Raw genomic sequence first — 106170 nt, 5'->3', positions numbered from 1 at the left:
AAACGCTCGGCTGGGATACCCCAGCCGAGCGCCTCGCTAAGCTCCTGGCCGAAGCCAGTTAACAAGCCGTGTTGCAACGACCCCTGGAATCTGCCCGGGAGTCGGTCGGGAGGCCTTTCGCCGGTTGGATCGGCCTGGAACTAGGACAGGCAGATCACGTAGACGGTGCCACTGAAGTTCTTGCCGGACACGGTCCAGCCGGTCGGGGCGCCGCTGGAGGCGTTGGGAGCGCTCGCGTAGACCTGGCCGGAGCCGCTGCCCTCGCCGCTGTAGCCGCCGCCGGTGGCCTTGCCGGAGGCGCAGGTCACGGTCTTGGAACCACCCTGGCCACCGAAGCCGAAGGAGGCGGTGTGGACGCTGACGGTACCGCCGCCACCACCGGAGCCGGGCTCACCCTTGGGGCCCTGCGGACCGGCGGGACCCTGCGGGCCCTGGGCACCGGTCTTGCCGTCCTGGCCGTCCTTACCGTCCTGGCCGGGGAGACCGCGCAGGCCCTGCTCGCCCTTGGGACCCTGCGGACCGGCGGGACCCTGCTTGCCGTCCTGGCCGTCCTTGCCGTCCTTACCGGGGAGGCCCTGCTTGCCGTCCTGGCCATCCTTGCCCGGCAGGCCGTTCTTGCCGTCCTGGCCATCCTTGCCCGGCAGGCCGTTCTTGCCGTCCTGACCGTCCTTGCCCGGCGCGCCCTGCTCGCCCTTGGGGCCCTGCGGACCCTGAGCACCGGGCTTGCCGTCCTGACCGTCCTTGCCCGGCAGGCCGTTCTTGCCGTCCTCGCCGTTCTTGCCCGGCGCGCCGTCCTTGCCGTCCTGGCCGGGAAGGCCGCGCGGGCCCTGCTCGCCCTGCTCGCCGTTCTTGCCCGGCGCGCCGTCCTTGCCGTCCTTGCCCGGCGCGCCCTGCTCACCCTTGGGGCCCTGCGGGCCGGCGGGGCCCTGCTTGCCCGGGAAGCCACGCTCACCCTGCGAGCCCTGCTGGCCGGGGTCGCCCTTGGGACCCTGCGGGCCCTGCGGCCCCTGCGGACCGGCGGTGACCACCGACTGGCTGCCACCGCTGCCGTTACCCCAGGTCACGCGGATCTCGGTCGGCTTGCACACGGTGGTCGGGTTGACGATACGCGCGTAACGGGTCTTCTTGTTCACGCAAGCGTGAACCTCAGAACCGGCCGTCGCGGCGGCGGCGCTGCCGCCGACCGTGAGCATGGTTCCGGCCAGCACTCCGACGGCCACGACACTGAGCGTGCGGGCGCCCGGCAACTTGAAAGCCACTGGGCTTCCTTTCTGCTACACCAGGCACTGCCGATCCTGGTGTGATGGGAGGGATCTCAGGTATTACACGCCTCAACCGTTCCAATAGTTGTCACCCAAAACATCACATTTCGGCCTCGGAACGCCGCATGCGAACCATCTGACCGTGGGGAGCGCGTGCGGGATAATCAGGTCCCGTTCGGGGGAACCCCGCCCGCCGGGCGGGGACGGACGCGTCGAGGAGCCCCGCGGGGTTCCCAGGACACGGAGGCCACCGTGCCGTGGAACGACCCGAGGACCGCACGGCCCGGGGAACACGAAGAACTCCGGAGCAGCCCCGGGACCACGTCTCCCGCCGTCGGTGACGGCCTCGCGGGGCGGCGGCCGTACCTGCCTCCGGCCACCCACCCGATCCGCGCGGTGGTCTGGGTAATCCACCTGGCGCTGCCGGTGGCCGGGCTCTGGCTGTTGCTGGCCCGGCCCGAACTGGACGCCCGGTGGCAGGACAACGTCGGCCACTTCTGGTTGATCCTCGCCGTGGCCGGGGTCAACGTGGTCCTCGGTACCATGATCGGCCAGGCGTCGGCCAGGCGGGCGGACGCCCGGCTGCTGCTGGTCTCCCTGGTCTTCCTGAGCACCGCGGGGTTCTTCCTGATCCACGCCCTGACCACGCCGAAGGTCATCCTCCAGGGGCCGAGCTACGGGTTCGAGCTGTCCCAGCCCGTCGGCCTGCTCGTCGCCTCGGCACCGGCGTTCGCCTCCGCGCTGCCGCTGGGCGAGCGGGCGGCGCGTGCCGTGCTGGGGGCTCAGGCCTGGCTGCGCGGCGGTCTCGTCCTGCTGCTCCTGGGCTGGACGGCCGCCTCACTGCTGCCGGATCTCACCCCGCTGAGCGGCCGCTCCCCCGACCACGGCGCCGGGCTCGGCGGTCTGGAGCCGCTCGGGGTCGCGCTGTACGCGGCGGCGGCGGCGATGCTGTTCCGGCTGCACCGCAGGCGCCCGGCGGCCATGCTGGTCAGCCTGGTCACCGCGTACGCGCTGCTGGCCGAGGCGGCGGCCGCCGGCATGTCCCACCTCAACTGGCACCTGTCGTGGTGGCTGTGGCACGTGCTGCTGACGCTGGCCTTCCTGTTCGTCGCCTACAGCGCCCACCTGCAGTTCCGCCGCGAGGGCTCCGGCGCGGGCCTGTTCGACGCGGTGGCGCTCGCGGCGACCGTCCAGCGGATCAGGGACGAGTACGAGGACGCGCTGGAGGAGCTCGTCGGCCACCTGCGGCGCAGGGTCGAGAGCAGGGTGCCGGTCGCGACCAGGCTGGCGGGCAGGTTCGGGCTCAGCGAGGGGCAGGCCGCGGTGCTCGACCGGGCCGGTGAGGCGCTGGCCGACGAGCGGGAGGTGTCCGAACGGCTCGCCGCGCTGGTGGAGATGGGCAACCGGGCCCGCGTCGGGCTGCCGGAGGAGGAGCTGCTCACCCGGGGCCTGGATCCCGTACGGCGGGCCTACGGGGACGTGCGCGTCGCCCTGGTCTCCGACGGGCGGATCACCCTTCGCTCCGGCGAGTACGGCGAGCGGGACCTCTCCGGCGAGGGCCCGCTGCGGCTCGGCGGCACGGTCGTCCACCCGCTGACCGTGAAGGGGCGGCTCGCGGGCGCGATCGAGGTGCCGGTGGGCATGACCCGGCAGGACGAGGCGCTCGCCGCCACGCTGGCGAGCCAGCTGTCCATCTCCCTGGAGAACGCCCGGCTCTACCGGGAGCTGTCGACCCTGTTCCGGCAGTACATGTCCCCGGACGTGGCCAACGCCCTGCTGGCCGACCCCGGGACGGCCGCGCTGGGAGGCGAGCTGGTCGAGCTGACCGCGCTGTTCGCCGACCTGAAGGGGTTCACGAGCTTCTCCGAGCGGGCGACGCCGGGGGAGATCGTCGAGATGCTCAACCGCTACCACTCGGCGGCCGTGCCCCTCGTGCTGGACAACGGCGGCACGATCGTGCAGTTCGTCGGCGACGCGCTGCTGGCGCTGTTCAACGCCCCGGCCCGGCAGGCCGACCACGCCGCGGCGGCGGCCAGGGCGGCTCTGGCCATGCAGGAGGCGGCCGAGCGGATCGCGGGCGGGACGCCGGGCTACCCCCGGTTCAGGATCGGGATCAACACCGGTCCCGCGCTGGTCGGCAACATCGGCAGCCCGGAGCTGCGCGGGTTCAACGCGATGGGCGACTGCGTGAACGTGGCGGCCCGCCTGGAGGGCGTCGCCGAACCGGGTACCGTCGTGATCGGTCAGAGCACCCTCGACCGGATCGGCCCCGGCGCCAGGGTCCGCCCGCTGGGCGGCCTGTCGCTCAAGGGCAAGCAGCAGCCCGTCCACGCCTACGTGCTGACCGGCCTGTCATAGGGCCGCCCGTGTCCCGCCCGGCGGGTCCCGTGACGGCACGGCCGGACGGGTCCCGTACCGGCATTCGCAACCGACAGCGCCGTACTGCCAGGAGGTGCCCATGAGCCCCACCCCCGAACCGGGCGAGTTCGTCACCCTGCTCACGGACGAGGAGACCGCCGCGCTGCACGCGGCGGGCAGGCCCAGGAGGTGGGATCGGGGCGACACGGTGTGCTCCGAGGGTGACGTCGCCGACTGGGTGCTGCTGCTGACGTCGGGGCGCGTCAAGGTCTCCTCGCACACCCCGAACGGGACCGAGGTGGTGCTGGCGGTGCGCGGGCCCGGGGCGCTGCTCGGCGAGTTCGCCGCCCTCGACGGCCTGCCGCGCTCGGCCACGGTCACCGCGCTCGAACCGGTCGAGGGCGTGGCGATCCGCGACTTCCCCGGCTACCTGCGGGAGCACGGCCGGGTCGCCGTGCTGCTGATACGGATGCTGATCGGCAAGATGCGCGACGCCGACCGCAAGCGGATCGAGTACGGCGCGTTCGACACCACGGGCCGGGTCGCGACCAGGCTGATCGAACTGGCCGAGCGGTACGGCGAGCCCGTCGACGACGGGGTCATGGTGGCGCTGCCGCTCTCCCAGGACGAGCTGGCCGGGTGGACCGGGGCCTCCCGCGAGGCGGTCAGCAAGTCCCTGCGCTCGCTCCGGGACCGCGGTCTGATCGAGACGGGGCGCCGCCGCGTGACCATCCACGACATGGAGGGGCTGCGCAGGCGCGCCCGTTAGCGGGGGCCGCCAACGTTCACCGGGTCACCCGCCGACCATCGGCGCCGATCAGGGCCGCGTGTTCGCTCGCCGTACCGGCGCCTCGGAAGGTTCTCGGCCCGGTGGAGGGCATGTGGGAGCGCCGCACTGAGCCCTGCCCGGAGCCGAACCTCGCGAGGCATGCGTGCGCCGCGCCGAACCTTGCCCGGAGCCGAACCTCGCGAGGTATGTGGGCGCCGTGCCGAGCCCTGTCCGGAAACGCGGTGTCCCACGGAGTGGGCCTGCTCCTCCGCTGAAAAGGCGAGTAGGTCAAACTGGCGCATATGGTCGCCATTTCCCAGGATGTGCCAGGCTCCCCCGAATACCAATCAAAACTCCGCTACGCCTGGCGTGTCTGCTCGGTGGCCTGCCTCGGCATGCTGCTCATCGGCATCTCCGGAAGCACCCTCAACGTGGCGCTTCCCGAGGTGGTCAGGCACTTCCACGCCGACGCGTTCGCCTCGGGATGGATCCTGCTGGCGTTCCTGCTCGTCAACACCGCGACCCTGGTGTTCTTCGGCCGGGTGGCCGACCTGCTCGGGCGCAGGGAGGTCTACCTGACGGGATTCACCCTGTTCGCGGTCGCGTCGCTGCTGGCCGGCCTGTCGCCGAACGTCTGGTTCCTGGTCGCGATGCGGGTGGTGCAGGCCATCGGATCGGCGATGATCCTGGCCAACGGAACCGTGATCATCACCGGTGCCTTCCCGCCCGACCGGCTCAGCCAGGGCATGGGCGTCTACATCGGCACCCTGTCCGTCGCCCAGCTCACCGGCCCCACGGTGGGCGGCCTCGTCGCCCAGGCCGCGGGCTGGCAGTGGATCTTCTGGGTGAACGTGCCCCCGGCGCTGATCGCCGTCGTCTGGGGGGCGTTCACGCTGCGCAGGCTTCCTCGCGGCCCGCGCAAGCCGGTGGACGCGCTCGGCAACCTGCTCGTGTTCGCCGTGATGTCGGCCGCGATCATCGCGCTGTCCGAGGCGGGGTCCCGGGGCCTGTCCAGCCCCGTCGTGATCGTGGGCGCCGTGATCGTCGCGATCCTGACCCCGTTCCTGTTCCTGGTCGAGCGCAGGGCCCCGAATCCGGTGCTCGACATGCGGCTGTTCGGCCAGCGCATGCTGGCCTTCGCCAACACCGCCTCCTTCTGCAACGCGCTGGCCCGCGCGGCGCTGATCCTGCTGGTCGCCCTCTACTTCCAGGCCGCCAGGGGCGTCGACGCCGTCACCGCGGCCCTGAGCGTGCTCCCGCTCCCCATCGGCCTGGGAGTGGCCTCGCCGATCGCGGGCGCGCTGGGCCGCCGGATCTCCCCCTACGTGCTGTCGGTCGGAGGGTCGCTGCTGAGCACGACGGGGATGGGCGTGCTGATGCTGACCACCGACCCGGCGACGCCGTACTGGATCGTGGGGACCGGGCTGCTGCTGTGCGGCAGCGGCAGCGGCATCTTCCTGACCGGGAACACCACCCAGGTCATGGCCGCGCTCCCCAGAGGAAGCCTCGGCGTGGTGAACGGCTTCCGGCTGATGGTGACGAACGTCGGGGTCGTGCTGAGCATCGCCGTCACGCTGAGCGTGCTCACCGGTTCGGTCGGCGCCGAACTGCGCGGCCAGATCTACGCGGGCACGCTGTCCAGCGTGTCGCCGGTGGCCGTCGAACAGCTCATGAACGGCTTCCAGAAGACCTACGCCGTGCTGTTCGCCGTCGCACTCATGGGCGCCCTGTCCGCCGTCCTGGCCCGTTCCACGAGACCGCGTCCCGTCAAGGCCGAACTACACGACGGCGAGCGAGCCGCCTCGTTGTGAGCGGCGCCACACCGCGGAAGGCACCTCTCCGTGAGGCCCTCGTGAAGCCTTCGTGAGGCCCTCGTGAAGCCCTCGTGAGGCCCTCGTGAGACCTCCGCCCCGCCGTCGGAGGCCCCTCACCGCGAGGAGTCCCCGGCGCCGTCTCTCGGCAGGTCGCCCCCGGTACGGCGCGCCGCCAGCGCCTCGATTCCGCTCATCAGGAGGTCGACCCCGAAGGTGTCGTAGACCTCGGTGGCGCAGCCCTCGACGAGCGGGACGGCCATCTCCACGATGTGCGGGTAGGCGTCCTGCGGCAGCGACTGGAAGGTTATCCGCTTGACGCGGGCGGACTCGGCCGCTTCCCGCTCCGTCATACCCGGCCTGCGATTCGCCGGTCCCGCGGCGAGGGCGGTCGTGCCCCGCAGAAGGTACTTGGAGATCAGGCAGCTCTCCTCGTGGGTGAACCCGGCCCGCCGGGTCAGGCCGAGGGCGGTGTCCCACACCCGCAGGAAGCTCGGCACCTCCATCTGGTCCACCTCCTCCAGCACGGACGCGGCGCACGGGTGGCGCCGCAGCACGCGGACCAGGCCCGCGACGAGCTCGCGGAGCTGGTCGTTCCACGGCCTGGCGTGGTTCTCCACGACCACGAAGCCGTGGACCAGGTGGTCGGCCATGCCGACGGTCAGCTGTTCCTTGTTCTTGAAGTGCCAGTAGAGCGCCATCGGCGTGACACCCAGGTCCTGGGCGAGCCGCCTGATGGTCACCGCCTGGAGTCCCTCGGCGTCACCGATCCGCAGCGCCTGCTCGACGACCGCCTCCCGGGTCAGTTTTCCCATCACGGTTGACAACTATACGCCGTACAAGTTCAACTATGCCGTGTACATGTACGCCGTACAGGTACGACGTATAGGGGTGGAAATGACTGCTGACCGCAGGTGGTGGGCGCTGGGAGCGATCTCGCTCGGGACGTTCATGACCTATCTCGACAACAACGTGGTGAACGTCGCGCTGCCGACGATCCAGCGGGATCTCGGGCTGAGCATCGCGGGACTGGAATGGATCGTCAGCGGCTACATCCTGGTCTTCGCCGGACTGATGCTGGTCGGCGGGCGCCTGGCGGACCTCTTCGGGCGGCGGCGGATCTTCATGATCGGGCTCGGCGTGTTCACGGTGGCCTCGCTCGCCGCCGGACTGGCCGGCGACGGCACGGTCCTGATCGCAGCCAGGGCGGTGCAGGGCGTCGGCGCCGCTCTCCTGACGCCGACCGCGCTCGCCCTCATCAGATCGGTCTTCCCCGACGAGAGGGAGCGCGGGACCGCGATCGGCCTGTGGAGCTCGGTCGGCGCGCTCGCGCTGGCCCTCGGGCCGCTGACCGGCGGGTTCATCAGCGAGAACTGGCGGTGGGGCTGGATCTACCTGATCAACGTGCCCGTCGGCCTGGTGACGCTCGGACTCGGCCTCTGGGCGATCAGGACGGCCCCGCGGGACCGGGTACGGCGCGGCCTCGACGTCCCCGGCCTGGTCACGTCGAGCCTGACGCTGTTCGCGCTGACCTACGCGCTCATCGAGGGCGAGCGGGCCGGATGGACCTCACCGGAGATCCTGGGCTCGCTGGGACTGGCCGTCGCCGCGGCGCTGGCGTTCACGGTGATCGAGGGCAGGAGCCGGGAGCCCATGATCGACCTGTCGCTGTTCAGGTCGCGGGTGGTCAGCGGGGGCATGCTCTCCATGGGGCTGTGGGCGTTCGGCGTGTTCGGGATCTACTTCTTCACCGCGCTCTACCTGCAGAACGTGCTGGGCTTCTCACCGCTTGAGGCCGGGGAGTCGTTCGTGCCGATGGCGCTGTTGATGGCCGTGACCGCCGCCCTCGCCCCCCGGATCAGCCGCCTCCTCGGAACCGCGCGGACCGTGGCGGCCGGGCTCCTGCTGATGGCCGGGGCGATCTTCGGGATCTCGTTCGTCGGGCAGGCGGGCACGTTCGGGGATCTGCTGCCGTGGTTCCTGGTCTACGGGCTGGGCGGCGGGCTGCTCGTGCCGATCACCACGACCGTCCTGGGCATGCTTCCCGCCGAGCGCGCCGGAATCGCCGCGGGGGTGCTGAACGTCTCGCGGGAGATCTTCGGCCTGCTCGGGATCACGGTCCTCGGGGCGATCCTCAACGGCAGGCAGACGACGATCCTGGCGGGTGGCGCCAGACCGCTGACGGCCTTCCTGGAGGCCTACCAGTCGACCCTCGTGGTCGCGGCGGTCATCGTGCTGGCCGGGGTGCCGATCAGCCTGTTCTCCCTGCGTCCGCCCCGTCCCGCACGCGGGACGGGAACCGCCGCGGCGGAGCGGGCCGCCGTACCGGTGGCGGTGGAGTGAGGAAAAGGGCGGTACCGCCCGTGCCCGTTCCCCGGACCCCGCCCAGGAGACGGCTCACGCCTTCTTCGGGGAAGGGGCACGGGCGGTACCGAGATCATGGGGTCAGGAGCCGACCTTCCCGCCCCGGCTGTGCCAGGTGACCACGACGGCCGGGCGGGGCTGGCTGGTGCCGCCGTCGGGCCAGTGGCTGGTGGGCGCCTCGGGGGTGGCCCCGTTCGTCTCGCCCGGGTGCTGGATCGCGGTGAACACGCTGCGCTGGTCCGGGCTGACGAAGGGACCGCAGGTCTCCGCGCCGACCGGGACGCTCAGGAACTGCCGGAGGTGGCCGCGCTCGGGCCCGCGCACCGGCATGGCGAACAGGCCGTCGTTGGCGCCGAGCTGGTTGCCGTCGGTGGCGATCCAGAGGTTGCCCTCGGCGTCGAAGGCGACGTTGTCCGGGCAGGAGATCGGCGAGACCCTGGTCTTGTCGAACCCGCCGAAGTAGGTCGAGGGGTCGTTGGGGTCGCCGCAGACCAGCGGCAGGGACCAGGCGAAGGTCGTGGCCCCGGCGTCGTCGCGCAGCTCGGTGATCTCCAGGATGTGGCCGTGCTTGTTCGACGGGCGCGGGTTGGCCTCGTCCACCTGAGCCGGGGTCCGGTTGGTGTTGTTGGTCAGCGCCACGTAGACGCCGCCGGTGACCGGGTTGCGCTCGACGTCCTCGGGGCGGTCCATCTTGGTCGCGCCGACCTTGTCGGCCGCCACCCGGGTGTGGACGAGGACCTCCTGGGCGGTCATGCCGGGCACGTGCGAGACGTCGCCGGTGACCAGCGGGATCCACTGCCCCGAGCCGTCGAAGCGGCCGTCGGAGGGCAGCCTGCCGCTGCCGTCGATCTCCGCCGCCGGGCTGTCTCCGGTGAACTTGGCGACGTACAGCGTGCCCTCGTCCAGCAGCGTCCGGTTGTGGCGGTCGAAGCCGGGGATGTAGCGCTTCTTGGAGACGAACTTGTAGACGTACTCGAAGCGGGAGTCGTCGCCCATGTAGGCCACGACCCGGCCGTCCCTGGCCAGGGTGGTCGTCGCGCCCTCGTGGGCCAGCCGGCCCAGGGCGGTGCGCTTGATCGGCGTCGAGTCGGGGTCGAACGGGTCGATCTCCACGATCCAGCCGAACCTGTTGATCTCGTTGGGGTGCCTGGCCAGGTCGAAGCGCTCCTCGACCCGGTCGAACCTGCGGCTGCCGCTCGGGACGCCGGTCGTGGCGCTCACGCCGTACCGGGTGAGGAAGGGCTTCTGCGCCTCGGGCACGCCGTTGCCGTTGACGAAGTACTGGTTGAAGTTCTCCTCACCGCTCAGCACCGTGCCCCACGGGGTGGTGCCGCCCGCGCAGTTGTTGAGCGTGCCGACCGGGGTGGTGCCCGCCGGGTCGGCGGCGGTCTTCAGCAGGTCGCCTCCCGCGGCCGGGCCGCTGAAGCGCATCGGGGTCTGCGCGGTGACGCGGCGGTTGTAGCGGCGGCGCCCGCGCGTGACCAGCTTCCACTGACCGGTCCCGCCGACCCGCTCGATCTCGACCACCGAGCCGCCGTGCGCGGCCAGCGCGATCCTGATCTGCTCCTCGGTCGCGGAGTTGCCGTCGGTGTAGCCGCGGAACATCAGGTTCTCGTCGGTGTACTCGTGGTTGACCCAGAGCAGGCCGCGCTGGGCGCCCAGCGGGAAGAACGTGACGAAGTCGTTGTTGTAGCCGAACTGCCTGGCCTGCGCGGCCGCGGTCTGGTTCTCGAAGTCGAAGGCGGGCGCGTCGGGCAGCACCGGGTCGCCCCAGCGCACCACGGGCGCCGTCTCGTAGCCCGCGGGGACCGTCACCTTGTCGTCGGTGTTCGGCGGGACGGGGGTGAAGTTCAGCCCCCCTCGGCCGCCGGGACCACCGTGGCCGCCCCCGAAGGCCTCCCCGTCCGCCGCCGCGTCCGTACCGGGATCGGCCAGGGCCGGGGCCGCCGCGGCGATCCCGGCGCCGATCGCGAGGGCGCCCAGGGTGCCCGCGCGCAGTACGCCGCGGCGGGACATCGCCTCGGCGACCACGTCACCGAAGTAGACGTTCTCGCTGGTGTTCGCCACCTCGTGCGCGCACTGGTCGCCACAGCGGAACCGGCAGGTGAGCGCGCTGCGACCGCCCTTATGAGGGGTCGTGAGCAGCGGGAGCAGTCTGTTCGGGGACAGGTTCGCCACGGAATCCTCCAAGGTGTGCGGTCGTTTCGGCCCGGACGCTACGTGTGCGGATGGAACATGAGGTGAACGATGTTTGCCGGTTCGGTGAAGCGTTTGTCGCGATCACCACCGCGGCCGGGCGCACACCGTGAGGAACCGGTGCGCCGGGCGGGCATGATGGGGAGCGTGCCGTCTCACAAGCCCGACCCCGCCAAGGTCCGTACCGCGCTGGACGCCCAGCTGTCCGCACTCGACGAACCTCCCTACGACGGGCCCGAAGGGCTCGCGGAACTGCTGGGGGCGGGCGTCACAGTGGTGCTGCGGGCCTACGAACGGGGGGCGCGCCCCGAGCGGGAGATCACCCGCTTCGCCGTACGGCACCTGCTCGACCGGCTGGCCGAGGCGGCTCCGGGCCGGACCGTCGAGGTGCGGGTGCCGCCGTACGCCGCGGTGCAGTGCGTCGAGGGGCCCCGTCACACCCGGGGCACCCCGCCGAACGTGGTGGAGACCGACGCCCTCACCTGGCTGGAGCTCGCCACCGGCCGTCTGACGTGGGACGAGGCGACGGCGGCCGGGAAGATCGCCGCGAGCGGGAGCCGGGCCGACCTGTCCGACCACCTGCCGGTCCGGAGGGATCTCACCCCGCGGGCCTAGCGCGACCCCGCCTGCGCGGGAGCCCCTCTCACGGCCTTACGGCGTGTTCTGGATCTGGATCCCGAACTGCTCCTCGATGCAGCGCCGCTGGAGCTCGGGCGGCAGGTTGACGCAGTTCCCCGCCTTGCTGGAGATCCAGCTCACCAGCACCACGGCGATGATCAGGGTCAGCGCGCTCAGGACGATGCCGACCCAGGCGCGCCCCCGGTTGGAGCCCTTGACGACCGCGACGATGCCGATGATCAGGCCGACGATGGCCGTCAGCACGCCCACCCCGCATATCACCAGCAGGAATATGCTCACGATGCCCAGCACCAGCGCCGCCGTACCGAGCCCTCCGCCCTGCGGCGGCGGCCTCCACTGCTGCCCCGGGGGTGCCGGGTACGGCGTGCCCCCCGGATAGCCGGGACCGCCCGGGTAGCCGGGTCCGCCGGGCGAGAGCGGCCCCTGGTACGGCTGGCCCTGGTACGGCTGCCCCTGCTGCGGCCGGTACGGCCCCGCCGCCTCCGGTGAGGACGGGTAGGCCTGCCCCGGCGGCTCCTGCCAGGACGGCGTGGCGGCACCCGCGGGCGGAGGGCCGGAAGGCGGCGGCTGGGGACGGTCGCCCGGCTGCCCGGAAGGGCCGACGGACGGTCCGCCGCCGTGCTCGCCCCCGTAGGGACTCGCGCCGGGGATCTCCTCGGGCCGGGTCGGCGGGTCGTAGCGCGACGGTCCGGCCGCGCCCGACGGGACGTCCGGCTGTCCGGGCCAGGCACTTTCCCGCGGCGTCTCCGAGGCGCTCTCCCAGCCGGGGTAGGCGGGCGGAGTCTCGCCCGGTACCGGATGGGAGGGCTGCGGCGCGGTCGGGGGGCCGGCGGCCGGGGTGACCGGTGACTCGAAGACCACCGTGCTCTCCGTGTCCGCCTGGTCGGGCGGCGGAACCTCCGGGGCGGTCGGCACGTCCGGGTGGTGCGGCACCCGCGGCTCGTCGGGGACGGAGATCGGCTGCCCCGGCGGCCTCTCCCCGGGAAGGGGCTCCCGCGGTTCCGGAGACCACGGGACGGGCTCCTCGGGCTCCTCGGGTCCCCGGGGCTCCTCGGGTCTCTGAGGCTCCTCGGCTCTCCGGGGCTCCTCAGGGCTTCGGGCCTTCTCCGGGCTTTGGGGCTCCTCGGGCCTTTGAGGCTCCTGGGGCGTGCCGGGGGCCGTCGTCCCCCCGGGAGGCGCGGAAGGACCCTCGCGGCCCGCCTCCTCCGAGGAGGCGGCAGGGGGGCGTTCCCGGCCTGCTCCCTCCCCTTCGGGCCGCCGGTCCCGCTCGTCCCGCCGCGGGTCAGGCTGGTTCGGGTCCTCAGGTGTTGTCACGTCCACCCTCCCGACGTGTAGGTATGCCGGATACCTCACACTCCCCCGGGCGTTTCCCCTGAAACAGGCCGACACGGCAAAACGCTGACGATTGTTCGGTAACAGTGCTCCTATCAAGCGGACACGGCCCCCGGGTCAGAGCAGCGGAGAGCCCGACCTAGACTGAGGTATGTGCTGAAGGGCGACGGCCATCTGAGCCATGACCTTGACCCCCGTGACCAACCTCCGAAGGACGCGTGCGGCGTCTTCGGCGTATGGGCACCCGGGGAGGAAGTCTCCAAACTCACTTACTACGGGCTGTACGCGCTGCAACACCGCGGCCAGGAGTCCGCGGGCATCGCGGTCAGCGAGGGCAGCCGCATCCTCATCTACAAGGACATGGGCCTGGTGGCCCAGGTCTTCGACGAGTCGATCCTCGGGACCCTCCGCGGCCACCTCGCGATCGGCCACTGCCGTTACTCGACCACCGGGTCGAGCGTCTGGGAGAACGCCCAGCCGACGCTGAGCTCGACCGAGGACGGCGGCCTCGCGCTCGCCCACAACGGAAACCTGATCAACACCCCGGAGCTGGCACGGCGGCTCGCCCCCGGCTCGACCAGGGCGACCACCGACACCGAGGTGCTGACGTCGCTGCTGGCCCAGGACCGCAGCCAGCCCATCGAGGACGCCGCCGCCGACCTCCTGCCCCAGGTCAAGGGCGCCTACTCGCTCGTCTTCATGAACGAGCGGACGCTGTACGCCGCCCGCGACCCGCAGGGCGTCCGCCCGCTGGTGCTGGGCCGTCTTGAGCGCGGCTGGGTGGTGGCCTCCGAGACCGCCGCGCTGGACATCGTCGGCGCCACCTTCGTCCGCGAGATCGAGCCGGGCGAGCTGATCACCATCGACGAGCGCGGCGTGCGCTCCCGCAAGTTCGCGGTGGCCGATCCCAAGGGCTGCCTGTTCGAGTACGTCTACCTGGCCCGTCCCGACACCACGATCGCCGGGCGCGGCGTGCAGACCACGCGCGTCGAGGTCGGCCGCGTGCTGGCCCGCGAGCACCCCGTCGAGGCCGACCTGGTCATCCCGACGCCGGAGTCGGGCACCCCGGCCGCCGTCGGCTACGCCGAGGAGAGTGGCATCCCGTACGGCCAGGGCCTGGTCAAGAACTCCTACGTCGGCCGGACCTTCATCCAGCCGTCCCAGACGATCCGCCAGCTCGGCATCCGGCTCAAGCTCAACCCGCTGAAGGAGGTCGTCGCGGGCAAGCGCCTGGTCGTGGTGGACGACTCCATCGTGCGCGGCAACACCCAGCGGGCGATCGTCAAGATGCTGCGCGAGGCGGGGGCCAGGGAGGTCCACGTCCGGATCTCCTCGCCGCCGGTCAGCTGGCCCTGCTTCTACGGCATCGACTTCGCCACCCGGGCCGAGCTGATCGCCGGGTCGCTCAGCGTGGAGGAGATCCGCGCCTCCCTCGGCGCCGACTCCCTCGGCTACATCTCGCTGGAGGGCCTGACCCAGGCCACCACGATCCCCGCCGAACGGCTCTGCCGGGCCTGCTTCGACGGCGTCTACCCCATCCCCATCGACCAGGACAACGTGGGTAAGTACGTCCTGGAGGCCAAACTGTGAGCCTGCCGACCACCTCGGCCATCCGGCCGGTGAAGGAGATCGCATGACCAGCTACGCCGCGGCCGGTGTGGACATCGACGCCGGTGAGCGCGCCGTCGAGCTGATGAAGTCGAAGATCGCGCGGTCCAGGCGGCCCGAGGTCGTCGACGACGCCAGCGGGTTCGCGGGCCTGTTCGACGCCTCGGCCCTGCTGAGCTACCGGCGACCGCTGCTGACCACCTCGACCGACGGCGTCGGCACCAAGATCATGCTGGCGCAGGCGCTCGGCAAGCACGACACGATCGGCATCGACCTGGTCGGCATGGTCGTCGACGACCTGGTCGTCTGCGGCGCCGAGCCGCTCTTCATGACCGACTACATCGCCTGCGGGAAGGTCGTCCCCGAGCGGATCGCCGAGATCGTCGGCGGCGTCGCGGAGGGCTGCCGCCTGGCCGGCTGCGCCCTCGTCGGCGGTGAGACGGCCGAGCACCCCGGGGCCATGGGCGCCGACGAGTACGACCTGGCGGGCGCCGCCACGGGCGTGGTGGAAGCCGACCGGATGCTCGGCCGGGACCGGGTCCGCGAGGGAGACGTGGTGCTGGCCCTGGCCTCGTCGGGCGTGCACTCCAACGGCTACTCACTGGTCCGGCACATCATCAAGCTCGCCGGGCTCTCCCTGGAGGACCGGCCCGCCGAGCTGGGCCGTACGCTCGGCGAGGAGCTGCTGGAGCCGACCAGGATCTACTCCCTGGACTGCCTGGAGCTGGCCCGCGCGACGGAGGTCCACGCCTACGCGCACATCACCGGCGGCGGCCTGGAGGGCAACCTGTCGCGCTCCCTCCCGCCGACGCTGGACGCGCTGCTCGACCGCTCCTCCTGGACTCCGCCGGCGATCTTCGAGGTGCTCGCCGGTCACGGGCAGGTCGCCCAGGCCGACATGGACCGCACCTTCAACCTGGGGGTGGGCATGGCGGCCGTCGTCCCGGCCGACTCCGTCGCCCCGGCCCTGGCCCTGCTCGAAGAGCGCGGCCTGCCGGCCTGGGTGCTCGGCGAGGTCGTCCCGGGCACGGGCAAGGCCCGCTACCGCTGACCCCGCCACCATCGGCCCCGCACCACCGGCCCCCGCACCACCGGCCTCGTCACCACCGAGGCTCCCGGCCGGACGCCTCCGGTACGTCGGAGGCGTCCGCGCCCGCCGTCGCTCACCGGGCAGGGCTCGGCTCACCGGCGCCGGCCAGGACCGTGTTCCCCCTCGCCGTACCGGCGCCACGCGAGTGTCTCGTCCGGAGAAGGGGAGCTCCGCCACGACGGCGTTTCACGACGGGGACCGGCTCCACCGCGGCGACGCCTCATGACATGGAGCGGGGACTCCACCGCGGTGACGTTTCGCGGCGAGGATGAAGCTCCGTCCGGGGAGTTTCGTGGTGGGGGACGGATCGGCCGGAGCGGATCCGGAAAGCTCAGAGGTGTCCGGGCATGACGAAACGGCGCCCCGAGTCAGCGGGGCGCCGACGAGAACAGCAACACGGAGAAAACACCCGGCGGCTTTTCAACCGCCGGGTGTTTCCTTCGTGTTCGATGTGAAGTCCGCCTAACGCCGGCCGGACGTCCCGTCGTCGCGGTCGTCTCCGGTGCCGAAGTCATCGGCGTAATCGGCGTACCGATCAGCCAGTTCATCGTAGGAGTCGTTGGCGTCGTCATTGTGGTTGGAGTCGTCTCTGACTCCGAGCTCGTCGCGAAGACGCTCAAGATCAGTGCCACCGCTGTTGTACTTCAGCTGGCGAGCAACCTTGACCTGCTTGGCCTTTGCTCGGCCGCGCCCCATTGGCTCGACCCCCTCGTGTGGGGTCGTGCCCGACCCCTCGTCGCTAACGCACCACGCACTGACGCCACCTGACTTGAGGCGTCAGCTCTCGTTCGACTACAACCGTACCTGTTTTACGCCCGGCTCGGTACGCCGTATGGGCGTGAGGGGCTAGCGGCCTAGCCAAATGCCCCTAATCCGCCCGACTTCCGACATTCTGCGCTCGGCTAGCCTATCGGCTGCGACCGCCGGGGGAACGCCTTCCTCCGCCGCCGCCACGAAGATCTTAAGAGTCGTGTCATAGATCTTGGTGGCCTTTGCCTTCGCCCGGTCCATGTCGAACCCGTGGATCTCGTCGGCCACCTGGATGACGCCGCCGGAGTTGACCACGTAGTCGGGCGCGTAGAGGATCCCGCGGTCGGCGAGCTCCTTCTCCACCCCCGGGTGCGCCAGCTGGTTGTTGGCCCCGCCACAGACGATCCCGGCGCGCAGCCGGGCGACCGTCTCGTCGTCCAGCGCCCCGCCGAGCGCGCACGGCGCGTAGACGTCGATGTCCAGGCTCGTCAGCGCGAGCTGGTCGGCGACCACCTCGACCTGGGGGTGCCGCCGGCGGACCCGCTCGACCGCCTGCTCGTCGACGTCGCAGATCACGACCTCGGCGCCGTCCTCGACGAGGTGGTCGACCAGGCGGTGGCCCACCTTGCCGACGCCCTCGACGCCGACGCGCCTGCCGCGCAGCGTCGACGTGCCGTGGACGTGCTCGGCGGCGGCCCGCATGCCCTGGAACACGCCGTAGGCGGTCAGGATCGAGGAGTCGCCCGCCCCGCCGTTGGCCAGCGTGCGGCCGGTCACGTAGGAGCTCTCGCGGGCCACGATGTCCATGTCCTCGCTGTAGGTGCCGACGTCACAGGCGGTGAAGTAACGCCCCCCGAGGGACTGCACGAACCGGCCGTACGCGCGCAGCAGGGCCTCGCTCTTGTCGGTCGCCGGGTCTCCGATGATGACGGCCTTGCCCCCGCCGAGATCGAGTCCCGCGAGGGCGTTCTTGTAGGCCATGGCCCGCGAGAGGTTGAGCACGTCGGCCAGCGCCGCCTGCTCGCTCCCGTAGGGGTAGAACCTGGTGCCGCCCAGGCTGGGGCCGAGGGCGGTGTTGTAGACGGCGATGATCGCGTGAAGGCCGCTGCGCTCGTCCGAGCAGAAGACGACCTGCTCGTGCTTGGTCTGGCCGCTTACCGGGCTTGTGTCCTTGTGGGACAGCCCGAAGACGTCGGTCACGGTGTTGGCTCCCGGTCGTCCGGTCCGCCGCTCCATTGCGGCGGAGATCACCCTCAGCGTAACCAGAACTCCAGACAGAGCCATGGGGGAAAGGGCTGGTTCTCACCAGCCGAGACACGAGAGGTGGCGCCGTTCTCCGCACGAGGTCGATACCGGACAACAACAGGTCCTTCGTGACACGATTCGATGGTGCTGCCCTATGCCGCGTACCTCCGTGTCTACGAACCACTGATCGCGTTCACCCCACCTGAACGCTCCTCGTGGGCCGCCTACGCCGAGGCCGCGGACCGGCCCCGGCGCGCGAGCGCGCTCCACACCGAACACGGCGAGGCCGTACGCCGCCTTCTCGGTGTGCCACCGGTGCCGGTCCCTGTCCAGGAGAGCCCCAACGCCTATCTGAGGCGCGTGGAGGAAGTCCTCTATGTCTGCCCATGGCAGAGCAGGCTGCGGTCCTGGCTGGCTTTCTCGCGCTTTCGCGGGGCGACTCCCGCCAGGCTGATGGAACGGTTCGTACCGTTCTCCGTCGCCCAGCAGACGGCCGACGATTTCGACAGGTTCAAGCGCCGCGGCGGCTCCGCCGCGCTCCGCACCCACATCCGTACCTCGACCTGGCACGTTCCCACCTCGTGGTTCGTCCCCTTCGACGGCAACGAGCGCTGGCTGGTCCTCGACGGGGCGCCGAGCCCGGAGGGCACGACCACCACCCGCAACCTGATCTACGTGACGTCCATGGCCCACGCCAGGCGGCGCAGCGCCCGCGCCCTGCAGATCATCCGCAGGCAGATCGGCGAGGTCTCGGTGACCGCCGAGGTCGAGGAGGTGGCGCGCTGGCTGGAGGAGTTCCACCCGCACTCGCTCGTCGAGCTCGACTACGGCGGCATCGTCCACCTCATGAAGGACGACACGCTCCAGGCCGACCAATCGGTGGCGGAGATCGCGGCGGCGCTGACGGGTCTGGAGAACGGCGAGGAAGAGTTGGCCTTCGCCATGTATCAGCGGGTGATCCTCCGCTGGAGATCAATACAACTTCTCGAATCAGCAAACTGAGTCGCAAATCATCCCTCTGACCTGCATAAGTAGGTTGGTCGATGACCGGCGACACGTCTACGAACTGAGTAGTTTGCCGTTTTCACTGCGATACCACGAAACGTGTCGCTAGAATCACCGAGCGTGACAACAACAGGTGCACAAGAGAGATGAGCCACTCAAAGGCTCGCCAATCGCTCTACGTGGCTGTATGGTCACATCGGGTGATGCCGCATATGGCTCGAACAGCCGCACGCAAGGGGCCATAGGGGGACATCCGTGACAAGCGTCAAGTCGCAGGATCGCTGTCGCCGGTCCACATGGAGGAGAGGCCGCACAAATGTCAGCTCGTACACCCGAGGCAGAGCCGCTGCTCACCCCGGCGGAGGTCGCAACCATGTTCCGGGTCGATCCCAAGACCGTCACCCGGTGGGCGAAGGCGGGCAAACTCACGTCCATCCGCACGCTGGGGGGGCACCGCCGCTACCGGGAGACCGAGGTTCGCGCACTGCTCGCGGGCATTCCGCAGCAGCGCTCCGAGTAAGACGGGGGCCGTCACGGACCTAGGGGGGATCCAAGTGCGCGCTCACCCGTGAGCGCGCAGGTCACACGGGTTGTGTGGGGAACGGCGCCGCCCGCCCGGCGCCGCCCCACATCGTCCGTACGGCTTCCGCCGCCCCGCCCGCCCGGCCACTCCGGAGAGATCGTCCACGCCGGAGAAATCGTTCGCTCCGAATAAATTCGGACATGACGGGGCCGGAAAACGGCCGGACCGAAATCAAGGCGGTCCGGACGGGACCGGGTGACTACGGTGCGTGATCGCGGACCAGGTCCTCCAGCAGCTGCCCGACCCGCGCGTCGTGATTCGCGGCCGCCCGGAGCAGCGCCACCATGTGCTCCATCAGCATGCGCTCAAGCACCCGCCGTTCGATGTCCCGGTGCTCCAGCCAGTCAAGACCGGCCGCCTCGACCGAGGCGATCCACGAGCGCAGCGTGACACGCAGGACGGGTCCCGGCTCGTCCACTCCCATCTGCCTCATGAGGAGGCGGAACAGACGGTGGCGGACGCCGTCGACGATCTCCCCGATCTCACCGCCGCGACCGGCCGGCCCCCCTTTGAACAGGGCCGCGAAGCCGTTCCCGCGCTCCTCGACGAAGTCGAAGTAACACCGCAGCCCCGCCGCCGCCTCATCCAGTGGCCGAGCGCCTCCCCCGGGCCGGAGCCGCGCCTCGAGCTGGGCGGCGGCGCTCTTCAGCGCGGCGACGTAGAGCTCCTGCCTGCCGCCGAAATAGTGATGGACCAGGGCCCTCGACACGCCCGCCGCCGAGGCCACGTCGTCGATGGAGACATCCTCGGCGTCGCGTCCGCCGAACAGCTCCAGGGCGACCGCCACGAGCTCCTCGCGGCGCCGGTCGACGCCCAGCCTGCGCCGCGCCGGTCGCGCCCCCCGCTCCGCGGGTCTTCCCCCTCCGCCGCTCCCGGACGCCGAACCCACAACGCGGACCCTATCGAAGCCGGTCGCCGACGGCCCTGAGGTCAAGATCACAGTTCCCTTCGAGGAAAGCCGTACCCGATTCGGTCCTCGATCGTTTTGAGTGACAGGTGCCCATCCACCACACCCCGGGGGAGAGCCATGTCAGGACCACCGGTCAACACCACCGTCACCCGAGCCCGCGAGTTCACCGACCCCGTCCTCCCGGACGTGGCCGGGCCACGCCCGCGACCCACGATCCGCAACGTGGCCGAACGCGCCGGTGTCTCCAAATCACTGGTCTCGCTCGTGCTGCGCGGATCGCCGCACGTCAGCGAGCACCGCAGGCAGGCCGTACTGCAGGCGGCCAGAGAACTGGGCTACCGGCCGAACGCGGTCGCGCGCAGCCTGGTCGAGGGTCGCACCCACCTGGTCGGGGCGCTCGTCGCCGACCTGCACAACCCGTTCTACGCCGAGTTCCTGGACGGCCTGCAGGAGAGCCTGCACGGCGACGGGCTCCGGCTGCTCATCGGCAACAGCCAGTGGGACCCCGCGTTCGAGGACGAGGCCGTCGAGGCCTTCCTCGAACTCCGGGTCGACGGCCTCGTCCTGCTCGGCATCGCGCCGACCAGCGAGACCCTCATCGAGGCCACCGGCTACACGCCCACGGTCGTCGTCGGCGAGCGCGACATCGAGCTGGGCGGCGTGGACATCGTCGTGGACGACGACCAGCTCGGGGCGCGGCTGGCCATCGACCACCTCGTCGAGCTCGGCCACCGCAGGATCGCCCACATCGAGGGCGCCCGCTCCTCCTCCGGCCGCTTCCGGTGCGAGGGTTACCTGGTCGCCATGCGCAGGCACGCGCTGGCGCCGTACATCATGGTCGAGCAGGGCGAGTGCACCGAGGAAGGCGGCGCCGAGGCGGCGCGCAAGCTGCTGACCCGTGACCCCCGGCCGACCGCGATCTTCGCCGCGAACGACACCGTGGCGATAGGAGTGCTCGCCGCGGCGGCCGAGCTGGGCCTGCGAGTGCCCGAGGACCTGTCCGTCATCGGTTACGACAACGTCCATCTCGCAGGAACCCAGCCGATCTCGCTGACCACCGTGGACCAGCCCCGCAGGGCCATGGGCCGTTCGGCGGCGGCGCTGCTGAGCGACCGGATCGGCGACCCCGGCAAGTCCTCCCGCCTGCGTGAGATCACGCCGCGGCTGGTCGTACGGCGCAGCACGGGCCCCGCGCAGCCGTAAGGAGCCTGCCTGGAGCGTTACACCACGCCCAGGCAGGCTCTAAGACCTCCCCAAAATCGGGTCAACCCTCGACGTGGCGACGGCGCCCGGGTGTTGACTCCGGTGACGACGAGGGGGGTAACAATGCGTGATCCAGAACTGGTTTCGTGCGCCCAGCGCGCGGCCGCCGAGCTTGAGCGGGCGTGGGCGCACTGGCGGGCCGCCCGCGGGCGGAACGGGGAGGCCGGCGCCGAATCCGTGGCGAGCTACGTGGCCCATTCGATCGACCACCCCTGGGGACGTCCGCGCGTGGTCCTCGGCCTGGACGCCGAGGACGCCAGGGAGCTCGCCGCTCTCCTGCAGAAGCAGGAGATAGGGGAACACGTCTGGTGATAACGGCTTGGTCACGACGTCATGCCGCGTAAGTTGGGTGGTTGACGGTTCCTTCGAGGAGGATGAGCGTGACCAGAAAAGCACTCGTGGCCGCTGTCGCACTGTGCGGCCTGAGCGTCGCCGCCTGCGGCGGCACCGCGGACGGCGCCGACGCGGGCCCGGCGCGGATCGGCGGGTCCGCCTCCCAGAACGCGGCCCCGGCGGCCCAGACGACTCAGACGACTCAGACGGCCGGAAGCACCGGGGACGTCCAGGCCACCCCGGCCGCCTCGCCGACCACCTCGCCGGCCACCTCGCCGGCCACGGTGGCCGGAAGCACCCCGGGCACGTCCTTGCAGGGCAAGGTCATCGTCATCGACCCCGGCCACAACGGGCAGAACTACCGGCACCCGTCGGAGATCAACAAGCAGGTCAACATCCTGACCGAGAAGAAGGCCTGCGACACGACGGGCACCGCGACCAACAGCGGTTACAGCGAGGCGGCCTTCACCTGGGACGTCTCCCAGCGCCTCGCCAAGATCCTCAAGAGCAGGGGCGCGACGGTGAAGCTCACCCGGCCGAACAACGACGGCGTCGGCCCGTGCATCACCGAGCGTGCGGCGATCGGCAACAAGGCCAAGGCCAACGCGGCGATCTCGATCCACGCCGACGGGGCCCCTCCGGCAGGCCACGGCTTCCACATCATCATGCCGAAGAAGATCAACGGCCCGGTCGACCCGGTGGTCGACGCGTCCAGGAAGCTCGGCATCGACGTACGGGACGCCTTCAAGTCCGGCACCGGCGTGCCGTACTCCACCTACATCGGCGCCAAGGCACTCGACTTCCGCAACGACCTCGGAGGGCTGAACCTCTCCACGGTCCCGAAGATCTTCATCGAGTGCGGCAACATGCGCAACGCCGGTGACGCGGCCAACTTCCAGAGCCCGGCGTTCCGCCAGAAGGCCGCCGTCGCCCTTGCCAACGGGCTGCAGAACTATCTCAAGTAATGCGTGGTCTAGTCCAATTTGGCATGATCTGATGCATGAATGAGCTCCTGCCGCGTCCTGTCACTTTCGAAACGTCGCCCGACTCCTTCACGCTCTCCCCTCGCGCCTCCGTCTCCGGTCCCGCCGAACTGGTGGACGCGGTAAGGGTCGCACTCGCCGTACTCGACCTGCGGCCCGCCGGGCCGGAGGCGGAACCGGGCGCGATCGCGCTCACGCACGACCCGTCGCTCGGCCGGGAGGCCTACACGCTGGAGGTGACCGCCCGGGGAGTACGGATCGCGGCGGGAGACCGGGCCGGAGCGTTCTACGCGGGCCAGACTCTGCGGCAACTGCTCCCCGACGCCGCCTTCCGCACGGTCGCCGGGGACGGCTGGAGCGTTCCCTATAGCAGGATCCAGGACGCCCCGCGCTTCCCGTGGCGCGGGGTCCATCTGGACGTCGCCCGGCACTTCCTGCCCAAGCGCGAGGTGCTCCGGATGATCGACCTGATGGCGGTGCACAAGCTGAACCGGCTCCACCTGCACCTGGTCGACGACCAGGGGTGGCGGGTCGAGAGCCGGGTCGCCCCCCGGCTGCACGAGATCGGCTCGCACCGGCCGCGCACGATCGTCAGCCGTGACGGGCAGGAGCCCGTCTACGACGAGGTACCGCACGGCGGTCACTACACGCTGGACGACCTCGCGGAGATCGCCGGCTACGCCCGCGCCAGGGCCGTGACGATCGTGCCCGAGATCGACGTCCCGGGGCACGCCTCGGCGATCCTCGCCGCCTACCCCTCCCTCGACGCGCGGGCCACGGACGGCCGGCGGCCCGAACCGTTCACCGTGCTGGACCGCTGGGGCATCTCGTCGGCGATCCTCTCCCCGCTGCCCTCGACGATCGACTTCCTGACCGCCGTCATCGACGAGATCCTCGCGGCGCTGGGCGAGACCCCGTACGTCCACATCGGCGGCGACGAGTGCGTGCTCGACGACTGGGCCGCCTCGCCGGAGATCGCCGCCTTCCAGGCGGAACTGGGCCTGGAGAGCCCCAGTGACCTGCACGCCTGGTTCCTGCGGAGGCTGGCCGACGTGCTGGCCGAGCGCGGCAGCAGGGCGGTCGTGTGGGACGAGGCGTTCGTCAGCGGCATGCTGCGGCCCGACACGATCGTGATGCCGTGGCGCGGCCCCGGAGTCGCCGCCCGGGCCGCCGAGGCCGGGCACGACATCGTGCAGACCCCCGTCTTCCCCCTGTACTTCGACTACGCCGAGGCCGCCTCAGAGGACGAGCCCCTGGCCATCGGCGAGACCACCACGGTGGCCGACGTGGCCGCCTACGAGCCCGCGCCGCGGTCGTGGCCGGCCGAGTGGCGCGCCCGGGTTCTCGGGGCGCAGTTCCAGCTGTGGAGCGAACGCCTGCCGGACGCCAGGGCGGTGGACTACCGGGCGTGGCCCAGGGGCTGCGCACTGGCCGAGATCACCTGGTCCGGCACGATCGACGTCGTCGAGGCAGGTTCCAGCGGTTCCGATGGTTCCAACGGTTCCGATGGTTCCGGTGCGGACGGCCCCGATCTGCCCGGCTCGGGCCGGTCCGATTCCGGATCGGGCCTGTCCGGGGCGGCCGGTGCCGACTTCGAGGCGCGGCTCGCGCGGCACCTCGGCAGGCTGGACGCGCTGGGGGTCGAGTACCGCCCGCCGGCGGGACCGCGCCCCTGGCAGCTCGGCGGGAACGGCCACCGCCGCCACCGCCCCGGAGTCGTCAAGGTGGACGAGGTCATGAAGCACCTGGAGGAGATGACCCACGTCGCGGACTCGACCAGGCCCAGTATGTGACGACCCGCCCTCTCACGGGACCCGCCCTCTCACGGCACGTCGACGCCGCCCCGATCACCCCGGGGCGGCGTGGCGGCGGGACGGGGCGCGCCCGAGGAGCGTGGGGGGACGGGGCGCGCTCCGGTCGGCGGGTGGCGTCAGGGGGCGGAGCCGTACGGGGCCGGTTCCGCGCCGTCGCGCGGGTCAGGGATCGGCGCCGTACGGGATCGGCGCCGCGCCGTCGCGCGGGTCAGGCGGCCACCTGGTAGCCGGCCTCCTCGATGGCGGCGCGGATGGCCGCGTCGTCGAGGGCGTCGCCCGTGACGTCCACCCGGCCGCTCTCCAGGTCGACGTCGACGCCGGTGACGCCGGATACCTCGCCGACCTCCTCCTTGACCGAGCTCACGCAGTGGCCGCAGGTCATGCCGGTCACGGTGTATGTCACGGTGTATGTGGTCACGCTCATCACGCCTCCGATGTCAGGGGTCATCACTGTCAGGGACTCCGTGCACTTACCCGCCCAGGGTATTGCTCCGGCTCGCGGTCCTGCCGATGATCTGGCGCAGATCGGTGACACCGTGGCGGCGCATGCGGCGGGCCAGGTCGCGGTGGATGCGGTTGGCCCAGAGGGGGCCCCCGTAGATCATGCCGCTGTAGCCCTGGACCAGGGTGGCTCCGGCGAGCAGGCGCTCCCAGACGTCGTCCACGTCCTCGACGCCGCCGACGGAGACGAGCACCAGGCGGTCGCCGACCCGGCTCCGCAGCCTCCGCAGCACCTCCAGCGAACGGGCCTTCAGCGGGCGTCCGGAGAGGCCGCCGGTCTCGGTGCTGCTCACGGCCGCGCGGCTGATTGTGGTGTTGGTCGCGATGATCCCGTCGAGCCCGATCTCCAGGGCCAGGTCCGCGACGGCGTCCACGTCCTCGTCCGCCAGGTCTGGAGCGATCTTGACCAGCAGCGGGGTGCGCTTCGGCGTGCCGTCCGCGACCTCCTTGACCGCGCTCAGCAGGGGGCGCAGGAGCTCGACGGCCTGCAGGTCGCGCAGGCCGGGCGTGTTCGGCGAGCTGACGTTGACCACCAGGTAGTCGGCCAGTCCGGCCAGCTCCTTGGCGCTGGCGACGTAGTCGCCGACGGCCTCGGCCTCCGGCACGACCTTGGTCTTGCCGATGTTGACGCCGACGACGGCCGGGACCCCGCGGGTCCTGCTCAACGTCCTGGCCGCGGCGCCCGCGCCCGCGTTGTTGAAGCCCATCCGGTTGATGATCGCCCGGTCCCCGGTCAGGCGGAACAGCCTGGGCCTGGCGTTGCCCGGCTGGGCGTGCGCGGTGATCGTGCCCACCTCGACGTGGCCGAAGCCGAGCGCGGACAGGGCCTCCACGCACCGCGCGTCCTTGTCGAAGCCCGCCGCCAGCCCGAGCGGGCTGGGGAAGTGCACGCCGAAGGCCTGCACGCGCAGGGCGGGGTCGCGGGGGGCGAGCCCGCGATGGACGAACCGCTTGACCACGGGCGCCACCGAGAGAAGGCGGAGCGCGCCGACCGTCAGGTGGTGGATGTCCTCCGGGTCGATGCGGCTGAGGACCTGCGTGAACACGAATCGATACATCACCGATCAGGGTAGTCCCCCTGGGGAGCGGGGGCCGCGCGGGCCGGGCCTTCAGACGCCCCGCCGCCCCGATGTACGGCTCCCCCGCCCCGGATCCGGCCGCCGGCGGCGCGACCCTGGTCACCGCGGCTCGCCGACCCCCTCCCCCAGCATCTCGGCGGCCAGATCGGCCACCTTGCGGCGACTGTCCCTGGCCTGTTTGCGCAGGCCGGTGAAGGCCTGCGCCGCGGTGAGGTCGTGCTTGCCCATCAGGTAGCCGATGGCCCGCTCGATGACCACCCGGTAGTCCAGGGCGTACTGGAGCTGCTGGGCCAGGGCGCTCTTCTCCTCGGCGGCCATCGCGGCGGTGAGAAGCTGCTCGATCACGTCGGCATAGGCGTGGAGCGCCTGGACGTCCGACTCATCCCATTCATACGGCTGGGACTGGTAGACGTTCAGGGTGCCGACCGGCTCCCCGCCGAGCCGTACCGGCACTCCGGCGACCGCCCGCACCTCCGGGTGGAGCAGGTCGGCGAGTCCGGGCCAGCGGGGATCGGCCCGCACGTCGGACGTGGTCACCGCGGTGTTCTCCGTGTAGGCCGACACGCAGGGCCCCTGCCCGAGAAGCAGCTGGGCGTCCTCCAGGCTGCGGCCCCGGGCGTCGGGCGCGACCAGGTAGCGCAGATCCCTGTCCTCCTCCGCGAACATCAGCCCCGCGCCGGAGTAGCCGAACAGAGCGTTCACGACCTCCACGGCCCGCTCCAGCCCGCGGACGATGTCCGTCGTGGGCGAGGTCGTCCTGAGCCCTCTCAGACTGGCGACCAGTTCCTCCGGATCGATGTGAGTCATGTGGTGGGCGCCCCTCAGCGTCGGCCTGATCACTTTGCTTGGGCACTACGACTGCCCGGAGACGGGAGATTTATGGGCGGGGATCCACAAGACGTCGTCCCGGGCCCGCCGGGCCGGGGAAGCCGCGCGGACCGGCCGGACGGTTCTCGCGTCACCGGTCCGGCAGGCGCCGTATATTGCCGTCAATAGATCGTTAAATGTTCAGCAAACCGGGGGCGGGAGGGTGTGGACATGAACATTTTGTCACGTTCGGCCGTCGTTCGTCGGCGTCGCGCCCTGGTACACATCGTGCTCCGCGACATGGAGGAGACCGGCGACACCACCCTCCCCCCGTGGTGGGAGGCCGACATCCAGCAGGAGTTCGGCGGCCTGGACGGGTTCCTGGCCGAGCTGAGCCGTCAGTGGTGGACGGCCTACGCCGCGCACGTGGACGCGCTGATCGAACTCGGTCTCGACGACCCCGCGCAGGCGTGGAGCGACGTGGCCGAGCAGATGCCGCACCTGCGGGCCGTGCTCGACGCCTACGTCGACGAGTCCGCCCTCGCCGAGGCCGAGCGGCGGCACTACGACGTGCTGCGCTGGACCACCCGGCGCGAGAGCCGCAACGCCGCTTGAAGGACATTTCGGGACCCCGCCCCGAGAGCCGTCTCCGAGACCCGCGCCGAGCACCCGGGACCCCCGAGCCCGCCGGGTCCGCCGAGCCCGCGGAGGTCCGGATGAGCACGCGGAGGTCCGGATGAACGCGCCGGCCTCCGGATCACGCCGGACGGCGGGATCCCGCCGTTCCCCCGGACCCCGCTCCGGGATCGGCGCCGAGCGCCTCCGCATCACGCCCTCCGCCGGGTTCCGCGTGCCGTCCTAGGCATATCCTCCTGTCATCGGGTACCGATGAACGATGGACAGGCCACCGCATCACCTCGGTCCACAGGATTCGGATCGCCGCCTGGGCATGCGGCTCACGTTCGCGACGGCGGCGGTCGCGCTGTTCTCCGTGCCGTTCGTTCTGCTGCTGGTGCTCGTGATGTCCTCCTTCGCCCCGCTGTACGAGGTCGACGAGAGCATCGCGCGGAACCTGCACGCGTACGTCCTGGCCGATCCGGGCTACGCGCGTTTCCTCAACGCCGCGACCGAGATCCTGGGGCCGAACGTCTGGCGCGCGCTCGTGGTGGCGGCGGCGGTCTGGGCCTGGTACCGGGGAGCCCGGCGGCCGGCGGTCTGGGCGGTCGTCACGATCACCGTCAGCGGCCTGCTGAACCTGGCGGTCAAGGAGATCGTCAATCGGGCCCGGCCGGTCCTGCCCGACCCCGTGTCGTGGGCTCCGGGCGCCTCCTTCCCCTCCGGGCACGCCATGGCGGCGGCGACCGGCGCGAGCGTGCTCGTGCTCATGCTGCTGCCCGTGCTGAGAAGCCGGGGTCTCAAGGCCGCCGCCAAGGCCACCGTCTGGGCCACTGTCTGGGCCGCCCTCTGGGCCGTCGCCGCGCTCCTGACGCTCTTCGTCGCCTACACCCGGGTCGCGCTCGGGGTCCACTGGTTCAGCGACGTGGTCGCGGGGATCGCGCTGGGCGTCGTGGTGGTGGGGGGAACCGCGGCGGGGTTCGAGAAGTGGCGCAGGGAGGAGGGGCGCAGGCCGGCCGAGCCGTACAAGGAGGGGGTCGAGCCGGAGGCGTTCCGGAGGTGAGATCCGGGGTAGCCGGGAGGCCATGCCGAAACCGTCGTTCGATCCCAAGGGCGCGGCGCGCCTGATCCTGCTCCCCCTGACCGTCATGGCCGCGCTGACGATCGCCGTCGGGCTGCTGATCACCAAGGTCCTGCAGACGACGACCCTCGTCGCGAACGACGAAGGAGTCAACGAGCGGCTGGCCCACGGCCGTACCGCCTTCCTGAACTCCATCACCGACAGGATGACCGGCCTGTCCGACATGCCGACGATCATCATCGCCACCGCGGTGCTCCTGCTCCTGTTCCGGGTGGTGTTCAGGCGGTGGAACGAGTCGGCCTTCCTGGTGCTGGCCGTGTTCTCCCAGTCGGCGATCTTCCTGCTCGCGACCGTCTTCGCCCAGCGAAAGCGCCCTGCCGTCCAGCATCTGGATCCCGCCCCTCCCACCTCCAGCTTTCCCTCGGGGCACACCAGCGCCGCGGTCGCCTTCTACTGCGGCCTCGCCCTGGTGCTGACCCTCCACACCCACCGCCACAGGTTCCTCAACGTCCTGTGGTGGCTGGTCGGCCTGGCGGTCCCACTGGGAATCGCCTACTCCCGGATGTACCGCGGCATGCACCATCTGAGCGACGTGGGCTGGGGCCTGCTGCTCGGCGCCGTGTGCGTCGCGGTGGCCGCCAACGCGCTGCTGTTCCGGCCGGTGCTGACGGACGGCCGGGAGCGGCCGGGGGACGCCGGGGGACGGGACGGCGACGGGACGGCGGGCACGGGTGCGGGTGCGAGTGCGGGTGCGGGTGCGACGAGGACGGAGAGGCCGGGAATTGCCGTCATCCGCGACGGATTCTGACAAAGATCAGCACTCGGTGCCGTCAATCAAGTGACATAGCGCCCTTTACTGCCTTTCCACCTCAGGTGCCGGAGAAATCAAGGAAGATGACACCAAAAAGATGTGTTACCAGAGTCGCCACCGTCTCCATCCAGCAAGCCCCGATAAAGCTCACGCTCCATGAAGCGACAATGGCCGTCATGGCCGGTGACGTGCGGGATGATCTTTAGGAAGGCGCCCCAAGTGTCACATTCTGTCCATAATAAGCTACTTTACGCTACGAAGTAGGATGGAGTCCCGATTAGGGGATTAAGCCCCCTTGTCGGGAGACAAGCAGCCAGCCGGCCGGACGAGGCGCGTTCGACGGCTACCCTCAGGAAGGAAGCCGTCCCATGGATCGCCAGCGCATTGTCTGCAATACCTGCACGGGTGTTCTGCTCACCACGGATTCGCGTGACTACACCACGCAGCGAGGCCGCCTGATCGTCTCGAACGGATACTGCACCTGCCCGCCCGCCGCGTCGGCCGCTCCCGAGCCCGTCGCGCACCGCCAGCCGCAGGGCGAGCAGCTGCCGACCGGCGAAACGACGATGGTGAACGCCTGAGAAGGCGTCCGGCGCCCGGTGGGGCGCCGACCGGGCCGCCGGAACGGCCGGGCTCCCGAAGGGGTGTGCCGAGCCTTCCGGCGGCGGCCCGCCCGGCCTCGCCTCCGTCCACGGCCCGTCCCTGACCACAGCCCGTCCCTGACCACGGCCACGGCCACGGCCACGGCTCAGCCTGACAGTCCCCAGGACGCGACCACGGCCAGCCCGCTCGTCCCGATCAACCCGGCGAGAACGACGATGGCGACGATCCGGTTTCTCATGGTTCGGAGCCTAGGCTCCCCTTCCGGGTGCCCGCGCATGTTCTCCGAGTGTTCGCCACGTTCCATCACCTGGACGGAGAGCACGGTCACGACCACGTCTCCAACCGCCCGGCCGCCCGGCCGCAGGCATTCGACCGTCACGGCACCCGCCCCGGCATGTCGGTCATCGCGGTGTGTCGGGTATCTTGACGTCTCCGGTTACCTTGCCCACCTCGACGCGAAGCGCCGGAAGTAGGCATGATCTAGGCTCAGCAGCGAGAAACCAGTGAGGGTCGGGGCAGGGAATACGCCACCCCGCCGGGGACGGGGTGCACGTGGTCGCGGAAGACGTCGAGCAGCCGGCCAGAAGCGGCAAGAAGAGCGGTAAGAAAGGCTCCTTCTGGCGGGAGCTCCCCATCATGATCGTGGTCGCCCTCCTGCTGGCGCTGCTGATCAAGACTTTCATCGTTCAGGCGTTCTACATCCCGTCCGGGTCGATGGAGAACACTCTCCAGATCAACGACCGGGTCCTGGTGAACAAGCTCGTCTACCACGTCCGCGACATCGAGCGCGGCGACATCGTGGTCTTCGCCGGGGTCGACTCCTGGAAGGGCGAGGTCGACTTCGAGGAGCCGACCAACCCGGTGTCGTCCTTCCTGCGCTGGACGGGCACGCTCTTCGGGCTCGTCCCCGGTGAGCGCGACTACATCAAGCGGGTCATCGGCGTGGCCGGCGACAAGGTGAAGTGCTGTGACGCCCAGGGGCGCATCACGGTCAACGGGGTCCCGCTCGACGAGAAGGGCTACCTGTTCCCCGGGAACAAGCCGTCGGACGACCCGTTCGAGATCACGGTGCCGGCGGGGCGGCTGTGGGTGATGGGCGACCACCGCGGGGCGTCCTCCGACTCCCGCGCCCACCAGGGAGACCCCGGTGGCGGCGCGATCCCCGCGGACCAGGTGATCGGCCGCGCCTTCGTGATCGTGTGGCCGTTCGCCCACGCGAGCATCCTGTCCATCCCCGACACCTTCTCGCAGCCCGCGCTGCGGACCGTCTCCGCCATCGGCGCCCAGGCCCCGATCCTGCTCGGGCTCGCCGGAGCGGTGCCCCTGGTCCGGTTGCGACACCGTCTGTCGCGCAGAAAGCGGTAGCCGAAAATCCCCTCCCCGCCCGGAACCCGGGGGTGACCGACCGCCCCCTCACGGCCGGACCCCCTCACGGCCGGACCCCCTTCCGGTGGGACGTGCCGGTGCCCTCGCCGTACGGCGGGGCCGCAAAGCCTCCGAAAGGTCCGGTGGCGTGGTGCTCGCCATGACCGGCGAATCGGACAAAGATGGAGGTGGGGGCACAGGGGGAGGGAGCCACGATGCGAGAGCACGGCGGCGAGCGGCCGGTGGTCGCCGGATATGACGGGTCGAAACCAAGCGAACAAGCTCTCAGGTGGGCCGTCGAGGAGGCCCGGCTGCGCTTCGTTCCCCTGATCGTCTGCCATGCCTGGCAGTGGCCCTATCCCATGCCCCCGGTCTTCCCCGACAGCCTGGAGGCCGTACGGCGCATGGGCCAGCACGTGCTCGACAGGGGGGTGAGCATGGCGCACGGCCTGGCCCCCCGCATCGAGGTGCGGGCGGAGCTGGTGACGGGGTCGCCGTCGGGCGTCCTGAAGAGCGAGTCGAGCGCCGCCGACGTGGTCGTGGTCGGCACGCGCGGTGCGGGCGGTTTCGAGGAGCTACGGCTCGGCTCGGTCGCGGCCCAGCTCTCCGCGCACGCGTACTGCCCGGTGGCCGTCGTCAAGGAGCGCTTCCGGCCGCGCACCGGCCTCGTGGTCGCGGCGGTGGACGGCGTGGTCTCCGAACGGCCGGAGCTCGCGCCGGCGTTCGAGGAGGCGTGCCTGCGGCAGGCGACGCTGCGGGCGATCTGCCTGTGCCCGGAGGGCCCCGAGGAGGACATCCGGGAGTTCGCGGCCCGCTTCCACCGGACCGTCGCGGTGTGGGAGGAGAAGTATCCCGAGGTGACGGTGGAGACCTCGATCCAGGTGGACGCCCACGTCACGGCGATGTTGCGCGCGGCCGACGAGGCGGACGTGGTGGTGATTGGCAACCGGGAACGGGCCGACCCGGTCGAGCTGCCCCTCGGGCCGGTCTGCCAGGCGCTGCTGCGCGAGGCGCCCTGCACGGTCATGGTGACCCCGTCGCATCCGCCGGTCGCGCCCCTGCGGTGACCGTGCGCGACCGGCCCGCGGAGTCCGTCACAGCGGTTCCACGGCGGGCGACTGCCACGTCCTCTTGCCGGTTCCGCCGCGTTCGGCCTTGATGATGTGGATGACCGCGTTGATGAGGGCCAGGTGGGTGAAGGCCTGCGGGAAGTTGCCCAGGTGGCGTCCGCTGACGGGGTCGATCTCCTCGGCGTACAGGCCCAGAGGGCTGGCGAAGGACAGGACCTTCTCGCAGAGCCTGCGGGCACGCGTCTGCTCCCCGATCTCCGTCAGCGCCGAGACGAGCCAGAACGAGCAGATCGTGAAGGTCCCCTCCTCCCCCGACAGGCCGTCGTCGGTCTCCTTCGGCAGGTAGCGCAGGACCAGGTCGTCGACGGTCAGATCGTCGGCGATGGCGAGGACGGTGTTGCGGATCCTGGGATCGTCGGGCGGCAGGAAGCCGACCAGCGGGATGAGCAGGAGCGAGGCGTCGAGGGCGTCGGTGTCGTAGTGCTGTTTGAAGATTCCCCGCTCGCTGACGCCGTGGGCGCACACGTCGGCGTGGATCTCGTCGGCGATCTCCTGCCAGTGCGCGGCCAGGACCCTGTCCTGACGGATCCGGGCGAGCTTCGCCCCCCGGTCGACGGCCACCCAGCACATGACCTTCGAGGAGGTGAAGTGCCTGGGCTCGCCGCGTACCTCCCAGATGCCGCGGTCCGGCTCGCGCCAGTATCTGATGGCGGACTCCACCTGGCGTTTCAGGACGGGCCAGATCCGCTCGTCCAGGCGGTCCCGGGACCGGGTGTGGATGTAGAAGGAGTCGAGGACCGCTCCCCAGACGTCGTTCTGCCGGTGACCGTAGGCGTCGTTGCCGACGCGCACGGGACTGGCCCCGTCGTATCCGTCGAGGTTGTCGAGGATGTACTCCTTCAGGTCGCGCTCCCCGTCGACCCCGTACATGACCTGTAGCTCGTCGTCCCGCTCCGCGACGTCGGCGATGAACCAGAAGAAGTCGTCGGCCTCCCAGTCGAACCCGAGGGTGTACAGGCCCCAGAGGGCGAAGGTGGAGTCCCGGATCCAGCTGTAGCGGTAGTCCCAGTTCCGTTCCCCGCCCGGCACCTCGGGCAGCGAGGTGGTCGCCGCGGCGATCAGCGCCCCGCTCGGGGCGAAGCTCAGCCCCTTCAGGGTGAGCGCGCTGCGCTCCAGGAAGCTCCGCCAGGGATGGTCGGGGAAGTCTCCCCTGGCGAGCCAGTGCTGCCAGTGGTGGGCGGTCCACACGAGCCTGCGGTAGGCCTCGTCGAAGGTGTACGGCGGTTCGTGGAGGGTCCAGGTCAGCGCGCAGAAACGGGTGTCGCCCTCTCTCAGCAGGGTGCGCGCCGTCGCCCGGGTCGCCTCGAACCCCAGCCGCATGTCGGTGGTGAGCCTGAGTTCCAGGCTCTCCTCCGCGCTCCTGGCGACGCCCTGGTGGTAGCCCCGGTCGGTGTAGGACCACCGGACCGGTTTGCGGCCGTAGTCGAACACCGGCTCGCAGTCCAGCGTGACCTGCACCTCTCCGCTGACGCAGCGCACCGTGCGCAGCAGTACGTGGCTGGCGTCGTAGTCGGTGGGGGCCCTGCGGTGCGTGTGGGAGAGCTCGTCGTCGTGGTGCCACGGGCCGATGAGCAGCAGGTCGCGCACGATGATCCAGCCGGTCGGGGTGCCCCAGCTCGTCTCCAGCACCATCGTGCCCGGCAGGTAGCGGCGCGCGGCGGGCACCCGGAGGTCGGCGGGACCGAGGCGGAAGCCTCCGGCGTCCCGGTCGAGGATCGCGGCGAAGACGCTGGGCGAGTCCATCCGGGGCAGGCACAGCCACTCGACGTTTCCGCTCGGCGCGACCAGCGCGGTGGCCTCGCAGTCGGACAGGAAGGCGTAGTCTCCGATGGGAGGGAACGGAGAACGCTCGCAGCACACGCCCACCGAGGGATTCACCGTCATGCGATGACCTTCTTTCCGCGAAGGACCCCGTTCGGGCGGCACGCCGAGCGTCGGGGACGGCCATCGGCGCGCGGCCGATCGCGGGGACAGGACCTCGGTGGCCCGACGGTTCGCCCCGGTGCGACCGGCGACGACCTCATATCTCACTCTAAGCACGAAAACGCAGGTAGGGAAGGGTATGGCCGGGCGGACGGCCCCTCCCCGAGGCCCGGCCGCCCATCCGTCAGGGGGCGGGCTCGGCCATCTCCTGAAACTCGGCGGGAAGCTGTGACATGGCGTTGGCGAAGGCGTCGCCGGGGACCGCCTCCCGGAGTGTCGTCAGGACGGCCCTGACGCCGTCCGTGGCCTCCATCGCGGTCAGCCCGATGCGGTTTCCGACCCGCATCACGAAGTCGTGGAGCCCGAACTGGTGGCTCCTGTCCTTGACGGGGAACGACTCCCGCAGGAAGCCGGGCAGCTGCGCCGCCAGCCGGCGCGCCTCCCCCTCGCTCAGCCTGTCCCCCAGCGTCTCCAGCGTCACCCGGACGAGGTCCGCCGCCGCCTCCTTGGACAGGTTGGCGCGTTCCGCCACCGTCTGGACGAACTCCTTGTGCTCCACATCGATCCCCCCTCGCCTCCGCTAGCCTTCCCGGCCGGTGCGGAAAACGAACGTCCGCCGCGAAACCGGCCGTGAGCAGGGACGATCCCCGGTGGAACGCCCGGTGGGACGTCGCACGCCGCCACCGGATCCGGGACCTCAGAGCATCAGGAGGTCGTCGTCGGAGGGAAAGGGAAGTCTGAGCCTTCCCAGGGCGGCGGCGAACTCCTCGGCCGGGTCGCCCAGGTACCCCCACGGCGCGCCGCGCCCGACGCGGTTGCCCACCTGCCTGAGGTGCCTGGCCGCGAGGTCGTGCGTGGTGGGCTCGCGTACGAAGATCGCGCCGAACAGGTGGTGGGCCTCGACGTCGCGAGGATGCGGCCGGGCGTGGGCCGTCCAGCGGCGCTCGGCGTCCTTCAGCTCGCCGACGACCTGGTCGGAGAAGTACTTCAGGCCGAACCGCACGTAGGCCACCACCTTGTTCTCCTCCACGAGGCGGCGCTCCTCGGCGAGGAGGTGCTCCAGGTGCGCCAGGGCCAGCATCGCGGTGAGCGGATGGCCCGGCGGCGCCAGCGCCACGGCCTCGCGGGCGTGGGCGAACATCTCCTCGTGGGAGCCGCCCCATTTCGCGGCCAGCGACTGCAGCCTGGCCCAGTGGGCCGAGAACAGCGTGGCGGAGCGGGAGACGACCTCGTCCCAGATCGCGTCCTCCTCCAGGCGGTCGAACTGCATGCCCATGGCCAGCCAGATCATGGACTCCCAGGGCACGGGATCCTCGGGCCGCAGCCTCGCCGCCTCCATGAGGGGGTCGTGCGCGCCGGACAGGGTGGCGAAGAACAGCTTGAACCGGTCCTCGCCGACGCTCTCCGCGAGGCTCCCGCCCCGGATGACCCACGCCTCGTCGATGACCGTACGGCCCAGCCACAGCAGCACGTCCGCCCTGTCGTGGTCGCCGTCGAGCAGTTGCGCGATCGCCTGGCTCCTGCCGACCGCGGCGCGGCTGAGCGCGTCGAGCCTCAGCGAGCGCAGTTCGGGATCGCGATGAGTCTCACCGAGCAGGACGGTCCCCGCGCTGAGATAGCCCTCCTGCACCGCCTCGACGGCGGCGTCCAGGGCGACGTCTTTCCACGCGCGTCCCACGATCAGGGTGCCGCGAGCGGGCCTCTCACCCTTCCGGCGCCGGAAGATTCTCATAGAAGGCCATGTTTAGCACTTCGCGTTTGCCCGAGCGATCAAAAAACACGAGCGTCCCGATCGTCTATGGATGCGACATGACGGAAATAGAACTTCCAGGAGTGCTCCGTTATGGAATCCGTGCCGGAGTAATCTGATCCTGCCCTTCGGCTCTCGCGGACACGCCGATTCCGGTGCCGCGACGCAGAGAAGGCCCCAGAACGCCTGAACGCGACCATCATCTGGAAACCATCGTCTGGAAACCGGTGTGCGCACATGACGCTGTTGGGACACGACCGCTACTGCGACGAGATCATCACTCAGACCACCTCGATCAGGGACCTCCTGAAGGACGCCGACCTGTCGGCGACGGTGCCGACCTGCCCTGACTGGACACTCGCCAGGCTCGTCCGGCACATCGGCACCCTGCTGTACGCCGGAGACACCGCCGTGCGGACCGGAACGGCCGTCGACGACCCGGCCGAGGTTCCCGAGGCGGCGGGACCCGACGGCGACGACCCGGCCGAGCTGGACGCCTGGCTCGCCGAGGGAGCCGCGCGATGCTCCGGCGCGCTGCGCGGGACGGATCCCGGGACGCCGATGCGGCTGTGGAACCTCCCGAGGGACACCGCCTTCTGGGCCCGCCGCGCCACGCACGAGCTGGTGGTCCACCGGGCCGACGTGGCCGTCACGGTCGAGGCCGCCTACACCGTCGCCCCCGAGGTGGCGGTGGACACCGTCGACGAGCTGCTGGAGCTGTTCGGCGCCTGGCAGCACTCGGGCTCGCCTGGCCTGGCCAAGCTGCGCGGCCTCGACGGGAGCATCCACCTGCACGCGACGGACACCGGCGCGGATTTGGCGGCAGAGTGGCTCATCGAGCTCGGTGAGGACGGCTTCACCTGGCGCCACGGTCACGAGAAGGCCACCGTCGCGCTGCGCGGCCCGATCTGCGACGTGCTGCGCGTCATCTACCGGCGGCTGCCTCCGGGCAGCGAGCGGGTCGAGGTGCTGGGCGAGTCCGCGCTGCTGGACTCCTGGCTGGAGCACACCTCCTTCGGCTGACCCCCGCGCCTTCGGCTGCCCCGGCTCCTTCGACTGCCCTGCCCGAGTCCGGCCCAGATCTCGCCCCGGCCCCTCCCGGCCCCTCCCAGGCTCCTGGGGGTTTTCGAGGCGTCTCAGGGCCGTCCGGGGCTTCCTGGGGGGCTTCCCGGCGCTTCCCGGCGCTTTCGGAGGCCTCTCCAGGCCTCCCTGGGACTCTCCGGGTCTCCCTGGGTCTCCCCGGGGCTCCCGGCCGACACGGCGGAAGTCGCCGCCGCGAGAACGACGACCTCACATCCGGTGGACGTGGCACGTTTACCGGATGTGAGACAGCAACCCTTCGAAGCGATCGTGGCCAGATACGGGCCGATGGTGCTGCGCGTGTGCCGTGCCGTACTGGGGAACACGGCCACCGCAGAGGACGCCTGGTCGGAGACCTTCCTCGCGGCCATGCGGGCCTATCCCGGCCTGCGGCCGGACAGCAACGTCGAGGCGTGGCTGGTCACGATCGCCCATCGCAAGGCCGTCGACCAGGTGCGCGCCGAGTCGCGGCAGCCGGTCCCGACCGAGCGGGTACCCGAGGTGCCCGGCGTCGACGGGGTGCCCGGCACCGAGGAGCGCGACCTGCTGGACGAGCTCAAGGCCCTGCCGCTCAAGCAGCGCCAGACCATCGCCTACCACTACCTGGCGGGCCTGCCGTACGCGGAGGTGGCCGAGGTGGTCGGCGGCAGCGCCGAGGCCGCCCGCAGAGCGGCCTCGGACGGCATCGCCGCCCTGCGCAGGACCTACCGGAAAGGAGATTCCCGATGACGACCACGAACCGGCCGCCCGCCGACGGCGAGCTGTTCGCCGCCCTGCCTCGGATCGACGAGGAGGCCCAGGCCCGGCTGCACGCCCGCCTGGCCGCCGCCGCCGACCGGGCCGGAATCCTGGACGTCGCCTACCGCACCGTGGACACCCCGGTCGGGTCGCTGCTGCTGGCCGCGACCGGCGAGGGCCTGGTGCGCGTGGCCTACGCCGGGGAGGACCACGACAAGGTCCTCGAACAGCTGTCGGCCGGCGTCAGCCCGAGGGTGCTGCGCGCCCCGGCGCGCCTGGACGGCGTGGCGCGCGAACTCGACGAGTACTTCGCGGGCCGGCGCCGCCTGTTCGACCTGCCGCTGGACCTCCGGCTCGCGCGTGGCTTCCGCCGTACCGTCCTGTCGCACCTGAGGGAGATCGGCTACGGCACGACCGCCAGTTACGCGGCCGTCGCGGAGGCGGCCGGCAGCCCGAGGGCGGTGCGCGCCGTCGGTACGGCGTGCGCGACCAACCCGCTGCCGATCGTGGTGCCCTGCCACCGCGTGGTGCGCAGCGACGGCACCGTCGGCCAGTACGTCGGCGGCGTCGAGACGAAGAGGATCCTGCTGGGACTGGAGACGAGATGAGCATCGCAGACGCCGCGGGCGCCACAGGAACCACGGGGACCACGGGGATCGCGGGAGCTCCGGGGGTTCCGGGGGCGGAGTCCCCCGGAACCGTGGCCCCGGGCGCGCTGGACTCCCCGGACACGCTGGACGCCGTGGACAGGGTCGACCGGATCGGCTGGGCGGCGCTGGCCGAGGAGCTCGACACGTACGGCTGCGCCCTGACGCCGCGGATCCTCACCCCCGCCGAGTGCGCGGACATCTCGGGCCTGTACGGGGAGGAGGACCGCTTCCGGGCCACCGTCGACATGGCCCGCCACCGGTTCGGTTCCGGCCGGTACCGCTACTTCGGCCACCCGATCCCCGAGCCGGTCGGACGGCTGCGGCAGGCGTTCTACCGCCACCTGGTGCCCGTCGCCCGTGACTGGGCGGCCAGGCTGGGCAGGACGGCACCGTGGCCGGACGAGCTGGAGGACTGGCTGGAGATGTGCCACGCGGCGGGTCAGACCAAGCCGACGCCGATCCTGCTGCGTTACCGGGAGGGTGACTGGAACGCGCTGCACCGCGACCTGTACGGGGATCTGGTGTTCCCGCTCCAGGTCGTGATCGGCCTGGACGAGCCCGGGACCGACCACACCGGCGGGGAGTTCCTGCTGGTCGAGCAGCGACCCCGGGCACAGTCCCGGGGCACCTCGACCCTGCTCCGGCAGGGGCAGGCCCTGGTCTTCACCACCAGGGACCGTCCGGTGCGGTCGGCGCGCGGCTGGTCGGCCGCGCCGGTCCGCCACGGGGTCAGCACCGTCCGCTCGGGCGTCCGCCACACCCTGGGCCTGATCTTCCACGACGCCGCCTGAGAGACGCCACCAGAGAGAGGCCGTCTGAGAGACACCGCTTGAAGGAGGCGCCGCCGTCCAAAGTCCCCTCGACGGGAGTTCTCCTCGATGAGAGGGTTTCCGCCGGACGGCATGTCCCGCGCGGGCGGTACCGCGACGGCGGGATCGGCGGCCGGGGAATCGGCCGGGGTCGGCGGGAGAGGAAGGCGTATGGCCCGGATGATCAGAGGTCTCCTGTTCGACCTCGACGGCACGCTGGTCGACCACGACACGGCCGCCGCCACGGCGTTCACGACGGCCCTGGAGACGGTTCCCGGGGCCTCCGGCGTCGACCACGAGGCGGCGCGGCGCCGCTGGGCGGAGCTCGAACGGCACGCCATGGACCGCTACCTGGCGGGTGAGCTCACCTTCACCGGACAGCGGCGCCTGCGCATCACGACCCTCGTCGCCGAGCTCGGCCTGGGCACCTGGGCCGAGCCGGAGGCGGACGCCTGGTTCGCGGGCTACCTGCGCCACTACGAGGCCGCCTGGCGGGTCTTTCCCGATGTCCCGGCGAGCCTCGGCGCGCTGGCCGAGGAACATCCCGGGCTGCGGCTGGGGGTCCTGACCAACGGTGAGTCCGGGCAGCAACGCGACAAGCTCCGCCGTGTCGGGCTGGAGACGGCCCTGCCGGTGCTGGTCGTCTCCGGTGACATCGGCGTGGCCAAGCCCGAGGCGGGGAGCTTCCACGCGGCCTGCGAGGCACTCCGGCTTCCTCCGTCGGAGGTGGCCTACGTCGGGGACCGGCTCGACGTCGACGCGACCGCGGCGAGCGCGGCGGGGCTGTACGGCATCTGGCTGAACCGCGCCGGACGTCCCGTCCCCGGTGTCCCCGGCCGCCCGAGCACCGGTACGGCGGGCGGCGGAACCGGGCGGATCGGCACCGGCGAACCGGCGCCCGGTCCGGTGCACGTTCCAGGTCACCATGCTGGAGAAATGCCCGTCATACGCACTCTCCGGGAGCTGACCGCCCTTCTCGGCGGCCTCACGTAGAAGAGCCGATGAAATCCGTCGCCCATTACCGGAAACACCGATTCGATCGGCCCTGAAATCGAGTAGCGTTATGGCCGTCGTTACCTTCACACCACTCAGGGCAGATAGGTGACATATGGACCCCGTTTCGATTGGCCTGACGGTGGCCGCCGTTCTCGCGGCCAAAGCGGGTGAGGGATTCGCGCAGCAGATCGGAGCCGACTCCTGGGGAGCGGTCCAGCGGCTGTACGCCAGGATCCGGGAGAGACTCTCGCCCACGGGCACCGAAGCGCTCGAACGGCTCGACGCGGGCGACGACGACCACTCCGCCGTAGCGCTCGTCGCCGGGGAGGTGCGCGACGCCGCCGAGAAGGACGCGGCCTTCCGGGCCGAGGTGGAGCGGTTGCTGTCCGAGGCGTCGAAAAGCGCGCCCGTGGTGACCATCCTCGCCCAGGCGAGAGACGACGCCAAACAGATCAACTTCGCGGGAGACAACACCGGCACCATCAACATGGGCTGACCGCACTTCGTCCACCGCCGCTCACACGGCCGACGCGATGCCGTTGGGGACGCCATTGAAGTGGAAGAACGGCTCCGGCCCCTGGTCGATCTTCAAACCACGGGCGGACGGCAACTCACGCCAGGTGAACTTCGCCGGCGGCAACTTCGGCTCGGTCTACCTGACGGCCCAGCCTCCCGCGCCCGTCGCGCTCCACCAGCTCCCGATGGCCCCGTCGGACTTCACCGGGCGCGCCGGCGAGGAGGCCCGGCTCATGGCGTGGCTCGGCGCGGACTCCGGCGCCGTCCCCGCTCCCCGATCCCGTCCCCGTTCCCGGCCGGGTGCCCGTTCCCGGCTCGGTGGCGGTTCCCGGCCCGGTGGCGGTTCCGCGCCGCGCATGGTCAACCTCTACGGTCCGCCCGGCACGGGCAAGTCGGCACTCGCGATCAGCATGGCGAACCGGCTGACGGCCGACTATCCCGACGTCCAGCTCTACCTCGACCTGCGAACCCGCGACGGGAAGGCGGCCGACCCCGACGACGTGCTGGCCGGGGTTCTGACGACGCTCGGCGTCCCCGCCACCGAGCTTCCGGCCGGGCTCGCCCTGCGCTCGTCGTTCTACCGTTCGCTGCTCGCCGGGCGGCGGACGCTCCTGGTGCTCGACAACGTGTACGACGGCGGTCAGGTCGGCCCCCTGCTTCCCGGGCACTCGGAGTCGGCGGTCATCCTCACCAGCTGGTCCGCCCTGGGCGAGTTACCGGGCGTGCGCGTCCTGGCGCTGGGAAAGCTCGACGAGCAGGACGCGGCCGAGTTGCTCCTCAAGATCACGCGACGCCCCGCGGAGGAGGCGAAGGATCCCGCGCTACGGGAGGTGGTGCGCCTGTGCGAGGGGTTCCCCCTGGCCCTGCGCATCGCCGGAGGTCTGATCAAGTCCCGCCCCGACCGGTCGTGGGCGGAGCTGGCGGTACGGCTCCGCCAAAAGGACGGGGCACCCCGGCTCGACCGCTTCCGCTCGGGGCACCTGGCGCTCGAGAAGAACTTCGAGACCGCCTACGCCGATCTTCCCCCCGAGGCGGCGCACGGCTTCCACCTGATCGGGCTGGCCCCGTCGGCCGAGCTGAGCCACGAACTGATGGGCGTCCTGCTGCACCGGGACGCCGCGACGGCCGCCGACGTGATCGACGAACTGGTGACCCGCCAGTTCCTGCAGCCGTCGTCGGGTTCCGCCTACCGCATGCACGATCTGCTCCGGGCCTTCGCCGAACGGCGGCTGCGCGACGCCGAGCCGCCGGCGGTCCGGCAGACCGCCGTGGAACGTCTGGTCGCCTGGTCCCGTGACCGCATCCGATCCCACTACCTGCCGAGTTTCATCGCCCGGCACGCGTTCCTCCCGTCGCTCACGGGTCTGTCCGACCTCCCACTGGACGCCCACTACGTCGACGGCCCCCTGCTGGTCCGGATGGACGGCGGGCGGAAGGTCCCGGTGTCCGCCGCCCGGGTCTTCCCCCGGCCCCTGAAGCGGCTGGCCGTGACCGGGCCGGGAGGCACGGGGAAGACCACCCTGGTCAACAGCCTCTGCCTCACGGCCGCCAGGCGCGGGGCGGCCGGGGGCGGCGGACCGGTCGTCCCCCTGGTGCTCCTGGCGAGGGATCTGCGTCCCGAGGACGACGGCGGCGATCTGGAGACGCTCATCCTCCGTACCCTCCGCTACCAGTACGACTTCCAGACGACCGGGGAGGTCCTGTCGGCGATCCTGGAGCACGGCCACTGCCTCCTGGCGGTCGACGGCCTCGACGAGGTGGAGGGCACGCGGCTGCGCGGCCATCTGGTGCGGGAGCTGCGCCGATTCTCCTCCCGGTACCGGCGCGTGCCGGTGCTCGTCACGACCCGCCACTACCCCGGGGTACGCGACGACCTGGCGTTCCTCCGCTCGGCGACCATGGCCCCGTGGCCCGACGCCCAGGTCCACGAGTTCCTGGAGAAGCTGGCCACGGGACCGCGCCCCGGCGCCCTGGAAGGCCCCGTCGCCGGGGGAACGCCGTGGCTCGCGAGCGCGGTCCGCCACCTGATCGAGGAGAACCCGGAGCTGTCCGACACCGTCAAGACGCCGCTCGCGCTTCTCATGCTGTCGGAGATCTACGCTCGCGGCATCGAGCTTCCCCGCTCTCCGGTGAAGCTGACGGAGTGCCTCCTCCATCTCTACGTCTTCGACAGGGAGCAGAGCCGCGGAACACTCCACGTCTTACCCGACCAGTTGAAACTCACGCTCAGCGCCATAGCGTTCGCGATGCAGTCGAACAACGAGAACCGGATATATTTCCGCGAACGACCGCTGAGCCGGTTTCTCAGGACCCTGCCGCTCAGAGACGTCGGCCCGGATCACGCCGCCGATCACATGATGCGATATTTCCAGTCTCGGGCCACCATTTTCACCGAAGTGGGGTCGGCTTCCGATGGAGAGCCCGTTTTCGCCTTCACCCACACCGCCTACCGCGAGCATTTCGCCGCCCAATACATCGCCGCGCTGTCTCCGAGGGAAACGCTCAGGGTCATCGCGGACAGGCTGGAGAGCGGATCGTGGGAGGCGGTCCTCTCCGCGGCCGTCGAGCTCGCGAGGGATCATCGCGGACCGGGCCACGTCAAGGAACTCGGCCGGCTGGCCGAAGGCGCCGATCCGCGGACCGGCACGTTCGTCCGCCGCCTGATCGCGCGGCTCTAACGGCTCTAACGGCTCGACGCCTCCGAGACGATCACCGGGACGGGTTCCGGGCGGATCCGGAGACGGACCCGAAGGCCGGTCCTTGACGCCGGAGGGCGGCCCCGACGCCGGAGCTCACAGGCGCCGGTTACACTCGGTGGCCTGTGGGACACGGAGCGGCAGGGGGTGCCGAAGGTGACCGTTCTCCGGGCGTTCACTTTGGAGACCACATCAGGGAAAGGACCGTTCAGACCGGAGGACTTGAGTCCAAGCCATACCTTCCAAAAGTGCGCGAAAAAGGTACCTCTATGACTTCCCCGATCTCTCGTCGTAACCTGCTACGTTCCGGGGCAGCGGGTGGCCTGGGCATTGCCATCATCGGCAGCATCGAGGCCATCGCCGGTCCTGCCTCCGCCCAGACCGCCCAGGCCGCCGGGGCCCTCCAGGCCGGTCTCAAGGCGGCGGGCTACGGCCCCGTCCTCCCGGACCCGGCCGGTCTGCTCGCCCTCCCCCGCGGCTTCTCCTACAAGATCGTCGCCCAGGCGGGCAAGACCCTGCTCGAGTCCGGGGAGCCGACCCCGAGCGACGCCGACGGCACCGGCTTCTTCCAGGGTCGCCACGGTGTCTCCGTCCTGGTCAACAACCACGAGATCGGCGGCGGCGAGCCGTACCCCGTGCCGAACCTGCCGGGTCTGACCTACGACCCCGGCGCGCACGGCGGCACCACCAACATCGAGGTCGACAGGCGGGGCAACCGGATCCGCGAGTACGTCAGCGTGGCCGGCACGCACAACAACTGCGCGGGCGGCATCACCCCCTGGGATACCTGGCTGACGTGCGAGGAGACCGAGCAGCGCGCGGGCGGAGCGTTCCAGAAGAACCACGGGTACGTCTTCGAGGTCGACCCGTTCGACCGCGACGCCAACCTCGACCCGGTGCCGCTGAAGTTCCTGGGCAGGTTCTCGCACGAGGCCGTCGCGGTCGACCCGCACACCTCTGCGATCTACGAGACCGAGGACGCCAGCGGCCCGCACGGCCTGTACTTCCGCTGGACCCCGCCCAGGCACTTCCGCGCCCGCAAGGGCGCGCTGCGGGAGCTCGCGCTCAGCCAGGGCGGCGCGACCGCGGGCACCCTGGAGGCCATGAGCTGCTTCTCCAGGGACGGCAAGCACGTCGCCAACCTGTCCGAGGCCACCCAGCCGGGCACCCGCTACCAGGTGCGGTGGGTCGCCGTACCGGACCGCGACGCCACGACGGTCTCGGTGCGCAAGCAGTTCACCGACGACCAGGTGACCCGCGCCCGCAAGCTTGAGGGCGCCTGGTGGGGGGACGGCGGCGCCTACTTCGTCTCCAGCTACGCCCGCACCAGCGACGGCAGCGTCAAGGAGCACGACGGGCAGGTGTGGTTCTACGACCCCAGGTCGGAGACGATCACCCTCAAGACGATCTTCGTGGTCAACCCCGACCCCACCAAGGACACCAACTACGACGGACCGGACAACATCACGGTCTCGCCGTACGGCGGCGTCATCCTGGCCGAGGACGGCGAGGGCCTGTCGCACCTGGTCGGCGTCAGCCAGAAGGGCGAGGCCTACGCGCTGGCCCGCAACGAGCTGAACGACAGCGAGTTCACCGGCCCGACCTTCAGCGGGGACGGCAAGATCCTGTTCGCCAACATCCAGACCCCCGGCTACGTGCTCGCGATCACCGGCCCCTGGAACAAGCAGAACAACAACCAGAACAACGACGACCAGGGCGACGACGAGCAGTAACCGTCGCACGACCGTGGACGCCCCCGTTCCGGCCGCCCGGAAGGTCGGAACGGCGGGGCGGGCCGCGGGCGCGCGCCGGGCGGTCTCCGCACACCCTCTCTCCACGATCGATTCGGCCGCCGTGGCGGCGCAGGCCGAGGCGGACTGCGAACCCCGGGCCCGGCCGGGCGCGCTCGTCGTGGAGGGCTTCTCCGCGGACCGGGCGGACACCGTACGGGTGGCCGTCCAGTGGGAGCCACCCGGTGCGCCCGTCGTGCAGAACGACCGTCCGCCCGCGTGAGTCCGGCTCCGTCCAGGCGCAGACCTCCGCCTCCTCCGGCGCGGCCCGCGGCACGGTGATGCGCGCATCGGCCGGGTGCCTCATCGGCCTGCCACTGGCGTGACCCGTGACCGCATCGATCGTGTGGGGGCGTCCCCGCGGGCGCCGTTCGAGACCCCGTGGACGCTGATAGCCACCCCGGTCGCCGCGCTTCCCGTCCTCTCCGCGGTGATCGCGGCTCTCGCCGCCCCAGGCGGCTCCTCCGGCCGGAGCTCACGCCGGGGCCCGCGCTGACACGCCGACGTCCTGACGTCCTGGCGCGCTCACGTTCTAACGCGCTCACGTTCTGACACGCTGACGTTCTGACGCGCTGACGCCGTACGCGGCGAGCGAGAAGTCCGATGCCGGGGTGCAACCGTTCGGCCCGCGCGTCCGAAGACAGGATCAGGCGGAACCCGGCGCGGCTCGCAGCACGTCAAGTTCCTCGTTCATCGCGTCAAGGAAGGCGGCCACGGTGCGCAACTCCTCAGGACCGAAACGTCGCAGGGCGTTGTCCGTGCCGAGGGCGAGGGGGCGGAAGAAGGCCGCGGCGAGTTCCCTCGCCGCGTCGAGGTAGTGCAGGTGGACCACGCGCCGGTCGTGCACGTCGCGAACCCGGCGGATGTGCCCGGCCCGCTCCAGCCGGTCGAGGCACGCGGTGACGGCGCCCGAGGTGAGGTTCAGCTCCTCCCGCAACCGGCTCGGGGTGATCGGCGACGGAGCGTCGAAGATCTTGATGAGGGCCTGGACGTCGGTGGTGTGCAGTCCGTGCTCGTGGGCGAACTCGTGGGCGATGCGGTTGAACTCGGTGTTCATCCGGCGCAGCCGTACCGCGAAGGACTGCAGGTCGATGCCCTTCTCACCGTCGCCGTTCATGGCGCCATGCTACATTAACTCACTCATTGAGTATCTTAATCATTGAGTTATATGGTCTCACGGAAAGGTGATCCCATGGCGCGGCGACCGATCCGCTGGCTTGTCCCGGCGCTGCTGGTGCTGGTCTGGCTGGCCGTCGGCGGAGGGCTGGGGCCGTTCGCCGGCAGGCTCACCCAGGTGTCCACCAACGACCAGGCCGCGTTCCTGCCACAGAGCGCGGAGTCGACGCGTGTGCTGGAGGTGCAGGAGAGGTTCCGCCAGGGTGAGACGCAGCCGCTCATCGTGGTGTGGACCGCGGACGGCGAGAAGGTCACTCCCGAGCAGAGCGCCGCGGCGACCCGGGCGCTCGCCTCGCTGCGCGGCACCGCGGACGTCGTCGGGACGCCCAGCCCCGCCCTCGGGTCGGACGACGGCCGGGCGCTGCGGGGCGTGGTGCAATTCAGCCCCGATCTCGCGAGCTCCGCCCTCGGGGACGCCCTCGACCGGATCGGCTCGGCGGTGGCGGTCGACGGCCTGCGGGCCCAGCTCGCGGGACCGGCGGCCACCCGGGCCGACCTGTCCGACGCCTTCGCCGGCATCGACGGCCTGCTGCTCGGCGTGGCGCTGCTCACCGTACTGATCATCCTGCTGGCGGTGTACCGGAGCGTCCTGCTGCCTCTCGTCATCATCATCGGCGCGGTCTTCGCGCTGGGCCTGGCCTGCGCCGTGGTGTACTTCCTGGCCGACCGCGGTGTCGTCCGGGTCGACGGCCAGGTGCAGGGCATCCTGTTCATCCTGGTCATCGGCGCGGCCACCGACTACGCGTTGCTGCTGACCGCCCGCTTCCGGGAGGAACTGGCCACGACCGGCGACCGCTTCGCCGCCGGCCGCATCGCGCTGCGGCGCTCGTTCGAGCCGATCGTCGCCAGCGCCGCCACGGTGGCCCTGGCCCTGCTCGCACTGCTGCTCAGCAACCTGACCAACAACCGCGCGCTCGGCCCGGTGGGCGCCATCGGCATCGTGTGCGCCGCCCTCAGCGCGCTCACCTTCCTGCCCGCGGTCCTCGTCCTGCTGGGCCGTACCGCCCTGTGGCCGGCGAAGCCGCGCCCGGCGGACACCGGGACCGGCGAGACCCGCGGGATCTGGGGCCGCGTGGCCGCCGTGGTCGACCGTCACCCGCGCCGGCTCTGGATCGCGACCATCCTGCCCCTCGTCGGCCTCGCCCTCTTCGCGCCGCAGCTGAACGCCAGAGGCGTACCGCTGGACGAGACCTTCGTGAACGACGCGCCGTCGGTGGCCGCACAGGCGACGCTGAGCGAGCACTTCCCCGGAGGCTCGGGGCAGCCCGCGGTCATCGTCGCCCCCGCCGAGCGTGTCACCGCCGTGGAGGAGAAGGCCCGCGGCGTCGCGGGCGTGTCCGCCGCCGCGGCGGTGAGCCAGAGCGGGCGACCGGGTGACACCCCCAAGATCGTCGACGGACTCGTGCTGGTGGAGGCGACGTTGAACGACGCGCCGGACGGCGACGCCGCCCAGGACACGGTCAAGCGCCTGCGCGCCGCGCTCGCCCCCGAGAACGGCGTCCTGATCGGCGGCTACAGCGCCCAGCGGTACGACACGACGGAGACCGCGAGGAACGACACGCTGCTCATCGTCCCGGTCGTCCTGGCGATCATCCTGCTCATCCTGGTCGTCCTGCTGCGTTCGCTGACGACGCCCCTGCTCCTGGTGGTCACCGTGGCACTGAACTTCCTGGCCACCCTCGGTGTCTCCACGCTGGTCTTCACGCACGTGTTCGGATTCACCGGCAGTGACGCATCCGTACCGCTGTACGGCTTCGTCTTCCTGGTCGCGCTGGGGGTGGACTACAACATCTTCCTCATGTCCAGGGTGCGCGAGGAGACCGCGCACCACGGGGCGCGGCAAGGGGTGCTGCGCGGGCTGGTCACCACCGGCGGGGTGATCACCTCGGCGGGCGTCGTGCTCGCCGCCACCTTCGCCGCCCTGGTGGTGATCCCCCTGGCCTTCCTCGCGCAGATAGCCTTCATCGTCGCCTTCGGCGTCCTGCTCGACACCCTGGTGGTGCGCTCCCTGCTGGTCCCGGCGCTGGTACGGGATCTCGACGCGCGGGCCTGGTGGCCCAGCCGCCTGGGCCGTACCGGGGGACGGCAGGCGCCCCGGGACCTGGCTGGCACGCCGAGATGACACCCGGCCGGACGGCGGCGTCCTTCTGCTCCGGCTGCGTCCTCCCGCTCAGGCGGGCGCCGATGCCGGTGACGCCGCCCCGGCCCGCTAGGAGTTCCCGGCCGATCGCACGATCTCGTCGATGAGGGTGGCGAGCCGGCGCGGCTGGGACAGGAACGGGGAGTGGCCGCCGGGGAGGCGGCGGATCTCGGTGGCCTGGGCCGCCATCCGCTCCTGCATCGCGGGCGGGAGGGCCCTGTCGTGCTCGGCGACGATGTAGGTGGACGGGATGTCCCGCCAGGCGGCCACGCCGACCTTCTCCGCGAACGACCGGACGGTCTGGCCGACCAGCTCGCCCATCGCCCGCTCGGCCTCGTCATCGGGCAGATCGCCGTAGAACGAGGTACGCGGTTCGTCGATGACCGGGAACAGTCCGCTCATGTCCTCGGGGTCGGGGAAGCCGTGGACGGTGTACAGCGACTGCCCCTCGGCCGGCATGTACGCGGCGAGGTAGATCAGCCGCTCGACGTTGCCCGCTCCGGCGGCGGCCTCGGTGATCGGGATGCCCCCGTAGGAGTGGCCGAGCAGTACGACCGGTCCCGCGATCGACGCCAGCTCCCCGGCCAGCACGGCGGCGTCGTCATGCATGCCCGCGGTGGGACGCTCACCGGCGCTCGGCAACGCCGGTGAGCGCGTGTCGTGACCGAGCGCGCGCAACTCGGTCTCGAGTTTCGCCCAGCTGTCCGGCCGGTGCCAGGCGCCGTGGACGAGCATCACAGTGGTCACGAACGTTCCTCCTCGGGTCTCATGTCTTATGAGATCCATCTTCGGCCCGGTTCGTTCTCCAGTCCGGTTCGTTCTCCGGTCAGGTGCACTCTTCGGCCTGGTCCTGGTGTTCGAGGCCTACGACGCCGCGACGGCGTGAGACGCCTCGGCCCGCGTCGCCCGGTCGAAGACGGCCGCCCGGGCACGCGGACCGCCGGATCCAGCCGCTTCCAGGGCGCGAAGATGTCCGGAATCGGCCGTTGACCGCGGGCGGCCCCCTGCATACGTTCCGCTTGGACCGCCTGCACGGCGCCCGGTACGAAAAGGGGTGCGATGACCGCCGAAACCAGCCCGAACAAGAACATCGTTCCTGGCCCGCTGGGCACGCCCCCACCGGAGTTCGCCCGACGCCACGAGGAGGGACCGCTGGACCCGGCCGCCATGCCGAGCGGGGACCTGGTGCCGGTGGCCGTCAGATACGAGGACGTGCGGACCCTGCTGGGCTCGGCGGCCTCCAGCCGCAACCTGCGTCTTCCCGGCCTGCCGCGGCTGGTGAGCGGCATCGGCATCGACGACGACCCCGACTCGCTGATCAACCAGGACCCGCCGGAGCACACCCGCTACCGGCGGATCATGCAGGGGGCCTTCACGCCCCGCCGGACCGAGCCGTGGCGGCCCTGGATCGCGGCGATCGCCGGTGAGCTGCTCGACGGGCTCGGGGAGGAGTTCGACCTGGTGGACGGGTTCGCGGTGCGGCTGCCCGGCCGGGTCATCTGCCGGTTGCTCGGCGTCCCGTACGACGACTACGACCGGTTCATGGCCTGGACGGACATGTTCCTCACCACATCCACCGCGACCGAGCAGGTCCGCTACCAGGGCTACACCGAGTTCATGGCCTACGCCCGCGACCTGGTGGCCCATCATCGCGCGCAACCCGGCGACGACCTCATCGACCTGCTCGTGCAGGCCCGCGACGACGAGGACCGGCTGAGCGAGGGCGAGCTGGTCAACACCGTGTTCGCGCTGATCACCGCGGGACACGAGACGACCGCCTCGATGGTGTCCAAGGGCGCCTTCCGCCTCATGCTCCACCGCGGGCAGTGGGACGAGCTGGTCGCCCGGCCGGAGCTGGCGCCCACCGCGGCCGAGGAGATCCTGCGCTACGACGGGCCGCCGGCCAGCGCGTTCATGCGCCGGATGACCGAGGACGTCGAGCTGTCGGGCGGCACCCTGAAGGCCGGGACGGTCGTGATGCCCAACCTCAACGCCGCCAACCACGACCCGCGCGCATTCCCCGAGCCGGAGCGCTTCGACATCCACCGCTTCGAGGCCCGGCCGCCGTATCCGCACCTGGCCTTCGGGTACGGCCCGCACCACTGCCTGGCCGCCGCGCTGGCCAGGGTGGAGCTCACCGAGGCCGTCAGGGCGCTGGCGGTCAAACGGCCGGGACTACGGCTGGCCGTTCCGGCCGAGGACGTCGAATGGAGCGACGGCCTGACCCACCGCCCCGTCGCCCTGCCGGTCACCTCGGCCTGACCCCGTCTCCCGCCGTCGCGCCGCCGGTCACATTGTCCTGAGCGGCCCGTCGCCCTGCCGATCGTGTCGGCCTGACCGACCGTCCCGTCGTCGCGCCGCCGGTCGTTTCAGCCGGTCCCGGCTCCTGACGCGAGGAGCCGGGACCGACCGTGTTCCCGCCCTCTTCCCTCACCCCCGAGGGAGGAAAGAGTATGGCCCGGCGAGAACGCGAGGGTGGCTAGTTCTCCTCGTACGGCGCCGGCGGCTGCAGGGAGGCGCATCCCTCCTGAACCCGCTGCCAGGCGGCCGACTTGGGCTCGACCTCCTTGAACCCGGCCGGCTTCTTCTCGTCCTTGTCGACAGGCTGCCAGACGCCGCCCTTGCGCAGACACTGCGCCCACGCGGCGAACTTGGCGTCGTCCTCGGGAGAGGAGGGCTTGTCACTGCCGAGAAGCACCGAGTCCCACTCCTTGCACGCCTTCATGGCGGCGTCGAGCTTGGCCTGGGTGGTCTTGGTGACGGCGCTGGTGTCGAGGTCCTGGCCCTTGACCGGGTCCGGGATGTCGATCCCGTTCTCCCGCATGCACCCGGCGAACTTCACGGCGGTCTCGTGCCAGCTGGGCTTGGCGGCAACGGAAGGGCTCGCGGCGGAGCTCGACGTGCCGGCGGAGCCCGACGTGCTGGCGAAGCTCTGGGCGCCGCACGCCGCACTCAGGGCCAAGGCGGGAAGGGCCGCCAGGACGGCAAGGCGCCGCTTGGTGATGAACACATGTCCTCCAACGGATCGCTTACTGCCCATCACCCTGGCCTGTCTCTGTGAGCGGACCGTCCACACCATGTCATGAACGTGTAATAGCTTCCAAGATCGGACAAATCGCAAGCCTGAGCCGCCGATACTGGAACACATGGCTCGCGTGTTGCTGATCGAGGACGACCCGAACGTCAGGGACGCTCTGACGCTCGCCCTCAAGGACAGGGACCACGAGGTCGAATCGGCGGCGTCCGGTGAGGAAGGGCTGGAGCGGCTGGCGCACTTCGCCGCCGACGTGGTCGTGCTCGACCTCATGCTGCCCGGCATCGACGGGTTCGAGGTCTGCCGTCGCATCCGCGCGACCGCCTCCACCTCGATCGTGATGCTCAGCGCGCGGGGCGACGACTTCGACGTGGTCGGCGGGCTGGAGGCCGGTGCGGACGACTACGTGGTCAAGCCGGTGCGCCCGCAGGTGCTGGAGGCCCGGATCAGGGCGGTGCTGCGCCGTACCGAGAGTGTGCCCTCCCCCGTGGAGACCTACGGCGCGCTGTGCGTGGACCGCGCCTCCCTGACCGTGAGCAGGAACGGGCGGCGGATCGCGCTGCCGCCGATGGAGTTGCGGCTGCTGCTGCACCTGTCGGCCGCGCCCGGACGGGTCTTCAACAGGCAGCAGTTGCTGGAGTCGGTGTGGGAGCACGACTACCTGGGCGACTCGCGGCTGGTGGACGCGTGCGTACAGCGCCTGCGTACCAAGATCGAAGATGTGCCGGCCGAACCGAGGTACGTGCAGACCGTGCGTGGATTCGGTTACCGCTTCGGACCGGTATGACCTGGCTGCGGGGATTGCGGGCCCGCTTGGTGATCACGTTCGTGCTGGTGGGCGGTCTGAGCGCGGTGGGAGCCGCCGGGCTGACCTACTACAGGGCGCAGGACAACCTGCTGGCCGGGACGCAGAACCGGTTGCTGAAGGACTTCAGGAACCGGGTGCTGCTGCTGTCGCGCGACGTCGCGCTGCCCGCCCGCGACGAGGAGCTCGCCCTGCTGGCCGAGGACCTGGAGGTGGGCGACCGCAGGGTGTACGTGGTCCGGGACGGCGCCGTCCCCGACGACGCCCGCATCACCGCCGAACTGCGCGCGAGGATTCTGCGGCGGCCGGAGCTGGCCTGGCAGCGGGTGACCCACGACGGCGTGCCGTACCTCGTGGGCGGCAGCAGGGTCATGCTCGCCGCGGGCGGCGAGCCGTCGGGGATCACCGTCTATCTCGTCGAGTCGCTCGCACAGGCCGCCTCCGACAGGGCGGCCGTGCTGCGTGCCGCGCAGACGGCGGCCCTGCCCGTCGTACTGCTGGCGGTACTGGCCGGGCTGCTGGCTTCACGCGGCGTGCTGCGCCCGGTCGCGGAGCTGGACCGCGCGGCCCGGCGGCTGGGCGAAGGGCGGCTGGAGACCCGCCTGCCCGTGCGCGGCGGCGACGAGCTGGCACGGCTGGCGGGACGCTTCAACGAGACCGCCGCCGCGCTGGAGCGCTCGGTCGGCGAGCTGCGCGAGATGGAGGCCAGGTCTCGGCGGTTCGTCGCCGACGTCTCCCACGAGCTGCGCACCCCGCTGACCGCCGCCACCGCCGTCACCGACGTCCTCGAAGCCGGCGCCGACCGGCTGGGCCCCGACGCCGGGACCGCGGCCCGGCTGGTCACCAACGAGATCGCCCGGCTCACCAAGCTCGTCGACGACCTGATGGAGATCTCCCGCTTCGACGCCGGAGCCGCCGTGCTCAACCTCAACGAGGTGGACGTCGGCGCCGCCGTCGCCGCCTGCCTGCGCTCACGCGGCTGGAGTTCCGACGTCGTCACGGACCTGCCACCGGACATCTGTGTTCCCCTCGACCCGCGCCGGCTGGACGTCATCGTCGCCAACCTCGTCGGCAACGCGCTGCGGCACGGCGCGCCGCCCGTCACGGTCCGGGTGCGCGCCACCGGCCGGACCGTCGCCATCGAGGTCGCCGACCATGGGCCGGGCCTGCCCGCCGACGTCCTCCCGCACGTCTTCGAGCGCTTCTACAAGGCCGACGCCGCCCGTGCCCGCTCCGAAGGCAGCGGCCTGGGCCTGGCCATCGCCCGCGAGAACGCCCTCCTGCACGGCGGCGACCTGACCGTCGCCCCCGGCCCCGGAGCCGTCTTCACCCTCACCCTGCCCAGGAACCACCCCGCCGAGGAATCCACCTTGTCCGGCGACCACTCCGCCGGGGATCCCGCCTGGCCCGGGAACCGCTCCGCCGGGGAACCCGCCTGGCCCGGCGACCGTCCTGCCGGGGATCCCGCCCTGCCCGGGAACCGCTTCGCCGGGGAACCGCCCGTCAGAACCACCCCCGCGGGGAACCGCCCGTGAGAACCTGGCCCCTCGCCCTGCTCCTGGCAGCCTGTACGGCCTGCGGAGTCAGCCCCACCGGCGTGGTCGGCGCCGGAGAGGCCGCCCGCGGCTTCGTCGATGGCACCCCCCTGTACTTCGTGCGAAACGACCGTCTCGTCCCCGTCAGCCGCCCCGTGGGCCCGCTGGAGGCCGCCGAAGCCGTCGAGCTACTGATCGGCGGGCCCACCGAGAAGGAGCTCGACCGATCCCTCGCCACCCGCCTGCCCAAGAACGTGGCCCTCCGGGTGAACGACGGCGGCTTCACGCTGGGCAGGGGCGCACCGATGCCGGTGGACGGCCGATGGCTGCCGCCGGTCACCCGCCTGTCGCGGATGGCGACCGGTCAGCTCGTCTGCACGATCGCCGCCGCCACCGCCGCCAAGCGCGGCATGACCGTGGACGACGTGCGGGTGACCGTACCGGACAAGGGACAGGTCCGCTGCAAGGACTTCGACTGAGCCCCCTGGTTCGGCCTCCGACCTCGGGACGGTGTCAGCACCCCCAGCCGCCGCCGTTCACAGAAGAGGTCACGTGCACGCCGTACTCCCCTCCCGCCTTCGAGAAATCCACCGAGAGGTCGGCCTCTGTCTCACCGAAGGACTTGGTGAAGCAGATTCCCCCTTCACCGTCGTCATCCGGGGAGAGCACCCACCCATCCATGATCGCGATATCCCGGTAGAAGGACAGAACGTCGGCTCGCGGGCCTGAGAAACGATAGTTCTGCCAGACACTCGTTATCCGGTCGTCGCTGTCACAGGAGCTGTTGCGCTCCTCCTGAGGTGTCGCGTTGGCCGGATGGGCGTCGAGGACGCCGAGCGTCGCCAGGGCAGCGGCGAGCCGGTCCTCGTCAGCCCTACACCCGTAGGTCAATACCCAGTAAGCAACCGGAGCGGCCCAAGCGACGCCTATCCCCAAACAAACAACGACAATTATCGCGATCATCGACAGCTTCGCGGTCGGCATTTCGGCATCTCCGAATATTCGCTCAACAGGCGCGTCCAGGCCACCTTGCTTATGGACGAAGCGCTTATGGACGAAGCCAAGCACGGACGTGTGCCGAAACCGAGGAGAGAATGTGAAGATTCTGCACGATCAGTTCCACATGGCGCCCAGCCCCCAAGCCAGGGGCCTTGGCCGGGCCGGGGTCAGTTTGGGAACGGTCCTGCTCTCAGCCGCTGCCGCAGCCAGCCCGGTTCGGGATTCACGAACGACTGTCCGTCCAGCACAACGGTCGGCACCGTCTCATCACCCCCGGTGACCGCTCTGACTTCGGCGGCACCTGCCGGATCACTCCAGATATCGACCCAGTACACCCGGCGAGCATCCCGGCCCAGCCGGATTCGCAGCCGCAGGCAGTATCGGCAGCCGGGCCGCCAGTAGACGACCGGCCGACCATCGTGCGCACTGCGTTCCCGCGCCTCGGCGGCACCGAGCGAACGCGGAAAGAGCAGTGGCGACATCAGGAATGCCAGCACCGCGAACACCACAAACTCAATACCGCCGCGCTGGGGCGAGTCCCGTGTGACCGCCACCACCACGCCGCACGCCAACATGAACCCAGCCAGCCCCCAACTCCGCAGCATGCTGCCGACCCTACCTACACAGCGGCTCCCAACGTCCACGCGCATCGACGGCCGGACACCGGGATCGGGCGTGGGTCGCCGCGTGGGGCAGGCGGCCCATGCTCAGCTCAGCGGCCCGATCTCACCGGTGTGGGACGGCATGCCCGATCGCTCAACGCTCGCCCCGGCGCCGGACCTTGCCGCCCACTCCGCCGAACAGCGCCAGGCCCTTCACCACGACCACCGGCGCCGACGGATCGACGTTCGGACCGCTGTGCACGTCGAAGCCGCCGAAGATGCCCACGCCCTGGCAGCGCACCTCCACCCCCTCGGGCACGACGATCTCGGCCCCGCCGAAGAACGCGTTGATCGTGATCTCGACCTCCCTCGCCTCGAACTCGGCGTCGGTCAGGTCGAACCGCACTCCGCCGAAGACGGCCAGCGCTTTGATCTGCCGCCGTACCCGCCAGCGGCCCCTGCGATCGGCGCCGCCGAAGATGGCGACGACGTTCTCGGGTTCGGAGCTCACAGCACCCGAAACGTAGGACACCGGACTCGCGGCCGGACGCTGCCGCTCGACCTGCAGGTCGTGGGTGAGGACCTCGAGCTCTCCCACCGTCTTGGCCTGGTAGAGGCTGTCCAGGCGCTCGGAGTACTCCTCGTGGCTCAGCTGACCTGTGCTCAGGGCCTCACCGAGCAAGGCTGCGACCTGCTCCCTGTTGCTGTCCGAGGCGCGCAGGTGCGACGTCTGGGAGTCCCTGCGCATAGGGGAATTTTCCATGCTGGTCACGATAGTTCTCATTCATCACGGCAGGGAGCTCGCCAAGGGGCCGATTTGGGTCCCGTACCGGTCACCTCGATATTGGGCTCCATGCGGCTTCAACCCGCCGCCTCAACCCGCCGCCGGGTCCGACGGGCCCGGTGACTGGAGCTTGCGGCGCAGGTCACCGGCCTGGGGGTGGCCGAGCTCGCGGAAGATCCTGTACGCCTCCAGCCAGTGCTCACGGGCTGTCGGGGTGTCGCCGGTGGCCTCGCTCGCGTCGCCGAGGTGCCCGAGGAGCTGGGCCCGTAAGTCGAGGCTCTCCATCGTGCCGGCCAGCCGGAGGCCATCCCGGTAGTGCCGGATCGCGGTCTCCGGGTCGCCCAGCCGCTGGTACAGCAGGCCCAGCGTGTCCACGGTGACCACCTCGTTGGCCCGGTCACCCGCCCGTCGCTGCAGTTCCAGCGCTCGCAGGTGGAACGGCAGCGCCTCGTGGCAGGCGCCGAGCTCGGAGAGGTACCAGCCCACCGCGAGGCTGGCCTTGCCCGCCCAGAGCGGGTCGTCGAGCTCGGTGAAGAGCGACAACGCCTGCTCGGCCTGGTCGAGCGCACGCTCGCCGTCGCCCTGCAGCCAGTACACATAGCTCAGCACGAAGCGGTTCTCCGCCTCGCCGGCCCGGTCTCCGGCGGCGAGGCTCAGCTCAAGCGCCTTCCGCATGTGGGTGTGCGCGTCGTCGAACCGGTCCAGCCGGCCGTTCACCGCGCTCAGGAAGCGGTGCGCGTGCGCCGCCGCGGGCCGGTCGGTCATGGCGGTGGCCGCGCGCAGCGCCACCGCCCATGCCGCCCCTTCGTCGTGCCAGCGCCGCCGGTCGTTCAGGAAGGTGTCCAGCGCCCAGCCCAGCTGCCACGCGTGCCGGTGCATGCCCTCCTCCTCGGCCTGCCGCAGCGCGGTCAACAGCACCGCGTGCTCGGTCTCCAGCCATGCCAGGGCGGCCGGGAGGTCGATCACGTGCTTCGGCTCGGCCCCCTCCACGGGCGCGCCAAGGGTCATCGGGATGGGCGCGCGCACCGGGTTCAGCACCAGATCGGCGTGGTACGCGGTGTGCGTGTAGTGGTCGAGCAGCCGGGTCAGCGCGGCCTGCCGCACGGCCTCGGTCTCCCCGGCCCGGGCGCGCTCGCCGGCGTAGACGTGCAGCAGATCGTGCATCCGGTAGCGGCCGGGCGCATGCTCGGCGACCAGGCTGGCGTGGGTCAGTTCGGCCAGCGTCCGCCGGACCTCGGGCAGCGCCCGGCCGGCCAGCGCGGCCGCGGCCGCCACCGAGATGTCGGCCCCCGCGGCGAGCCCGAGCAGCCGGAACAGCCGGGCGGCGTCCCGGCTCAGCGCGTCGTAGGACCAGGAGAACACGACGTCGATCTCAAGGGCCGCGAGCCGGCCGCCTGGATGGCGCAGCTCCGCGGCGATCGTCGCGGGCCGGAAGCCGGTCAGCCGCGCCCGCGCACCGACCAGCGCCAACGCCAACGGGAGCCGTCCGCACGCGGCCGCGATCGCGGCCACGGCGTCACCGTCCGCGACCTCAGGCCCCAGGCGCGACAGGCTCCGGCCGGTGTCCGCCGTGGAGGGGGAAGGGCTGGGGCCGTCGTCCGCCTCGGATCGGGAACGGCCCGGCCCGCTCTCGGCCGCGGGTGACCGGGTGTTCAAGTCGTTCTTCTGCGGGGAGGCCTTCTCTGGGAAGGCCTTCTGCGGGGAGGTCTTCTGCGGGAAGGCGGTGCCGAGCCGGTGACCGAGCAGCTCGACAGCCTCCTCGATGTCCAGGACGTCCAGCGTCAGCGTGTCGGCGCCCGTCTCGGCGACCAGGGCGGTGAGCTGCCGACGGCTGGTGACGACGGTGCGGGCGGCAGGCCCGGCCGGCAACAACGGCCGGACCTGCTCGGCATCGCGGGCGTTGTCGAGCACGACCAGCAGGCGGCGGCCGGCCGACCGGCTGCGGTAGAGCGCCGCCTGCGCCTCGACGCCGCGCGGGATGCGGTCGGGCGGCACCCCGAGGGCGTCCAGGAATCCGCGGATCACCTCGGCGGGATCGACCGTGGCGTGCCGCGAAAAACCACGCAGGTCCACGTACAGCTGGCCGTCCGGAAAGCCGGGTGCGACCAGGTGAGACCAGTGCACGGCGAGCGAGGTCTTGCCCACCCCGGCGGCGCCGGAGACGGTGATCACCGCGGCCGTGGCCGCGTCGAGCGCGCGCAGCGCATCGGCACGACCGGTGAATCCGTCGACGTCGGCGGGTAACTGCGCGGGCACCGGCGGGTGTCCGGCCTCCGGCTGCGCGGCGAGCTGGAAGGCGGCCCGGTCCGCAGGAGACAGCTTCAGCGTGTCGGCGAGCACCCGGACGGTGCTGGAACGGGGCACCGCGACACGGCCCGACTCGATCTCCCGGATCTGCCGCTCACTGATGCCGGACAGCGCGGCCAGTTCCTCCTGCGTGAGCAGTGCCCGAACCCGGAAGTCACGCAGCACGCCGCCGAACATCGATCCCCTTTCCCTCTGCCTGTCCACGGTTTTTGATCATGTTCGCGCCGCTCGTAGCCTAACCGCCGGTTAACCGCCGGTCGAGCGCCTGCCGCCGGACCGCCGGGGTTGGTTCGCTGGAGGGGCCTCACCGGTCCCATCTCTGGAGGAACCATGAAGTTCCGCCCGCGCAGTCAGCGCTCGCTACGGGGGCAGCGCTGACGTGCGCCGGCACGGTCGTCGCGACAACGCCGGCAGACGACGCCACTTCGCCGACTCCACCACCACGGCCATCCCGTCGCGACACACCTCCAGCGGTCCGAGAACGCCGCACTCGATCACCAACCCACCCCCAACCGGAGGACGTCCTGAATCTGACAAGGATCGGTCATCCGGCCAAGGGAGTGGGCGGCCACCGCACAATCACCACGCTCACCATCAAGACAGATCAGGCAGACAGTCAGAAATCCGGCTCACAGGTCGGGACATGCCTGAGAACTCACCCTGCCTGTTTCGCGTGGTCCGTCGTATCCCGTCCCGGCCGGTGAGAACACCGGCCCGAACGAAGGAAGGCACATGCTGAAGAGACATGCGAGAGGCCGGTCGTCCTCCCCCTGGTTTGCACGGCGCTCCTGGCCACACAGCCCGCCCACGCCGCGAGCGGAGGCGGCCGCACCGGCGCCTACCCCATCAGTTCGTGCATCTCGGTCAGCGGTGTCAGCGCGGTCGCCGACTTCTACATGAACGCCACCCCGGACACCAGCCGCTGCTGGGCCAGATGGAAGTCCGCACGACGACCCACGGCACGACATGGTCCCCCAGGTACCGGATCGACCACAAAGGGCGGTTCGGCCCCATTTCGGTGAACATCAACTCGATGCCGTGGAAGAACGGTTCCGCCGTCAACGTTGTCCACGTCACCACATGCAGCGGTTCCGCTCACGGTGACTTCACCAGCCCGCGCGTTTATTACCAGGCGGCGCACGGGCTGAGGGCCGGGGCTTTTCGGTGGTCCCCTCACATCTCCCGGGAGGGACCACCGACCTCATACCCCGGCCCCAGGTCGGAGGCCTGCCCGCCGTTCTCCTCGTGCGAGGCCTCATGTCGTGAGACCGGCACCACGCTCTGTTCGGTGTCCTTGTTACGAGTCATCCAGAGATAGACCAGCGCGCCGATGAACAGCACGATCGAGGTCCACTGGTTGATCCGCAGCCCCAGGAGCGTCACCGCGTGATCCACTCCTCCCACCGGGTCGATCCGCAGCCCCTCGATCCAGAACCGCCCGAACGTGTAGCCGGCGACGTAGAGGGCGAACAGGCGGCCGTGGCGCAGCGTAAACCGCCTGCCGGCCAGGATCAGTCCGAACCCGAGGGCCGCGTCCCACAGCGACTCGTACAGGAACGTCGGGTGATAGAGCACGCCTGGCTCGCCGCCGTGCGCCTGGTCGATCTCCAGGCCCCACGGCAACGTGGTCGGACTGCCGTACAGCTCCTGGTTGAACCAGTTGCCCCAGCGGGCGATCGCCTGCCCGAATGCGATGCCGGGCGCGATCGTGTCGGCCACGGCCCCCAGAGACAGCCCCCGGCGGCGACAGACCAGCCACACGCCCACGCCTCCCAGGGCGACCGCGCCCCAGATGCTGAGGCCGCCCTCCCAGATGAACAGCGTCCGGTAGGGCTCCTTGATCGCACGCGGGCCGAAGTAGGTCTGCCAGTCGGTGATGACGTGGTAGAGGCGGGCACCGATCAGGCCGAAGATCACTGCGGGGACCGCGATGTCGCCGATCGTGCCCTTCTCGCCGCCGCGTGCGCGCCAGCGGCGCTCGCTCAGCCAGATGCCGAAGCCGATCGCAAGAATGAAGCACAATGCATAGGCCCGGATCGGAATGAACCCGAGATACCAGACCCCTTCGGAAGGGCTGGGAATCGAGGCAAGGGGCATGCCAGTGAGGCTAGTCAACATGAGACCACTTGGCCGCTTTCGTGCCCACAAACGGCGGAGCCGTGAAGCGAGCGCAAGGGTCGGCCCGTTTCCGAGGCTCGAAGCATTCAGGGACTCCGCGGTGTCAACACCCGCTGGCGCCGGCCGCGGAAGTGCTCATGAGTACTTCGTAGTCATCGCCGTACTCCTCTCCCGTCGCATCCACAAACCGCACCGAGAGTTCAACCCTCCTTCCTTCGACGGACTTGGTGAAGCAGTACACCCCTTCACCGTCATCCTCCGGAGAGGGCCCCCACCCGTTCTTGAGCGCGATGTCCCGGTAGAAGGGCAGCACGTCGGCTCGCGGGCCCGAGGGACGGTAGGTCTGCCAGACGGTCGTGATCCGGTCGTCCTCCTCGCAAGAGCTGTCGCGTCCCTCCTGCGGTGTGGCGCCTGCCGGACGAACATCGAGGATGCCGAGAGAGTCGACGAGCCGGTCGTCGTCAGCATCGCACCCATAGTTCAGCACGAAGAAAGCGACGGGAACGAGCAGGGCACCGCCCCACACAGCAGCGGCCACGAGCACCGCGATCGTCGAGCGCTTCATGATCAGCAGCTTAGGGCGCCGGCACATTCACCCCACAGGAACGCTTTAGCCGTCCCTGGACACACCGCGGTCGTGGCTCCACTTGCGACCACTTCATTACGAGCCAACGGCGGGTCCCTGGCCAGAGGACTCGCGCCCTGGTCAAGCGGTAGATGCGGTTCGGCGAGATGTGATCGCGTAGGACGGTGTTGCTGTACGGGGTTGCTGTACGGGGTTGCTGTACACCACCTCTGTGGACGCAACCCGGGGACGCCGCTGTCACTTCAACCCGGGTAAACCGGAAGCCCGGCAGCGAGGCGGACGGAGGAAGGCCGTGGAGCCTTGCCGCGGGATGGGTCACGGCCGCTTCAGGAGAGCTGGGTCGGCAAACAGAAACATAGTTTATGTATTGAGCGCGAAGAAACATCTCCCCACATTTTCACCTATGAACTAAGCGATCTACCTTAACGTGTGAGCAAGTTGACGGAAGCAAGATGGATTGCATTCAATTCACACGTTAAATTGCAGATACATCCGACTCTGAGACTGTTTCCCGAGGTTACATCGGTAGAGAGGAATCACGACCGGGGAGGACCGGCTGGAATTCGCTCGAAGGGCGCATGCTATGACGGTATATACATACCGGTGTCCGCATTGCTCCGAAATTGAGGCCATTTTTCCGATCGGCACCGCACCCGCTGCGGTGCCGTGCCCAGACTGCGGCGCGGCCTCGGTTCGGACGTTCTCAGCGCCGATGCTGGCGCGCACTCCGACCGCCGTGTCCACGCAGTTGCAGCGCGCGGAGCGCAGCGCCTCCGAGCCCGAAGTCGTCACGTCCCTGCCGCGGCGCCGTGCCGGAGGCGCGGTGGCCGTCCATCCCGCCACCGGCCGCCTGCCGCGGCCGTGACCGTCCCGCAGCGCCGAAAGGAATCCAGCCGTGCCAGAGTTGATTTTCCCGCTCGACTCGAAGAGGAAGTTCACCGACCAGGCCAAGATCGGTCACAACCGTTGGCACCCCGCGATCCCGCCTGTGGCATGGGTCAAGCCCGGCGACAGCTTCCGGGTCCACTGCCGGGAGTGGTTCGACGGTGCGATCCATAACGACGACTCCGCCGAGGACGTCCGTGACGCCCCGTTGACGACGGTACACGCGCTCAGCGGCCCATTCGCGGTCGAGGGAGCCGAGCCAGGCGACCTGCTGGTCGTGGACATCCTCGACCTGGGGCCCATCCCTCAGGAGGACAGCGGCCCGCTGGCCGGTCAAGGCTGGGGTTACACCGGGATCTTCCCCACCAAGAACGGCGGGGGGTTCCTCACCGAGCAGTTCCCCGACGCCTACAAGGCGATCTGGGACTTCTCCGGCCAGATTGCCACATCACGCCATATCCCGGCGGTGTCGTTCACCGGCATCACCCACCCCGGGCTCATGGGCACCGCGCCGTCAGCGGCGCTGCTGTCGAAATGGAACGCGCGGGAGTCGGCGCTGAGGGCCACAGACCCGCAGAGAGTGCCGCCGCTGGCCCTGCCTCCCGAGCCTCGGGACGCCGTCCTCGGCGCTGTCTCCCCGTCCGAGTTCGACCGGATCGCGGCCGAGGCGGCCCGTACCGCGCCGCCGCGAGAGAACGGCGGCAACCAGGACATCAAGAACCTCACCCGGGGCTCCCGAGTGTTCTACCCGGTGTACGTATCCGGTGCGAACCTGTCGGTCGGCGACCTGCACTTCTCGCAGGGCGACGGCGAGATCACCTTTTGCGGTGCCATCGAGATGGGCGGCTTCATCGACCTGCGGGTCGAAGTCATCAAGGAGGGCATGCAGACGTACCGTGTCGGCGAGAACGCCATCTTCATGCCGGGCCGCACAGACCCTCAGTACAGCGAGTGGCTGGCCTTCTCTGGGGTGTCCGTCACCCTGGACGGCGAGCAGCGCTATCTCGACTCGCAGCTGGCCTACCAGCGGGCCTGCCTGCACGCGATCGACTACCTGACGGCGTTCGGCTACAGCCCCGAGCAGGCATATCTGTTGCTCGGCGCCGCGCCGATCGAGGGCAGGCTGTCGGGGGTGGTGGATATTCCCAACTCTTGCGCCACCGTCTATCTGCCAACCGCGATCTTCGACTTCGACGTCCGTCCCGGCGCGTCCGGCCCGTTCCGCGTGCCGCAGGGCACCAGCGCACCACACGCCAGCTTCGACTGAACCGCTGACCGCCCCTGCCGTACCGACCGCCGAATCGACCCGCACATCCTGTTGACCCGCCCCGGGATCGTCAATCGGTCCGGGTGCGGAGGCTCCGCGCCAGGGTGGGGATCATCACCGTCGCAGGGACGAGGTGCAGCCCGAGGAGGGCGGTGGTGGTGGCGGTGTTCGCCCCGGAGAGGAGGGGCGGCACCAGCGAGATCGCGGTCAGCGACACCGCCGTCCACACGAATCGCTCGGCGGGGCGAGCGCTCCAACGAAGAAGGGCGACGGCGATGACGATGCCCACGACCGAGAAGAAGCCAGTAATCACGGCGAACCCGGGCAACGGGATCGTCTCACCACCGTCGGGGATCTCGAAGTCGACGCCGACGGCCTGGGCGAGCGCAGCGGCGAGGGTGGTGGCCACCATCGCCGCGAGCGTGGCGACGAAGCCGGTGCCGGCGAGCCCGCGGAGCCGGCGGGTGTGGCCGGTCTGGCCCGATGCCGGGTCTGCGACGACCCCGGTGTCATTCATGCTGTTCATGTCATCCTCCATCGTTCGGTGACTGGCGTAGGGGTGTGTTGACTGGCGTGTGACGGTCCTGGCGCAGCTCCAGCTGCACCCGCCCGCGGGTGACGACGCCGAACGCGTCGCACCACTCGGCCGCGACCACCGCGACACGCGCGCCACCTCGCAGCGCGAGCGTCCGCACCGGGACTACTCCGTACCGTCCGCCGGCAGGCGCTCCGGCAGCCCGAGCCGCGGGAACCGGTCGTCGTGGAACGTGACGATCTCGGTGATCGCCCCGCCGGTGACGCGCAGGACGTCGATCGTCAGCGGCAGGTACGCGCCCTCCCGCTCCCGCCAGAGGTAGAAGGCGACGGCGGGCTGCCGGTTCACGGAGGTGAGGACGGCGCGCAGGTGCTTCATGTCCTCGAAGCCGCTCTCGACCCAGTCGTTCACCACCGTGTCGCGGCCGACGTACAGGCCCGGCGTGGGCGGCATCGAGCAGCGGACGTCGTCCCGCAGCAGTGCGGCGAGCCCGTCGATGTCCGTGGCCACGCTGGCGTCGGTATAGCGGCGCACCAGCTCGCGCGTCCCGGCGTCCTCCTCGCCGCCGGTCCAGTCCTGCCGCTCGGCGGGCAGGTGCTCCCGCATGCCGGCGCGGGCCCGCTGCAGCGCGCTGTTCACGGAGTTGACGGAGTCCCCGAGGAGCTCCGCGACGTCCTTCGCCGGCCAGCCGAGCACGTCCCGCAGGATCAGCACGGCCCGCGGGCGCGGCGCGAGGTGCTGGACCGCGACCAGGTACGCCAGCTCGATCGTCTCCCGCGCGACGGCGACGGTCTCCGGCTCGTCCGCGTCGCCCGCGGGCAGCTCGTCGAGCAGCCGGTCCGGGTAGGGCTGCAGCCACAGCACCTCTCCGCCGGTCGCAGGCTCCGGGCGGCACTTGGCGAGCAGGTCCAGGCAGGCATTGGTGGCGATCCGGTACAGCCAGGCCCGGAACGTCGACCGCCCCTCGAAGGTCTCCCGCCGCCGCCAGGCACGGAGGAACGTCTCCTGCACGGTGTCCTCGGCGTCCTCGAACGACCCGAGCATCCGGTAGCAGTGCACGTGCAGCTCCCGCCGGTGCCGCTCCGCCAGCCCCGAGAACGCCGGCTCGTCGACCTCACCCAGCCCGCTCACGCCCAGCTCCTCCAGCCTCGTGTCCGCACTCATCACGTCATCCTTCCGCCTCGTCGTGTCCCGTCGTAGGTGTGACGGATGCGGGCGCGACAACTCATCACCGGGGCCGGCCGGCATGGCCGATCCAGTGACGGATCCGGTGGCGGAGCACGACTCGCGGTACGGCGAGGAGGGCGAGGGGCCGCCGAGGAACAGGGCGCGCGGTTCGAGGTCCAGCCGAGTGGCCGGCACCGCGCCGGGTGGGTCCAGGTCGAGCACGAGGTCGCCGAGCCGGCGAATGGCATGCGTGATGCAGGGGGTGATGACGGCCAGGTCGTCGTGGTCGACCGGGTGCCCCTCGGCGGCCGGCGCGTTCGCCGCGTCGGGATGTCCAGCGCGGTGGAGTAGACGGTGCAAATGAAGATCACAATGCGCAGCAGGTCCGTCCAGTGCTTCTCGATCAGGTCCCAGCCGATGGCATTGTCGCCGAACAGCGCGTCGATGTGCTGCTCCACGCGGACGCGTACGACGCCCGCTACCACTGCGCCGGGGGGCGAGGAAGCCTGCGCGGTATTACGCCAGTCTCAAACTGCCAAAAATCCCCGCATTAAAATCCCATGGAGGCTCATCAGGGTTCACGGGGCCACGCTTTCGAGAGCCGCCTGACCAGGGCTGTTCCGGCTCCGGCGAGCCTTGGCGGGCCACCTCCCGCCACCTGGCCACAACTGGCCAAAAATATGTGAATTCTTGGATTCGCCGAAATTTTCGAGACACCTCTCGACACAGCTCCAGGTTGTTGGCTATCTGTCCGTTTCTTCAGTTCTCGTCTGGCCGACCTATGTCCGGTGCCGGAACTTCGTTCACATAATGACAAATTTAATGATTTAGCTATACGATCGCCGTTCGTGGCTGGAGCTGATCTTTCAAGAACCCGATTGGCCAACGACCTGTTCTTTGCCATGCATGACAACGCGACCGGCCGGATGAGGCTTCATGCCCGCCTGACCGGTCTGGGGCTGGCCGCCGCCATCCTGGGAGAACTGATGCTCGCCGGGCGGACAACCGTGGGATTGTCGGCGGGGCAGATACGGCTCGTCGTTCTCGACGCGGCGCCGCACGGAGACGCGCTCACCGAGACCGCACTGAACCACATCATCGCCGAACCCTCGCATCGCCTCCACACCTGGTTGCAGTTCCTCGCCCGTACGGCACTCGCCGACGTGGCGGCCCGGATGACCGCCGACGGGCTGCTGCGCCCGCCCGGCAGACGCCCGTCGCGGAGGCAGGCACCGGTCGACGTGAACATCGCGGCGTGGCCCGGCGGACGCGTCAACCTGGCGATCCAACGCCGTGAACCACTCAACGTCCAGGACAGCGTCCTGCTGGGGCTGCTCGTCGCGACCGGCGGCAGCCGGCTCGTCCTGTGGGAGCAGAACCCGAGATACCTCTCCGATTCGATCACCGCCCTCCCGGCACCGCTCCAGGAACTGATCGCTCAGACCGAGGCTGCCGTAGGTGACTCCATCATCACCCGCCGGTGAACCCACCTCCCTCATTCCAAGGATCCCAATGTCCGTGACAGAACGAAGGGCCAGCGCCGTTTCCGCCGCGCTCGCCCAGGACCGCCTCGGTGTGCCGTCGGTGGTGTTCTTCGTCATCTCGGCGGCGGCGCCGCTGACTGTCATCGGTGGCTCGGTGACCTCCGCCTACGCCGCGACCGGCGTGATCGGAGTGCCGCTCGCCTTCATCCTGCTCGGAGCCATCCTGGGCCTGTTCGCCGTCGGCTACGTGACGATGGCCCGTTACGTCGTCAACGCCGGGGCGTTCTACGCGTACACCGCGAAAGGACTCGGCAGGCCGGTGGGGGTGGCGACCGCGTGGGTCGCGTTGCTGGCCTACAACGCGCTCCAGGTGGGTCTCTACGGCATGATCGGTGCGGCCGCCCAGCCGCTGATCGCCGACTGGTTCGGAAGCTCTCCGCCCTGGTGGGTCATCGGGCTGGGCGCCTGGGTGCTGATCGGGGTGCTCGGCCTCATGCGGGTCGACGTGAACGGGAAGGTCCTGTCGGTCCTGCTGCTGACGGAGATAGCCGTCGTCGTCGTGTTCGACATCGCGGACCTGATCAACCCGGCGGCCTCGGGCTACAGCCTCGGCGTCTTCGACCCGTCGAACCTCTTCGTCCCCGGGATCGGTGCGGTGGTCGCGATCTGCATCGCGTCCTTCGCGGGCTTCGAGTCGTCGGTGGTGTTCTCCGAGGAGACCAAGGACCCGAGGCGCACGGTGCCGATCGCGACCTACGTCGCACTCGCCGCCATCTCCGGGCTCTACGCCGTGTCGTCCTGGGCGATGACCGTGCCGATCGGCTCGGACAAGATCATCGAGACCTCGCGCGAGCAGAGTTCGGCCCTCCTGTTCAACCTGGCCGGGCAGCACCTGGGGGCGACCATCGCCACCATCGGCTCCCTCCTCTTCGTGACGAGCCTCTTCGCCGCGCTGATCGCCTTCCACAACACGATCTCCCGCTACATCTTCGCCCTCGGCAGGGAGAGGGTGCTGCCCGAGACCTTCGGTCGTACTTCCCCCCGGACCGGTGCCCCGATCAACGGCTCGCTGGCGCAGAGTGTCATCGGGCTGGTCACGATCGTCATATACGCGGTCTTCGGCCTGGACCCGGTCGTCCAACTGTTCTTCACCGTCGGATCGTTCGGTGGCCTGGGACTGCTCATGATGCTGGCGGCCACCTCGATCTCCGTGCTGGTCTTCTTCGCCAAGAACCCCAACGAGGAGAACGCCTGGCGGACCAGGATCGCCCCGGGTATCTCCTCGGTCCTGCTGATCGTGGTCATCGTGCTCGTCATGGCCAACTTCGACACCGTGCTCGGCGTGGCCCCCGACTCCCCGCTGCGCTGGATCATGCCCGCCGTCTACTTCGTCGCCGCGGGACTCGGCGTCACATGGGGACTCGCCCTGCGGGCCAACCGGCCGAGGGTATACGCGAACATCGGGCGAGGCGCCCAGGCGGCCGTGGGAGAGACCGAATGACAGAGATCATTCGCGTTCAGAACGCTCCCGGGGCCGCCGAGACCATCGGCGCGATCATCGCCACCTCCTTCCAGGAGCAGGAGATCTCGGCCTGGATGATCCCACCGGACGACGACCGCCGCCGGGTGATGCCCCCCCTCTTCTCCATGATCACCGAGAGCGCCCTCATCCACGGCGAGGTCCACGCGACGACCGACATGTCCGCCGTGGCCGTATGGTTCCACAAGGGCGCCGACCCGCTCCCCGAGATCCCCGACCGGGACGCCCGGGTGGAGGCGTTCGCCGGCCCCCACGCGGAGCGCATCGGGCAGATGGAGGAGGAGATGAACAAACGCCACCCCCACGACCCGCACCACTACCTGGCGTTCCTCGCCGTGCTCCCCGGGCACCAGGGACGGAGAACGGGCACCCGGCTACTCGAGGAGTACCACCGCGGGCTCGACAAGGCGGGCACACCCGCGTACCTGGAGGCCAGCAGCACCCGCAGCCGCAGGCTCTACCTGCGTCACGGCTATCAGGACCTCGGCGACCCGATCCTCATGCCCGACGGCCCGCCGATGCTCCCGATGTGGCGCCCCTCGAACCCCTGACCCGAGTACCGCCCCCCGCCCCCGGCCCCGCCCCGTCGTGGACCGGGAGCGGGGGCGATTCCGGCCACTGGGCAGCACGATCGTCGGGATCGAGTTCCCGTAGGTGGGATCGGATCCAGCGGGCCGGTCACGCGCTGTCCGCTTCGCGGACGGAGCCAGGCGTGGGGCGGCGGACGCGGGGGACGGGCTGGCCGCGGCGGGCGGCCTCGGCCTTCAGGCGCCGCCTGAGCATCCTGCCCTGGCCGAGGAACGAGCGGTTCCGCTCGCGGCGGTTCCCGGAGAGGCTCCAGTCGTTCAGGGCCCGCTCGACCCGCACGCTCAGCCGGTCGCCCTCTCCGGTCGCGGTCCCGACGAGCACCACGTTCTCCTGCCACTCCATGGCCGGGCCGTGGCGGTGGAAGGTCAGGCACACCGGCCCCTCGGCCGCCTGGACGCCCGCGGGCAGCCGCAGGTCGAAGCCGGCCTCGGTGCGTACGGCGGAGCGGGTGCGCACGGCCAGCGGCATACCGTCGACGACCATGGTGACGACGGGCTCGCCCAGGCGTGCCGCGCGGTCGGCGAAGAGCCGCCAGTCCGCCGGCGGGGCCGACCGGCTCGGCAGCCGGGGCCCCGTGGGGGCGGGATCGGAGGCGGGGACCGCGACGTCCCCCGGGCCCGTCCAGATCTCGGGCGTCCTGGACAGGCCGCCTTCGGGCCACCAGACGATCCGCTCGGGGGTGACCTCCACCCAGATGCGGGCGAAATACCACCCCAGCCGCTTCACCAGGAACCACGGCATCCCGGCGAACCCGGCACCGGTCTTGGCGAGCGACTCGCGGACGTACCGGTCGGTGCCGGCCTGCAGATCCGCGTCGCGTACGGTCGCCCGGCCCTGCACGAGGACGATGGGCGCCCGGTCCGGTTCGGTGCCCTCGGCGCTGGAGTAGAGCAGCGCGACGCGCGGGTCGCGCCGGGCGCGCTCGGCCTTGTCGGGGTAGGCGAGCCCGGTGCTCACGTCGAGCGTGCCACCCGCGCCGACGTACGGCGTGACGGGCCAGGTGACGGGCCGGCCGTCGCGGGTGAGCGAGGCGTACTCGCAGACCATGGCGCGGTCGAAGATCTCGGCCGCCTCGCGCGGCCACGTGGTCGATGCGGATGTGGTCATCACGACTCCAGGAGAGCGTTTGCGGGGGCGGTGGCGCCGTACAGGCGGGTGAAGCGCCGCCGGTAGGCCGGCCACCAGAACAGGCGGAACATGAGCCGGGCCACGACGGGCAGGTCGGCGTACGACGCCGCGAGCAGGTCGGCGTCCGCGCTCGAGGCGAGCCAGCCGAAAATGACGGGGACCCGGCGGCGGCCGAAGTCGTCCATCGCCTGACGTTTGTCGGCCTCGACGTCGTCGAGGGTGAGGTGGCGGAGCATGAGCGGCACCGCGATCCGCTCCTCGTGGTCGAGGTGCTCGTTGACGAACTCGTGCAGCCGCCACAGGGCGGGCGCGCGCTCGGCCAGGGGCACCCCGCGATCGGAGGCGGCCGCGATGAGCGGGTCGAGCACGGAGTGCTCGGACTCCAGCTCGGCCAGCGCGTCCGCCGCCTCCGGGGCGCGGCCGACGAGCGTGGGCCACAGGCCGTCGTCCTCGTGCGAGTGGTGGGCGTGCAGCATGTCCAGCACGAGCGTGAGCTGCTCCTCCAGCAGCTCCTCGTGCGCGTCGTCGCGCGGGTCGCCGCACGCCTCGGCCAGGCGGCCGAACTCGGCGCGGAAACCGGCGTGCATCATCAGGAAGCCGGTCAGGTGTTCCGGTGTGATCATCAGTCTGTTCCCTCACGTGTCGGGAACAGAGTGCGCGACCCGCCTCTACGTGCACTTGTCGAGGGCTTGTCGGGCCCTTGCCAGCCAGTAGCCCGCGCCCGCCTGCTCCAGCAGGCGCACCGCCTCCCGCAGGTGGGCCAGCGCCCCCTCGCGGTCCCCGAGCGCCAGCAGCGCCTCTCCCATGTGGCCGTCGTACGCCCCCTCGACGGTGGTGCACGTGCCGCTCACGTGCAGCAGCCCGGCGAAGGGACGGAACGCGTCGTAGACCTCCCACACGACGTCCGGTTCGCCGAGCCGGATCGCCGCGTGCAGCCGACCCATGGTGGCCGTCGCCCAGTGGTAGTCGCGCGGCGGCAGAGGGGTCTCACGCAGGAGCCGCCGGGCGCGCTCGTGCTCGCCCAGCTCCGCCAGCGCGTACGCCAGGACGTAGGCGATCCCCGCCAGGCCGGTACGCCGGAACATCTCCTCGACCCATGCCACCTCCTCGCCGAGGCGGTCCTCCTGGATGAGCGTCTCGGCCCGTACGGCGAGCATGCTCACCTCGAAGTACGCGAGATCGGCGAACGACAGCGTCGCCCGGACGGGCTCGAAGTGGCGCGTCGGGTCCGGCACGCCCTGGAACAGGTCGAGCCCCACGTGCGCCACCGCCGCCTGCAGCGCCAGCGTGGGATTGTGCAGGTCGCGCAGCAGCACGTCGATCTCCGTCAGCAGCGCGCGGGCCTGCGGCACCCTGCCGTGCTCCACGAGATGAACGACGAGGTGGAGCTGTGCGATCACCCTGAGCTGGGACGACAGGTCCGGCTCCGCCAGCAGGCGCCACGCGGTCTCGGCGCGCTGCTCGATGAAGTCCTGTCCCTGCATGGCGAGCAGGGACAGGTGGAGCACGCGCCGCAGCAGGGCGGGGTCGCCCAGGCGCTCGGCCGCCGCCACGGCCTGCGACGAGACCGGGCCGACCTCGTCCTCGCGGCCGGTCTGGGCGAGCACGACGGCCCGGACGGCCTGTGCCGTCGCCCAGGCCGACGTGGACGGCGGCAGCTCTCGCACGGCCCGGTCCGTCGAGTCCCGCACGGCGGCCACGTCAAGGCCGTACCGGAAAGGCACCCAGACGCCGTGTCCCATCGCGATGTCGGCGACCTTGACGGCCTTGTCCAGATCGGCGCCGGCCATGGCGAGCGCCTGCTCGACCGCCTCGTAGCCCTCGTCGAACCGCCCGGCGGCGTAGCGGCTCTCCGCCAGCCCGACGGCGAGTTCGAACCGCTCGGCCGCGTCGGCCCCGGCCGGCTCGGCCGCCGCCAGCGCCTCCTGCCACGACACGGCCGCGTCGTCGGGCGCGTGCCGCCGCAGGGCCGCCCGCGCGGCGCGGGCGGAGTAGTCCATCGCCATGCGGGCGGGCTCCGCGCCCAGCTCCGCCGCCGCCAGCCAGTGCCGCGCGATCACCGCCGCGCGGTCGTCCCGGTCCCCGTGGACGCGGGTGAGAACTCCCGCGATCTGCTCGTGCACGCCCGCCCGCCACAGCCGCGACCGGCGCGACAGCAACGCGTCGGTCACCAGGGCGTGCGCGAACTCGTACACGCCCAGCCGGTACGACGACTCCCGGATCAGCCCCGCGTCGAGGGCCGCGTCGAGTGGCGGCAGCAGGTCGCCGACCGTGCCGCCCGCGACCTGGGCCAGGACGCCCGCCTCGAACTCGTCGCCCATCACGGCGGCGAGCTCCAGCACGCGGGCCGCCTTCTCCCCCAGGCCCGCCACCCGGTGCAGCACGACGTCCAGCACGCCCTGCGGCAGTTCCTCGCCCGCCCGGGCCAGCTCCGAGAGGAAGAACGGGTTCCCGGCGGTGCGCCCGCGCAGCTCCTCGGCCTTGCGGCTGCCCGGGTCGCGGCCGGACAACTCCCGGACGAGCGCGCGGACCTCCTCGGTGGCGAGCCCGTCGAGCCCGAGCCTGCGCGCGCCGAGCCGCGACAGCGCCGACAGCGTGGCGGTGAGCACCGACGCCTCGTGCCGCCGGAAGGTCGCCACCAGCAGCAGGCCCGGCCGGGCGGTGGACGCCACGTGGACCAGCAGCCGCAACGTCGCGTCGTCGGCCGCGTGGATGTCCTCCAGCACGACGATCACCGGGCCGACGCCGGCCAGGAACGTGCCGACCGCCTCGAAGAACCGCAGCCGCGCCCCCTGCGCGTCGGACGCCGGGATCGCCTCCAGCCCGCCCGACAGGAACGTGCCCACCTCGTCGGGCAGGGTGGCCTCCGGGGCCGCGGCGGCGAGGTCGCGCAGGACCCGTTCCCAGGGCCACAGTGCGGGCGCGGTCTCGTGGTCGGGACTCGCCCCCCAGCCGACCGGCACGTCGGCGGTCGCGCGAAACCGCTTCAGCAGGCTCGTCTTGCCGACGCCCGGCTCACCGTCCACCAGCACGACCTGCCGGGTGGCGGACGACGCCATCGCCGCCTCGTTCAGGAACTCCAGCGCGCTCTCGCGGCCGACGAAGACCGGCTGGTCCGCCGCGGACTCGGGAGCCCCGCGTGCCGTCGTCCGTACCGCCGTCCGTACCGCCGTCCGCGCCGTCGTCCGGGCCGTCGTCCGGGCCAGGGGCCGCTGCGGGGCCTGCGGTGTGGCGGGCCGCTCCGGCGGGAGCAGCGTGGCGTCCTGGCGCAGCACCGCGCCTTCGAGCTCCCGCAGCCGCGGCCCGGGGTCGATGCCCAGTTCCTCGGCGAGCACCTCCCGCACCCCGCGCAGGCATTTGAGGGCCGCCGCCTGCCGGCCCGCCCGGTAGTGGGCCAGCACCAGCAGTTCCCAGGCACGCTCCCGCAGGGGATGCTCGCGGACGAACGGGTCCAGCCGCGCGACCACGTCCGTGTGGCGGCCCAGCTCCAGCAGGGCCGCGGCCAGCCCCTCCACCGCGTCCAGCCGCACCTGTTCCAGACGGCCGATCTCCGGCTGCGCCCACTCCTCGGAACGCACGTCCGCGTACGGGTCGCCCCGCCACAGGTCGAGCGCCTCGGCGAGGGCGGCCGCCGCCTCCTCGTGCCGTCCCTCGGCGAGATGACCGGACCCGGCCGACACGAGCGTCTCGAAGTTCCTCGTGTCGAGGCCGAGCCCGCCGGTCATCAAGCCGTACCCGTCGGCGGCGCTGACCAGGACGGTCGGGGTCGTGCCCGGCTGCCGGCCGGGCTCCAGCAGACGGCGCAGGTTGGAGACATAGACCTGCAGGCTTCCCTGGGCGCTGGCCGGCGGGTTGCCGGACCACAACCGGTCGGCCAGGAGGTCCGCGGGGAGCACGCGGTCGGCGTGCATCGCGAGGAGGGCCAGGAGGGCTCGCTGCTTCGGCGGTCCGGCCGGTACGGCCTGCCCGGCCACGACGAGTTCCATGGGTCCGAGAACGTTCAGCCGCACGGGCCAATGGTAAGGAGGCGCCTTCAACCGGTCCAGTTCTACATTTCTGGAGCCGACCGGCGTTCCAGCACCGCGACCGGGATCGTGCGAGCCGTCTGGTGCCGGCGGTCGCCGTACCCCGGCTGTTCGCGCACCCCCTGCTCGAACAGCCGGTCACGCCGGGCGCCCTCCGCCGGGGGCGCGATCACCGAGAAGACCGTCACCGGCTCACCACCTTCCAGTGCCACGGGCGAGAAACGCTCTCGCCGCGAATCGCAGCCAGCCGTACGCCCCCCCCGGATAGCCGGGCAGTCCAGATCGGCGTGGTAGAGCGCCCGGGCATGTGCTGATTCCTACGGCTCATCGCAAGGCGCCTGTCAATCGAAGGTCGCCGTCGCCTGGTCAAGCGCTCCCCTGCGTCGACCTCACAGTCGTTACGCAACACGAGGTTGCGGATCGTTGACGCGACCACTAGATTCATGCGCAACCGATGGTTGCTTATTGGAGGCCCGTGGTGGAGTTCGGAAAGTTGGAGCGCGAGATCCGCATCGACGCGACGCCGGAGATCGTGTTCGATGTGGTGAGTCGTCCTGAGCACATCAAGATGTGGTGGCCCGATGACGCGTCGTTTGAGCCTGCGCCAGGCGCGGTCGGCGAACTGGCGTGGGGCGACCGCGCCGTGGTCGAATCGATCACGGTGGTCGACGTGGATCCGCCCCGCAAGTTCGCGATCCGCTGGATCGCCCCTGACGGCCAGCTGCCCGATGCGGACAACTCCCTCCTGATCACCTTCGAGCTCGAGCCCTCCGGTGACGGCACGATTCTGCACCTGACCGAGAGCGGCTGGCGGGAGAAGGGCTGGGAGGCCGCTGTGCTCGAGGAGGCCTTCCACGACCACGAGCGCGGCTGGGACATGTTCCTGCCCAGACTGCAGAGCTACGCCCCTTCCGTGGTGGCGCGATGACCGTCGCCGTCGACGACGAACTCTGGTCGGCGGTCGGCGACCCGATCAGGCGCCGCCTGCTCGACCTGCTGCTCGCGGAAGGAGTCGGTACGCCGACCAGCCTGAGCGATCATCTCCCGATCTCGCGCCAAGCAGTCACCAAACACCTGGGCGTCCTCGATCGCGCAGGCCTCGTGCACGCGACACCGATGGGCCGCGAGCGGCGCTACAAAGTTGACGAGGCGCAGCTCGCCCGCGCCGTCCGGCAACTGAATGAAGTCGGCAAGACCTGGGATGCGCGGCTGAACCGCATCAAGCGCATCGCAGAACAGATCCAGCGTCAGAAACACGACTGACCAACAGATCAACGCAGGCATCGCGCCGGGCTCGTATGCCGGTGGCGTGGCGATCGGCACCTTCGCCGCCTCGTCCGCGGCGATCACCGGCCTGATCATCGCGGTGATCTTCATCGCGGTGATCTTCATCCCGGCCACCTGGGCCGCCGGCTTCCCGAAGCCTCCGGCGATTGCGGCGCGACGGAACTCGCAGCGGCGACGGTGTGACCATCGAGCCCGCGTAATCATTCGGAAGAATCAATCCCCCTTGAAGGACACATATGAGTGGATTGCTGCTTGGCGATAAGAACGCTGTGATCTACGGAGGCGGGGGTGCCATCGGCGGCGCAGTCGCACGGGTATTCGCCCGGGAAGGCGCGAGGGTGTTCATCGCCGGGCGGACACAGGAGAAGCTCGACGCCGTGGCGCGTGATATCGCCGCCACGGGCGGAACAGTCGAGACCTCGCAAGTCGACGTTCTCGATCAACAGGCGGTCGAAAAGCACGCCGACACGATCGCGGCGACGGCCGGCGGCATCGACATCGCCCTCAACGCCGTGAGTGTCATGCACGACCAGGGGACTTCGCTGGCGGACCTCTCGCTGGAGGAGTTCATGCGGCCGATCGACGGCTTTCTACGGACGCTGTTCATCACGAGCAAGGCTGTGGCACGGCACATGGGTCGCGAGCGTCCCGGCGTCATTCTGACTTTGTCCGAGCCGGGTTCCAAACTGGCTGTAGGCGGCATCTTGGGGCACAGCGTGAGCGCGGCCGGCAAGGAGGCCTTTTCCCGGGTTCTGGCCGCGGAGCTGGCGCCCGGCAACATCCGGGTGATCGGCATCCGTCCACACGCTGTCGTCGATGCGCCGGCAGCGGGTTCCTACACCAAGGACCTCTTCAAGCAAACCGCGGCAGCGGCCGAACAGTCGGTCCAGGAATTGCTCGAAGGCGGAGGGATGGCGCAGGGGACGCTTCTGAAGAGGCTGCCCACGCTCTCCGAAATCGCGGAGACGGCCGCGTTCCTGGCTTCAGATCGAGCTGGAGCCATGACCGGAACAATCGCCAATCTGACCGCCGGCGCACTTGTCGACTGAGACCGCCATGTCCGATCAGGCCGACAGGGCCAAGCTGCTTCGCTCCCCGCACATCCCGGGCGCTCCGCTGGTGCCGCCGAACGCCTGGGACGTGGGCAGCGCCCGCGCCGTCGTCGACGCAGGCTTCCCGGTGGTCGCGACCGCGAGCAACGCGATCGCCGCCGCTCTGGGCCACGACGACGGTGAGGGTGCCACGAGCGAGCCCTGTCGCGCCGAGGTCCGACAACCGCAGTGCCGGCGCCTATAGCCAAGTGGTGATGCCGATGGGGCGCCACCGCGGGTACTGGACACCGGGGTCAGAGGGTGGTGGACGGTAACCGAAGTGAGTCCGCGGGCGGGGACGTTGCTGTCACCGCTCTGCCGGAGCCTGCCAGATCGTTCCGGTCTATAGGACCATGTCCTCATGCCAGTGACCGTGTTTGCAGGCGTGACGAAGGACAAAGATCGTGGCATCACGTCCAAGGGAGGGCTGTACGAGTTCTGGACCGAGGAGGACGCCCACGTCTACCTTCACGACACCTACTTCAGGCGCCTGACCTACGAGCCCGGCAGACCGCCGACGTTGGAGTTGGAGTTCATCTACCACCCGCAGTGGACTCCACCCGAACTGTCGAAGACGCCTGTCGTGGTCTTCCGGTTCGAGGACGTCCGCCTCGACGAGTGGCACGAGGACCAAGAGGGCCATGACTGCGTGGCCGCCGACCCTGATGCTCCACCGGGGCAGGTCGGGCAGTTCGACTGGGACGGCACCGACCTGTTCACGCTGGAGACCTTCACGTTGCGTCTGGTCTTCTGTGCGCCGCGAGTAGTGGTCACCGTGCGCGCGTAGTAGACCGAGGAGCCCAACACAGCCTTCCCGCTCGAATCTCAGCCCCTCCATTACGAGTCAACGGCAGGTGCCAGATCAGAGGGCTCACACCCACGAGCCGCGTAGGTTACGGCCACAAGCCGACTGTCCGGAAAATCCTGGGCGCCCCAGTCCTAACAGAATGATTCGCGACCTTAGGAGTCGATCTCCCAGAAGAGTGCGCCTGTCTCTTCGGCGTGGCCCCCGACTCCCCGCTGCGCTGGATCATGCCCGCCGTCTACTTCGTCGCCGCGGGACTCGGCGTCACATGGGGACTCGCCCTGCGGGCCAACCGGCCGAGGGTATACGCGAACATCGGGCGAGGCGCCCAGGCGGCCGTGGGAGGGACCGAATGACAGAGATCATTCGCGTTCAGAACACTCCCGGGGCCGCCGAGACCATCGGCGCGATCATCGCCACCTCCTTCCAGGAGCAGGAGATCTCGGCCTGGATGATCCCACCGGACGACGACCGCCGCCGGGTGATGCCCCCCTCTTCTCCATGATCACCGAGAGCGCCCTCATCCACGGCGAGGTCCACGCGACGACCGACATGTCCGCCGTGGCCGTATGGTTCCACAAAGGCACCGACCCGCTCCCCGAGATCCCCGACCGGAGGGTCGTCGTCAATAGAACCAAGAATGCCCCGGCCGTGATCGGCTCGGGGCATCTCTGCGCTGGTCAGGCCCGGCTCCAAGCCACGGTCGACCCGGTCCTGCCGCCGCCAGGTGTAGATCGTCTGGCTGCTGATGTCCAGGTCACGAGCCACATCGGCGACCTTGCGGCCCGCCTCGATCAGATCCAGTACCTTGCGCCGGAACTCTGCCGGGTAGCCCTGACGTCCCATGCCACTCTCCTTTCAACGAGTGGCACAAGAATCCAGTAATCCATCTCTACTCAACCCGGGGCATACCACCGGCTCTTGGGAGAGGTACTCCCCGGCGACGCCGGTGTGCGGCACGAACAGGATGTCTTGCAGGGCCAGGCGGTCATCCAGCCGTTTCCGCCCTGGCCAGCGGGCTCTTCGCTGGTCTTCGGGCAGCAGCGGTTCGATGACCGCCCTCAGCTCGTCGCTGACCTCCCACGGCTTCGGCCCGTACCAACCGGCTCGCCCCTCCCCCTGTTGTTACAGTGCGAGATTACCGATAAGGACGGAAGATGCCTGGTCGTTCAGTCGGCCGAGCGACGAGCGCCTACTCGTTCGGCATGTAACCGATCTGGGCGGAAGAGGTCCGGTCGTTCATCCTGCCAAGCGACGAGGCCTTGTTAATCCGCTGGGTGTAGGAGCCGCCGAAGTAGGTGTGCTCGTAGAGCAGGCCCCGGCAGCCCTCATGGCCTTCGAATGAGGAGATCCTGTCGTTCCATCCGTATGCCAGCTCCGCGTATTTGTAAAGGTCTCCGTATTTCCGGCAGCCCCCCTTGCTCACAAAAACCATGCTGGAGCCCTGGTAGTTCTCGTGCTCCCATACGGTAGCGACACGGAACGGGTATTCGTCCGCCAGTGCACTCGCTTGCTTGTTGGCCCGGCTGGCAGCTTCGATACGGCGGTTGAGGTCGGCGCGGTCGGCGCCGGTCATGGTGGCGGGGTCAGGAGCGTCGGTGACCTTCCCTCCGGTGACCTCGGCGATGGCCTCGGCGTAAGTGCGGTAGCAGGTCGCGTTGACGGGGCGCTCGCTGGTGCTCGGGCGGATCACGCAGTGCTGCTCGCCCTGCGGGGTCTTCCCGAAGCCGCTGGCTGAGGCGGAAGAGGAGTCAGAAGGCGAGGGGGAGGCGGAGGGGGACGGGGCGGCGCCCGCGGCGGGCGCGAGGGCCAGGCCGAAGGCCACGACCGTGGAGACCACGGCGGCGGACAGAACGAGGGAACGCATTGGTCGATCACCTTCCGAAACAGCGATGAGACGGTGCGGGGCCTGTTGCCTCCGGCACCGCGCACAGGCTGTCATCGAGATCACCTGATGATCAACATCTAGAAATCGACACTGGAGTGAACGAGAGGAGGATCTTCCGCTACGGGGATAAGCCGGTCACACGGCAAGACAGCTACCGTTTCTACGCGTACTTCCTCTGAGCTTCGCAGATAACAGCGTGTTGAGCGCCCCTCTCCGAGGGACGGAGGCGTCCTGCTGTCCGCCTGCTCTACCTGGCCGCACAACGCGAGAGCGCTCCCCGCCCGATGGACACATCCCCCGCGCACGCGAGGAGCAGTCGTCCACGCCCTCGCCCGTGCAACCTGAAGGGACCATCCCCGCCCCCACGGGGAGCAGTGCGGTGATGAGGTGATCCAGGCGCCGTATTCGGGACTGTTCCCGCACACGCGGAGAACACTTGCTGACCGGCATAGCAGGCCTGGGGGTTGCGTCCACGGGAGATCAAAAAAGCCCCGAACGATGATCGCTCGGGGCATCTCTACTGCTCAGTTGTTGTGGTCAGGGGCAGGGTCGAACTGCCGACCTTCCGCTTTTCAGGCGGACCAATCACCCTGCTTGGGTACCAGAGACCGTGGTCAGAGGGGTGTGGAGGGTGGCCCGAGTGTGCTCGTGAGTGGGGATGTCGCTGTACCGCGCTGCTGGACCGGCCTTCCCCGCAAGCCGCGACGCGGCCTCTTGGTCAGCACTCACTGCGCAGGATCTCCACCGCCTGGAGCACGTCCGTGACGACCTGGTCCGCCTCCGGCCAGGTGAAGATCGCCCCCGAAGCTCCAGGCGGCCACACTTCCCGTGTCGAAGACGAACTCCGCCTCCATGCACTGATTGAAAGCCTCGGCGTCGAATCGCTCGATCACCCGCACAAGCCGTTCACCGACGTGACGCACGAACGGAACCTCGTCAGGAGCCGGGACGACGTCGACACGGCTGCCGAGCTCCGGCATCGTGTAACTCTCCTCGGGCTCGTCCGGTGTGATCCGCAGCGTCCAATCGGCTGCGACACACACCATGACGGTCACCGACTCCAGATGAAGCCAGACATCGACCAGCTCCGGGTCATCGGATCCATGGGTGAACAGGGCCGCGGTGACCGCGACCAGGCGCTGATGCTCCACACGGGAAAGATCCGCCATCCCGCTACTCCCTGAACCGATTCGAGCCGGCTTCCGCAATCTATAAATGATCGACTACCGCCGCCTTGACCTCCCTGCCGATCTTCGCGGCGGAGCCGGCGACGGGCCAGGTCGTGTCTTCCTGGTGTCGCTCCCCTGCTCCCGCTGGACACCTGGTACGGGGAACGAGCGGTAGCCGTTTTTTGAAAGGAACAGATGCTTTCTCGATGACTATGAAATCGGCACTGCCGGATACGCGAGCCCCTTCGCTTAATCACGTGGCGAAACAGGGGACGTAGTTCGCGGCGGGAATGGAGCGCGGGCGGACCGAGTAGTTCCAGGCAAGGACATAGTAGCAGCGAGTAATCGATTGTTCACGGTATCGAAACATGGCCCAATGCCGCCTCGACGATCCGGATCGCCTCGGTGGGGTCGATGCCGACACTGGCGATGACCGCCGCGTAGTCGCGGGCGGCTCGGCGGGCCTGCTCGAGGGCGTGCTCGCCTGCGGTCGAAACGAACGAGCCGGCCCGCCCGCGAGTCTCGATCAGCCCGGCCTCCTCCAGCTCCCGGTACGCCCGACCGACGGTGTTCACGGCGAGGCCGAGGTCGGCCGCGAACCGGCGGATCGTCGGCAGTCTCGTGCCAACGGCCAGCGAGCGGTCCTGGATCTGCCTCGCGAGCTGGGCCCGGAGCTGCTCGTACGGCGGCGTCGGCGAGGCCGCGTCAATGACGATCATCGGGTGACCATGGCTCGCCGTGCCGCCGTCCCGGCACCCGTGGCCCTGATCCGGATCAGGCAGAACGCGATGGTGCCCGCCACCACGAGCGCCAGCGAGGCCGCGTTCCACCAGCCGCTCGATTCCCCGTACAGGAAGATGGCCGGCAGCGACCACACCAGGCTGGGTGTGACGAGGGCGCGGGCGTCCTCGACCCGCATGATGACATCGGCCGTGAGCGACGTCTCATCCTCCGCCACGGCCGGGCTCGCCAGCACCTGGCGCAGCTGCATGATGACACCGGCGCCGACCCCGGCGAGGCTGATCAGCACGACGATCGCCCCGTACCGCGCGCCGGAGTCCGAAACCGGCAGCACGCTCACCGTGAGCAGCAGGGCGCCGGTGAAGGTGGCGACCGTGAAGACGGCATGCGGCCGGCCCAGCACCGCCGGCCAGCCGAGCTCGACGAGGTGGGCCACCCGCCGGGACAGTTGCGCGCCGGCCTGCCGGTCGACGCGCCGCACCCACCAGCCGAGCAGCCACTGCGCCACCAGCAACCCGGCCACCAACGCCGTCAGCACCAGCAGCGGCAGCCAGGAGGACGTGACGTCGGTGGACCGCACCGACACGCGTGTGAGTGCCACGCCGAGTATGAACACGCCCAGCAGGAGGCTGTCGGCGACCTTGGCACGCCGCCGCACCGCCAGCCGCGCCGCGAGCAGCGGGGTCGGCTCGGCGTCGGCCAAGCCATGCCGGGCCAGCCACAGCCCAGCCTCCGTGTGATCTGTCTGGCGCATGCCACCACCTCCGAATGTCGCAAGCTTTGTCTCAATAAGATGAGTCATAGCATGCGACAATGTCAATCCCCGGTCGGACGCTGTCACAGTGGCCGGACAGACCCGATGGGCGTGCGACATGCCACGCCTGGCCGGGAATGGTTGGTCGGGGGCCACGCGACCACGGTGTCCCGGACGAGTTGCCGCGATGGGCTGCCGCGGAAGTCCTCATCGACCTTCTGAGCCGGGTTCGCCCTGACCATCGGTTTGTCGGCCACCATGGTCCGGTCGTTCAGGGCGGCCGATGTCGTCCGAGCCGCCGCCGGCGGCATCCGCGGAATGCTGGAGGGGGTGGCCGTCTGCAGGGCCTGGCGCATTCCAGGGATCGTCGCAACGCGGCGGGGGCCTCTGACCTGGAGCCGCCTTGGGGAATCGAACCCCAGCCCTTTTCATTACGAGTCAACGGCGGGTGCCAGTTCGGGAGGCTCATGCGCTGGTCAGGTGGTGGATGCGGTTCGGTGGGATGTGATCACGTAAGACGGTGTTGCTGTATGCCGCTGCTGTACACCACCTCCGTGGACATGCCCGGAAGCTGAGCCATCACCTGGCGTAGCTCCGCGACCCGGCTCCCCAGCTCAGAAAACCCATGAACCATTCGAGGCCCGAGTGGTCTCCCGCACATGCTCGTCGGCATCGTCGTAGCCGACGTGAGCGTCGTCCCACCACTGGTTGAGCAGCTCATTGTTCGCCTCCACGTAGGAGACGGGAACTCGGCATGGGCACCGCAAGTACGGCAATTAATCTTGACCATTTCTCCATCGCACAGCATTCAGAGCAAAGATTACAAACAATGTACTAACTACCTTATCTATGATGTAGATCACATTTTTGCGTACGAAAACCGCGCCTTCACCGAGGGGAAAGCGGGCGGCCGCACCACACACCACCGATTCGCCGCCGAAGCCGAGCGCGACACCCTGACCGAGCTCGCCGCGGACTGCCCGAACGTGCCCACCCCCAGCCCGACCGACGACACCAACCGCTGACGTCGACACCAGCGCCCCCGCCCTGATAACGGCGGGGGCGTCCTGCTGTCCGCTCACCGGTCGGGCGGGGGTGGGCGGACAGCACATCCACGCTGGATTTTCCGACGACTGGTTCTGGCTGTCGGAAGCAAGCTTCCCGACAGCCAGAACTGCCGTGAGCAGGACCGCCGTTCTACATTGCCCCTGGTGAGGCGAGTCTTACCGACGCCCCGTGTCGTCGGTGAGACACCTCTTGACGCCGATCTCCGGGCAAGTATCTTTTGTTTAGGAAACTTTCCTAAACAAGGTTCGTGCGATCGACTTTCGAGAATAACCGGAGGAAGTGCACGTGAAATCCAGGAAACGAGCAGCAGCCCTCTCCACCGCCGCCCTTCTCTCCGTCGGCCTGCTGCTAATCACCGCCGCACCGGCCCACGCCATCCCCGACACCTGCACTGTGGACATGCGGGGCGGCTACGGCGCTAGCACCTGCACCACTGGCACCGGAGAACAGCGCATCAGCATCGCCTACATCGACCGCCTGAACCAGCGACAGCTGGTGGTGGGCAACTGGGCGCCGGTGGGCGGCACATCCTCCGCCTACTTCAATGGGTCCCTCCACCTCTGGTGGGTGGACAAGCGCGGCTAAGCTTCGCTTTTAACCTGGTAGCGGGTGGTTCTCGACGTGGGACGACCACCGCGCGATGCTCCGAGTACGACCAAGTGCCCGGAGGTGTGCGGTGGCCGTCGTTACGAGTCTGCTCTCGCCAAACTCATCCCGCCAAGCCCTGACCAGCTTGACGTCCTTCCAGCAGAAACTGATGAACTGTTTCACCCGTCGTCCGGACGCGCTGTTCGAACTCACCGACGCCATCCTGGCCACCGGACCGGTACCTTCGCTGCCGCACCTATCGCTAGACCCCCTGCACCGGCGCGGCCACGGCAGCGTATACGCCGCACTCGCCAAAGGACACATCAACACCGACGCTCTTCGCGATCTGCTGGCCACACAGGTAGGTCAGCAGCCCGCGGTGTTCGCAGCCGATGTCAGCTGCTGGGCGCGCAACGATGCCGAATGCTCACCCGGCCGGGGGTTCTACTACCACCCCGCCCGACACTCGGCAGGCAAACCGATCATCGCCGGATGGGCGTTCTCCTGGCTGGCCAGCCTGAAACTGACGACCGACTCCTGGACCGCCCCGCTGGATGTGATGCGCCTGCCGCCCGGCACCAACATCAACGAAGTCGCGGCCGTCCAGATCCTGCGCCTGCTGCCGCGCCTGCCCGAGACCGGCGATCAGGTGCCGCTGTTCGTCTTCGACGGCGGCTACGACGCGGTCCGGCTGGTCCTTGCCCTGCAGTGCGCACCGGCGCAAATACTGGTGCGGATCCGCTCTGATCGCTGTTTCTACGCCGATCCACCGCCCGCCAGACCAGATGCCCTCGGACGACCGCGCCGCCACGGCACCAAGTTCGTATGCGGTGATGAGAGTACCTGGCCGACTCCGAGCACCACCTTGTCCACGACGGACGCGCAGTACGGCACGATCACCGTGTGCGCCTGGAGTGACCTGCACGCCAAGACCCAGCAGCACGCCGGGCACGGCAGCCGTGGCCCGCGCCCGATCGTGCCCGGCACCGTAATCCGGCTCACCGTGACCGCGCTGCCCGGCCGTACCCGCACGCCCACGACCCTGTGGCTGTGGTGGCACAGTCCCACTGGCTGCCCGCCGGATCTGGACCTGCTGTGGCGCTCTTATGTGCGGCGGTTCGACCTCGAGCACACCTTCCGCTTTTGCAAGCAGACCTTGAACTGGACCGTGCCCCGGCCCCGTACTCCTGAACAAGCCGACCGGTGGACCTGGCTCATCCTCGCCGCCTACACCCAGCTGTGCCTGGCCCGCGCCCTTGTCACCGACCTGCGCCTGCCCTGGGAGAAACCACTGCCTATCTGCCGGTTGACCCCCGGGCGGGTACGGCGCGCATTTTGTTCCGTTCGCGCGAAGGTCGGTACTCCTGCCAGCGCACCACAACCCTGTGGACACTCTCCAGGCCGCCCACGCGGCAGTAACCGTGGCCCCGCTCCCCGTCACCCAGCTATCAAAACGACCAACCAGACAGCCTGACACTCGTCGCCGGGTTAAAAGCGAAGCTAAGAACTACTAACGCAATGAGTTGAGACGGCGCCAGCAGATCAAGGCGCAACCGAGGCCGAGGAAGTCCTCGTGGATGTCGTCGCGAACTTCCCAGCGGAGGCGCAGGCGCCGGAACCAGTGCGAGGCGGATCACGTGCATCTCCTGGAGGCAACCCGCATCGAACGCCGTCGGCCCCCCTCGCCAGGACGCCGGCCGTTTGCGGGGGGACCAGAATGCACATACGGCGCGGCCGATTACAAGACGAAAGCGGCCCCGATCCTCTTGGAGGACCGGGGCCGCGCTGCATCCGAGGCGGGTCTACGGCAGAGGCCGGAGCCCGGTGCGGCGGCCCGGGTTTGATTTCAGCCTGGACCGCCACACTGGTGTCACCTCAAAAGAGCGAGCACTCTCCGCAAGTTCAATACTACACAGAGTTATGTGACGATGGGGTGTCGGTAACTCCTACACAAAGGAGCATCATGAACACCACGAGCACCATGCCGCCCCAGTCCGCCCCCGTCAAGCGCACCATCACCGGAACCGCCGTAAGCAACAGCTCCGGCGTCGTCCCGTCAGGATTGCTCGATGAACTCGGGAAGATCGCCTCCCCCTTTTGGGGACGCCGATAGTGCCAACTAGCTGCACGCTGTGAACTGGCCCCGTCGTCCTTCGGGAGGAGCACCATGAACACCTCGCGCACCATGCCGCACCAGTCCGCACCGGTCGAGCGCACCATCACCGGAACCGCCGCCAGCGCCACCGTGGGTGTCGTCCCGTCATTCCTCACGTTCAAACCTCTTGTCTCGGGCTTCCCCTTCGCGGGTGACGACGACAACTAGCCGCACGCCGTGAAGTGGCCCCGCCGCTCTTCGGAGTGGCGGGGCTCCAGACCAAAGACACATCCGGCTACGGCAGGGGCCGCGCCGCCTCGACGGCCCGGACCGTTCGTGCGTCCTGGTAGACGGGCTGCTTGCTCGACCACAGCAGGAGCTGGCCGAGCCATCGTTACTGACGCTCCCTTCACCAGGCACCACGTAGTAGACGACCTGAACCACGAAGGCCATGGCGCCGGAGGTCGCCACCGCAGCCTGCTCGGACCGCTATTTGGTGGCAAGTGAATCCATATTGCGGGGCGCCAGGCCCGAGAAGCGGAAGCCGGCCACTCAGCAGCTAAAAGAGCACCTCATTAGGAGTGCGGAGGCCGTACAGCCAACGCACGTGGCGTGAGCTGTGCGAACGTCCTGCGCACCCTACACCGACTGCAAGATCATCCCGCACGTGTCCCAGTTGAGCCTGACACAGAGGACACTCGCCAGACTCAGGGCCGGAAACGACGCACGGCATGACTGCCTGCTTGCAAACGGGCGACGATCATGAACTAGAGGGCTTCTTACTTGTTCGGACATGTGACGGCGGTCGTCGGTGTGCAGTGTTGGGAGGCTCTGTTGCTGTACAAACGCTGCCACCACATCAACTACAGCCGAGTCGGCTGCGCTCTTGATCACAGTGATTCTCCCAGTACACAAGCCCAATCATGCCGTAGATGCGGCCCGCCCTAGCAAAAGCGACGCAGGCCAGTGCAGAGTCTCCTCGGCTTTCCGCCATGCGAGCTTCACTCAGTGAAATGTTGGCCTGGCCGAGCCGGTCCCCGATCTCCTCACACAGGGCGCGGGCCTGCCGGTAGGCCTCGGCGGCCTCGCCGTACTCACCCCGCATCCGGGCCACATCCCCCAAGCCGATCATCGCGTGGGCCTGGCCGAACCGGTCCCCGATCTCCTCATACAGGGCGCGGGCCTGCCGGTAGGCCTCGGCGGCCTCGCCGTACTCACCCCGTATCCGAGCCACACCCCCCAAGCCCCTCATCGCGTGGGCCTGGCCGAGCCGGTCCCCGATCTCCTCATACAGGGCGCGGGCCTGCCGGTAGGCCTCGGCGGCCTCGCCGTACTCACCCCACGTCGCGGCCACATCCCCCAAGCCGATCATCGCGTGGGCCTGGCCGAGCCGGTCCCCGATCTCCTCATACAGGGCGCGGGCCTGCCGGTAGGCCTCGGCGGCCTCGGCGGCCTCGCCCCGTATCCGAGCCACACCCCCCAAGCCGATCATCGCGTCGGCCTGGCCGAGCCGGTCCCCGATCTCCTCATACAGGGCGCGGGCCTGCCGGTAGGCCTCGCTGGCCTCGCCGTACTCACCCCACGTCGCGGCCACACCCCCCAAGCCCCTCATCGCGTGGGCCTGGCCGAGCCGGTCCCCGATCTCCTCATACAGGGCGCGGGCCTGCCGGTAGGCCTCGCTGGCCTCGCCGTACTCACCCCGCGTCGCGGCCACATCCCCCAAGCCGATCATCGCGTCGGCCTGGCCGAGCCGGTCTCCTCCTCGATGACAATGGTCAGCGGTTTCAGTGCGCAAGGCGTAGGCCTGATCTGGCCGGTTATCCATCAACAACCACCAGGCGACTATCCGAGACAGCCGAACCGCGGAGGGCAAGTTGGATGCCAGTGCAAAGTGGGCCACGTTGCGAAGCTCTGCCGTTGCGGCCGTCAGCCAATCATGGGCCTGTTTGGGGCTGCCTAACGCCGGGCCAGGATAGGAGTCTCCGCGCGTCTCGGCACGCCCAAGAAGTTCATCAGTCGCCAGATCGACTGTAGTGAACAGGTAAGCACACAACCGCTCGTGCCCGTCGGCGACCGTTACATCGGAATCGTCATGGGAGGCCCGCTCTTGGGTGTAGCCCAGAAACAGGTCGTGGAAGGCATAGCGGCGACCGGGCAAGCGCAGCAGCATGCTGCGTTTAGCCAGTCCGGCCAGGGCCAGCGCGGCGACCGCTGGAGCGCACTCGGTCAACGCGGCCAGCGAATAGGCGTCGAAGTCGGGGCCTGGATGCCAGGCGCAAGCTCGCAGCATCGCTTGCTCAGCCGTGTTCGCCGCGAAGTAGGAGACGTTGAACGCGGCGGCGACGGCGCGCTCTCCCGTGGGGACGTGGAGCAGTGGGCGGGCCGCAGACCGCATCGCCTCTATCACCTCGGCGTCGGACACCTCGGCCAGCAACGCACCCACCGGGCGAAGCGCTAGCGGCAGATAGCCGCACAAGCGGGCCAGCTCTCCCCTGAGTTCATCATCAGCGGAAACCGTTCGTCCCGATAGACGGTCAAGCAAGGTGAGCGCGTCCGCGACTGGAAGGGTGTCCAGGCGAACTCGGGTCGCACTGTCTAGATCGTCTAGCTCGTTGCGGCTGGTGATCAACACGAGGCACTGTGACGCCGCTCCGGGCAGCAGCGGGCGAACCTGCGCGGCGTCACGGGCGTTGTCCAGCACCAACAGCACATCGCGCCCAGCCAGCCAGGATCGCCACAGTTGTGATTTACCCGGCAAGCTCACCGGAAGATCAGCAGCCTGGAACCCGGCCAGACTCAGCAGCTCGGCCAGCACATCGGCTGGATCGCGAGGCTCCTCGCCCGGAGTGAACCCATACAGGTCCACCTCTAACCGGGCATCGGGAAACTCTCCGGTCAGCCGGGCCGCCACCGCCCGCGCCAACGCGGTCTTTCCCACCCCGGCCATTCCTTGTAACGCCGTCACCACCAGCGGGCAGCCCGCTTCCCGGGCACCCCGTACCCCGGCCAGCAACGCGTTGATCTCCTGATCGCGGCCCACGAGATCCGGCGGCGGGATCACGGTGAAAAGCGCCGTCGTCGGACGTTCGGCCGCCAGGTGCACGTTCATCGTGCCCTGGCCCAGGTTGAACTGCCTGGAATTCCCCTGGGCCTGGGCCTCGACGTTACCGGTCGGCGGATCGGTCACGCTGAGCACCGAACGAGACGTTCATCGTCCCCTGGCCCAGATTGGCCTGCTGCGCGTTACCGGATGCCTGAGCGTTCACCTGCCCCTGGCCGACCGCCACCTGGTTGCGGGCCTGCTCAACCATCTGAGCCACCTCGGCAGCCAGCTGCGGATCCGCGGCCAGAAGTTTGCGGATCTGAACCCGCAACGCCGCCTGCAGATCGGTGTTGTCCGGATCGTCGGCCAGCTCTGCCACCTCGTCAGGCACAGCATCCTCTTCGGCCTGGATCCCGAAAATCCGCTGCAGGATCCGCCGCCCCCACCCCACCGTGGCATCGGCCGCGTCCTCCTGCGCCCGGGCCAGCACCGCCGCGCCGTACGCACTGACCGCCGCCGTCACATACGGCGACACCTCATGGGCCAGACTCACCAGATCCCCGCTCACGCCTTCAGCTCTCCTCAGACGCTGTGATGCCCCTTCGACGGCATGCCCCTAGCACCCTCGCCATGAGCGACTCTAATCACCAAACCCCAGCCAACACCGGCAAAGCGTCAACTTCGATCTACCCTGCGTCATTCGATGGCAAGGGGCGACGAAGTCGGTTCGCGGCAGTCGATCGCCCCGACCGGCTACGGCCCGCGCCGAAGTGGGCGATCATCACGGCCACCACCACGACAACGTCAGCGAAGAGCTTTGCGCCTTGTAGGGTCTGCCGCCTGGTGATCGCAAGCGCGTGGGCGGCGCCGGCCGCGACCGGCCGAAGAGCCGCAGCGCGGCCGGCGACCGCCCGACGCGCGGCGAGACGCCGAAGGCGGCTCGCCTTTAACGGCGCCAAGCTCGAAGTGATCCGGACTCTCCAGCGGGTCGGAGGACGTCTCCAGTTCGTCCGGCCCAAGACCAATGACTCCGAGCGAACCGTCCCGCTCCCCTCGATCTGCGTGGAGGCGCTCCGAGAGCACCATAGACGGCAGTTCGCCGAACGTTCCGACTGTTGGGAGGACTGGGAGGAGAACGGCCTCGTCTTCCCGTCCCGGCGCGGGACGCCAATGGAGCCGGACAACCTCCGGCGGAGCTGGGGAGCCATCCGCAAGGCCGCCGGGCTCGGCGAGATGCGCTTTCACGACCTTCGGCACACCTGCGTGACGCTGCTGCTCAACCTCGGCGTACCGCCCCAGACCGTTCGCGACATCGTCGGCCACAGCGACATCGAGGTGACCATGACCATCTACGCCCACGTCTCCCTCGACGACAAGCGCAACGCCCTCGGGAAGCTCGGAGATGCCTTGGCTAACTGATCACGTCAGCCGCGACACCCCAGAACCTTACCGTTCTGGGGCGTTTTACTTACCTGTGACCCTTCAGGCTTGCGATCACCACGCTCGCGATATAGCTTCGATATATCGCGATATATCGATAGCAACCTTCTACTGATCGGAGCAAAAGTAATGAAGAAGCTATTTAGCGACAGAGTCCGCTTTCTAAATACCTGCGGGATAACGTTTGAAGAGTTGTCCAGGAGGTCCAACCGTGTGCGTTCGGCACCATGGTGGTGCTCCGTTGCCAACGGACAGTATGTGCGCCCACCTAGGCGCGAGGAGCTTGGGGACATCGCCGAAGCCCTCGGCCGACCTCAACACGATGTCGTCCTCATGATCATCCAGGAGTGGTACGGCTTCAACGTGTCCGCGCCTGCACTGGATCTCGATCCTCACGTCCACTGCTTGCCCACTTCTGACGTCGAGATACTGGCCAAGTTGGCGAGACGCTTGAGCGAAGGCGGTTCAGCCGACAGGTGTGCAAGCTGACGTTGCTGTCAGTGTTGCTGTCATTAAAGATCAAAAAGCCCCGGGCCATGATTGGCTCGGGGCGTTTCTGCTGCTCAGTTGCTGTGGTCAGGGGCAGGGTCGAACTGCCGACCTTCCGCTTTTCAGGCGGACGCTCGTACCAACTGAGCTACCTGACCTCGGTGGTGGATCGAACACCTACCAGAGCGGTCCTGACGGGACTTGAACCCGCGACCTCCACCTTGACAGGGTGGCGAGCACTCCAAACTGCTCTACAGGACCTTGATATTGCTTTGTCGGAAGTTTTCGCTTCCGTCTTTCTTGCCTTGCTTAGCTTACCAGTTCTTCGGAGGTCTTCGACCTACCGTTTCCCTGGCGAGCTTTCGCTCGACAGTGCCCCCAACGGGATTCGAACCCGTGTCGCCGCCTTGAAAGGGCGGTGTCCTAGGCCACTAGACGATGGGGGCTCGGAACTGTCGTCCCGCTCCGTTGCCGTCTTCCGCTGGAGACCTCTGAAGCATAGGGGACTTTTGACCCCGATGCCAAAGCGGCGTTCCGGCTTAAGGCGTCGTGGTGCCGGTGGTCGATCCCGTCAGGGACGGGGTGACCGTCGGCCCAGGAGAAATTGTACGGCCAGGGGCACTCTCAACGTGACGGTCTATGAGGACGGACTGCTCTCCGAGGCCTCCCAGCGTGATGTCGTCCCAGGCCCGCAGGCGGTGCGTCTTGCGGTCGAAGTAGAGGACAGAGGCCGCGACGGGGGTGGGCTCGTCGTGCTCCAGGCCGCGCAGGCCCGCGCCTCCGGTGGATCCCTGCACGAGGAGACGGGTTCCCGAGGGGAGGATCTCGGTGGACCGTTCGTGGGAGTGGCCGGCCAGAATCATGGGAACCGAGCCGGAGAACCCGCCGGCGATCGTCGGGTCGTGCACCGCCACGAGGTCGACCGGCTTGGGCTCCTGGGCGAGCTGAGCGGCGTGGGAGCGCCCCAGGGCGGCGAGGGAGTCGAGATCGGAGTCGACGGACACCGACTTGTCGGGGGTGAAGCGAGGGTCGCCCAGGCCGTAGATGCGCAGTCCGGCCACAGTCTTGACGGAGTCGTCGAGGACGACGGCCCCCTTCTGCTTCGCGACGGCCTTCTGGGTGGTCTTGGAATCGTGGTTGCCCCTGACGAAGACGTACGGCACGCCGAACCTGCCGATCTCCTCGGCGAACTTGTTCTCGGGGCCGCTGCCGTGATCGGTCAGGTCGCCCGTGTCCACGATCGCGTCGATCTTGAACTCGGTGACGACCGAGTGGACGAGGTTCCAGGCGATGGGGTTGAGGTGGATGTCCGAGACGTGGAGCACCCGGATCGAGGCCGGATCGGCGGAGTCGTAGATGGGCAGGGCCGAGACCGCGTCGTAGAGCTGGGAGACGTTGTTGACCAGTTTGGCGAGCTGGGCCCGGTAGGACTCGAACTTCGTCACGATCGACTCGGCGTCGCCCACCAGGGACGGCGCCCCGGCGAGCAGGCCGGTGTACTTCGGCTCGATCACCGAGTCCGGGCGGAAGGTCATGGCGACGGCGACCCCCGTACCGGCGATCGCGACGACCACGCTCAGCAGGCCGGCCAGCGCCGCCCCCGGCCGCCGGAAGACGATCAGTGAGCCGAGCAGGGCCCCGGCGAGGCCGCACAGCAGGGCGCGCAGTACCAGCGCCTTGACCCCCTCGCGGAGCTCCTTCTCCAGCATGGCGGGCAGCTGGGCGGAGAGCTGGGGGTTCTCCAGGATCACTCCGACCCGGGCGGTGTTGATGTTCTCCAGGGTGATGCGCAGTGTGACCGGGGCGTCGTGGGTGTCGAACAGCAGGGTGCCGAACGGGTGGGCGTCGAGGACGGTCTCCCCCGTCCACGACGGCTCGGCGGACATGCCGATCTCGACGGGGCCCACGTTGGCGCGTACGGCCCCGCCCAGCATGACCCCCAGCCACGCGCACGCGACGGCCACGACCACCACGGCCGTGCCGCGCATGGTTCGCCCCGTCGCGAAGCGGCGGAGCGTCCGGCCCCAGTTCGTGAGATCCATGCGCAACCCCCTTACCCACGAACACGGGGCACAATGGCGAGTGTGATCGAGGTCTCGCGAGAGAAGTTCGAGGAGCTCGTGGCCGAAGCGCTGGACACGATCCCTCCCGAGCTGACGAAAGTCATGGACAACGTGGTCGTGGTGGTCGTGGACGATCCGCCCGAACCGGATCTGCTGGGTCTGTACACGGGGGTTCCGCTCACCGAGCGCGGCGACTGGTACGCAGGGGTGCTACCCGACCGGATTGAGATCTACCGCAACCCGATCTGCGCAATCTGCGCGACGGAGGATGAGGTGGTGACAGAAGTGCAGATCACCGTAGTTCACGAGATCGCCCATCATTTCGGCATAGACGACGACAGGCTGCACGAGCTCGGCTGGTAGCTAAAGCCACGTTTCCCGCCAATCCCGACCTTACCGGGAAATATCCCAATTTATAGCTACAGCCCGCATCCTGTTGATTGCTTTCAGTTGCGCGACGGCGCTTCAACGGGCACCGTAGGTTACATACTGACCACCCACAGTCAATGTGCCTGCAGCCCAGCGGAGTCCTATGGCGGCCACCCGGCCCGGCCGGCTACCCGGGCGGCACCGCCGCCCCGTCGAGCGCCAAGCCACGTATGGCGAAATCATCGCCATTGGCGAGTTTCGCGCGCTCTGGATGGCCCAGGGGCTTTCCCTCCTCGGCGACCAGCTCTCACGAGTGGCGCTGTCCGTGCTGGTCTTCCAGCGAACGGATTCACCCCTGGCCACGGCGTCGGTCTACGCGCTGACCTACCTGCCCCCGATCGTCGGCGGCCCGCTGCTCGCGGCCCTCGCCGACCGCCACGCCCGGCGGCGCATCATGATCATATGCGACCTGCTGCGAGCCGTCATGGTCGCGATCATGGCGATTCCCGGCACGCCCTTCACCGCCCTGTGCGCGCTCGTCTTCTGCGTGGTGCTGCTCAGCGCCCCGTTCTCGGCCGCGAGGGCGGCGCTGCTCCCCGAGATCCTCGAGGGCGACCGCTACGTCGTGGGCTCCGCCCTGCAGAACATGACCAACCAGGGGGCACAGATGCTGGGCTTCGCCCTCGGCGGCGCGCTGATCATGGGCATGGGGCCGTACCGGGCACTGGCCCTCGACGCGGCCACCTACCTGGCCTCCGCGCTCATCCTGGTCTCCGGAGTACGGCGGCGCCCCTCCCCCGTCCGCGGCGACGCCGGCGAGCCCTCCATGTGGACCATGACCCACGCGGGCGCCAGACTCGTCTTCGGCGACCTCCGGCTGCGAACGCTCGTCCTCTTCGCCTGGCTGTGCGGCTTCTACGTGCTCCCCGAGGGAATCGCGACCCCGTACGCCGCGACACTGACCGACGACCCGCAGCGGATCTCCTTCGTCGCCGGTCTGCTGATGGGCGCCATACCGACCGGGACGATCGTCGGCGCGTTCCTGTTCGGCCGATACGTCACCCCGTCGACACGGCTGCGTGTGATGGGCTGGCTGGCGATGCTGACCTGCGCGCCGTTGATCGCCTGCGCGCTACGGCCGCCGCTCGCCGTGGTGCTGGTCCTGTGGTTCCTGTCGGGCGTCGGCGGCGCCTACCAGCTGGCCGCCAACACCGCGTTCGTGCAGTGCGTACCCGCCGAGCGGCGGGGCCTGGCCTTCGGGCTCGTGCAGTCGGGCCTGCTGGCCTCGCAGGGCATCGGCATCCTCATCGGAGGTGCCGCCACCGACAGGTACGGCCCCGAGATCGTGGTGGCGACGGCCGGCGCGGCGGGTCTGCTCGTCGCGGCCGCGCTGGCCGTACTCTGGATCCGGTCCCGTACGGAGATCATCGAGAAGGTTCGCGCCGAGGCGACCGCCTGAGTCACGCCTGGGGGGTGGGGCCGTCGTGGCGCTGAGCCTCGGGGTACTGCGGGGCCGGGGCCTGGTAGGGGGCCGGCTCCTGGTGGGTGGGGTAGGTCGGAGCCGTGTTCTGCGGCCCGCGCTGGTGGGTGGTCCTGGACCAGCTCTGCTCGGCCTTCGCCCAGCCCTGCTCGGCCTTGGCCCTGGCGTCCAGCCAGACCGGGTTGTCCTTGTTCTTGCTGACCAGGTCCTGGACGATCGAGGAGTTCTTGCCCTCTTCGGGCAGGAGCAGCCAGCCGATCGCGTAGATCCCCACCCCGAGGCCACCGAAGAAGGTGGCGATGGCGAGGGCCGCCCGGATGATGTTGGGGTCGATTCCGATGTACCGTCCGAGGCCGGAGGCCACACCGGCGATGATGCGCCCGTCCTTGGTCCTGCGGAGCTGCCTGACACCCGAGAAGTCGTTTTCGTTCATGTCTTCAGACTGCCCGACAAAGGACATCGCTCACATCGGGATTCCCCCTGGCACGACCCTGACATCCCTCCCCGAACCATCGGCAATACCCTGACAGGGGCCGACGAGAGAGGAACACCCCATGGATGACCTCCTGCGCATCGACGACGCGTTCTCCGAGGAACAGCACCTCATCCGTGACACCGTGAAGGGGTTCGTCGCCGACAAGGTGCTCCCCCACGTGGGCGACTGGTTCGAGGAGGCGGTCTTCCCCGCCCGCGAGCTGAGCCCGCTGCTCGGCTCACTCGGCCTGCTGGGCATGCACCTCGACGGATACGGCTGCGCCGGCCTGGACGCCGTCTCGTACGGCATCGCCTGCCGGGAGCTGGAGGCCGGAGACTCGGGCCTGCGGTCGTTCGTCTCCGTGCAGGGCTCCCTCGCCATGTTCCCCATCTGGAAGTACGGCTCCGCCGAGCAGAAGGAGCAGTGGCTCCCCCGGATGGCGGCGGGCGAGGCGATCGGCTGCTTCGGCCTCACCGAGCCCGACCACGGCTCCGACCCCGCCGGCATGCGCACCCACGCCAAGCAGGACCCCTCGGGAGACTGGATCCTCAACGGCGCCAAGATGTGGATCACCAACGGCTCCATCGCCGACGTCGCCGTGGTCTGGGCCCAGACGGAGGACGGCATCCGCGGCTTCGTCGTCCCCGCCGACACGCCCGGCTTCTCCGCCCCGGAGATCCACCGGAAGATGTCCCTGCGGGCCTCGGTGACCTCGTCGCTGTACTTCGACGACGTCCGTCTTCCGGCGGCGGCCGTACTGCCCGGGGTCCGCGGCCTGAAAGGCCCCCTGTCGTGCCTGTCGGAGGCCCGCTTCGGCATCCTGTGGGGCGTCGTGGGCGCGGCCCGCGCCTGTCTGGAGAGCGCCGTCGACTACTCCAGGACCCGCGTCCAGTTCGGCAGGCCCATAGGCGGCTTCCAGATGACCCAGGAGAAGCTCGCGTGGATGTACGTGGGTCTGGGGCAGGCCCAGCTCACCGCGCTCCACCTGGGCCGTCTGAAGGACGCGGGCACCCTCACCCCCCGCCAGGTCAGCTTCGGCAAACTCGCCAACGTCCGCGCCGCCCTGGACATCGCGCGTCAGGCACGCTCGGTCCTCGGAGGCAACGGCATCACCCTGGAATATCCGGTGATCCGGCACATGAACAACCTGGAGAGCGTGCTGACCTACGAGGGCACCCAGGAGATCCACACCCTCGTTTTGGGCGAGGCCCTGACCGGCATCCCCGCCTACCGCTGAACGTCCCGCCGAACATCGCCGAACACCTCGGCGACGGCCTCCGGACCGATCTCTGGACCGGCCTCCGGACCGGCCTCCGGGCGGGGGGCCGGACCTGCGGCCGCCGAGGCCTACCGCCGGAGCGCGGGCCGCTGGGGCCTCCCGCTGGGCCGCCAGTCGGGGGTCTGCGCGGCCCTGTCCAGCTCACGCCCCCAGGAGACGCCCTGGCGCAGGTAGAAGCGGAGCAGCTCGGCGGTCGCCCGGGCGTCGACCAGCGCGGCGTGCGCGCCGGAGAGAGGGATGCCCGCCCGTTCACAGCAGGCGGCGAGGGTCCACTTGCCCCCGGGGATGAAGTCAGGGGCCAGCTTCTGCGTGCACAGGGTCTCGGTGAGCCAGTGACTTTCCGGCAGAACCCGGAGGAAACGCAGGTCGAAGGAGGTGTTGTGCGCCACCAGGACACGCCCGGCGATCCGCCCCCAGACCTCGTCGAGCACCTCCTCGATCACCGGCGCCCTGGCGACCATCGCACCGGTGATCCCGTGCACGTGCACGGCCCCCGTACCGCGCCGCGGATTGATCAGTGAGTGCCACTCGTCGACGGTCGTCCCCTCGGCGTCCAGGGAGACGAGAGCGATCTCGCAGATCTGGTCTCCCTTGGCCGGAGAAAACCCCGTGGTCTCCACGTCGACCACGACATACCCTTGCCGTGAGGACACGCGAACACCCCCGGCGGGCTCAAACCCCGAGCTCGTCATGAGTGCCACTGTATGATCCCTCTCCCGCCTCCACACACGATTCGGCCAACAGGTGCCCCGTCCGGGCCTGGCGACGGACGTTAGTGGACACTATCCTCGGTACGCTGTCTCCAGCGGGGCGTTAGCTCAATGGTTAGAGCTGCGGACTTTTAATCCGTAGGTTCTGGGTTCGAGTCCCAGGCGCCCTACCAGCCAGAACGGCGGTCACCGATCTTCTTTGAGAGGGCGGTGACAGCCACCTTTGACAGCCTAGAGGGCCTGACCTGCCAAAGGGCCGTGGTCGGCGTGAAGACCTTGGGCTTTTCGTCGACCACGAGCCCCTGAGCACATGTGACAGGTTCACCTCCTCGTACGGCCCATCGTTCGCCGTCGATCATCCGAACAGCCTCTTGGCGACAGCGTCCACGGCCGCTCGTTCAATGTCCGGAAGTACGTGCGTGTACGTGTTCATGGTCAGCCCGGTCTGGCTGTGACCGAGCGTCTTCATCACGGTGCGAGGCGAGGCCCCCGAGGCGAGCAGGAACGAGACACAGGCGTGCCGGAGGTCGTGAAGCCTCAGCCAGTGGAGCCCGGCGTTCTTCCGAGTGGCCCGCCACCGGGTGTTGAGGTTGCCCGGCTCGATGGGGGTGCCGATCGTGGAGGGGAAGACGAGCCCGTGGTTCTGCCACCGTTTGCCCGCGGCGAGCTGTTCGGCCGCCTGAGCCCTCTTGTGCTTGCGCAGCGCCGCCAAGGTCGGCTCCGGGGCGGGGACGACCCGACGGGACCGGTCCGTCTTGGGATCGACGAACCGGGGGGAGCCGTCCGCCCGCTGAAGCGTCTGCCGTACGGCGAGCAGTCCGTTGGCGAAGTCGATGTCATCCCAGCGGAGCCCGAGGAGCTCCCCGCGTCGTAGGACGAGAGTCAGCGCGCAGATCCAGAAGGCTTCGAGCCGATCGCCTTCGATCGCGGTGAGCAGCCGCTTTGCCTCCTCGATCGTGAGCCCCCTGGCCTCCTCCCTGCGCACGGACGGAGGCTTGACCAGCTTGGCGACGTTGCGATGCACCAGTTCCTCCCGCTCGGCGTCGCCCAGCGCGTTCCGGATCAGCCCGTGGACCTGCTTGACGGTGGCGGCCGAGAGCCCCGATTCGGCCTTCGCCTCGATGAGCCGCCGCACGTCGGTGGGGGCGAGTTTGTCGAGCTGCTTGCGGCCGAGCGCAGGCTTGACGTGATCCTTGATCAGTTGCCGATAGCCCCGCAGGGTCAACGGCCGGGTCCCCTGCCGCCGCTTCGTCTCGATCCACTCATCGAGCCAGTCGGCGAACTTCCGAGGCTTGGCCGCGAAGTTCTGCCCTTTGCGCTGAGCGTCCCGGAGTTCAGCGAGCTTGTTGAGGGCTTCCCGCTCCGTGTGGCCGTAAACGGTCCGGCGGTTGCGCTTCCCGTCGACGAAACCGAGATCGACCACACCGGCCCAGAGCCCGTCCTTACGCTGGTGAACCGAGCCCTCCCCCTGGGGACGACGCTTCCGACCGCTGGTCATGCTGCCTCCTGCTCGATTGCCGAAACGAAAGCGGTCAGTGCCTCAACGGGGATGCGCCGCGAACGGCCGATCTTGACTGAACGCAGTTCCCCGGAGGCCATCAGCTCGTAGATCTTGGTCTTGCCGATCCCGAGCATCTGAGCTGCCTCAGAAGCAGAGACGAGAAGCTTGGTGCCGATGGTCATGCCGCCTCCCTCATGGCCGAAGTTGCCGAAAGTTCTGTGAGGGGTCTGCCGTCGGCTCTGGCGCGCAGTTCGTCGAGCCGGGCGCGGGTTCGTTGTCGGTCGGCCACGCCGCGCAGCAGCCGGACCGGTAGCGGGGTCCGGGTCGGGTCCTTGGTCGTGACGGGGCGCCAGACGTAGCGGTGCGGGTCGGTCTCGGCGTCGGCGGGCAGGCCGAGCTGTCGAGGACCCAGGCGCGGCGATCGGCCTTGTGGTCGCGGAGGGTCTTGTTGGACCACTTGCGGGAGACCAGGACACGGCGGCCCGCGTAGCCGAGGTGTTCGGCCTTGTGTGCCTTGGAGCGGCACCGGCCCGGCGTCATGCCCGCTTTGGCGTTCTGTGGAAAGCGCTGTCGCCGTCGGCCAGAACCAGATCGCCGCTCCATGGGACGTCGACGTTCTGACACTGGCCTGGATCGTGGGAAGGCTGGACGCTCATGTGGATCGCCGAACGATGCTCCTGCTCGCCGCCGGAATGACCGCCGAAGCCGCGGCCACCATCGCCGACCCCTGGGAACGCCTGACCCGCGCGCTCACCGGCCCCCAGGCCCTCGACGAGGAGACCGTCGAACGTCTCGAAGCCCGCACCATCGGCTTCCACCGCCTAGTGCTTCGTTCCTTTTTAGGTGGTGAGATTAGACGTACGATCAGGGCCCAGCGGGTCGTTGATGGGCGGTGAGGCAGTGCCGAAGCTCCTGTTCGCGCGGGCACCGAAGGACACGGTCGAGGAACGCAAGATCCGCAAGCTGGCCGGTGCCCGGCACGCCCCAGCCGACTGGATACGACGGGCCCGGATCATCGCGTTGAGCTGGGAACGGCTGCGGGTGCCGCAGATCGCCCGCGAGCTCGGCTGCGCGGAGAAGACGGTGCGCTACCGGCTGGCACGCTTCAACACCGAAGGGCTGAACGGGCTGGGAGACCGGCCCGGCGTCGGCCGCAAACGGCGAATCAGCGAGGCCGAGCGTTCGCAGATCATCGCGTTGGTCCGCACCCAGCCTGCGGGGCGGCCGACGCGTGATCAGGCAACCGGCGAACTGGCCGCGGCCGATGAGGCCGGGACGGGGGCCTGGACGCTGGACAGCCTGACCGCAGCCGCCCACGAGATGGGCATTGCGGTAGAGCGCTCGCAGGTGCGGCGGATCCTGCTGGCCGAGGGTGTGCGCTGGCGCCGCCCCCGGTCCTGGGCCACCAGCCACGACCCGCAGTTCGCCCCAAAAGAACCCGCATCGTTGCCCTTTATGCCTGCCCGCCGCCGGGAGTGACGGTCGTGGCCGCCGACGAGCTCGGCCCCGTCGTGCCCCGGACCTTCGATCCCGCGCCCGGGTGGACACCTGACGGGCGACGCGTCAAAACACCCCTGGTCTACAGTCGTGGCCCGGAGAAGACCTGGGTGTACGGCGGCCTGCGCATCGCCGACGGCCATGCGGTCACCATGTGCGCATCCTCGCGTAACAGCGCCGACTGGCAGCGTTTCTTGGCGCTGCTGGAGAAAGCCAACCCGGACGGGATGATCGCGGTGATCACCGACAACCTGTCCAGCCACAACAGTGTCTCCACCCGCGAGTGGCTCACCGGGCATCCGCGGATCCAGCAGGTGTTCATCCCCAAGGGGGCTTGCTGGCTCAACCTGCAGGAAGCCTGGTGGCGCATCTTCCGGCGCCAGGCACTGGCCGGGCAGACCTTCGCCGGCCCCGACGAGATCGCCTACGCCACCGCTGTGGCGACCGCGCAGCTCAATGCCCGCGCTCGTCCTTGGATCTGGGGCCGTCCGGCTCCCGAACCTCGTCGGAGCCGACGCCGTTTTATCTACCTGCTTTGAGGAACGGAGCACTAGAGTTTGTTCTGCCGGCCCGAGCCATCTACCAGGGGCTCACCACCCACATCAACGAGCTGAGCAACCTGCTCCAGAACAGCCCACCCGACCGGCTTCGCCGACGCCTGGCCGCCACCGCCGGAGAGGCCGCGACCCTCGCCTCCTGGATCGCCTGGGACCTCAAGCAACCCGGCCAGTCCCTCGCCTTCGACCGTGTTGCCGCTCTGGCCGCCAAGGAAAGCGGGCACCCGATCATCCAGGCGTGCACCCACGCCTACAAGTCCTACGCCGTCCAAGGGCGCGCCGCCTACGAGGCCGTACGACAGGCCCAGCGGTTCCTGCCCGCCCAAGGCGACGACGCCACCCGAGCATGGCTGCTCAGCCGCCAGGCCGAAGAACTCGCCGCCCTCGGCAACCGCCACGCCCTCGACCTGCTGCACCAGACCGAGGACGCCTACAGCCGCGCCCGGCCACACCGGGAACGCGCCTGGACCCGCTTCCTGGACCCCGGCCGCATGGCCGCCTTCAAGCTGTCCACCTACGTACGGCTCGGCGACGAACACCGGGTGATCGAGGCCGGACAAGCCGCACTGTCTGCCGTCGCCCAAGGCAGTGACCACAAGAAGGTGGCCGTTGTCTACGCCGACATCGCCCAGGCCCAACTTCACATCGGTGATGTTGCCGAAGGAGTCGCCTACGCCCGCCGCGCCCTGGAATCGGCCCGGCGCAGCGAATCCACCTGGGGACTCCAGCACCTCACCACGATCGAGAAGACCCTCGCCGCCCACCAGGACCAAGCCGCCCGTGACCTGCTCGGCGACATCGCCGCTACTCGCCGAAGTCTGGGGACGTCTCCCGCCTGATCCACTCCAGATAGTCAGCCGTACCGGCCACCAAGGGAACCGCGACAATCTGCGGCACCTCATAAGAGTGCAACTCTCGCACTCGCCGCACCAACTGTTCGAACCGGTTTGCAGCCGTCATCATGAACACCAGCCACTCATCGGAGCACCGGATCTCTCCCGCCCACCAGTAGACCGATTCGATCGGCGCAACGATCTGCGCCGCGGCGGCCAGCCGCTCTTCCACCACTGCCGAACAAATACGAGCCGCCTCCCCGCGGCTGCCGACAGTGACACGAACCTCCATGCAGTCCGAAGCGTTCTCGATCATGCTGCCACACTGCCGCATCATTCCGATGGGTATCAAACGGCAGCGCTGCGCGTCCTCCCTCCAGCGAGAGGCAAGGTAAGGATCGTTGGCGTTAACGAGTGGGCAACTCGGTTCCGTGCACCGCTCAACGTGACACCAGCCGCCAATGCCTTGCCCTGGACGTCTGTTGACCGGACATCCGCGGTGATCGGTGAAGGCCCGCCGGGTCTGCGGCGGGCCTTCGGTGGTGCTCCGGGGGTCAGTGCTGGATGAGTCCGGCGGTGTCGGTGGCGGCCTCCAGGGCGGGGGTGCCGGTGAAGGTCGCGGTGTAGGACAGGTGGAGCAGGATCGTGGCCAGCGGGACCAGGCCGTAGCAGGAGGCGACGCCGCTGCTGTTGGTGGTATCGGTGCACACGGTGTGGGTGCCGACCTTGAAGGTGACGGTCTTTCCGGCGAGGGGCTGGCCGGTGGTGGTGTCGGTGAGGGTCGCCGAGGGATGCAGGTTGATGTTGATCGCGCCGCCGGTGACGGAGAACAGCAGCGGCTGGGCGTCGAGCTTGGTGGTGTCCTTGGTGTAGGTGAACTTGTCGTCGTTGGTGGTGGCGCCGGTCCCGTACGGGGTGGTGACCTTCACGTCGACCGCTCCGGCGGTGGTGGTGGCGGGGCTGGTCGCGGTGATCTGGGTGTCGGAGTTCACCGTGAACGAGGTCGCGGCGGTAGAGCCGAAGGCGACGGCGGTGGCGCCGGCGAGGTTGGTGCCGGTGATGGTCACGCTCGTGCCGCCAGCGGCGGGGCCGGTGGCCGGGTTGACCGCCGTGACGGCGGGGGGCTTGATGTAGGTGAACTTGTCGTCGTTGGTGGTGGCGCCGGTCCCGTACGGGGTGGTGACCTTCACGTCGACCGCTCCGGCGGTGGTGGTCGCGGGGCTGGTCGCGGTGATGCTGGTGTCGGAGTTCACCGTGAACGAGGTCGCGGCGGTAGAGCCGAAGGCGACGGCGGTGGCGCCGGTCAGGTTGGTGCCGGTGATGGTCACGCTCGTGCCGCCAGCGACCGGCCCGCTGACGGGGCTGATACCCGTGACGGCGGGGGGCTTGACGTAGGTGAAGGTGCCGGCGCTGCCGGTTCCACCGGGGGTGGTGACCTTCACGTCGACCGCTCCGGCGGTGGTGGTCGCGGGGCTGGTCGCAGTGATGCTGGTGTCGGAGTCGACGGTGAACGAGGTCGCAGCGGTGGAGCCGAAGGCGACGGCGGTGGCGTCGGCGAGGTCAGTGCCCTTGATCGTCACGCTCGTGCCACCGGCGACCGGCCCGCTGGCGGGACTGATACCCGTGACGGCGGGGGGCTTGACGTAGGTGAAGGTGCTGGCGCTGCTGGTTCCATCGGGGGTGGTGACCTTCACGTCGACCGCTCCGGCGGTGGTGGTGGCGGAGGTGGTGGCGGTGATCTGGGTGTCGGAGTCGACGGTGAACGAGGTCGCGGCGGTGGAGCCGAAGGCGACGGCGGTGGCGTCGGTCAGGTTGGTGCCGGTGATGGTCACGCTCGTGCCGCCGGCGACCGGCCCGCTGGCGGGGCTGATACGGGTGACGGTGGGGGGCTTGACGTAGGTGAATTTGTCGTCGTTGGTGGTGGCGCCGGTCCCGTACGGGGTGGTGACCTTCACGTCGACCGGTCCGGCGGTGGTGGTCGCGGGGCTGGTCGCGGTGATGCTGGTGTCGGAGTTCACCGTGAACGAGGTCGCGGCGGTGGAGCCGAAGGCGACGGCGGTGGCGTCGGCGAGGTCGGTGCCCGTGATCGTCACGCTCGTGCCGCCGGCGACCGGCCCGCTGACGGGGCTGATGCCGGTGATGGTGGGGACCGGGGTGTAGGTGATGGTGACGACGCCGTCGCCCGATCGGACGCCGGTGGAAAAGATGGTCCCGGCCGGGCCATAGCCGCTGCCGCCTCCGCCTCCCGCGGCGGCGGAGCCGGTATCGTTGCTGGGGCCCCGGCCTCCGCCTCCGCCGCCGCCGTACCAGCCGCCTCCGCCTCCGCCGCCGCCGGTGCCCAGGTTGGGCGCCCCGCCGCCCGCGCCGCCCGCGCCGAAAGTGCCGTCAGCGCCGTTGCGGCCGCTCCCGCCGGTTCCGGCGCCGCCGCTCCCGCCGGTGGTGGCGGTCGCGCCGCCTCCGGGGTTGGCGCTCAGCCTCCCGCTGGCGCCGTCGCCGCCGGTGGAGCCGCCTCCGGGGCCGCCCTCGCCGCCGCCCCCGAAGGCCCTGCCCAACGCGTGGCCGCCGCCGCCCCCTCCGGCGGCGACCAGCAGTCGGTCGCCCAGGCCGTAGCCGGGACCGGTGCGCACGTCCGAGGCACCCCCGCCCGAGCCGCCGAAACTGCCGGCCCCATCGCTCACGCCACCGGCCCCCCCACCGCCGTAGCCGGGGCCGGATCGGTAGCCGGATCCGCCGACGTTGATCCGGAGCACCTGCCCGGGGGTGACGGCCAGGGTGGCCTTGGCCTCCCCGCCCCGGCCACCCGGGGCTCCACTGAAGTACCCGGCCTGGCCCTGGGCGCCGAACGCGTCCACCTCGATCGAGGTCTCGCCGGCCGGCACGGTGAACGTCTGCGGGCCACCGGTATAGGAGAAGGTCACCGTCTTGTCGGCGGCCTGGGCCGCCGGGGCCACCGCGGCCAGGCCGCCGGCGGCCAGGGCCACGGCCAGCGTGCCCCGCAGGGCCAGCTTGCGCAGACGGCCGCGCGGGGAGGTGTTCGAGGTCGAGGGCATGAGGGGGGGTAAGGACATGAAGAAGGGCTTCCCTTCGGCTTCGCCGCCTCGGCCGCCCAGTCCCCATCGGACCGCGCCGTACAACCGGGCGCACAGACGCGGCGACGCGCACCCGCCCGGTGTCCCCGAACCCCGACCTTCAACACCGAGCGGAACCGTTCACACGTTCCAACGCCACAGCGAAACTCTCATCGATCATGAAGGCGTGACAGTCACCCGGCGCGCACACACCTCTACCTCATGGGAAAATCAGCCCTCACTCCCATATATCTGGCACTTCCACCTTTTCTGTGATAAAGGCCGCCTATCATGGCAAACACTGGGTGAATGGAGAGGATCTACACGGTTTTCGCAAGCCCGAAAAGCCGGATCGGCAGCAATAGCCACATGAGCAGACCTGCCCCACCCACATCACCTCTTTGGGGCGCCGGCGCTCTCGCAGCCACCAGCCCGAATGAAGGGGGTGGCCTCAACTCTCTGATCTCGTCCAAGCAGGGCGGACCACGATGTCTTCGTCTGGAGTGCCGCTCTACCCGCAGGAAGTTGCTCGCGGGAATAGCAAATCTCACCAAAGCGAACGTGTATCGCCTTGGCCGTATCGCGATCACTGCCGAATTATTCTTATGGGTATCAAGCGCGGCGGCGCGGCGCGCCGCCGCACGGCCCGCCGCCCGAACGCCGCCCGAGCGTGCGGCGTGGGCGCCGGTCTCGGCCAGCGGCGGGACCGCGAGCCGCCCACCGCACCGCGCACCCGCCGTACTCGCCCATCAGCCGCCGCACCGGGGCCACGCCGCCGCTTTTTCGAATACCGGCGTATGATCACGTTATGACCGTGCACCAGATGCGCAAAGAACTGGCGTTGATGTTCGTTGTCGTCAGCGCCGCAGTGCTTATGGTTGGTTTTTGCACAGGATTGGTAGCCAAGAACTTTTCTCTGCCGGGTGCGTTTGAAGCCACCCTGGATATGGGTCCGGGCCTGTTGATCGTTACCCTCGCCACTTCCTTGGGTGTTACCGTGGGGCGTCTGTCAAGGTTCATGAAGAGCGGAGACTAGCACCCAGCGAGGTCGCATTGGCGCTGAGTTGGTTGCCGGCGAAACGAGTCAGTTTCATGGCAGCTCGCTAGAGGCCGATCTCCGGATTCACCGCGACCCTCACGATCGCCTTGCGATGGACAATCGCCATACGGGGCTGGGGGCGATCGACGGTCCGGGACTTCGTTCCTCAGCCCCGGCCCACCGGGCACCGGGGTTGCACTCCGGGTTGCAATACAGGGGCGTTCAGAGCCGTTCAGGATGGACCACGCATGTCCTCTGACCTGCATTGAACCGTCCGGAACGGCCCGAGGGCGATCTTTTAATCCGTAGGTTCTGGGTTCGAGTCCCAGGCGCCCTACCAGCCAGAACAACCGCTGTTGATCTTTCGTGGAAGGTGTCTACAGTCACCTTCCACAGCCAAGAGCCGGACCCCGCCAGGAGTCCGGCCCTTCGTGCTTCCCGCGATCATCCGAACAGCCGCTTGGCGACCGCGTCCACGGCCGCCCGTTCGATGTCCGGAAGCACGTGCGTGTACGTGTTCATGGTCAGCCCGATCTGGCTGTGGCCGAGCGTCTTCATCACTGTTCGGGGTGAGGCCCCCGAGGCGAGCAGGAACGAGGCACAGGCGTGCCGGAGATCGTGAAGCCTTTGCCAGTCGAGCCCGGCTTTCTTCCGGGTGGCCCGCCATCGGGTGCTGAAGTTGCCCGGCTCGATAGGGGTGCCGATCGTGGAGGGGAAGACGAACCCGAGGTTCTGCCGCCGCTTGCCCGTGGCGAGCTGCTTGGCCACCCGAGCCCACCTGATGCTTCTGAGCTTGAAAGGCTGAAGTTACAGCGGTTCGAGGATCAGGCCGGTCTGGGCGATGAAGCCGTCGAACAACGCAGGACGGTACTGCATCCGTT

103 protein-coding genes, 5 tRNA genes and 3 pseudogenes are annotated in these 106170 nt (G+C 69.6%); 62 read left to right on the top strand and 49 right to left on the bottom strand.

The genetic code is table 11. The features are described 5' to 3' along the window. Nucleotides 1-140 precede the first annotated feature (140 nt). Nucleotides 141-1259, bottom strand: a complete 1119-nt coding sequence (locus tag AB0N02_RS38025) for a hypothetical protein (RefSeq protein ID WP_363957125.1) — start codon at nt 1257-1259, stop codon at nt 141-143. Between the two features lie 255 nt (nt 1260-1514). On the opposite strand from AB0N02_RS38025, the gene AB0N02_RS38020 reads away from it, so the two are divergent. The 3 genes from AB0N02_RS38020 to AB0N02_RS38010 all read left to right on the top strand — a co-directional run bounded on the left by AB0N02_RS38020 (nt 1515) and on the right by AB0N02_RS38010 (nt 6200). Beyond that, nucleotides 1515-3620: an adenylate/guanylate cyclase domain-containing protein gene (locus AB0N02_RS38020; protein ID WP_363957122.1), complete on the top strand. Its 2106-nt coding sequence runs from the start codon at nt 1515-1517 to the stop codon at nt 3618-3620. Between the two features lie 100 nt (nt 3621-3720). Next, nucleotides 3721-4389, top strand: coding sequence for a Crp/Fnr family transcriptional regulator (locus AB0N02_RS38015; protein ID WP_363957119.1), 669 nt, complete (start codon nt 3721-3723; stop codon nt 4387-4389). Between the two features lie 302 nt (nt 4390-4691). Further along, nucleotides 4692-6200 (top strand): MFS transporter, encoded by a 1509-nt coding sequence (locus tag AB0N02_RS38010; RefSeq protein ID WP_363957116.1) that lies wholly within the window; start codon nt 4692-4694, stop codon nt 6198-6200. Nucleotides 6201-6316: 116 nt separating this feature from the next. On the opposite strand, the gene AB0N02_RS38005 is transcribed toward AB0N02_RS38010, so the two are convergent. After that, complete coding sequence (locus AB0N02_RS38005; RefSeq protein ID WP_363957136.1) at nt 6317-7015, bottom strand: TetR family transcriptional regulator; 699 nt, start codon at nt 7013-7015, stop codon at nt 6317-6319. 82 nt (nt 7016-7097) lie between these two features. Between AB0N02_RS38005 and AB0N02_RS38000 the strand changes: the two genes are divergently transcribed. Beyond that, nucleotides 7098-8543 carry an MFS transporter gene (locus tag AB0N02_RS38000; protein ID WP_363957114.1) on the top strand — a complete coding sequence of 482 codons (1446 nt, stop codon included), beginning with the start codon at nt 7098-7100 and terminating at the stop codon, nt 8541-8543. A gap of 102 nt (nt 8544-8645) precedes the next feature. Here the strand turns inward: AB0N02_RS38000 and AB0N02_RS37995 are convergent, their stop codons facing one another. Beyond that, entirely contained in the window at nt 8646-10742 is a 2097-nt protein-coding gene (locus AB0N02_RS37995; RefSeq protein ID WP_363957111.1) for a PhoX family phosphatase, read from the bottom strand. A gap of 156 nt (nt 10743-10898) precedes the next feature. Between AB0N02_RS37995 and AB0N02_RS37990 the strand changes: the two genes are divergently transcribed. Beyond that, nucleotides 10899-11375, top strand: a complete 477-nt coding sequence (locus AB0N02_RS37990; RefSeq protein WP_363957133.1) for a sterol carrier family protein — start codon at nt 10899-10901, stop codon at nt 11373-11375. 36 nt (nt 11376-11411) lie between these two features. On the opposite strand, the gene AB0N02_RS37985 is transcribed toward AB0N02_RS37990, so the two are convergent. Continuing rightward, nucleotides 11412-12314, bottom strand: coding sequence for a hypothetical protein (locus AB0N02_RS37985; RefSeq protein WP_363957108.1), 903 nt, complete (start codon nt 12312-12314; stop codon nt 11412-11414). Nucleotides 12315-12884: 570 nt separating this feature from the next. Here AB0N02_RS37985 and purF point away from each other — a divergent pair. Both purF and purM read left to right on the top strand, forming a co-directional pair. Beyond that, complete coding sequence (gene purF / locus AB0N02_RS37980) at nt 12885-14321, top strand: amidophosphoribosyltransferase (protein ID WP_363957105.1); 1437 nt, start codon at nt 12885-12887, stop codon at nt 14319-14321. Between the two features lie 43 nt (nt 14322-14364). Then, nucleotides 14365-15390, top strand: a complete 1026-nt coding sequence (gene purM / locus AB0N02_RS37975; RefSeq protein WP_363957102.1) for a phosphoribosylformylglycinamidine cyclo-ligase — start codon at nt 14365-14367, stop codon at nt 15388-15390. 501 nt (nt 15391-15891) lie between these two features. On the opposite strand, the gene AB0N02_RS37970 is transcribed toward purM, so the two are convergent. Continuing rightward, nucleotides 15892-16125 carry a DUF3073 domain-containing protein gene (locus AB0N02_RS37970; protein WP_363957099.1) on the bottom strand — a complete coding sequence of 78 codons (234 nt, stop codon included), beginning with the start codon at nt 16123-16125 and terminating at the stop codon, nt 15892-15894. 150 nt (nt 16126-16275) lie between these two features. Further along, the gene (locus AB0N02_RS37965) at nt 16276-17379 is read right to left on the bottom strand and encodes a Glu/Leu/Phe/Val dehydrogenase dimerization domain-containing protein (protein ID WP_363957096.1); all 1104 of its coding nucleotides are present in this window, start codon (nt 17377-17379) and stop codon (nt 16276-16278) included. A gap of 189 nt (nt 17380-17568) precedes the next feature. On the opposite strand from AB0N02_RS37965, the gene AB0N02_RS37960 reads away from it, so the two are divergent. Together AB0N02_RS37960 and bldC are read left to right on the top strand one after the other, a co-directional pair. Beyond that, nucleotides 17569-18426, top strand: coding sequence for a hypothetical protein (locus AB0N02_RS37960; RefSeq protein WP_363957130.1), 858 nt, complete (start codon nt 17569-17571; stop codon nt 18424-18426). A gap of 319 nt (nt 18427-18745) precedes the next feature. Then, nucleotides 18746-18949 carry a developmental transcriptional regulator BldC gene (gene bldC, locus AB0N02_RS37955; protein WP_013133571.1) on the top strand — a complete coding sequence of 68 codons (204 nt, stop codon included), beginning with the start codon at nt 18746-18748 and terminating at the stop codon, nt 18947-18949. 262 nt (nt 18950-19211) lie between these two features. Here bldC and AB0N02_RS37950 read toward each other — a convergent pair whose 3' ends face one another. Beyond that, nucleotides 19212-19901 carry a TetR/AcrR family transcriptional regulator gene (locus AB0N02_RS37950; protein WP_363957093.1) on the bottom strand — a complete coding sequence of 230 codons (690 nt, stop codon included), beginning with the start codon at nt 19899-19901 and terminating at the stop codon, nt 19212-19214. 138 nt (nt 19902-20039) lie between these two features. Between AB0N02_RS37950 and AB0N02_RS37945 the strand changes: the two genes are divergently transcribed. From AB0N02_RS37945 to AB0N02_RS37930, 4 genes are all read left to right on the top strand, one after another. After that, a complete protein-coding gene (locus AB0N02_RS37945) occupies nt 20040-21125 on the top strand; it encodes a LacI family DNA-binding transcriptional regulator (RefSeq protein WP_363957090.1) in 1086 nt (361 codons plus the stop codon). Between the two features lie 123 nt (nt 21126-21248). Continuing rightward, complete coding sequence (locus tag AB0N02_RS37940) at nt 21249-21497, top strand: hypothetical protein (protein WP_363957087.1); 249 nt, start codon at nt 21249-21251, stop codon at nt 21495-21497. A gap of 68 nt (nt 21498-21565) precedes the next feature. Then, the gene (locus AB0N02_RS37935) at nt 21566-22483 is read left to right on the top strand and encodes an N-acetylmuramoyl-L-alanine amidase (protein WP_363957084.1); all 918 of its coding nucleotides are present in this window, start codon (nt 21566-21568) and stop codon (nt 22481-22483) included. Nucleotides 22484-22518: 35 nt separating this feature from the next. Then, nucleotides 22519-24294 carry a beta-N-acetylhexosaminidase gene (locus AB0N02_RS37930; RefSeq protein WP_363957081.1) on the top strand — a complete coding sequence of 592 codons (1776 nt, stop codon included), beginning with the start codon at nt 22519-22521 and terminating at the stop codon, nt 24292-24294. Nucleotides 24295-24523: 229 nt separating this feature from the next. Here the strand turns inward: AB0N02_RS37930 and AB0N02_RS37925 are convergent, their stop codons facing one another. The 3 genes from AB0N02_RS37925 to AB0N02_RS37915 all read right to left on the bottom strand — a co-directional run bounded on the left by AB0N02_RS37925 (nt 24524) and on the right by AB0N02_RS37915 (nt 26702). Further along, nucleotides 24524-24739: a copper ion binding protein gene (locus AB0N02_RS37925; protein WP_363957078.1), complete on the bottom strand. Its 216-nt coding sequence runs from the start codon at nt 24737-24739 to the stop codon at nt 24524-24526. Between the two features lie 46 nt (nt 24740-24785). Further along, entirely contained in the window at nt 24786-25874 is a 1089-nt protein-coding gene (locus AB0N02_RS37920) for a quinone-dependent dihydroorotate dehydrogenase (RefSeq protein WP_363957075.1), read from the bottom strand. Between the two features lie 120 nt (nt 25875-25994). After that, nucleotides 25995-26702 carry a GAF and ANTAR domain-containing protein gene (locus AB0N02_RS37915; protein ID WP_363957072.1) on the bottom strand — a complete coding sequence of 236 codons (708 nt, stop codon included), beginning with the start codon at nt 26700-26702 and terminating at the stop codon, nt 25995-25997. A 231-nt stretch (nt 26703-26933) separates the two neighbouring features. On the opposite strand from AB0N02_RS37915, the gene AB0N02_RS37910 reads away from it, so the two are divergent. The 6 genes from AB0N02_RS37910 to AB0N02_RS37885 all read left to right on the top strand — a co-directional run bounded on the left by AB0N02_RS37910 (nt 26934) and on the right by AB0N02_RS37885 (nt 32244). After that, nucleotides 26934-27317: a hypothetical protein gene (locus AB0N02_RS37910; protein ID WP_363957069.1), complete on the top strand. Its 384-nt coding sequence runs from the start codon at nt 26934-26936 to the stop codon at nt 27315-27317. Between the two features lie 334 nt (nt 27318-27651). Next, entirely contained in the window at nt 27652-28380 is a 729-nt protein-coding gene (locus AB0N02_RS37905; RefSeq protein WP_363957067.1) for a phosphatase PAP2 family protein, read from the top strand. 22 nt (nt 28381-28402) lie between these two features. Beyond that, complete coding sequence (locus tag AB0N02_RS37900; RefSeq protein WP_363957064.1) at nt 28403-29206, top strand: phosphatase PAP2 family protein; 804 nt, start codon at nt 28403-28405, stop codon at nt 29204-29206. A gap of 371 nt (nt 29207-29577) precedes the next feature. Further along, complete coding sequence (locus AB0N02_RS37895) at nt 29578-29790, top strand: hypothetical protein (RefSeq protein WP_363957061.1); 213 nt, start codon at nt 29578-29580, stop codon at nt 29788-29790. A gap of 568 nt (nt 29791-30358) precedes the next feature. Beyond that, nucleotides 30359-31177 (top strand): signal peptidase I, encoded by an 819-nt coding sequence (gene lepB, locus AB0N02_RS37890; RefSeq protein ID WP_363957058.1) that lies wholly within the window; start codon nt 30359-30361, stop codon nt 31175-31177. Nucleotides 31178-31392: 215 nt separating this feature from the next. After that, nucleotides 31393-32244, top strand: coding sequence for a universal stress protein (locus tag AB0N02_RS37885; protein WP_363957055.1), 852 nt, complete (start codon nt 31393-31395; stop codon nt 32242-32244). A gap of 27 nt (nt 32245-32271) precedes the next feature. On the opposite strand, the gene AB0N02_RS37880 is transcribed toward AB0N02_RS37885, so the two are convergent. The 3 genes from AB0N02_RS37880 to AB0N02_RS37870 form a co-directional block, all read right to left on the bottom strand. Then, a complete protein-coding gene (locus tag AB0N02_RS37880; protein ID WP_363957052.1) occupies nt 32272-34191 on the bottom strand; it encodes a glycoside hydrolase family 15 protein in 1920 nt (639 codons plus the stop codon). Between the two features lie 223 nt (nt 34192-34414). After that, nucleotides 34415-34789 carry a DUF2267 domain-containing protein gene (locus tag AB0N02_RS37875; protein WP_363957051.1) on the bottom strand — a complete coding sequence of 125 codons (375 nt, stop codon included), beginning with the start codon at nt 34787-34789 and terminating at the stop codon, nt 34415-34417. A 138-nt stretch (nt 34790-34927) separates the two neighbouring features. Next, on the bottom strand, nt 34928-35962 hold the full coding sequence (locus tag AB0N02_RS37870) for a hypothetical protein (RefSeq protein WP_363957049.1): 1035 nt from the start codon (nt 35960-35962) through the stop codon (nt 34928-34930). A 255-nt stretch (nt 35963-36217) separates the two neighbouring features. Here AB0N02_RS37870 and AB0N02_RS37865 point away from each other — a divergent pair, with 255 nt between their 5' ends. The 9 genes from AB0N02_RS37865 to AB0N02_RS37825 all read left to right on the top strand — a co-directional run bounded on the left by AB0N02_RS37865 (nt 36218) and on the right by AB0N02_RS37825 (nt 45478). Continuing rightward, the gene (locus AB0N02_RS37865) at nt 36218-37003 is read left to right on the top strand and encodes a maleylpyruvate isomerase family mycothiol-dependent enzyme (protein WP_363957046.1); all 786 of its coding nucleotides are present in this window, start codon (nt 36218-36220) and stop codon (nt 37001-37003) included. A 300-nt stretch (nt 37004-37303) separates the two neighbouring features. Beyond that, complete coding sequence (locus AB0N02_RS37860) at nt 37304-37789, top strand: RNA polymerase sigma factor (protein ID WP_363957044.1); 486 nt, start codon at nt 37304-37306, stop codon at nt 37787-37789. Then, complete coding sequence (locus AB0N02_RS37855; protein ID WP_363957041.1) at nt 37786-38406, top strand: methylated-DNA--[protein]-cysteine S-methyltransferase; 621 nt, start codon at nt 37786-37788, stop codon at nt 38404-38406. Before AB0N02_RS37860 ends, AB0N02_RS37855 begins: the two co-directional genes overlap by 4 nt. After that, nucleotides 38403-39239: a 2OG-Fe(II) oxygenase gene (locus tag AB0N02_RS37850; RefSeq protein WP_363957038.1), complete on the top strand. Its 837-nt coding sequence runs from the start codon at nt 38403-38405 to the stop codon at nt 39237-39239. The genes AB0N02_RS37855 and AB0N02_RS37850 overlap by 4 nt, the downstream gene beginning before the upstream one ends. A 189-nt stretch (nt 39240-39428) precedes the next feature. Further along, complete coding sequence (locus AB0N02_RS37845; RefSeq protein ID WP_363957035.1) at nt 39429-40250, top strand: HAD family hydrolase; 822 nt, start codon at nt 39429-39431, stop codon at nt 40248-40250. Nucleotides 40251-40365: 115 nt separating this feature from the next. After that, nucleotides 40366-40749: a hypothetical protein gene (locus AB0N02_RS37840; RefSeq protein WP_363957032.1), complete on the top strand. Its 384-nt coding sequence runs from the start codon at nt 40366-40368 to the stop codon at nt 40747-40749. Nucleotides 40750-40804: 55 nt separating this feature from the next. Next, nucleotides 40805-43447 (top strand): NACHT domain-containing protein, encoded by a 2643-nt coding sequence (locus tag AB0N02_RS37835; protein ID WP_363957029.1) that lies wholly within the window; start codon nt 40805-40807, stop codon nt 43445-43447. 287 nt (nt 43448-43734) lie between these two features. Continuing rightward, entirely contained in the window at nt 43735-45198 is a 1464-nt protein-coding gene (locus AB0N02_RS37830) for an alkaline phosphatase PhoX (protein WP_363957026.1), read from the top strand. 13 nt (nt 45199-45211) lie between these two features. Next, on the top strand, nt 45212-45478 hold the full coding sequence (locus AB0N02_RS37825; protein ID WP_363957023.1) for a hypothetical protein: 267 nt from the start codon (nt 45212-45214) through the stop codon (nt 45476-45478). A gap of 423 nt (nt 45479-45901) precedes the next feature. On the opposite strand, the gene AB0N02_RS37820 is transcribed toward AB0N02_RS37825, so the two are convergent. Next, on the bottom strand, nt 45902-46372 hold the full coding sequence (locus AB0N02_RS37820; protein ID WP_363957020.1) for a MarR family winged helix-turn-helix transcriptional regulator: 471 nt from the start codon (nt 46370-46372) through the stop codon (nt 45902-45904). Between the two features lie 75 nt (nt 46373-46447). On the opposite strand from AB0N02_RS37820, the gene AB0N02_RS37815 reads away from it, so the two are divergent. Next, nucleotides 46448-48553, top strand: a complete 2106-nt coding sequence (locus tag AB0N02_RS37815; protein ID WP_363957018.1) for an MMPL family transporter — start codon at nt 46448-46450, stop codon at nt 48551-48553. Between the two features lie 87 nt (nt 48554-48640). Here AB0N02_RS37815 and AB0N02_RS37810 read toward each other — a convergent pair whose 3' ends face one another. Beyond that, nucleotides 48641-49318: an alpha/beta hydrolase gene (locus AB0N02_RS37810; RefSeq protein WP_363957014.1), complete on the bottom strand. Its 678-nt coding sequence runs from the start codon at nt 49316-49318 to the stop codon at nt 48641-48643. A 312-nt stretch (nt 49319-49630) separates the two neighbouring features. Between AB0N02_RS37810 and AB0N02_RS37805 the strand changes: the two genes are divergently transcribed. After that, nucleotides 49631-50833 (top strand): cytochrome P450, encoded by a 1203-nt coding sequence (locus tag AB0N02_RS37805; protein WP_363957010.1) that lies wholly within the window; start codon nt 49631-49633, stop codon nt 50831-50833. Between the two features lie 217 nt (nt 50834-51050). Here the strand turns inward: AB0N02_RS37805 and AB0N02_RS37800 are convergent, their stop codons facing one another. After that, on the bottom strand, nt 51051-51581 hold the full coding sequence (locus AB0N02_RS37800) for a hypothetical protein (RefSeq protein WP_363957007.1): 531 nt from the start codon (nt 51579-51581) through the stop codon (nt 51051-51053). A gap of 136 nt (nt 51582-51717) precedes the next feature. Between AB0N02_RS37800 and AB0N02_RS37795 the strand changes: the two genes are divergently transcribed. From AB0N02_RS37795 to AB0N02_RS37785, 3 genes are read left to right on the top strand one after another with little or no spacing between them, the layout of a single operon-like run. After that, nucleotides 51718-52392, top strand: a complete 675-nt coding sequence (locus tag AB0N02_RS37795) for a response regulator transcription factor (protein ID WP_363957005.1) — start codon at nt 51718-51720, stop codon at nt 52390-52392. A gap of 29 nt (nt 52393-52421) precedes the next feature. Then, entirely contained in the window at nt 52422-53945 is a 1524-nt protein-coding gene (locus AB0N02_RS37790) for a HAMP domain-containing sensor histidine kinase (RefSeq protein ID WP_363957128.1), read from the top strand. Beyond that, nucleotides 53942-54424, top strand: a complete 483-nt coding sequence (locus AB0N02_RS37785; RefSeq protein ID WP_363957002.1) for a hypothetical protein — start codon at nt 53942-53944, stop codon at nt 54422-54424. Before AB0N02_RS37790 ends, AB0N02_RS37785 begins: the two co-directional genes overlap by 4 nt. 34 nt (nt 54425-54458) lie before the next feature. Here AB0N02_RS37785 and AB0N02_RS37780 read toward each other — a convergent pair whose 3' ends face one another. The 6 genes from AB0N02_RS37780 to AB0N02_RS37755 all read right to left on the bottom strand — a co-directional run bounded on the left by AB0N02_RS37780 (nt 54459) and on the right by AB0N02_RS37755 (nt 61320). Next, nucleotides 54459-54929: a hypothetical protein gene (locus AB0N02_RS37780; protein WP_363956999.1), complete on the bottom strand. Its 471-nt coding sequence runs from the start codon at nt 54927-54929 to the stop codon at nt 54459-54461. Nucleotides 54930-55111: 182 nt separating this feature from the next. Then, complete coding sequence (locus AB0N02_RS37775) at nt 55112-55549, bottom strand: glutaredoxin domain-containing protein (protein ID WP_363956996.1); 438 nt, start codon at nt 55547-55549, stop codon at nt 55112-55114. 151 nt (nt 55550-55700) lie between these two features. Continuing rightward, nucleotides 55701-56309 carry a DUF1707 domain-containing protein gene (locus AB0N02_RS37770; protein WP_363956993.1) on the bottom strand — a complete coding sequence of 203 codons (609 nt, stop codon included), beginning with the start codon at nt 56307-56309 and terminating at the stop codon, nt 55701-55703. A 111-nt stretch (nt 56310-56420) separates the two neighbouring features. Then, nucleotides 56421-58841, bottom strand: a complete 2421-nt coding sequence (locus AB0N02_RS37765) for a tetratricopeptide repeat protein (protein ID WP_363956990.1) — start codon at nt 58839-58841, stop codon at nt 56421-56423. A 969-nt stretch (nt 58842-59810) separates the two neighbouring features. Continuing rightward, nucleotides 59811-60734 carry a prolipoprotein diacylglyceryl transferase gene (lgt, locus tag AB0N02_RS37760; protein ID WP_363956988.1) on the bottom strand — a complete coding sequence of 308 codons (924 nt, stop codon included), beginning with the start codon at nt 60732-60734 and terminating at the stop codon, nt 59811-59813. Nucleotides 60735-60858: 124 nt separating this feature from the next. Further along, nucleotides 60859-61320 (bottom strand): hypothetical protein, encoded by a 462-nt coding sequence (locus AB0N02_RS37755; RefSeq protein ID WP_363956985.1) that lies wholly within the window; start codon nt 61318-61320, stop codon nt 60859-60861. A 604-nt stretch (nt 61321-61924) separates the two neighbouring features. Between AB0N02_RS37755 and AB0N02_RS37750 the strand changes: the two are divergent. From AB0N02_RS37750 to fmdA, 3 genes and pseudogenes are all read left to right on the top strand, one after another. Further along, nucleotides 61925-62050 (top strand): annotated as a pseudogene (locus tag AB0N02_RS37750) (zinc ribbon domain-containing protein); the annotation flags it as partial. Between the two features lie 3 nt (nt 62051-62053). Continuing rightward, the gene (locus tag AB0N02_RS37745) at nt 62054-62206 is read left to right on the top strand and encodes a hypothetical protein (protein WP_363957142.1); all 153 of its coding nucleotides are present in this window, start codon (nt 62054-62056) and stop codon (nt 62204-62206) included. 30 nt (nt 62207-62236) lie between these two features. Beyond that, nucleotides 62237-63493, top strand: coding sequence for a formamidase (fmdA, locus tag AB0N02_RS37740; protein WP_363956982.1), 1257 nt, complete (start codon nt 62237-62239; stop codon nt 63491-63493). A gap of 70 nt (nt 63494-63563) precedes the next feature. Here fmdA and AB0N02_RS37735 read toward each other — a convergent pair whose 3' ends face one another. After that, a complete protein-coding gene (locus tag AB0N02_RS37735; RefSeq protein WP_363956979.1) occupies nt 63564-64031 on the bottom strand; it encodes a DUF6069 family protein in 468 nt (155 codons plus the stop codon). Nucleotides 64032-64193: 162 nt separating this feature from the next. After that, nucleotides 64194-65192, bottom strand: coding sequence for an RNA polymerase subunit sigma-70 (locus AB0N02_RS37730; protein WP_363956977.1), 999 nt, complete (start codon nt 65190-65192; stop codon nt 64194-64196). Nucleotides 65193-65983: 791 nt separating this feature from the next. Here AB0N02_RS37730 and AB0N02_RS37725 point away from each other — a divergent pair. Genes AB0N02_RS37725 through AB0N02_RS37715 form a run of 3 tightly spaced genes read left to right on the top strand, consistent with a single transcriptional unit; the run spans nt 65984 to nt 68770 of the window. Continuing rightward, nucleotides 65984-66679, top strand: coding sequence for a GPP34 family phosphoprotein (locus AB0N02_RS37725; RefSeq protein WP_363956974.1), 696 nt, complete (start codon nt 65984-65986; stop codon nt 66677-66679). Nucleotides 66680-66707: 28 nt separating this feature from the next. Next, nucleotides 66708-68180 (top strand): APC family permease, encoded by a 1473-nt coding sequence (locus tag AB0N02_RS37720; RefSeq protein ID WP_363956971.1) that lies wholly within the window; start codon nt 66708-66710, stop codon nt 68178-68180. Further along, on the top strand, nt 68177-68770 hold the full coding sequence (locus AB0N02_RS37715; RefSeq protein WP_363956968.1) for a GNAT family N-acetyltransferase: 594 nt from the start codon (nt 68177-68179) through the stop codon (nt 68768-68770). The genes AB0N02_RS37720 and AB0N02_RS37715 overlap by 4 nt, the downstream gene beginning before the upstream one ends. Nucleotides 68771-68897: 127 nt before the next feature. Here the strand turns inward: AB0N02_RS37715 and AB0N02_RS37710 are convergent, their stop codons facing one another. From AB0N02_RS37710 to AB0N02_RS37695, 4 genes are read right to left on the bottom strand one after another with little or no spacing between them, the layout of a single operon-like run. Further along, nucleotides 68898-69914 (bottom strand): pyridoxamine 5'-phosphate oxidase family protein, encoded by a 1017-nt coding sequence (locus tag AB0N02_RS37710; RefSeq protein ID WP_363956965.1) that lies wholly within the window; start codon nt 69912-69914, stop codon nt 68898-68900. Next, on the bottom strand, nt 69914-70558 hold the full coding sequence (locus AB0N02_RS37705; RefSeq protein ID WP_363956962.1) for a hemerythrin domain-containing protein: 645 nt from the start codon (nt 70556-70558) through the stop codon (nt 69914-69916). Before AB0N02_RS37705 ends, AB0N02_RS37710 begins: the two co-directional genes overlap by 1 nt. Nucleotides 70559-70603: 45 nt before the next feature. Then, nucleotides 70604-73945 (bottom strand): BTAD domain-containing putative transcriptional regulator, encoded by a 3342-nt coding sequence (locus AB0N02_RS37700; protein WP_363956959.1) that lies wholly within the window; start codon nt 73943-73945, stop codon nt 70604-70606. Between the two features lie 38 nt (nt 73946-73983). Continuing rightward, nucleotides 73984-74148, bottom strand: a complete 165-nt coding sequence (locus AB0N02_RS37695) for a nitroreductase/quinone reductase family protein (RefSeq protein WP_363956956.1) — start codon at nt 74146-74148, stop codon at nt 73984-73986. A 305-nt stretch (nt 74149-74453) separates the two neighbouring features. On the opposite strand from AB0N02_RS37695, the gene AB0N02_RS37690 reads away from it, so the two are divergent. The 8 genes from AB0N02_RS37690 (at nt 74454) to AB0N02_RS37655 (ending at nt 77648) form a co-directional block, all read left to right on the top strand. Further along, nucleotides 74454-74888, top strand: a complete 435-nt coding sequence (locus tag AB0N02_RS37690; RefSeq protein WP_363956953.1) for an SRPBCC domain-containing protein — start codon at nt 74454-74456, stop codon at nt 74886-74888. Next, entirely contained in the window at nt 74885-75223 is a 339-nt protein-coding gene (locus AB0N02_RS37685) for a helix-turn-helix domain-containing protein (RefSeq protein WP_363956950.1), read from the top strand. The genes AB0N02_RS37690 and AB0N02_RS37685 overlap by 4 nt, the downstream gene beginning before the upstream one ends. Before the next feature lie 46 nt (nt 75224-75269). After that, nucleotides 75270-75509, top strand: coding sequence for a hypothetical protein (locus tag AB0N02_RS37680; protein ID WP_363956947.1), 240 nt, complete (start codon nt 75270-75272; stop codon nt 75507-75509). Then, nucleotides 75484-76296, top strand: a complete 813-nt coding sequence (locus tag AB0N02_RS37675) for an SDR family oxidoreductase (protein WP_363956944.1) — start codon at nt 75484-75486, stop codon at nt 76294-76296. Before AB0N02_RS37680 ends, AB0N02_RS37675 begins: the two co-directional genes overlap by 26 nt. Before the next feature lie 7 nt (nt 76297-76303). Then, nucleotides 76304-76543, top strand: a complete 240-nt coding sequence (locus AB0N02_RS37670) for an isocitrate lyase/phosphoenolpyruvate mutase family protein (protein WP_363956941.1) — start codon at nt 76304-76306, stop codon at nt 76541-76543. Nucleotides 76544-76699: 156 nt separating this feature from the next. Beyond that, nucleotides 76700-77125 (top strand): hypothetical protein, encoded by a 426-nt coding sequence (locus AB0N02_RS37665; protein ID WP_363956938.1) that lies wholly within the window; start codon nt 76700-76702, stop codon nt 77123-77125. Between the two features lie 215 nt (nt 77126-77340). Further along, complete coding sequence (locus AB0N02_RS37660; RefSeq protein WP_363956935.1) at nt 77341-77499, top strand: hypothetical protein; 159 nt, start codon at nt 77341-77343, stop codon at nt 77497-77499. Beyond that, the gene (locus AB0N02_RS37655; protein WP_363957139.1) at nt 77496-77648 is read left to right on the top strand and encodes a hypothetical protein; all 153 of its coding nucleotides are present in this window, start codon (nt 77496-77498) and stop codon (nt 77646-77648) included. The genes AB0N02_RS37660 and AB0N02_RS37655 overlap by 4 nt, the downstream gene beginning before the upstream one ends. 251 nt (nt 77649-77899) lie before the next feature. Here AB0N02_RS37655 and AB0N02_RS37650 read toward each other — a convergent pair. The 6 genes and pseudogenes from AB0N02_RS37650 to AB0N02_RS37625 form a co-directional block, all read right to left on the bottom strand. Continuing rightward, nucleotides 77900-77989, bottom strand: a pseudogene (locus AB0N02_RS37650) (hypothetical protein); the annotation flags it as partial. A 346-nt stretch (nt 77990-78335) separates the two neighbouring features. Then, the gene (locus AB0N02_RS37645; protein WP_363956932.1) at nt 78336-79010 is read right to left on the bottom strand and encodes a hypothetical protein; all 675 of its coding nucleotides are present in this window, start codon (nt 79008-79010) and stop codon (nt 78336-78338) included. A 555-nt stretch (nt 79011-79565) separates the two neighbouring features. Then, nucleotides 79566-79633 (bottom strand) — tRNA-Phe (locus AB0N02_RS37640). Nucleotides 79634-79756: 123 nt separating this feature from the next. Then, nucleotides 79757-80239: a hypothetical protein gene (locus tag AB0N02_RS37635; RefSeq protein WP_363956929.1), complete on the bottom strand. Its 483-nt coding sequence runs from the start codon at nt 80237-80239 to the stop codon at nt 79757-79759. Nucleotides 80240-80553: 314 nt separating this feature from the next. Next, complete coding sequence (locus AB0N02_RS37630) at nt 80554-80919, bottom strand: GntR family transcriptional regulator (RefSeq protein WP_363956926.1); 366 nt, start codon at nt 80917-80919, stop codon at nt 80554-80556. Further along, complete coding sequence (locus tag AB0N02_RS37625) at nt 80916-81695, bottom strand: hypothetical protein (protein WP_363956923.1); 780 nt, start codon at nt 81693-81695, stop codon at nt 80916-80918. The genes AB0N02_RS37630 and AB0N02_RS37625 overlap by 4 nt, the downstream gene beginning before the upstream one ends. Nucleotides 81696-82354: 659 nt before the next feature. Here AB0N02_RS37625 and AB0N02_RS37620 point away from each other — a divergent pair. The 3 genes from AB0N02_RS37620 to AB0N02_RS37610 all read left to right on the top strand — a co-directional run bounded on the left by AB0N02_RS37620 (nt 82355) and on the right by AB0N02_RS37610 (nt 84825). Further along, nucleotides 82355-82720, top strand: coding sequence for a hypothetical protein (locus tag AB0N02_RS37620; RefSeq protein ID WP_363956919.1), 366 nt, complete (start codon nt 82355-82357; stop codon nt 82718-82720). Between the two features lie 328 nt (nt 82721-83048). Beyond that, nucleotides 83049-83348: a hypothetical protein gene (locus AB0N02_RS37615; protein WP_363956916.1), complete on the top strand. Its 300-nt coding sequence runs from the start codon at nt 83049-83051 to the stop codon at nt 83346-83348. Between the two features lie 148 nt (nt 83349-83496). Continuing rightward, a complete protein-coding gene (locus AB0N02_RS37610) occupies nt 83497-84825 on the top strand; it encodes an NF041680 family putative transposase (protein WP_363956913.1) in 1329 nt (442 codons plus the stop codon). A 36-nt stretch (nt 84826-84861) separates the two neighbouring features. Here AB0N02_RS37610 and AB0N02_RS37605 read toward each other — a convergent pair. Then, nucleotides 84862-84975: pseudogene (locus tag AB0N02_RS37605) on the bottom strand (IS5/IS1182 family transposase); the annotation flags it as partial. A gap of 339 nt (nt 84976-85314) precedes the next feature. Here AB0N02_RS37605 and AB0N02_RS37600 point away from each other — a divergent pair. Then, entirely contained in the window at nt 85315-85464 is a 150-nt protein-coding gene (locus tag AB0N02_RS37600) for a hypothetical protein (protein WP_363956910.1), read from the top strand. 54 nt (nt 85465-85518) lie between these two features. Continuing rightward, nucleotides 85519-85674, top strand: coding sequence for an anacyclamide/piricyclamide family prenylated cyclic peptide (locus tag AB0N02_RS37595; RefSeq protein ID WP_363956907.1), 156 nt, complete (start codon nt 85519-85521; stop codon nt 85672-85674). 631 nt (nt 85675-86305) lie between these two features. On the opposite strand, the gene AB0N02_RS37590 is transcribed toward AB0N02_RS37595, so the two are convergent. Next, nucleotides 86306-88633 (bottom strand): tetratricopeptide repeat protein, encoded by a 2328-nt coding sequence (locus AB0N02_RS37590; protein ID WP_363956904.1) that lies wholly within the window; start codon nt 88631-88633, stop codon nt 86306-86308. Beyond that, nucleotides 88611-89057 (bottom strand): hypothetical protein, encoded by a 447-nt coding sequence (locus tag AB0N02_RS37585; protein ID WP_363956901.1) that lies wholly within the window; start codon nt 89055-89057, stop codon nt 88611-88613. Before AB0N02_RS37585 ends, AB0N02_RS37590 begins: the two co-directional genes overlap by 23 nt. 398 nt (nt 89058-89455) lie before the next feature. On the opposite strand from AB0N02_RS37585, the gene AB0N02_RS37580 reads away from it, so the two are divergent. After that, entirely contained in the window at nt 89456-89908 is a 453-nt protein-coding gene (locus tag AB0N02_RS37580) for a site-specific integrase (protein WP_363956898.1), read from the top strand. 594 nt (nt 89909-90502) lie between these two features. Here AB0N02_RS37580 and AB0N02_RS37575 read toward each other — a convergent pair. From AB0N02_RS37575 to AB0N02_RS37560, 4 genes are all read right to left on the bottom strand, one after another. Continuing rightward, nucleotides 90503-90576, bottom strand: a tRNA-Phe gene (locus tag AB0N02_RS37575). A gap of 28 nt (nt 90577-90604) precedes the next feature. Further along, nucleotides 90605-90679: transfer RNA gene (locus AB0N02_RS37570), tRNA-Asp, on the bottom strand. A 112-nt stretch (nt 90680-90791) separates the two neighbouring features. After that, nucleotides 90792-90864, bottom strand: a tRNA-Glu gene (locus AB0N02_RS37565). Nucleotides 90865-90957: 93 nt separating this feature from the next. Beyond that, a complete protein-coding gene (locus tag AB0N02_RS37560) occupies nt 90958-92460 on the bottom strand; it encodes a metallophosphoesterase (protein WP_363956895.1) in 1503 nt (500 codons plus the stop codon). A 42-nt stretch (nt 92461-92502) separates the two neighbouring features. Here AB0N02_RS37560 and AB0N02_RS37555 point away from each other — a divergent pair, with 42 nt between their 5' ends. After that, the gene (locus tag AB0N02_RS37555; RefSeq protein WP_363956892.1) at nt 92503-92844 is read left to right on the top strand and encodes a metallopeptidase family protein; all 342 of its coding nucleotides are present in this window, start codon (nt 92503-92505) and stop codon (nt 92842-92844) included. 169 nt (nt 92845-93013) lie between these two features. Next, nucleotides 93014-94309: an MFS transporter gene (locus AB0N02_RS37550; protein WP_363956889.1), complete on the top strand. Its 1296-nt coding sequence runs from the start codon at nt 93014-93016 to the stop codon at nt 94307-94309. Nucleotide 94310: 1 nt separating this feature from the next. On the opposite strand, the gene AB0N02_RS37545 is transcribed toward AB0N02_RS37550, so the two are convergent. Then, on the bottom strand, nt 94311-94763 hold the full coding sequence (locus AB0N02_RS37545; protein ID WP_363956886.1) for a PspC domain-containing protein: 453 nt from the start codon (nt 94761-94763) through the stop codon (nt 94311-94313). Nucleotides 94764-94884: 121 nt separating this feature from the next. Here AB0N02_RS37545 and AB0N02_RS37540 point away from each other — a divergent pair, with 121 nt between their 5' ends. Beyond that, the gene (locus AB0N02_RS37540) at nt 94885-96042 is read left to right on the top strand and encodes an acyl-CoA dehydrogenase family protein (RefSeq protein ID WP_363956883.1); all 1158 of its coding nucleotides are present in this window, start codon (nt 94885-94887) and stop codon (nt 96040-96042) included. A gap of 110 nt (nt 96043-96152) precedes the next feature. On the opposite strand, the gene AB0N02_RS37535 is transcribed toward AB0N02_RS37540, so the two are convergent. Continuing rightward, a complete protein-coding gene (locus AB0N02_RS37535; protein WP_363956880.1) occupies nt 96153-96737 on the bottom strand; it encodes a 3'-5' exonuclease in 585 nt (194 codons plus the stop codon). 154 nt (nt 96738-96891) lie between these two features. Here AB0N02_RS37535 and AB0N02_RS37530 point away from each other — a divergent pair. Continuing rightward, nucleotides 96892-96967: transfer RNA gene (locus AB0N02_RS37530), tRNA-Lys, on the top strand. A 182-nt stretch (nt 96968-97149) separates the two neighbouring features. On the opposite strand, the gene AB0N02_RS37525 is transcribed toward AB0N02_RS37530, so the two are convergent. The 3 genes from AB0N02_RS37525 to AB0N02_RS37515 are packed head-to-tail and all read right to left on the bottom strand — an operon-like array spanning nt 97150 to nt 98835. Beyond that, nucleotides 97150-98292: a site-specific integrase gene (locus AB0N02_RS37525; protein ID WP_363956877.1), complete on the bottom strand. Its 1143-nt coding sequence runs from the start codon at nt 98290-98292 to the stop codon at nt 97150-97152. Then, nucleotides 98289-98477, bottom strand: a complete 189-nt coding sequence (locus tag AB0N02_RS37520; RefSeq protein WP_363956874.1) for a helix-turn-helix domain-containing protein — start codon at nt 98475-98477, stop codon at nt 98289-98291. Before AB0N02_RS37520 ends, AB0N02_RS37525 begins: the two co-directional genes overlap by 4 nt. A 10-nt stretch (nt 98478-98487) precedes the next feature. Then, nucleotides 98488-98835 carry a replication initiator gene (locus AB0N02_RS37515; protein ID WP_363956871.1) on the bottom strand — a complete coding sequence of 116 codons (348 nt, stop codon included), beginning with the start codon at nt 98833-98835 and terminating at the stop codon, nt 98488-98490. Nucleotides 98836-98852: 17 nt separating this feature from the next. Between AB0N02_RS37515 and AB0N02_RS37510 the strand changes: the two genes are divergently transcribed. The 4 genes from AB0N02_RS37510 to AB0N02_RS37495 are packed head-to-tail and all read left to right on the top strand — an operon-like array spanning nt 98853 to nt 101188. Continuing rightward, on the top strand, nt 98853-99191 hold the full coding sequence (locus AB0N02_RS37510; RefSeq protein ID WP_363956868.1) for a hypothetical protein: 339 nt from the start codon (nt 98853-98855) through the stop codon (nt 99189-99191). Between the two features lie 4 nt (nt 99192-99195). Continuing rightward, on the top strand, nt 99196-99774 hold the full coding sequence (locus AB0N02_RS37505; RefSeq protein WP_363956865.1) for a helix-turn-helix domain-containing protein: 579 nt from the start codon (nt 99196-99198) through the stop codon (nt 99772-99774). Continuing rightward, nucleotides 99771-100331: a transposase gene (locus AB0N02_RS37500; protein ID WP_363956862.1), complete on the top strand. Its 561-nt coding sequence runs from the start codon at nt 99771-99773 to the stop codon at nt 100329-100331. Before AB0N02_RS37505 ends, AB0N02_RS37500 begins: the two co-directional genes overlap by 4 nt. Continuing rightward, nucleotides 100328-101188, top strand: a complete 861-nt coding sequence (locus tag AB0N02_RS37495) for a hypothetical protein (RefSeq protein WP_363956860.1) — start codon at nt 100328-100330, stop codon at nt 101186-101188. Before AB0N02_RS37500 ends, AB0N02_RS37495 begins: the two co-directional genes overlap by 4 nt. On the opposite strand, the gene cutA is transcribed toward AB0N02_RS37495, so the two are convergent. After that, the gene (cutA, locus tag AB0N02_RS37490; RefSeq protein ID WP_363956857.1) at nt 101154-101498 is read right to left on the bottom strand and encodes a divalent-cation tolerance protein CutA; all 345 of its coding nucleotides are present in this window, start codon (nt 101496-101498) and stop codon (nt 101154-101156) included. The genes AB0N02_RS37495 and cutA overlap by 35 nt on opposite strands. A gap of 238 nt (nt 101499-101736) precedes the next feature. After that, nucleotides 101737-104250: an IPT/TIG domain-containing protein gene (locus tag AB0N02_RS37485; protein WP_363956854.1), complete on the bottom strand. Its 2514-nt coding sequence runs from the start codon at nt 104248-104250 to the stop codon at nt 101737-101739. An 808-nt stretch (nt 104251-105058) separates the two neighbouring features. Here AB0N02_RS37485 and AB0N02_RS37480 point away from each other — a divergent pair. After that, nucleotides 105059-105286, top strand: a complete 228-nt coding sequence (locus AB0N02_RS37480; RefSeq protein WP_363956851.1) for a hypothetical protein — start codon at nt 105059-105061, stop codon at nt 105284-105286. A 447-nt stretch (nt 105287-105733) separates the two neighbouring features. Here AB0N02_RS37480 and AB0N02_RS37475 read toward each other — a convergent pair whose 3' ends face one another. Next, nucleotides 105734-106057 (bottom strand): tyrosine-type recombinase/integrase, encoded by a 324-nt coding sequence (locus AB0N02_RS37475; protein WP_363956848.1) that lies wholly within the window; start codon nt 106055-106057, stop codon nt 105734-105736. Nucleotides 106058-106170 lie beyond the last annotated feature (113 nt).

The organism is Streptosporangium sp. NPDC051022 (assembly GCF_040683035.1).
Taxonomy (GTDB): domain Bacteria; phylum Actinomycetota; class Actinomycetes; order Streptosporangiales; family Streptosporangiaceae; genus Streptosporangium.
The sequence above is the reverse complement of the archived record's forward strand: the minus strand, read 5'-3'. Positions and strand labels throughout refer to the sequence as shown.

What these genes read in the sequence shown, in the direction of transcription:
- AB0N02_RS38015 (WP_363957119.1), top strand. Translation starts at nt 3,721, where the DNA reads ATGAGCCCCACCCCCGAACCGGGCGAGTTCGTCACCCTGCTCACGGAC.
- AB0N02_RS38010 (WP_363957116.1), top strand. Translation starts at nt 4,692, where the DNA reads ATGGTCGCCATTTCCCAGGATGTGCCAGGCTCCCCCGAATACCAATCA.
- AB0N02_RS38005 (WP_363957136.1), bottom strand. Translation starts at nt 7,015, where the DNA reads ATGGGAAAACTGACCCGGGAGGCGGTCGTCGAGCAGGCGCTGCGGATC.
- AB0N02_RS38000 (WP_363957114.1), top strand. Translation starts at nt 7,098, where the DNA reads ATGACTGCTGACCGCAGGTGGTGGGCGCTGGGAGCGATCTCGCTCGGG.
- AB0N02_RS37990 (WP_363957133.1), top strand. Translation starts at nt 10,899, where the DNA reads ATGGGGAGCGTGCCGTCTCACAAGCCCGACCCCGCCAAGGTCCGTACC.
- purM (WP_363957102.1), top strand. Translation starts at nt 14,365, where the DNA reads ATGACCAGCTACGCCGCGGCCGGTGTGGACATCGACGCCGGTGAGCGC.
- AB0N02_RS37970 (WP_363957099.1), bottom strand. Translation starts at nt 16,125, where the DNA reads ATGGGGCGCGGCCGAGCAAAGGCCAAGCAGGTCAAGGTTGCTCGCCAG.
- bldC (WP_013133571.1), top strand. Translation starts at nt 18,746, where the DNA reads ATGTCAGCTCGTACACCCGAGGCAGAGCCGCTGCTCACCCCGGCGGAG.
- AB0N02_RS37945 (WP_363957090.1), top strand. Translation starts at nt 20,040, where the DNA reads ATGTCAGGACCACCGGTCAACACCACCGTCACCCGAGCCCGCGAGTTC.
- AB0N02_RS37940 (WP_363957087.1), top strand. Translation starts at nt 21,249, where the DNA reads ATGCGTGATCCAGAACTGGTTTCGTGCGCCCAGCGCGCGGCCGCCGAG.
- AB0N02_RS37930 (WP_363957081.1), top strand. Translation starts at nt 22,519, where the DNA reads ATGAATGAGCTCCTGCCGCGTCCTGTCACTTTCGAAACGTCGCCCGAC.
- AB0N02_RS37925 (WP_363957078.1), bottom strand. Translation starts at nt 24,739, where the DNA reads ATGAGCGTGACCACATACACCGTGACATACACCGTGACCGGCATGACC.
- AB0N02_RS37920 (WP_363957075.1), bottom strand. Translation starts at nt 25,874, where the DNA reads ATGTATCGATTCGTGTTCACGCAGGTCCTCAGCCGCATCGACCCGGAG.
- AB0N02_RS37915 (WP_363957072.1), bottom strand. Translation starts at nt 26,702, where the DNA reads ATGACTCACATCGATCCGGAGGAACTGGTCGCCAGTCTGAGAGGGCTC.
- AB0N02_RS37910 (WP_363957069.1), top strand. Translation starts at nt 26,934, where the DNA reads ATGAACATTTTGTCACGTTCGGCCGTCGTTCGTCGGCGTCGCGCCCTG.
- AB0N02_RS37905 (WP_363957067.1), top strand. Translation starts at nt 27,652, where the DNA reads ATGCGGCTCACGTTCGCGACGGCGGCGGTCGCGCTGTTCTCCGTGCCG.
- AB0N02_RS37900 (WP_363957064.1), top strand. Translation starts at nt 28,403, where the DNA reads ATGCCGAAACCGTCGTTCGATCCCAAGGGCGCGGCGCGCCTGATCCTG.
- AB0N02_RS37895 (WP_363957061.1), top strand. Translation starts at nt 29,578, where the DNA reads ATGGATCGCCAGCGCATTGTCTGCAATACCTGCACGGGTGTTCTGCTC.
- AB0N02_RS37885 (WP_363957055.1), top strand. Translation starts at nt 31,393, where the DNA reads ATGCGAGAGCACGGCGGCGAGCGGCCGGTGGTCGCCGGATATGACGGG.
- AB0N02_RS37880 (WP_363957052.1), bottom strand. Translation starts at nt 34,191, where the DNA reads ATGACGGTGAATCCCTCGGTGGGCGTGTGCTGCGAGCGTTCTCCGTTC.
- AB0N02_RS37870 (WP_363957049.1), bottom strand. Translation starts at nt 35,962, where the DNA reads ATGAGAATCTTCCGGCGCCGGAAGGGTGAGAGGCCCGCTCGCGGCACC.
- AB0N02_RS37865 (WP_363957046.1), top strand. Translation starts at nt 36,218, where the DNA reads ATGACGCTGTTGGGACACGACCGCTACTGCGACGAGATCATCACTCAG.
- AB0N02_RS37855 (WP_363957041.1), top strand. Translation starts at nt 37,786, where the DNA reads ATGACGACCACGAACCGGCCGCCCGCCGACGGCGAGCTGTTCGCCGCC.
- AB0N02_RS37850 (WP_363957038.1), top strand. Translation starts at nt 38,403, where the DNA reads ATGAGCATCGCAGACGCCGCGGGCGCCACAGGAACCACGGGGACCACG.
- AB0N02_RS37845 (WP_363957035.1), top strand. Translation starts at nt 39,429, where the DNA reads ATGGCCCGGATGATCAGAGGTCTCCTGTTCGACCTCGACGGCACGCTG.
- AB0N02_RS37840 (WP_363957032.1), top strand. Translation starts at nt 40,366, where the DNA reads ATGGACCCCGTTTCGATTGGCCTGACGGTGGCCGCCGTTCTCGCGGCC.
- AB0N02_RS37830 (WP_363957026.1), top strand. Translation starts at nt 43,735, where the DNA reads ATGACTTCCCCGATCTCTCGTCGTAACCTGCTACGTTCCGGGGCAGCG.
- AB0N02_RS37820 (WP_363957020.1), bottom strand. Translation starts at nt 46,372, where the DNA reads ATGAACGGCGACGGTGAGAAGGGCATCGACCTGCAGTCCTTCGCGGTA.
- AB0N02_RS37815 (WP_363957018.1), top strand. Translation starts at nt 46,448, where the DNA reads ATGGCGCGGCGACCGATCCGCTGGCTTGTCCCGGCGCTGCTGGTGCTG.
- AB0N02_RS37805 (WP_363957010.1), top strand. Translation starts at nt 49,631, where the DNA reads ATGACCGCCGAAACCAGCCCGAACAAGAACATCGTTCCTGGCCCGCTG.
- AB0N02_RS37795 (WP_363957005.1), top strand. Translation starts at nt 51,718, where the DNA reads ATGGCTCGCGTGTTGCTGATCGAGGACGACCCGAACGTCAGGGACGCT.
- AB0N02_RS37780 (WP_363956999.1), bottom strand. Translation starts at nt 54,929, where the DNA reads ATGCCGACCGCGAAGCTGTCGATGATCGCGATAATTGTCGTTGTTTGT.
- AB0N02_RS37775 (WP_363956996.1), bottom strand. Translation starts at nt 55,549, where the DNA reads ATGCTGCGGAGTTGGGGGCTGGCTGGGTTCATGTTGGCGTGCGGCGTG.
- AB0N02_RS37770 (WP_363956993.1), bottom strand. Translation starts at nt 56,309, where the DNA reads ATGGAAAATTCCCCTATGCGCAGGGACTCCCAGACGTCGCACCTGCGC.
- lgt (WP_363956988.1), bottom strand. Translation starts at nt 60,734, where the DNA reads ATGCCCCTTGCCTCGATTCCCAGCCCTTCCGAAGGGGTCTGGTATCTC.
- AB0N02_RS37755 (WP_363956985.1), bottom strand. Translation starts at nt 61,320, where the DNA reads ATGAAGCGCTCGACGATCGCGGTGCTCGTGGCCGCTGCTGTGTGGGGC.
- AB0N02_RS37745 (WP_363957142.1), top strand. Translation starts at nt 62,054, where the DNA reads ATGCTGGCGCGCACTCCGACCGCCGTGTCCACGCAGTTGCAGCGCGCG.
- AB0N02_RS37735 (WP_363956979.1), bottom strand. Translation starts at nt 64,031, where the DNA reads ATGGAGGATGACATGAACAGCATGAATGACACCGGGGTCGTCGCAGAC.
- AB0N02_RS37730 (WP_363956977.1), bottom strand. Translation starts at nt 65,192, where the DNA reads ATGAGTGCGGACACGAGGCTGGAGGAGCTGGGCGTGAGCGGGCTGGGT.
- AB0N02_RS37720 (WP_363956971.1), top strand. Translation starts at nt 66,708, where the DNA reads ATGTCCGTGACAGAACGAAGGGCCAGCGCCGTTTCCGCCGCGCTCGCC.
- AB0N02_RS37715 (WP_363956968.1), top strand. Translation starts at nt 68,177, where the DNA reads ATGACAGAGATCATTCGCGTTCAGAACGCTCCCGGGGCCGCCGAGACC.
- AB0N02_RS37710 (WP_363956965.1), bottom strand. Translation starts at nt 69,914, where the DNA reads ATGACCACATCCGCATCGACCACGTGGCCGCGCGAGGCGGCCGAGATC.
- AB0N02_RS37705 (WP_363956962.1), bottom strand. Translation starts at nt 70,558, where the DNA reads ATGATCACACCGGAACACCTGACCGGCTTCCTGATGATGCACGCCGGT.
- AB0N02_RS37685 (WP_363956950.1), top strand. Translation starts at nt 74,885, where the DNA reads ATGACCGTCGCCGTCGACGACGAACTCTGGTCGGCGGTCGGCGACCCG.
- AB0N02_RS37675 (WP_363956944.1), top strand. Translation starts at nt 75,484, where the DNA reads ATGAGTGGATTGCTGCTTGGCGATAAGAACGCTGTGATCTACGGAGGC.
- AB0N02_RS37670 (WP_363956941.1), top strand. Translation starts at nt 76,304, where the DNA reads ATGTCCGATCAGGCCGACAGGGCCAAGCTGCTTCGCTCCCCGCACATC.
- AB0N02_RS37665 (WP_363956938.1), top strand. Translation starts at nt 76,700, where the DNA reads ATGCCAGTGACCGTGTTTGCAGGCGTGACGAAGGACAAAGATCGTGGC.
- AB0N02_RS37655 (WP_363957139.1), top strand. Translation starts at nt 77,496, where the DNA reads ATGACAGAGATCATTCGCGTTCAGAACACTCCCGGGGCCGCCGAGACC.
- AB0N02_RS37645 (WP_363956932.1), bottom strand. Translation starts at nt 79,010, where the DNA reads ATGCGTTCCCTCGTTCTGTCCGCCGCCGTGGTCTCCACGGTCGTGGCC.
- AB0N02_RS37630 (WP_363956926.1), bottom strand. Translation starts at nt 80,919, where the DNA reads ATGATCGTCATTGACGCGGCCTCGCCGACGCCGCCGTACGAGCAGCTC.
- AB0N02_RS37625 (WP_363956923.1), bottom strand. Translation starts at nt 81,695, where the DNA reads ATGCGCCAGACAGATCACACGGAGGCTGGGCTGTGGCTGGCCCGGCAT.
- AB0N02_RS37620 (WP_363956919.1), top strand. Translation starts at nt 82,355, where the DNA reads ATGCTCGTCGGCATCGTCGTAGCCGACGTGAGCGTCGTCCCACCACTG.
- AB0N02_RS37600 (WP_363956910.1), top strand. Translation starts at nt 85,315, where the DNA reads ATGAACACCACGAGCACCATGCCGCCCCAGTCCGCCCCCGTCAAGCGC.
- AB0N02_RS37595 (WP_363956907.1), top strand. Translation starts at nt 85,519, where the DNA reads ATGAACACCTCGCGCACCATGCCGCACCAGTCCGCACCGGTCGAGCGC.
- AB0N02_RS37560 (WP_363956895.1), bottom strand. Translation starts at nt 92,460, where the DNA reads ATGGATCTCACGAACTGGGGCCGGACGCTCCGCCGCTTCGCGACGGGG.
- AB0N02_RS37550 (WP_363956889.1), top strand. Translation starts at nt 93,014, where the DNA reads ATGGCGGCCACCCGGCCCGGCCGGCTACCCGGGCGGCACCGCCGCCCC.
- AB0N02_RS37545 (WP_363956886.1), bottom strand. Translation starts at nt 94,763, where the DNA reads ATGAACGAAAACGACTTCTCGGGTGTCAGGCAGCTCCGCAGGACCAAG.
- AB0N02_RS37540 (WP_363956883.1), top strand. Translation starts at nt 94,885, where the DNA reads ATGGATGACCTCCTGCGCATCGACGACGCGTTCTCCGAGGAACAGCAC.
- AB0N02_RS37525 (WP_363956877.1), bottom strand. Translation starts at nt 98,292, where the DNA reads ATGACCAGCGGTCGGAAGCGTCGTCCCCAGGGGGAGGGCTCGGTTCAC.
- AB0N02_RS37520 (WP_363956874.1), bottom strand. Translation starts at nt 98,477, where the DNA reads ATGACCATCGGCACCAAGCTTCTCGTCTCTGCTTCTGAGGCAGCTCAG.
- AB0N02_RS37515 (WP_363956871.1), bottom strand. Translation starts at nt 98,835, where the DNA reads ATGACGCCGGGCCGGTGCCGCTCCAAGGCACACAAGGCCGAACACCTC.
- cutA (WP_363956857.1), bottom strand. Translation starts at nt 101,498, where the DNA reads ATGATCGAGAACGCTTCGGACTGCATGGAGGTTCGTGTCACTGTCGGC.
- AB0N02_RS37485 (WP_363956854.1), bottom strand. Translation starts at nt 104,250, where the DNA reads ATGTCCTTACCCCCCCTCATGCCCTCGACCTCGAACACCTCCCCGCGC.
- AB0N02_RS37480 (WP_363956851.1), top strand. Translation starts at nt 105,059, where the DNA reads ATGACCGTGCACCAGATGCGCAAAGAACTGGCGTTGATGTTCGTTGTC.